General features: G+C 45.9%; 82 protein-coding genes, 4 pseudogenes and 1 other annotated feature. Of the genes and pseudogenes, 23 read left to right on the forward strand and 63 right to left on the reverse strand.

All coding sequences use genetic code 11. The features are described from left to right. Positions 1 to 52 precede the first annotated feature (52 nt). The 26 genes from PPA03S_RS27260 to PPA03S_RS27375 form a co-directional block, all read right to left on the reverse strand. The gene (locus tag PPA03S_RS27260; RefSeq protein ID WP_062328147.1) at positions 53 to 418 is read right to left on the reverse strand and encodes a hypothetical protein; all 366 of its coding nucleotides are present in this window, start codon (positions 416 to 418) and stop codon (positions 53 to 55) included. Next, positions 399 to 779: a hypothetical protein gene (locus tag PPA03S_RS33470; protein ID WP_167666107.1), complete on the reverse strand. Its 381-nt coding sequence runs from the start codon at positions 777 to 779 to the stop codon at positions 399 to 401. Before PPA03S_RS33470 ends, PPA03S_RS27260 begins: the two co-directional genes overlap by 20 nt. Positions 780 to 781: 2 nt before the next feature. Then, on the reverse strand, positions 782 to 1369 hold the full coding sequence (locus PPA03S_RS27265) for a stalk domain-containing protein (protein ID WP_062328151.1): 588 nt from the start codon (positions 1367 to 1369) through the stop codon (positions 782 to 784). Between the two features lie 42 nt (positions 1370 to 1411). Further along, positions 1412 to 2797 (reverse strand): phage tail family protein, encoded by a 1386-nt coding sequence (locus PPA03S_RS34535; RefSeq protein ID WP_245683746.1) that lies wholly within the window; start codon positions 2795 to 2797, stop codon positions 1412 to 1414. Continuing rightward, on the reverse strand, positions 2798 to 3508 hold the full coding sequence (locus PPA03S_RS34540) for a phage tail spike protein (RefSeq protein WP_439955835.1): 711 nt from the start codon (positions 3506 to 3508) through the stop codon (positions 2798 to 2800). It lies immediately after the preceding gene. 140 nt (positions 3509 to 3648) lie between these two features. Beyond that, positions 3649 to 4062, reverse strand: coding sequence for a phage distal tail protein (locus PPA03S_RS27275; protein ID WP_062328154.1), 414 nt, complete (start codon positions 4060 to 4062; stop codon positions 3649 to 3651). 377 nt (positions 4063 to 4439) lie between these two features. Next, the gene (gene glnA, locus PPA03S_RS27280) at positions 4440 to 5768 is read right to left on the reverse strand and encodes a type I glutamate--ammonia ligase (RefSeq protein WP_062328157.1); all 1329 of its coding nucleotides are present in this window, start codon (positions 5766 to 5768) and stop codon (positions 4440 to 4442) included. Positions 5769 to 5897: 129 nt separating this feature from the next. Further along, complete coding sequence (locus PPA03S_RS27285; protein ID WP_024630466.1) at positions 5898 to 6311, reverse strand: MerR family transcriptional regulator; 414 nt, start codon at positions 6309 to 6311, stop codon at positions 5898 to 5900. Between the two features lie 83 nt (positions 6312 to 6394). Beyond that, positions 6395 to 7648, reverse strand: coding sequence for a methionine gamma-lyase family protein (locus PPA03S_RS27290; protein WP_062328159.1), 1254 nt, complete (start codon positions 7646 to 7648; stop codon positions 6395 to 6397). 84 nt (positions 7649 to 7732) lie between these two features. Then, positions 7733 to 9019: a GTPase HflX gene (gene hflX, locus PPA03S_RS27295; protein WP_062328162.1), complete on the reverse strand. Its 1287-nt coding sequence runs from the start codon at positions 9017 to 9019 to the stop codon at positions 7733 to 7735. Between the two features lie 120 nt (positions 9020 to 9139). Continuing rightward, positions 9140 to 10111, reverse strand: a complete 972-nt coding sequence (locus PPA03S_RS27300; protein WP_062328165.1) for an AAA family ATPase — start codon at positions 10109 to 10111, stop codon at positions 9140 to 9142. Between the two features lie 112 nt (positions 10112 to 10223). Continuing rightward, complete coding sequence (locus tag PPA03S_RS27305) at positions 10224 to 10787, reverse strand: ribonuclease FAU-1 family protein (RefSeq protein WP_062328169.1); 564 nt, start codon at positions 10785 to 10787, stop codon at positions 10224 to 10226. 274 nt (positions 10788 to 11061) lie between these two features. Beyond that, positions 11062 to 13731 (reverse strand): transglycosylase domain-containing protein, encoded by a 2670-nt coding sequence (locus PPA03S_RS27310; RefSeq protein WP_062328173.1) that lies wholly within the window; start codon positions 13729 to 13731, stop codon positions 11062 to 11064. A 168-nt stretch (positions 13732 to 13899) separates the two neighbouring features. Beyond that, positions 13900 to 14142 carry an RNA chaperone Hfq gene (hfq, locus tag PPA03S_RS27315; RefSeq protein ID WP_056689929.1) on the reverse strand — a complete coding sequence of 81 codons (243 nt, stop codon included), beginning with the start codon at positions 14140 to 14142 and terminating at the stop codon, positions 13900 to 13902. A gap of 534 nt (positions 14143 to 14676) precedes the next feature. Further along, on the reverse strand, positions 14677 to 15624 hold the full coding sequence (miaA, locus tag PPA03S_RS27320) for a tRNA (adenosine(37)-N6)-dimethylallyltransferase MiaA (protein ID WP_411835385.1): 948 nt from the start codon (positions 15622 to 15624) through the stop codon (positions 14677 to 14679). Continuing rightward, positions 15608 to 16393 carry a class I SAM-dependent methyltransferase gene (locus PPA03S_RS27325; protein ID WP_062328179.1) on the reverse strand — a complete coding sequence of 262 codons (786 nt, stop codon included), beginning with the start codon at positions 16391 to 16393 and terminating at the stop codon, positions 15608 to 15610. The genes miaA and PPA03S_RS27325 overlap by 17 nt, the downstream gene beginning before the upstream one ends. Positions 16394 to 16410: 17 nt before the next feature. Beyond that, the gene (gene mutL, locus PPA03S_RS27330; protein WP_062328181.1) at positions 16411 to 18606 is read right to left on the reverse strand and encodes a DNA mismatch repair endonuclease MutL; all 2196 of its coding nucleotides are present in this window, start codon (positions 18604 to 18606) and stop codon (positions 16411 to 16413) included. Positions 18607 to 18626: 20 nt separating this feature from the next. Continuing rightward, positions 18627 to 21431, reverse strand: coding sequence for a DNA mismatch repair protein MutS (gene mutS / locus PPA03S_RS27335; RefSeq protein WP_062328185.1), 2805 nt, complete (start codon positions 21429 to 21431; stop codon positions 18627 to 18629). Positions 21432 to 21450: 19 nt separating this feature from the next. Continuing rightward, positions 21451 to 21609 (reverse strand): hypothetical protein, encoded by a 159-nt coding sequence (locus PPA03S_RS33475; protein WP_167666108.1) that lies wholly within the window; start codon positions 21607 to 21609, stop codon positions 21451 to 21453. Between the two features lie 23 nt (positions 21610 to 21632). Further along, positions 21633 to 22883, reverse strand: coding sequence for a putative amidoligase domain-containing protein (locus tag PPA03S_RS27345; RefSeq protein WP_245683747.1), 1251 nt, complete (start codon positions 22881 to 22883; stop codon positions 21633 to 21635). 194 nt (positions 22884 to 23077) lie between these two features. Next, positions 23078 to 23638 carry an outer spore coat protein CotE gene (locus tag PPA03S_RS27350; RefSeq protein WP_062328190.1) on the reverse strand — a complete coding sequence of 187 codons (561 nt, stop codon included), beginning with the start codon at positions 23636 to 23638 and terminating at the stop codon, positions 23078 to 23080. A 75-nt stretch (positions 23639 to 23713) separates the two neighbouring features. After that, positions 23714 to 24691 (reverse strand): aromatic acid exporter family protein, encoded by a 978-nt coding sequence (locus tag PPA03S_RS27355; protein ID WP_062328193.1) that lies wholly within the window; start codon positions 24689 to 24691, stop codon positions 23714 to 23716. 450 nt (positions 24692 to 25141) lie between these two features. Then, complete coding sequence (locus PPA03S_RS27360) at positions 25142 to 25933, reverse strand: ABC transporter permease (protein ID WP_411835386.1); 792 nt, start codon at positions 25931 to 25933, stop codon at positions 25142 to 25144. Positions 25934 to 25974: 41 nt separating this feature from the next. Continuing rightward, positions 25975 to 26769: an ABC transporter ATP-binding protein gene (locus tag PPA03S_RS27365; protein WP_062328196.1), complete on the reverse strand. Its 795-nt coding sequence runs from the start codon at positions 26767 to 26769 to the stop codon at positions 25975 to 25977. 30 nt (positions 26770 to 26799) lie between these two features. Further along, positions 26800 to 27804, reverse strand: coding sequence for an ABC transporter substrate-binding protein (locus tag PPA03S_RS27370; RefSeq protein WP_062328199.1), 1005 nt, complete (start codon positions 27802 to 27804; stop codon positions 26800 to 26802). 145 nt (positions 27805 to 27949) lie between these two features. Beyond that, positions 27950 to 29464, reverse strand: a complete 1515-nt coding sequence (locus tag PPA03S_RS27375) for a carboxypeptidase M32 (protein ID WP_062328202.1) — start codon at positions 29462 to 29464, stop codon at positions 27950 to 27952. Between the two features lie 228 nt (positions 29465 to 29692). Here PPA03S_RS27375 and PPA03S_RS27380 point away from each other — a divergent pair, with 228 nt between their 5' ends. The 4 genes from PPA03S_RS27380 to PPA03S_RS27395 all read left to right on the forward strand — a co-directional run bounded on the left by PPA03S_RS27380 (position 29693) and on the right by PPA03S_RS27395 (position 31891). Beyond that, complete coding sequence (locus tag PPA03S_RS27380; protein ID WP_068964264.1) at positions 29693 to 30268, forward strand: beta-class carbonic anhydrase; 576 nt, start codon at positions 29693 to 29695, stop codon at positions 30266 to 30268. Positions 30269 to 30443: 175 nt separating this feature from the next. Further along, on the forward strand, positions 30444 to 31010 hold the full coding sequence (locus PPA03S_RS27385; protein WP_062328208.1) for a PadR family transcriptional regulator: 567 nt from the start codon (positions 30444 to 30446) through the stop codon (positions 31008 to 31010). Positions 31011 to 31109: 99 nt separating this feature from the next. Further along, positions 31110 to 31607: a hypothetical protein gene (locus PPA03S_RS27390; RefSeq protein WP_062328211.1), complete on the forward strand. Its 498-nt coding sequence runs from the start codon at positions 31110 to 31112 to the stop codon at positions 31605 to 31607. 5 nt (positions 31608 to 31612) lie between these two features. Continuing rightward, positions 31613 to 31891 (forward strand): YxcD family protein, encoded by a 279-nt coding sequence (locus tag PPA03S_RS27395; protein WP_062328214.1) that lies wholly within the window; start codon positions 31613 to 31615, stop codon positions 31889 to 31891. A 143-nt stretch (positions 31892 to 32034) separates the two neighbouring features. On the opposite strand, the gene tyrS is transcribed toward PPA03S_RS27395, so the two are convergent. From tyrS to PPA03S_RS33480, 7 genes are all read right to left on the reverse strand, one after another. Beyond that, positions 32035 to 33297, reverse strand: a complete 1263-nt coding sequence (gene tyrS, locus PPA03S_RS27400) for a tyrosine--tRNA ligase (RefSeq protein ID WP_062328216.1) — start codon at positions 33295 to 33297, stop codon at positions 32035 to 32037. Positions 33298 to 33417: 120 nt separating this feature from the next. Continuing rightward, positions 33418 to 33639 (reverse strand) — a binding site (T-box leader). A 99-nt stretch (positions 33640 to 33738) separates the two neighbouring features. Then, positions 33739 to 34188, reverse strand: coding sequence for a DMP19 family protein (locus PPA03S_RS27405; RefSeq protein ID WP_062328220.1), 450 nt, complete (start codon positions 34186 to 34188; stop codon positions 33739 to 33741). 5 nt (positions 34189 to 34193) lie between these two features. Next, positions 34194 to 34625 carry an Imm63 family immunity protein gene (locus PPA03S_RS27410; protein WP_167666109.1) on the reverse strand — a complete coding sequence of 144 codons (432 nt, stop codon included), beginning with the start codon at positions 34623 to 34625 and terminating at the stop codon, positions 34194 to 34196. Between the two features lie 96 nt (positions 34626 to 34721). Further along, positions 34722 to 35957 carry an MFS transporter gene (locus PPA03S_RS27415; RefSeq protein ID WP_062328225.1) on the reverse strand — a complete coding sequence of 412 codons (1236 nt, stop codon included), beginning with the start codon at positions 35955 to 35957 and terminating at the stop codon, positions 34722 to 34724. Between the two features lie 154 nt (positions 35958 to 36111). Next, complete coding sequence (locus PPA03S_RS27420) at positions 36112 to 36585, reverse strand: MarR family transcriptional regulator (protein WP_062328228.1); 474 nt, start codon at positions 36583 to 36585, stop codon at positions 36112 to 36114. A gap of 129 nt (positions 36586 to 36714) precedes the next feature. Then, on the reverse strand, positions 36715 to 38184 hold the full coding sequence (locus tag PPA03S_RS27425; RefSeq protein WP_062328231.1) for a protein adenylyltransferase SelO: 1470 nt from the start codon (positions 38182 to 38184) through the stop codon (positions 36715 to 36717). A 113-nt stretch (positions 38185 to 38297) separates the two neighbouring features. Next, the gene (locus PPA03S_RS33480; protein ID WP_062328235.1) at positions 38298 to 38501 is read right to left on the reverse strand and encodes a hypothetical protein; all 204 of its coding nucleotides are present in this window, start codon (positions 38499 to 38501) and stop codon (positions 38298 to 38300) included. A gap of 148 nt (positions 38502 to 38649) precedes the next feature. Between PPA03S_RS33480 and PPA03S_RS27435 the strand changes: the two genes are divergently transcribed. The 6 genes from PPA03S_RS27435 (at position 38650) to PPA03S_RS27460 (ending at position 45414) form a co-directional block, all read left to right on the forward strand. After that, a complete protein-coding gene (locus tag PPA03S_RS27435; protein WP_062328238.1) occupies positions 38650 to 39543 on the forward strand; it encodes a carbohydrate ABC transporter permease in 894 nt (297 codons plus the stop codon). Continuing rightward, positions 39540 to 40424, forward strand: a complete 885-nt coding sequence (locus PPA03S_RS27440; RefSeq protein ID WP_062328241.1) for a carbohydrate ABC transporter permease — start codon at positions 39540 to 39542, stop codon at positions 40422 to 40424. Before PPA03S_RS27435 ends, PPA03S_RS27440 begins: the two co-directional genes overlap by 4 nt. A gap of 53 nt (positions 40425 to 40477) precedes the next feature. Continuing rightward, a complete protein-coding gene (locus PPA03S_RS27445) occupies positions 40478 to 41869 on the forward strand; it encodes an ABC transporter substrate-binding protein (protein WP_062328244.1) in 1392 nt (463 codons plus the stop codon). A 131-nt stretch (positions 41870 to 42000) separates the two neighbouring features. Then, complete coding sequence (locus PPA03S_RS27450; protein ID WP_062328248.1) at positions 42001 to 43008, forward strand: LacI family DNA-binding transcriptional regulator; 1008 nt, start codon at positions 42001 to 42003, stop codon at positions 43006 to 43008. A 33-nt stretch (positions 43009 to 43041) separates the two neighbouring features. Continuing rightward, entirely contained in the window at positions 43042 to 44034 is a 993-nt protein-coding gene (locus PPA03S_RS27455) for an N-acetylglucosamine kinase (protein WP_062328251.1), read from the forward strand. A gap of 54 nt (positions 44035 to 44088) precedes the next feature. Next, on the forward strand, positions 44089 to 45414 hold the full coding sequence (locus PPA03S_RS27460; protein WP_062328254.1) for a 6-phospho-beta-glucosidase: 1326 nt from the start codon (positions 44089 to 44091) through the stop codon (positions 45412 to 45414). A 257-nt stretch (positions 45415 to 45671) separates the two neighbouring features. On the opposite strand, the gene PPA03S_RS27465 is transcribed toward PPA03S_RS27460, so the two are convergent. Beyond that, positions 45672 to 46901 carry a family 8 glycosyl hydrolase gene (locus PPA03S_RS27465; RefSeq protein WP_062328257.1) on the reverse strand — a complete coding sequence of 410 codons (1230 nt, stop codon included), beginning with the start codon at positions 46899 to 46901 and terminating at the stop codon, positions 45672 to 45674. Positions 46902 to 47198: 297 nt separating this feature from the next. Next, complete coding sequence (locus tag PPA03S_RS27470; protein ID WP_062328259.1) at positions 47199 to 48515, reverse strand: nucleobase:cation symporter-2 family protein; 1317 nt, start codon at positions 48513 to 48515, stop codon at positions 47199 to 47201. A gap of 355 nt (positions 48516 to 48870) precedes the next feature. On the opposite strand from PPA03S_RS27470, the gene PPA03S_RS27475 reads away from it, so the two are divergent. Beyond that, positions 48871 to 49932 (forward strand): S-layer homology domain-containing protein, encoded by a 1062-nt coding sequence (locus tag PPA03S_RS27475; protein WP_062328262.1) that lies wholly within the window; start codon positions 48871 to 48873, stop codon positions 49930 to 49932. 113 nt (positions 49933 to 50045) lie between these two features. Here PPA03S_RS27475 and PPA03S_RS27480 read toward each other — a convergent pair whose 3' ends face one another. The 3 genes from PPA03S_RS27480 to PPA03S_RS27490 are packed head-to-tail and all read right to left on the reverse strand — an operon-like array spanning position 50046 to position 52165. Then, positions 50046 to 50357 (reverse strand): Dabb family protein, encoded by a 312-nt coding sequence (locus tag PPA03S_RS27480; RefSeq protein ID WP_245683748.1) that lies wholly within the window; start codon positions 50355 to 50357, stop codon positions 50046 to 50048. Positions 50358 to 50390: 33 nt separating this feature from the next. After that, entirely contained in the window at positions 50391 to 50984 is a 594-nt protein-coding gene (locus PPA03S_RS27485) for a PadR family transcriptional regulator (RefSeq protein WP_062328265.1), read from the reverse strand. Positions 50985 to 51007: 23 nt separating this feature from the next. Continuing rightward, positions 51008 to 52165, reverse strand: a complete 1158-nt coding sequence (locus PPA03S_RS27490) for a YhgE/Pip domain-containing protein (RefSeq protein WP_062328268.1) — start codon at positions 52163 to 52165, stop codon at positions 51008 to 51010. Positions 52166 to 52262: 97 nt separating this feature from the next. Here PPA03S_RS27490 and PPA03S_RS27495 point away from each other — a divergent pair, with 97 nt between their 5' ends. Continuing rightward, positions 52263 to 53516, forward strand: a complete 1254-nt coding sequence (locus PPA03S_RS27495; protein ID WP_062328269.1) for a cytochrome P450 — start codon at positions 52263 to 52265, stop codon at positions 53514 to 53516. Between the two features lie 160 nt (positions 53517 to 53676). On the opposite strand, the gene PPA03S_RS27500 is transcribed toward PPA03S_RS27495, so the two are convergent. Continuing rightward, the gene (locus PPA03S_RS27500; RefSeq protein ID WP_062328272.1) at positions 53677 to 54174 is read right to left on the reverse strand and encodes a TetR/AcrR family transcriptional regulator; all 498 of its coding nucleotides are present in this window, start codon (positions 54172 to 54174) and stop codon (positions 53677 to 53679) included. A gap of 298 nt (positions 54175 to 54472) precedes the next feature. On the opposite strand from PPA03S_RS27500, the pseudogene PPA03S_RS27505 reads away from it, so the two are divergent. From PPA03S_RS27505 to PPA03S_RS27515, 3 genes and pseudogenes are all read left to right on the forward strand, one after another. Continuing rightward, positions 54473 to 55590 (forward strand): annotated as a pseudogene (locus tag PPA03S_RS27505) (NADH:flavin oxidoreductase). Between the two features lie 163 nt (positions 55591 to 55753). Then, entirely contained in the window at positions 55754 to 56605 is an 852-nt protein-coding gene (locus PPA03S_RS27510; RefSeq protein WP_062328275.1) for an AraC family ligand binding domain-containing protein, read from the forward strand. Continuing rightward, a complete protein-coding gene (locus PPA03S_RS27515; protein ID WP_062328277.1) occupies positions 56602 to 57525 on the forward strand; it encodes a DMT family transporter in 924 nt (307 codons plus the stop codon). Before PPA03S_RS27510 ends, PPA03S_RS27515 begins: the two co-directional genes overlap by 4 nt. A 175-nt stretch (positions 57526 to 57700) precedes the next feature. Here the strand turns inward: PPA03S_RS27515 and PPA03S_RS27520 are convergent, their stop codons facing one another. Then, the gene (locus tag PPA03S_RS27520; protein WP_062328280.1) at positions 57701 to 58393 is read right to left on the reverse strand and encodes a pseudouridine synthase; all 693 of its coding nucleotides are present in this window, start codon (positions 58391 to 58393) and stop codon (positions 57701 to 57703) included. Positions 58394 to 58517: 124 nt separating this feature from the next. Between PPA03S_RS27520 and PPA03S_RS27525 the strand changes: the two genes are divergently transcribed. The 5 genes from PPA03S_RS27525 to PPA03S_RS27545 all read left to right on the forward strand — a co-directional run bounded on the left by PPA03S_RS27525 (position 58518) and on the right by PPA03S_RS27545 (position 64407). Further along, positions 58518 to 59396 (forward strand): hypothetical protein, encoded by an 879-nt coding sequence (locus PPA03S_RS27525; RefSeq protein ID WP_062328283.1) that lies wholly within the window; start codon positions 58518 to 58520, stop codon positions 59394 to 59396. Between the two features lie 366 nt (positions 59397 to 59762). Beyond that, entirely contained in the window at positions 59763 to 60971 is a 1209-nt protein-coding gene (locus PPA03S_RS27530; protein WP_062328284.1) for an MFS transporter, read from the forward strand. Between the two features lie 89 nt (positions 60972 to 61060). Then, on the forward strand, positions 61061 to 62299 hold the full coding sequence (locus PPA03S_RS27535) for an aspartate aminotransferase family protein (RefSeq protein WP_062328287.1): 1239 nt from the start codon (positions 61061 to 61063) through the stop codon (positions 62297 to 62299). Positions 62300 to 62545: 246 nt separating this feature from the next. Further along, positions 62546 to 63595 (forward strand): zinc-dependent alcohol dehydrogenase, encoded by a 1050-nt coding sequence (locus PPA03S_RS27540; RefSeq protein WP_062328289.1) that lies wholly within the window; start codon positions 62546 to 62548, stop codon positions 63593 to 63595. A 74-nt stretch (positions 63596 to 63669) separates the two neighbouring features. Further along, a complete protein-coding gene (locus tag PPA03S_RS27545; RefSeq protein ID WP_062328293.1) occupies positions 63670 to 64407 on the forward strand; it encodes an HAD family hydrolase in 738 nt (245 codons plus the stop codon). Between the two features lie 137 nt (positions 64408 to 64544). Here the strand turns inward: PPA03S_RS27545 and PPA03S_RS27550 are convergent, their stop codons facing one another. From PPA03S_RS27550 to PPA03S_RS27585, 8 genes and pseudogenes are all read right to left on the reverse strand, one after another. Then, the gene (locus tag PPA03S_RS27550; protein ID WP_062328296.1) at positions 64545 to 64727 is read right to left on the reverse strand and encodes a YjfB family protein; all 183 of its coding nucleotides are present in this window, start codon (positions 64725 to 64727) and stop codon (positions 64545 to 64547) included. Positions 64728 to 64832: 105 nt separating this feature from the next. Continuing rightward, positions 64833 to 65381, reverse strand: coding sequence for a hypothetical protein (locus PPA03S_RS27555; RefSeq protein ID WP_062328299.1), 549 nt, complete (start codon positions 65379 to 65381; stop codon positions 64833 to 64835). Between the two features lie 633 nt (positions 65382 to 66014). Continuing rightward, positions 66015 to 66422, reverse strand: a pseudogene (locus PPA03S_RS27560) (hypothetical protein); the annotation flags it as partial. A 273-nt stretch (positions 66423 to 66695) separates the two neighbouring features. Continuing rightward, complete coding sequence (gene fabD / locus PPA03S_RS27565; RefSeq protein WP_062328306.1) at positions 66696 to 67898, reverse strand: ACP S-malonyltransferase; 1203 nt, start codon at positions 67896 to 67898, stop codon at positions 66696 to 66698. Positions 67899 to 68214: 316 nt separating this feature from the next. Further along, a complete protein-coding gene (locus PPA03S_RS27570; RefSeq protein WP_062328309.1) occupies positions 68215 to 68436 on the reverse strand; it encodes a hypothetical protein in 222 nt (73 codons plus the stop codon). A gap of 18 nt (positions 68437 to 68454) precedes the next feature. Beyond that, the gene (locus PPA03S_RS27575; RefSeq protein WP_062328314.1) at positions 68455 to 69720 is read right to left on the reverse strand and encodes a beta-propeller fold lactonase family protein; all 1266 of its coding nucleotides are present in this window, start codon (positions 69718 to 69720) and stop codon (positions 68455 to 68457) included. Positions 69721 to 69908: 188 nt separating this feature from the next. Next, on the reverse strand, positions 69909 to 70763 hold the full coding sequence (locus PPA03S_RS27580) for a Cof-type HAD-IIB family hydrolase (RefSeq protein WP_174532165.1): 855 nt from the start codon (positions 70761 to 70763) through the stop codon (positions 69909 to 69911). Between the two features lie 138 nt (positions 70764 to 70901). Next, on the reverse strand, positions 70902 to 71441 hold the full coding sequence (locus PPA03S_RS27585) for a GNAT family N-acetyltransferase (protein ID WP_068964272.1): 540 nt from the start codon (positions 71439 to 71441) through the stop codon (positions 70902 to 70904). Between the two features lie 201 nt (positions 71442 to 71642). Here PPA03S_RS27585 and PPA03S_RS27590 point away from each other — a divergent pair, with 201 nt between their 5' ends. Then, positions 71643 to 72803, forward strand: coding sequence for a S8 family peptidase (locus PPA03S_RS27590; RefSeq protein WP_062328317.1), 1161 nt, complete (start codon positions 71643 to 71645; stop codon positions 72801 to 72803). A gap of 119 nt (positions 72804 to 72922) precedes the next feature. Here PPA03S_RS27590 and PPA03S_RS27595 read toward each other — a convergent pair whose 3' ends face one another. From PPA03S_RS27595 to PPA03S_RS27635, 9 genes and pseudogenes are all read right to left on the reverse strand, one after another. Then, complete coding sequence (locus tag PPA03S_RS27595) at positions 72923 to 73321, reverse strand: RidA family protein (RefSeq protein ID WP_062328321.1); 399 nt, start codon at positions 73319 to 73321, stop codon at positions 72923 to 72925. Between the two features lie 311 nt (positions 73322 to 73632). After that, positions 73633 to 75075, reverse strand: a complete 1443-nt coding sequence (locus PPA03S_RS27600; protein WP_062328324.1) for a 6-phospho-beta-glucosidase — start codon at positions 75073 to 75075, stop codon at positions 73633 to 73635. A gap of 36 nt (positions 75076 to 75111) precedes the next feature. Further along, positions 75112 to 77031 (reverse strand): beta-glucoside-specific PTS transporter subunit IIABC, encoded by a 1920-nt coding sequence (locus PPA03S_RS27605; RefSeq protein ID WP_062328327.1) that lies wholly within the window; start codon positions 77029 to 77031, stop codon positions 75112 to 75114. Between the two features lie 357 nt (positions 77032 to 77388). After that, entirely contained in the window at positions 77389 to 78228 is an 840-nt protein-coding gene (licT, locus tag PPA03S_RS27610) for a BglG family transcription antiterminator LicT (RefSeq protein ID WP_062328383.1), read from the reverse strand. A 611-nt stretch (positions 78229 to 78839) separates the two neighbouring features. Then, positions 78840 to 79142 (reverse strand): hypothetical protein, encoded by a 303-nt coding sequence (locus tag PPA03S_RS27615; protein WP_062328332.1) that lies wholly within the window; start codon positions 79140 to 79142, stop codon positions 78840 to 78842. 20 nt (positions 79143 to 79162) lie between these two features. After that, positions 79163 to 79723 (reverse strand): DEAD/DEAH box helicase family protein, encoded by a 561-nt coding sequence (locus PPA03S_RS27620; protein WP_062328335.1) that lies wholly within the window; start codon positions 79721 to 79723, stop codon positions 79163 to 79165. 176 nt (positions 79724 to 79899) lie between these two features. Beyond that, positions 79900 to 80988, reverse strand: a complete 1089-nt coding sequence (locus PPA03S_RS27625) for an acyltransferase (RefSeq protein WP_062328338.1) — start codon at positions 80986 to 80988, stop codon at positions 79900 to 79902. Between the two features lie 153 nt (positions 80989 to 81141). Continuing rightward, a pseudogene (locus tag PPA03S_RS27630) lies at positions 81142 to 81982 on the reverse strand (aminopeptidase). Positions 81983 to 82165: 183 nt separating this feature from the next. Then, on the reverse strand, positions 82166 to 84886 hold the full coding sequence (locus tag PPA03S_RS27635) for an alpha-L-rhamnosidase (protein WP_062328344.1): 2721 nt from the start codon (positions 84884 to 84886) through the stop codon (positions 82166 to 82168). 136 nt (positions 84887 to 85022) lie between these two features. On the opposite strand from PPA03S_RS27635, the gene PPA03S_RS27640 reads away from it, so the two are divergent. Next, entirely contained in the window at positions 85023 to 85892 is an 870-nt protein-coding gene (locus PPA03S_RS27640) for an AraC family transcriptional regulator (RefSeq protein WP_062328347.1), read from the forward strand. Positions 85893 to 85930: 38 nt separating this feature from the next. Here the strand turns inward: PPA03S_RS27640 and PPA03S_RS27645 are convergent, their stop codons facing one another. The 4 genes from PPA03S_RS27645 to licT (PPA03S_RS27660) all read right to left on the reverse strand — a co-directional run bounded on the left by PPA03S_RS27645 (position 85931) and on the right by licT (PPA03S_RS27660) (position 91070). Continuing rightward, on the reverse strand, positions 85931 to 86497 hold the full coding sequence (locus tag PPA03S_RS27645) for a 5' nucleotidase, NT5C type (RefSeq protein WP_062328350.1): 567 nt from the start codon (positions 86495 to 86497) through the stop codon (positions 85931 to 85933). 152 nt (positions 86498 to 86649) lie between these two features. Further along, positions 86650 to 88113, reverse strand: a complete 1464-nt coding sequence (locus PPA03S_RS27650; protein WP_062328353.1) for a glycoside hydrolase family 1 protein — start codon at positions 88111 to 88113, stop codon at positions 86650 to 86652. A gap of 50 nt (positions 88114 to 88163) precedes the next feature. Continuing rightward, positions 88164 to 90083, reverse strand: a complete 1920-nt coding sequence (locus PPA03S_RS27655) for a beta-glucoside-specific PTS transporter subunit IIABC (protein ID WP_062328356.1) — start codon at positions 90081 to 90083, stop codon at positions 88164 to 88166. A gap of 144 nt (positions 90084 to 90227) precedes the next feature. Further along, the gene (licT, locus tag PPA03S_RS27660; protein WP_062328359.1) at positions 90228 to 91070 is read right to left on the reverse strand and encodes a BglG family transcription antiterminator LicT; all 843 of its coding nucleotides are present in this window, start codon (positions 91068 to 91070) and stop codon (positions 90228 to 90230) included. Positions 91071 to 91330: 260 nt separating this feature from the next. Between licT (PPA03S_RS27660) and PPA03S_RS27665 the strand changes: the two genes are divergently transcribed. Further along, positions 91331 to 91630 (forward strand): hypothetical protein, encoded by a 300-nt coding sequence (locus PPA03S_RS27665; RefSeq protein WP_062328362.1) that lies wholly within the window; start codon positions 91331 to 91333, stop codon positions 91628 to 91630. A gap of 173 nt (positions 91631 to 91803) precedes the next feature. Here the strand turns inward: PPA03S_RS27665 and PPA03S_RS27670 are convergent, their stop codons facing one another. Together PPA03S_RS27670 and PPA03S_RS27675 are read right to left on the reverse strand one after the other, a co-directional pair. Continuing rightward, positions 91804 to 92907, reverse strand: coding sequence for a metallophosphoesterase (locus PPA03S_RS27670; RefSeq protein ID WP_062328365.1), 1104 nt, complete (start codon positions 92905 to 92907; stop codon positions 91804 to 91806). Between the two features lie 244 nt (positions 92908 to 93151). After that, a pseudogene (locus tag PPA03S_RS27675) lies at positions 93152 to 93545 on the reverse strand (NADP-dependent phosphogluconate dehydrogenase); the annotation flags it as partial.

Genomic DNA, 93545 nt, shown 5'->3' on the forward strand with positions numbered 1-93545 from the left:
CCCGTATGTATCGGGCCCTCTCGGTATTAATCTATTTAGCGCTTCAGCAAATTTAATTTATGAATTTCTTGAAGTCTAGTTCATATACTGCATAATCGTCTTTGCCATCATAAAGAAAAACAACCTCGACCGGTTTTTCAAAGTCGATTTCTTTCCCAGGAACAAATATAGTATTTGCTTCTTCTCTCGTATATTTTTCTTCTGATGCCACTACACCTTTGTAGTAGGATACATTTTCCTTAGAGGATGTGGTAATGTACCCATCACCGCCCGGCTGTAAAACCGTATCGCCTTGCCGCAGAACAATATGGAAGTTTCTAAATGAATCAGCAAATTTTCTATAAGCAGTAGACTGGATAATAACAGTTTCCCCTATATCAGACTTCTTTCTTAACTCTTCAACGCTTATTTGATCCATTTTCTGTGCAGCTTGGTACGCCTCGCGAACAATAACTGATTGTGGGCTGTAAATTGAAACTAAAGGTGGATACTCTTGAGCTGTTGATAAATGATTTTCTTTCAGTGTTAGTCCTAAATCTTTTTAAATAGTGAGAGTAATCGTATCCCTCAAATTTTTCTGCTTTGTTTTTCAGCGACTCTATTACGTAGTCACTCGGATGATAAAAACGATCATATGTCGTGACTTCTTTGTCCTCAATTTCAACTGCGCTAACTTCATTTGAATTGCTTAATGATTTAGTTAAGACTGCAATTCCAATTATCAAAACTGCCGCCGCTATTATAGACCAGAATATAATGTTTCCTTTTTTAGTATCCATGCTTACTGGTCAGTCAACTTCAGCGCTTCATCAATTAGCTTTAATTCTGCTTCGTATTTAGAGATATCAGCATCATACTCTGACAGTCTTTGTTCCGAAATTTTTGCCGCAGTTTCATTCCCTGTGGACTTCAATTCTTCAAGTGCCGATGCGGTTGTTTCTCTAGCCTTTTTTAATGGATTAATGACGTTATTCACTTTACTGTCCCGAAGTTCTTGCAGGCTTGATTTTGTGTATCCGATATATTTATTTGTTGATGAAACTGGCAATTGTTCTGAAGCATCATTAGCACCTAATACAGGCGTGTTATCTTTAATAGATGAAGTTACAATGATAGTCTTTCCTTCCACTTTTACCTCAGCCCCCAATGATTCGGAAAGGGCTCGCGCTGGAACGTTTGCCTTACTATCAATGACAGCTCCCTTATCCGACAATTTTTTACCATCAACTACAATTGTGTATTCACCTGTAACCTTTTTTCCTACAAGCGATTTGACCTGATCAGCAAACGCCCCTGCGGTTGTCGAAAAAACAATCCCTAAGATAATACCACCAGCGATATATGCAACCTTGTGTGAAAACCTCTTCATGATTCTACCTCCGTAATGGTGCAATTTACCTATTATGATACATTACGGGGTAGTTGTCGTAAAGGTTCCGCCACCAGTATTCTGCTGATTCGCCAAATTCCCATGATTATGATGAGCAGTAGTGACACTGTGTCTGTGATTATTGAAACTTGCTCTCAGGGTGTCTATTTTATCGTTTAGTGATGATATTTCAGATATCAAGCCGGAAACATCTGAAATTCCGATTCCATAGATAAATCCACTTCTAAACGTAGCAGTTCCTCCAAAGGAAACTGCCCCCTGCAACCTTATAGGATTTCCCGTATTATTTGAACCAAGCCATAGATCATTGCTAAATATAGTTAACTGGCCTGAGTTCTGATATGAATTGATTTCCCCTGCAAAAGCCCCCCCTGATCCGTAAAGAGAAATAGCCGCTATTCCATCATCTGAATCAGTATTGATTCTAATCCTATTTCTATTATTAGAGTCATATGTTCGAAATCCACTTGCATCTTGCTCTACACGTCTGCCTATTGCTGCTGTACGGATCAAAGCGCCGGTAATCGTACCACCATTAATATTTGTACCTGTAATAGTAGAAGCAGTAATAGAGCCTGAGAAGTTCGCACCTACTGCCGACATAATCCCGCCTGAAGTAACTGTGAACATCCCATTGCCTACGTTGATGGAAGAACCAACGATTGCCCCATTTTTGAAGTTGGAGTATTCAATATTGGCGTAGTTCGCTGTTAAGCTGTTCCCAATCAAATCACCTTTCATGTTAAGTCGGAAAGGTGCGTTATTAAAAGATGATGCCCCGGCCGAAATACCATTCATGTTAATCTGTACAATGTCCTCGCCGCTACCAATCAGCATAGATACAAAGTTACCAAGTTGACCTATTACTTGCTCCGCCACTACACCACCCGCTGTTATAGCAGCTCGAATTGTTTTCCATCCATCAGTGGATATCCCAAGACCTTTAGAAGTAAATCTGACTTGTTCTAAGGGATTGGTTTTCTCTTGAGCCAATATACCGCCTTCTGGTGGATAGATCAGTTCGGTTTTGCTGTTGTTGATATCAATAACTGCCTGTTTCGCAAACGATTCAAAAACATCCGTTCGAATCTTTCCGTTTGAAAACAGATTGTTGGTGATATTTTTGTTTCGCTCCAAATCGCTGATAATATCATCGTAATCTCTTAAATTGAGATTGGATATCGTCGGTTCAGCATGCTTGTCCATACTGTATGGATACTCTGTCAGTTCAGTGATACGGGCTTTTAGCCGGTTCATGCCCATATCTGGGTCGATACACATGACATCATCACCCAAATGAGGTTTTGGTTCAGTGCGATCGATTTTGAACAAGTCTGCCGTGGATATGGTTGCCTCCAGAGAAACTACCTCTTGTTCAAGCAACGCTTTACGTGTAGCCTTCAGCAACTACTCTGCTTCTTCAATATCCTGCTCGATGATCTCCCCATCATAAAACGGAACCGAATCGCTCGCCCAGTACTGTGCAAAAGGAGATACGAGGTAGTTGACCGCGAGTTTACCATTAACAATCGTTCCTGGTATGCTCGACAATAAACTTCTTTCCAGATCCGTCAGCAAGGATGCATCCATGCCGATAAACGTCCGACCATCTTTCATTTGAGCATGCATCCGGGTAACAAGAGATTCGCCTTTGTCTTTGAATGAGCTGGATACGATATTCTTTTTAAGCCGGTACTGCAATCCGTGGTCTGAACCTATTCTCTTTTTGAGATTAATCACAAAATTGTTGGGTTCTACCTCGCACTCGTACATATCAATGATTTTATTCAGGGCTTCAAGACAAGTTCCTCGGCCAAAGTCCTTCACGTCATGTAAATCAAACGTATCGTGGATCATGAATGTGAATCTCCCGCCAGTAGCTTTTGTAATTAAGTCTGTAAGCTCGTTGAGATGCACGCCATACGCTTCGTCGATGTATGAAGCATAAGGGAATTTGAAGTCATTAAGCTTGAACATGACATGATTACAATAGATTGAAGCCATTAGCTTCAGGCCTTCGCGTGACCGGCTCCTGGACTGAATTACATAAAATTGGCCACGCTCATCTTGAACGTGGCCCTTGATTGCTATTTTTTCTCTATAGTCTTCACTGGTCATTGGCACCATAAAGTTTAATTCATAATCGCTATTTATCCGTCTTCTTCGTTGGATCTCATGGCTATCAATCAGTGTTCCTACACGTCGAAGATTCTTGTCGAAGACTTGCATAGTTGGGTTAGGCATATTTCACCTCAATATTAATAAAGAAATTTGTCACGATGTGTAATCCTCATCAGCACTGTTCGTCCTGTTTCCGGGTCAGTCCAGGTCAAATTATTTTCACCGAGATTTAAATAAAAGAAGTCTCCGTTGTATAGATGCGAAACATTTTGACCGTTGCGAGTGATTTTGAATTTATCTGTATCAATAACGATCTGATCCCCAGGATTAAACACGTCTTCGAATTCGATATAATCCACATGATATCTGGAGGCTACAGCAATCATTCTCGCTTCTCCGGACATTTCAGATCGCATGTTTATTTCACGGATGAAGTCGCCGCTTATCCGAGCCTCACCCGACATAGGCAGAGCTTCCAATGCGTATTCTCGCGTGAAATCCCCTTGGGCCTGCGCTTCCCCGGACATATCAGATGAAAGAGATAGCTCCATTGCATACTCCAACTTTCAGCGGATTTTAAAGCGTGCAGAGTTAAGTGAATATCTATATCTACGAATTCATTCTCTCAGGCACACTTATGCTGTCCTTTATGCTTGAAAGCTGGTGCAGACATTAAATTAGTTCAAAAACAACTCGGTCATGGAAGCATACAAATCACTTCTGATATATATGCTCATATCTCCAGAAAGTTAGAGCAACGGAATATCGACAGATATGAACAGATATCAACAATACACCTCCAGCATTCTTGGTTCGAAAGATCAAAATGGGGGGCGTTTGGGGGACACTCCTTAATAGAAGTAAATCCCCATTCAAACGTCCCCCATTTAAACCCTTAAAAAACCCCGTTGCTACAAGGTGTTTTCAATTAGTACAACGTGATATATTGATCGCGTTCCCATTGGTGGACTTGTGTACGGTACATATCCCACTCAATTTCTTTCAGTTCGTAGAAGTGAGCCAGGGCGTGGTCGCCGAGAGCATCACAGATGACTTCGCTGCGAATCAATTCGTTCAATGCTTCTTTCAGGTCAGCTGGCAAGCTTGGAATACCTTCTTCCACACGCTCTTCTTCTGACATGATGTAGATGTTACGGTCAATTGGAGCTGGTAAGGAAAGCTCACGTTTGATTCCGTCCAGACCTGCTTTCAACAAAACAGCCAAAGCCAGGTAAGGGTTAGCAGCCGGATCCGGGTTACGAACCTCAACACGTGTACTCAGACCACGGGAAGCTGGAATACGGATCATTGGGCTACGGTTACTAGCAGACCATGCTACATAACAAGGGGCTTCATAACCTGGTACAAGACGTTTGTATGAGTTCACAGTTGGGTTAGTAATTGCTGCAAACGCACGCGCATGCTTCAGAGTTCCAGCCATGAAGTGACGTGCAGTTTTGCTCAGACCCAACTCGTCCGACTCATCAACGAATGCGTTCTCACTGCCTTTGAACAAGGATTGGTTGCAGTGCATACCGGATCCGTTCATCCCAAACAGTGGTTTAGGCATAAAGGTAGCATGTAAACCATGCTGACGTGCAATCGTTTTGACAACGAGTTTGAACGTTTGGATCTGGTCTGCTGCTTTCAGAGCATCAGCATATTTAAAGTCGATCTCATGCTGACCTGGAGCTACCTCATGGTGGGAAGCTTCAATTTCAAATCCCATCTCTTCAAGTGTAATAACGATGTCACGACGACAGTTTTCGCCAAGATCCGTAGGCGCAAGGTCGAAATAACCACCTTGGTCATTCAGTTCGTTAGTCGGGTTTCCTTTTTCGTCTGTTTTGAACAAAAAGAACTCGGGTTCAGGACCAACGTTGAAGGAAGTGAATCCCATTTCTTCGGCTTCCTTCAAGACACGTTTTAAGATGCCACGTGGATCTCCTGGAAACGGATTACCATCCGGAAGATATACATCACAAATCAGGCGTGCAACACGGTTCTCTGCAACCCATGGGAAAATAAGCCAAGAATCTAGATCTGGATAGAGGTACATGTCGGACTCTTCAATACGTACATAACCTTCAATGGAAGATCCATCAAACATCATTTTGTTATCCAAAGCCTTTGTAAGCTGGCTCACAGGAATCTCAACGTTTTTGATAGCTCCAAGTAAATCGGTAAATTGCAATCGAACGAATCGTACATTTTCTTCTTTCGAAATGCGGAGAATGTCTTCTTTTGTATAACTCACTATAACCTCTCCCTTTCTTATCTGCGTATTTGGCTTGCCTGTTATATTTGTACATTAGAAAGTTGCATGGGTCAAGGAGACCATCTCCCGAAAAGCAGGATTTACCCCGACCTCCGAGGTTATACGAACTTATTTTTTATTAAAAAAGCGGGAAAGCTCTCCCTGAATGAGAGATACTTGTCCAGGTCTCTTACCTGACACCAGTTGTTGTTTCAACAAACGGTGCAGCTGGGAGTCCGACAACTCTCTGCGCTTCACTTCGGTATCAGGTGTAATAACCGTCGCTTCTTCGGATTCTTTGGATACTGGATTCATCACTTGCTTGATACCAGCAATGTTAACCCCTTTTTCAATCAAAGCCTTGATCTCCAACAATCGTTCTACATCATTAAAAGAGAACAAACGCTGATTACCTGACGTTCTCGCAGGAACAATCAAACTGTGCTGCTCATAATAACGAATCTGACGCGCGGACAGATCCGTAAGTTTCATTACAATACCTATCGGGAATAAGGCCATATTTCTGCGAATTTCGTCACCCATCATTCATCAACCTTCCAGTCATCTATTCTTCACCCTATTGTACATTTAGTTATTACTAAGTGTCAATGATGTGTTAGATAAACTCACAATAATTTACGATCTTTCATCGTCTGCAGCGCCATCAAAACGCCATATTTGACATGAGAGTATGTTAATCCACCTTGCATATAGCCAATATAGGGCTCACGAATAGGCGCATCTGCAGACAATTCCAGACTTCCGCCCTGTATGAACGTACCTGCCGCCATAATGACAGGGTGCTCATAACCGGGCATGTCCCACGGTTCAGGAACCACATGACTATCTACGGCAGCAGCCCGCTGTATCCCTTGCACAAAGGCAATTAAATGCTCTGCTGAACTAAATTGAACAGCCTGAATCAAATCGGTACGCGTCTCATTCCATGCCGGTTTGGTCACAAATCCGGATGCGGCAAACATCGCTGCAGCGAATGTGCTACCTTTAATGGCCTGTCCAACAATTGTCGGCGCCATGTAAAGTCCTTGGTAGATGCCGCGGGTCGTGCCTAACATTGCCCCTACCTCACCACCAATTCCAGGAGCAGTCAGACGATATGCCGCCAATTGCACATACTTTTCCTTCCCGCATATGTATCCTCCGGTTTCCGCCAGACCTCCACCGGGGTTCTTAATCAGGGAACCTGCCATCAGATCTACTCCAACTTCTGTCGGTTCACGTTCTTCCGTAAACTCCCCATAACAGTTATCCACAAATACGATGACATCTTCCTTGATTGCCTTCACACGCGCTACCATATCAGCAATTTCTTCAATGCAGAAGGAAGATCTCCAATCATATCCTCTGGAACGCTGAATACCGATGACTTTGGTCGCTTTATTTATACTTTTCTCCACGGTTTCCCAATCGACTCTGCCGTCTGCCAGCAGAGCCGTCTCTTGGTAGCCAATGCCAAAATCACGTAACGATCCTGTCCCGTCTCCAGGCTTGCCAATCACTTTATGCAATGTATCATAGGGCTTCCCTGTAATGTATAGCAGCTCGTCACCTGGACGGAGCACACCGAACAAAGCGGTAGCAATGGTATGGGTTCCTGATGCAAAATGAGGACGGACCAACGCTGCCTCTGCACCAAATACATCTGCATACACTTCATCGAGCACTTCACGCCCACGGTCGTTATAAGCGTAACCAGTTGAACCTGCAAAATGAAAATCACTGACTTTTCTACGCTGAAAAGCATCGATTACTTTCCATTGGTTATGATCGGTGATACGGTCAATCTGTTGCAATTGCCCTTCGATCTGGCGTTCAACCTGTTGTTGAAGTTCACTAATTTCTGAATCAAAGCTTGCCATCTTGCTTCATTCCCCTTTATAGCACGTATCTAACGTCAAATATCAAGCACCGTGTCAACTTATCATACAAACATGTCATCTATATTACAGTTGTATAAAATCTTCAAGTAAGTAACCAAATTTCTCATATTCACCTTTTTGCAGTTCCACTTCATAAATGACGTCATTCTCTTCAAAAGTGGTTTCAACAACATCCCCAATTTTGTAAAGTACAGACGTAAGATCTCCACGTTCAGCCGGAATACGGAACCGCTTCGTATCACCCGTCAGTTCTCCTTGGATCAGCTCCCGAATTTTTTGCAAATCATCTGGATCGAGCGCACTCACTTTGATATGGTCTTTATCCAATGGAAGCATTTCAAGCTGCTCTGGAGTACATGCATCCTTTTTGTTGTACAACACCAACTGCGGCTTGTCCCCTGAACCCAATTGTTGCAAAATCGTGTGTACGGTTCTCATCTGGTCTTCGCGCATAGCGGATGATGCATCCACCACATGCAGAATAAGATCTGCTTCATTCACTTCCTCCAGCGTTGCCCGAAAAGCTGCAATCAGATCATGGGGGAGGTTTTGTATAAACCCTACCGTATCGGTCAGTACGATTTCTTTGCCGCTTGGCAGTTCCATTGTCCGTGATGTCGGATCAAGTGTGGCAAAAAGCTGGTTTTGGATATACACATCTGCTGCGGTTAATTGTTTAAGCAAGGTTGATTTGCCGGCATTTGTATATCCTACAAGGGCAACCTGTACGATACCCGTTTTTTTGCGGCGTTCCCGGTGCAGCTTGCGGTGACGTGTCACTTCTTCCAGATGACGCTTCAAGTCATCAATGCGACCACGAATATGCCTGCGATCTGTCTCGAGTTTACTTTCACCCGGTCCTCGTGTTCCAATACCGCCGCCGAGTCTGGACAAATTCTTACCGTGACCCGACAAACGTGGGAGCAAGTAGCTCAATTGAGCCAGCTCAACCTGAATAATACCTTCTCTCGTATTGGCACGCTGTGCAAAAATATCCAAAATAAGCTGGGTACGGTCAATAATTTTGAGATCCAGCGCTTCTTCCAGATTACGAACCTGAGCACCAGACAGTTCCTGATCAAAAATAGCTGTTGTTGCTCCCATTTCCTCAGCCACGGCCCGGAGTTCCTCCACTTTCCCCTTACCAATAAACCATTTGGTATCCCGTGTTTCCCGGTTCTGAGACAGTACACTCAGCACTTCCACACCTGCTGTTTCGGCAAGCTTCACCAGCTCATCTAGAGAGTACTCCGGGTTAATACCCGAACGTTTAACTTCATCCGTAATCAGACTCACCAATATGGCCCGATCTTTTTTCACCATATCTGTATCATGTGTGCCATTTGTCATCGTGTATATTCACTCCTTCTTTTACGCATCTGCATATATTTATTGCCACCATCATTCTCATGGCATACTTTAAGCCGAACCGGTTAACCCGGCCGGCTGCTTTAAAAATTATATTATCGCTTACTTTTGTTCAAACTTCAAATCCTCTGTACGAATGGTCATCAGCTCCAGTTTTCCCGGATTACCCTGCGTATACTGCTCCAATAATCGAACTGCCTGGTGGCGAATGGCACGTTCAATGGCATTTCGGACATATCGTGCATTGCTGAACGCATGCAGAGACTCATTTTTTTCCTGGAGCAGATGCTGTTTTAATTTGAGTATGGTCTGCGGCATAAGAATATAGTCACGTTCCTTGGCCATAATCTCGGAAATCTGAATTAACTGATCAATACTGTAATCTGGAAATTCAACCTGAATCGGAAAACGGGAAGGTAACCCCGGATTCGTCTGCAGAAAAAAATCGATCTCTTCCGAATATCCTGCAAGGATAAGAATGAATTGATTCTTATTATCTTCCATGGACTTTACAAGTGTATCGATCGCTTCCTTTCCAAAATCCTTTTCACCACCGCGAGCCAAACTGTATGCCTCGTCAATAAACAAGATTCCACCTAATGCCTTTTTGACCAAATCTCTCGTTTTTTGCGCCGTATGTCCGATGTATTCTCCAACCAGATCTGCCCGTTCCACTTCAATTAGATGCCCTTTGCTGAGTACACCCATCTTCTGAAACAGCTTTGCCACAATCCTCGCCACTGTTGTTTTGCCGGTTCCCGGATTGCCTTTGAAAATCATATGATACACGTGCGCTCCACTTAGCAGTCCTGCTTCGGTACGCATCTGGGCAATCTGTAAGAAAGCATAGATTTCGAATACCAAATCCTTGATATTTTCAAGTCCAACCAGCTGCTCCAGTTCACCTTGAATCTCCTGAAAATGTGCATGCTTGGCTAACCCTTTTGCAGCCTGTATTGCTGTCTCTTCTTCTTTGAGCAGCATCTGAGGCTCCTGGTTACGCAAAACTACATTAATTTGTCTGGATGGTCTGCCTCCCGGTTGCCCTCCTGCAGCCATGACCCGTCCGTTCATTCGCCATCACCTCTATTTTATCGGGCTGAACTCTCCTGATTATTAATGTATTCTATCAGGTGCTCTAATATTAGAAGGATGACCAAGAATTCTAAGACGGGTTAATCATGAATCAAATATGAATATTTTTTCTGAATTCTCCGTTTTCGAACAAGGTCTTTCGATGCTTCAGCGACAATTGGAAATAAGGAAATACATGGGCATCAATGGCATGCAGCAAGTCCTTGGCTGTCCGATTGGCCAGGTCGTAATCCCCTGTCGTAATATGCTTACGAGAAAGCGCATCTTCAAGTTCATCTTCGTCCAGCAAAAATACTTCTCCATCTTTCAGGACGACAACATCCAGATAAAGGTCATCAAACCAAGGAACACCCTGATCGGTAATCCCTTGGCTGCGGCATGTATCAATGTACCACTCAACGATCCGCTCCTGATCATCAAACATGGCCGTAACCACAAAATGTTCCCCTTTGGGATAATACTGCAACCAGGAATAGCCTTTATCTGCAATGCAGAAGGTGCTTCCTCCATAGGTTTTCCACAATGGCTCTTTTAAATCTTGTATCGTGTACAATGTAATGTAACCTGTGAAAATTTTGGATTGAACGAACCGGCATGTAAATTGTCGGTTCGTAATCCGGCGCCAGTTCGCGCGGTCCCCGAATTTCCGTTTCATACGAACCCCTCTTTGCCGACCACAGGTCCGTGACCTGCTGATATTGGTGAACAGCGAATAACGTCCGCATTATCGACTCCATCTGTTCCTGGATCCGCTTTGCACAACGTATTACGAATAGTTACAGCTTACCATATTTAAGTTATACACTCAAAATCATGCTTTGTCCCACTGCTCAGCAGATCCAGTCTATTTGCAGATGTCTTTAAAAACAAAAAACCTGCTTCGCCGAAATTTCGGGAAGCAGGTTTATAGATAAAACTATATCTTTCTTTTAACCACCAGTTCCGGATTGAGCATCTACTGGAGCATCAGTCTCTCCCGTAGTACCATTGCTTTCCCCGTCAGGTGTAACTACCTCACCCGGTGTTGATATGGAACCATCACCCGAACCCTCGCCAGTACCCGGATCTGTTGTTCCCTGTCCTGGCGGGGTGCTTCCGTCTCCCGGTTGACCATTACCTTGACCCGGTCCACCATTGTTGCCGTTATTCCCATTACCGTTTCCGGAATTTCCGTTACCATTGTTGCCATTCTCATTTCCATTACCATTGCCATTATTACCTTCAGTACTTCCATTCCCCGGCGAACCGTTGTCCGGATTTTCTGTTCCTGGCTGTCCTGTTTCCGGTTCCGTTCCTGGCTCCGTGCCCGGATCTGGCTGTTCCGGTTCCAATTCTTCTGCTTCAATCATTAGCGATATCGTATTGGAAGGATCCGTCTCCACTCCTGAAGCCAGATCAAAAGCTGTCACATAATACTCATACGTGAGACCAGGGAGTGCACTTAGATCTTGCGCACTGGTCGAACCAACTGCATCAATGAGATGCGTGAACTGTCCCTCAGATGTTTCTTTTCTGTAAATCCGATACTGTGTCGAGGAATCCCCCGTTGCAGACCAATTCAACGATACCGTCTGTGTAGATGGATCATAAGCACCATTCAGTCCACTCACTGAAAGTGCTGGTTGCTCTGGTTCTTTTTCCGGCGGAGGTGTCTGGGCTCCTGCTGGAGCCTTGAAGTCCTTCACAGGAACGCCTTTCAACGCATCCCCCATCACTTTGGCAAAGAACGCCGCTGACAGCTTACTGCTGTTCTTGAGCATATGGGATGCATCCGGATTGTCGTAACCCATCCATACTGCAGCAGTCCATTCTGGCGTGTACCCGACGAACCAAACATCACGGTTGGCACTGTTGCCGGAAATACCACTTTGAACGGTTCCAGTCTTACCAGCCACCGGTCGATCCAGACGTGCGGAACGACCTGTACCGTCATTGACTACGTTTTGCAGCATCTGGGTCAAGGAATACGCATTTTGCTCACTCATCACACGCGTAGTATCTGACTTGTCGTGTTTATAGGTCGTTTTCCCTGAACTATCCTTAATCTCCTTAATCGCATACGCCTTCTGGTACTCACCCAGATTGGCAAAAGCACTGTAGGCTTGCGCCATTTCCAGCGTATTCGTTCCTTTGCTAAGACCACCCAGCGCGATCGCTAGGTTTTTGTCTTCATCTGTAAGCTGGATGCCTACACTTTTTGCAAATTGAACACCTGTGTTTACACCAATTTTGTTTAACAGCCACACTGCCGGAATATTCTCCGATTTTGTAATGGCATCCGTCATGCTAATTGTTGAAGAATACCCATGCAAGTTACCCGGACAGTAATTTCCAAAGCATTGCTTTTCATTACTGAGAGGTGAGTTTGCATTGTAATCACCTGATTCAAGAGCCGGCGCATAAGATACAATCGGTTTAAATGCCGAACCAGGTTGTCTGCGGCTCTGTGTTACCCGGCTGTAGCCCTTCGTTTGATAATCCCGTCCGCCCAGCAAAGCGACGAGACTGCCATTTTCATGGTTCATGATTACCATGGAGCCCTGGACCGGTTGATCATCTTTGCTTGATTCAAACAGGCTATCATCCGAGAATGCACTCTCCATCGCCGTTTGAGCTTGAGCATCCATCGTCGTATAAATTTTGTATCCGCCAATATTCAGATCATCTTCCGTTTTACCTGACACACTTTCAGCTTCACGAAGAACATAATCGATAAAGGCTTGGTACTTTTGCTCTTTCTCAGGTGGAGTATATTTATAATCAACCTCTTTGGCTTTATCCATTTCTGCCTTCGTAATGTAGCCTTGTTCGTACATCAACTGTAATACCACACCACGCCGTGCTTTGGAATCGTTTGGATTACTCAGCGGGTTGTAAGCAGATGGCCCTTTTGGCATGGCTGCCAAGGTTGCAATTTGCCATAATTTCAAATTATTGAGATCGGTAACTCCAAAATAAAATTCAGATGCAGCCTTGATCCCGTAACGCTGATGACCGAAGAAAATCCGGTTCAGGTACATCGTAAGAATTTCGTCTTTTGTGTATTTGCGCTCCAATGCCATCGCAATGGAAACTTCCGTTGCTTTACGGAAGAATGTCTTGTCACGAGACAAGAACATATTTTTTGCAAGCTGCTGGGTCAGCGTACTGCCGCCCTCCACCATGGAGCGGGCCATGACATCTTTGACCGCCGCCCGTCCGATGGACCAGATATCCACACCCTGATGCTCGTAAAAACGTTTATCCTCTGTAGCAACAAAGGCTTCCTTGAGCAATTTCGGAATAGCGTCACTCTCTACCGGCTCCAGCTTTTTGATGGATAACTCACCCATGAGCTGTCCGTTGCGGTCATATACTTTTGAAGTTTCATTGATTGTTGTTTTGTCCATATTGGCTTTGAGCAGATTTTCACCGCTCACCATAATAAATAAATATCCACCAAGTGCACAGAATATGGCGATTGCCATGGTGAAAAACAGTGTCCATCCAACGCGTTTACCCGTAATTTTTTTCTTTTTAGAGGTCTTTGGCTTCGCTTTTTTGGTTGACTTGTTATTGCTGTTGCGATTGTTAGACCTCGACAACGGATCGTTTGGCATGTTACCTCCTGACTCCCTTTCGGATGCATAATTTCTATTCGTCTGTTGGCGCAAGCTGGAATTAAGCTTATTTTGCCCGGAATGAAAAGAACAACCCTTATTCAGGTTGCTCTGTTTCAATTCCTATACATGTAGACGAAATGGTTGATAAAAAGGTTTCGACATTTTTTAAGCTTCGCCGTTGTTATCTTGCTGCATCAGCGATACGCTGCGTTGCGGCGTGAACGTGGAGATGGCGTGCTTGTAGACCATTTGCTGGCGTCCGTCGCTGTCAATGACGATCGTAAAATTGTCAAATGCCTTGATCGTTCCGCGGATTTGAAAGCCATTGGTCAGATAGACCGTTGCTGGAATGTTTTCTTTCCGCAGTTGGTTCAAGAACGTATCTTGGATGTTGATGGACTTGTTCATTAGCCGTACCCCCATTGGTTCATTTGAATTCGTGTTTAAGTAATATTCAATATCGCTGAGTAGCTTTCGTGCTATTATATCATGAACAGTTTCATATAATCCACAAAAACCCCTTGTCTGCTATTTGCACCTATGCGCGAGTTTCGCTTGCAACTAGAAGACTTATCCATTATACACCGCTTGTCAGAATTGCAAAAGAGGAACAAATTCTTACTTCCCCAAAGCTTTTCATCCCCTCTTCCTGATCTGTTAACATTTCTCCTTCATCCTAGGATTACGGAATATTCCCCTATTTTTTCCCATCATTGATTAGAAGTTTCAGGTATGTATTGGTCCTGGACAGAACGATAATTACCCAGATCAGCGCGCTATTAAACTTGCAATCGCGAAAGCAACTAATCTTGCATACGACTCCAATTACCCCCTCTTTTAATAACATTATTTTCCTGAAAAAAATAAAGAACCGCTACCTTTTATTTCAAAAGATAGCGGTCCTAAAGTCCTGAATATCAGGTGCGAAAGACACCTTTATATTCAATCAAACTTACGCTTGATCATCTCACATACATGGGTATAATTTCCATTAAAATCTTCGGTATCCGTCATATCCACCCATTCAATGTCCTTCATATGCCGGAACCAGGACAATTGCCGCTTGGCAAAACGACGCGTATCCCTTTTAAGCCACTCTACCGCAGCCTCCCAACTTACTTCACCTTGAAGATAAGCCGCAATTTCCTTATAGCCGAGTCCCTGCATGGAGATATGTCCTCTCGCTACGCCGCGCTCCAGTAAAGACTTAACCTCATCTACCAGCCCCTGCTCGATCATAAGATCAATTCGCTCTTCCACTCGGGCATACAGCTTCTGACGATCCATTGTCAAACCCACAATGAGCAGGTCGTATGGAGATTCTTTTTTCTGGGAAGCCAGCTGCTCGGACAACTTCTCCCCTGTGAGGTGATAGATCTCCAGCGCACGAACAATTCGGCGCTGGTCATTCGGATGCAGTCGTTCTGCACTAACCGGATCAATGACCCTCAGCTTATCATGTAACGCCTGCGGGCCATGCTGCTCTGCATAACGGAACTGTTCATCCCGAAACGCTTCATCCGAGCCGCTGTCCGAGAATTGAAAGCCGTAACATACCGATTCAACATACAGACCGGTGCCACCAACAATAAAGGGCAACTTGCCGCGCTCATGGATTTCCCCAATCAGACGTGTGCAGCTCTCCTGAAATTCTGCCACGGAATAGGGGTATTCCGGTTCATGGATGTCAATGAGGTGATGAGGCACCCCATTCATTTCATCGCGAGTAATTTTGGCCGTCCCGATATCCATTTCGCGATATACTTGCATGGAGTCCCCCGAAATAATCTCGCAATTAAATGCTTGGGCTAGCTCAATACTCATTCTCGTTTTGCCTACAGCTGTCGGTCCGACCAGCACAAGCAGCTTCGGTTTAACTTCCGCTTTCAACATTAATCACTCCGTACAGTGTTTTTGCATTGCCCCGGTCGTGCACTTCAAAACCGAGTCTCGTAAACTCCGCGCTGCCGCGCTTCTCTTTCATGACTACCCGCTTGCGGGCAACCCGTTTCGCTTCAATAACACTCTGTTCATCCAGTGCACTTGGATTCGCGTAATCTCGCAAAGGCTGGATGGCGCTTGAATCGAGCATCGGTTCACGAAACATCGGATCGAAATAAACCGTGTCACAGCTTCGGTCTGGCAAGGATCGCAGCAACTCAAGATGATTCGCATGCCGCAGCTCAATGCGCCGGAAAGCTTCGTTTACCGCAGGCTTAATGCTCTCATATTGAGACATACCCTCTACTAATAGCGTGTACAGTGGGAGGGAACTTTCACAGGCGATAACCCGACCACTTTCACCCACTGCCACCGAAAACACCAAAGCATCGGTACCGAGACCGGCAGTACAATCGATAATGGTATCCCCTTCCAATACGGCTCCCGCCTCCAACATCGGATCTGCCTCTCCCCTTAACACACGTTTGGCCCGCACAAATCCCATACTGGGGTGAAACTCAAGCAGTGGTGAATCCGGACGAAATAAACGGACTTTACCCTGAAGCACAACGATAATCTCATCTATCCCATAATGTGCGATCAGTGCAGGTAGAGACATTTTTTTACGCGGTACATAGGTCCCCCCCGTTGTTTCCGCAAGGTTTCGCGCACGTTCCACAAGGTGGCCTGCTTCCTTTTCACCGGTTGTAATATACATGACTTCCTCCTAAATAGCTACATGACCCGTTTGAACAATTTCTCCAGATCATAGGTTGAAAATGACACCACAATCGGTCTCCCGTGTGGACAAGTATACGGTTGACGGCAAGAACCAAGACGCTGAATCAACACTTCCGCCTCCTGATCCGTCAGTTTCTGATTGGCTTTGATAGAAGCCTTGCAAGAACACATAATGGACGCCGCTTCTCGCATCTTGGCAACATCAATACTACGTTCGCTTAGCACCCATTCTGCCATCTCCTCAATAATGTCTTTCTCATCCCCCTTGGGAAACCAGAACGGATGGGAACGCACCCGGAAGGTCTGCCCGCCAAAATGCTCCAGGTACACACCTGCCTGCTCGAACCAAGCCAGCCTCGCTTTGAGCTTTTCCGTCTCGGAAGGGGTGAACTCCAGCGTAATAGGCAGCAACAGCTCCTGTGAAGCCTGAGCCGGATTACCAAACTGCTCGTAATAATACTCATAATTCACTCGTTCATGCGCGGCATGCTGATCGATCAGATACAGACCATCCTGATTTTGAGCAATCAAGTACGTCCCATGGTGCTGCCCAATCAGACTTAGTTCGGGAAACGCAGGCATGGAAACATCCGATTTAATGGCAGATGCCAGCCTTGCTGGGTCCGGTAAACTCGGAGCCTTCCAGCTTCTTTCTCCTTTTGTACCAGCCGCAGATGGATTATAAGACGAACGTCGTTCTCTCACCGGAGAATCCACTGAATTGGAACGATAAGCAGAAGCAGATGGCCTCCTATCCTCAGCTGAAGGTATGGCATCTTGCGAAGCATGATCTGCAGCATCACCGGTACTTTCACTCACTGGAGAAGCTGGATCACTATGGGAATTCTCGTCAGGACTATAATTTTGCTTCAGAACATTAGATCCTAGATCCCCGCTCAACATCCCGAATGGATCATAGGATGGTGGTATTTCGGGTGGAGCTTCGGGCAAAGGCGGTGTCTGACCCTCCATGTTCCGATCCGTACCTGACTGCAGATCAGCCGGAGCATCCAAATCCAGATCATCATCCTCCGAAGCCATTTTACCGGGTTCAGCATGTTTCCCCAGCGGACCCTGCTGCCCGTAACCTGCGGATTCAGTTTCTTCCTTTAGCGGCCCTCTTGGGAACAGAAATTGTTCTTGGATAAAGGAACTATTATCTCCACGTCTGATTTGCTGTTTCGTTACCTGTGGAATGAGCACTTCTTTTCGCAATATTCCACGCAGTGTTGTTTCTATAAACTCGTACAACTCCGCTTCCTTGCTGAAACGAACCTCCAGCTTCGCCGGATGCACATTCACATCGACAAGGGACGGGTGCATCTCCAATTGCACTACGACAAGTGGAAACCGATTAATAGGCAGCAAGGTATGATACGCCTTCAGAATAGCCTGATTGAGCCCATAATTTCGAATGTATCGTCCGTTTACAATGGTCGACATACCGCCACGATTAGCACGAGTCCATTCCGGCAGACTGATCAGCCCGCTCACACGATAGTCCAGACTTTCTCCCTGAATGGGGAGCATGGCTTTGGCTGCACTTGTGCCATAGATCGCTGCAACCACTTGCAGCAGATCCCCGTTGCCCAGCGTCTGAAGCAGCGTATTTTCATTATGACGCAGTGTGAACGAGATGTTAGGATGAGATATGGCCATGCGATAGAGAACATCCGAGATATGTCCCAGCTCGGTCTGGATCGTTTTCATATATTTAAGCCTGGCTGGCGTATTGAAAAATAGTTCTTTTACCTCAAAGTCAGTGCCTTGGGGTGAGGTTCCATCCTCATGTGAGAGAAGTTTGCCGCCCTCAATCACGATTCGGCGCCCTCGCCCGTCATTCCCGCTGGCCGATAACACTTTCACTTTGGAAACAGCGGCGATACTCGCCAAGGCTTCACCCCGGAATCCAAGACTTGTGATCTGAAACAGATCGCGACCATGAGCTATTTTACTGGTTGCATGACGATAGAAGGCCTTCTCCATATCCTCAGGTTCGATACCGGAACCATTGTCTTTAACCCGAATACGAAGCAGCCCGCCCTCTTCCACCGTAACATCAATCTTGGAGGCGCCTGCATCCACCGAGTTTTCGAGCAGCTCCTTAACGACTGAAGCAGGTCGTTCAACCACCTCACCTGCCGCAATCTGGTTGGCAATATGTTCATCAAGCACATGAATTTTCGCCACAGGTTTTCCCTCCCCTATACTCAGGATAATTGCTGTGCCTTCAATTTGAGATCATTCAATATCTGCATCGCCTGAAGCGGGGTCATGTTCATCACATCAATATCCTTCATATTGCGAATAAACTCCCGGGCAGGTTTGTCAACAGCAACCACCTCTGCCTGTTTCGGAGCTACGCTAGGCTCGTCATCACCAAAGATGGACAGTTGAACCACGTCCGCATGTTTGGAGCCTGTCTGCTTCTTGCTGGCTGATTTATGGGCTTGCTGCTGGTCTGATGAATCCTCAATTAAAACACCGAAGTCAACCTTCTCCACAGTCTCATGTTCCCGTATTAATGAGGAATGGTCTGTAGACTGAAACTTCACGCCATGAACTTGTTCATCCAGTTGTCGCTTGTCATTCCCGGCAAATTCACTTCCAACGGCAACTTGAGCTGCGGCATGCTCAAAACCATGCAGCAGTCCATTTGCCCGCTCGATGATGCTATCCGGCAGACCTGCAAGTCGTGCACAATAAATTCCGTAACTGCTGCTGGCAGCCCCGGCAATCAATTTGCGGAGGAAATTAACCTTGTCCCCGCTCTCCTGAACGGCCATGGAGTAGTTCGCCAACTTGTCCAGACTTTCCTCCAGATGAGCAAGCTCGTGGAAGTGTGTGGATACAAGCGCTTTACAGCCAATGACATCATGCACATATTCAATCACGGACTGCGCAATCGCCATGCCTTCACTGGTGGACGTCCCCCGTCCCAATTCGTCGATAATAATCAGACTGCGCGGTGTTGCTTTATCCGTCATGACCTGAATGTCGGCCATCTCGACCATAAACGTACTCTGTCCCCCGATGAGATCGTCTGCCGCACCAATCCGTGTGAAAATACGATCCATGATCGGTACCTCAGCTTGTCCAGCCGGCACAAAACAGCCGATCTGCGCCAGAATCGAAATCAGCGCCACTTGCCGCATATAGGTACTTTTCCCGGCCATATTCGGACCGGTAATCAGCAGAATTTGAGCCTCTTCCTTGCGCATGGCTGTATTATTGGCAATAAAAGCTCCGTCTCGCATCACGGCTTCAACCACCGGATGACGACCTTGTTCCACAACCAAATTGTAACCATCGGTTAATGTAGGCCGTACGAAATTACGTTCCGCACTGATCACGGCAAAGGACTGATACACATCAATCTCCGCGACTAGTTCAGCCAGCTTTTGCAGCCTGGCGATCTCCTGATTAAGCCGTTCCCGCAATTCGGCGAACAAACCGTACTCAATATCAACCATTTTGTCCTGAGCTTCCAGAATCAGTGTCTCTTTCTCTTTCAGCTCTGGCGTAATGTAACGCTCTGCATTGGCCAGTGTCTGCTTCCGTTCGTAACGCCCTTCCGGCAGAGAAGCCAGGTTCGACTTGGTAATTTCGATATAGTACCCAAATACTTTGTTGTAACCGATTTTCAACGAGCGAATGCCGGTCGCCTCACGCTCTCTGGCTTCCAGTTCTGCAATCCACTGCTTGCCATTGACCGAAGCCTCCCTGAGTTCATCCAGTCGCTCATGGTATCCTTCACGAATTAAACCGCCATCACGAACCGACACCGGCGGCTCATCAACGATAGCCTGACCGATTGCATCACGCAGATCACTGCAATCATCCATAATGCCAGCAATATGCTGTAACGTCGTGGATGGAGAATCCGCACAATACTGACGGAGCCCCGGAATTTTGTCCAGTGACAGCTTCAGTGCATTCAGATCCCGACCGTTGGCGTTACCAAAAGCAATACGGCCTACCAGACGTTCCAGATCATAGATGTCTTTGAGTTCTGCACGCAGATCCTCCCGCAATATAAACTGGTTATACAGCGTGTCTACCGCTTCCAGACGCTCATTGATTTTGCCTTTTTGCAGCAAAGGTTTATCGACCCAACGACGCAGCATTCGTGCACCCATGGACGTCTCTGTCCGATCCAGCAGCCACAGTAACGAGCCTTTTTTGGAACGCTCACGGACGGTTTCCACCAGTTCCAGATTACGCCGAGTAAACGGGTCCAGAATCATAAAGTGATCCGGCTCGTACGTTGAAACCTGTGTCAGCTGTCCAAGGGAGCGTTTCTGTGTCTCACTTAAATAGGAGAAGAGGCGTGCGATACAAGCTTGACGCTCAGGCTCCAGACGTGCCCATACTGCTTCGCCGAATTGCTGCCGCACTAGATCTTCCTTACTCTTCGTCCACGGCGTATACACCACAGGACGACCGATTGGAGACGCCTGGGCAGCTACTGTATCCAGTAATGCAGCATCCCCCACCAGTTCCGAAGGTTCGTAGATCCCAATCTCGTCCTTCAGCCACTCCTGGGAGTATGGGACTGAGGTTACGTAGAGCTCTCCGGTAGACAAATCGCAGGCAGCCAGTGCAAGTGTGTTCTGGTTCCCTGTCAGGCATACCATATAGTTGTTGGACTTGTCCCCCAATGTTTTGCCTTCCATGACTGTTCCGGGTGTAATGACCCGTACAATTTCACGACGTACCATGCCTTTGGTTACGGTTGGATCTTCCATTTGTTCACAAATAGCGACCTTGTATCCTTTTTCAATCAAGCGCTGTATGTAATTGTCAGCCGAATGATAAGGCACGCCGCACATCGGAATTTTATCTTCTCCCCCGCCTGCGCGTGCTGTTAATGTAATCTCAAGCTCACGGGAAGCATTGACCGCATCCTCAAAGAACATTTCATAGAAATCACCTAATCTAAAAAAAAGAAAAGCGTCCTGCGCTTCGGCCTTCACTTGCAAATATTGTTGAATCATTGGCGTATACTGAGCCATGAGTATCCTCCATCCGCTCCTATGATGTCAGGAAGAGACGCTGACCCGGAAGGAGCAATAAGGCGGTCAGGCACTTTATTCGTGCCTCCGCCTCATGTTTCGGCCATCCGCCGCTTTCCCTCACAGGTTGCTGTTCCATTTCTCCCATAACGATGATCAAAATTGCCTTAATTCTCATTATACCAAAAAAGTGCCCACTCTTCATGAACCTGCTCGAATATTCCAGAGTTTACGTATATCCCGACTCTCATCCCATGTCCTCCCCTGTCTTAATTGGCTAATTAAGGGAGCCGCATAACGTTCATAGCGCTCATAATCATCCATTTGTATCAAGTCATCCAGCAGGGCCGATATAGGTGCCTGCATGATTTCACGGTTTCCTTCATAAAAGGCGGTATGGATTGCCGTCTTCGCCAATGGACGTTGACGGAGTTTACTATAGCCTCTAGCAATAAGACCAGCCAGAGCAACGACACCTTTGGCAACCAGAGGAGATACCAGAAAACTTGGTAATGTGCGGTATTCGAATCCACCGTAGGATTTCAGCCGAAAATCACCCAGCGCCCCATACCGTGGACGTCTCGCTGAACCTCGCGGGTCCTGAAGAATGGCAAGCGGCAAAGCGAGATAATTGTCCAGAGCACGCAGCAGTTCCCCGTTCAGTGTCACGCCACTGAAATGAACATGTCCGCCAAGCGGCAATCCTCGCTGGGGCATCCCCCCTGCCTGCCAAATCAACGAATGGTCGCTAATGCTGCGTGAGGCTGCCGCAAAGGCCCTCATCAGATGAGCCAGCAGTTCACGCGGCTCGGAACTGGGCGCTGGACGCAGTTCAGCCACAGGGTATATTCGCCGCCCGCCGATCGTAACGGAATCACAGCCTGCTACACCTGTTCGTTCCAGAAATCGGGAGGCCGGAACGATTTTGGATTCCGGCATCTGCACAAGCAAGAACTCGGGATCCATTCCAAGTATAGGTGCTGTATTTCGCTGCCGCTCTTCATCCAGTGCAGACTGGAGTTGTTTCCAGCCTGCACGGTACATGGCAGAGAGGTCCGTCATCCCCTTCCACGGCCTCGGATCAATGGAGATGACGGCGCAGCCGCTCTTTCCTGTGGCCTCCAGCCTTACAGCACCATGATCCAGTCCAACGGTGTATACGGTTTTGACGGCAAGCCGTTCAATGCGTTTGAACAACGTCGAAGCAGCCTCGGGGTCCAGCACACTTTCCTGCGCTCCACCCATGCCGCTGGTATCTCTTCGTTTGATTCGGATCGCTTTCAGGCAGCATATCTCTACATCGTAACGCACGCGCAGGCCTAACTCACGGGAACGCCTGCTATGCGAGGACATCACTTCAATGCCGGATCGCTTCAGGCGATCTGTCCGCTCCCTAGGGAGCATGCGTTCATATCGGCGCACTGCCTCCTCAGCCTCTTCCATCACATTCATCTTGTCCCTCCTTCCCAACCACCCCAAAATGAAAACATCTCCACAAGGTGGAGCCTCCCATCGAGGCATATTTCAACGTACATTCGGTAGCACGTAGATCCTATAAATAATTATGAAAAAAGAGGGCTTGCGCCCTCTTCGCTGCCGCTTCCGGCGCATATAATGCCTTAACTAATCGTTCTAGTGCGATGAAATTACAGTTCATCGTCCAGCAGGTCGGGATCGAGATCATCATAATCTCCATCACCACTGCCATAGTCATAATCCTTGTCTTCGTAATCTCCACAACCATCCGTGCACACTTTCACACAAACTTTAGTCTCGGCGACCAGCTCTACAGCGAATTCCCGTTCCACCCGGATAATTACGCTGCCTCCACCTGCCGACACCGCGGCTTCCACACAGCTAGGTTCCTGCGTTGCATCCGCAGATACCTCTACTGTGGTGGCCCGGTGTTTCGGGTCCAGATAGGACAAAGGCACATGTTCTACATACGACACTGTCTCTTTGGCTACATCCGTCTGCGAATTTTTGTCATAAGAATACCAGATGTTGATATCGTAAGTACCAATAACTTCAATTCCGTCCCCCGCTGACACAGCTTCATATTGGTGGTTGATAATCCAAGCCCCCAAAATACTGGTCGGACCATTAGGCGGAGTCACGGTATGTGTTACGGTAGAGAACTTACGACCTTTGCCGCAGATCGCCTTCGTGATGATCTCTCTACATTGATGTTTATGACTCAATGACATCTTTAAACCTCCTCCATACAATCATTCACTACAAGTGTATGCAGGGCATCCGTCTAGGGTGACAACTATTTTCTATTATTCGTTTGTAGATTGGGACCGGTCCGTAATCGGGGACGGCGCTTTGTCCTTCTTCGCGATTTTCAGATACAGCGCGAGTTCCCGGCACAGCTGGAGAATCGCGGAGCGAATCTCGAATTCTTCCCTTGTATCTGGCAGATCCATTCGCCTGAATTCTTCCTGCACATCTGCGAGAAGTTTTTCGGTTCGTCCCGTATAAGATTCGGTCAACACATCCTGGCTAAGCTGATCGAACAGCTCGGACACCATCTCCGCATGCGGCATCTTCTGATAGATCTGGGATACCAGATGCATCATATGCTGGATGGAATCCAGCTGCGTTTTGCGCATATAAAAGTAAACACTCCAGCCCTCGTTCGGGTGGATGACCTGATTCTCCAATGAACGTTTGGCTGCTTCAATTCCGCCAAGCACAGCCTTGTCGGCTTCTATCAGTTCTTTTCCTGCCCAGACTTCGTTGGGATTTCGCAATGTGGCTGCAAACTCCTTGAAGATGACCGAGAATAATTCATCGATCCTTTTGCGGATACGCAGCATCTGCGGATCAGCAGCCGGCATGTAGGCCAGATTGACCACCATTGCGGAACCAAGGCCGACCAACAGCAATCCAATTTGCACCAGAACGACATGGACGTCCATTTCTCCGCCGCCAAATACCCGAAACACTACGACAGACCCCGTCACAATGCCTTCCTTGAATCCTGCCCGTACAATAACCGGAAACGCAATCAGTATGTAGACCGCCAGCACCCAGTAATGGAAGCCAAGAAAGTGAAAAAGTACACTTGCAAATAAAAGCCCCACTACAGAAGCGAAGAATCGGGCAGATATGGTACGAATACTTCTTTTTCGAGTGACGTCAACGCCCAGAATGGCGAGCAAACCCGCCGATGTTGGTCCAGGCAAGCCGCACCAGTCCGCAATCAGCACGGCCATCAGCGCGGCTATTGCGGTTTTTATTACCCTAAAGCCCATCTAACATTCCTCTCCTCTAAGCTGCAATAATTCAAAGCCAGCGATTTGCCTCTACAGATGAACACTTGTCCTACGCCTGGTAGAACGACTTTCGCATATACCATTCTCTAGTATTACTCATCCTGTCAGAAACCATTTCTTCTCCCCTAAAAAAGAATGTGCGAAAGAATTGCGTATTGTTGACGACACGCTGCTCAGTAAACGGCATCAACCGACATGCGCATGCATGCCGGTCACAATAACGCGCCCCGGATGAGGGACGCTGGCAATTTGTTTGATACGACGCAAGCCTCTAGGCCCTCTTCTCCAATCGTCGCATCCATTCCGGACTGCGCGGAATATTCGTATTAGTATGGTACTTGATTTTACGGGTTCGGGCAACGTGACACCTCTTGTGAAATTGTATACATATCGTAAAGGACTCTTTTTACACACGCATGATTTGCAATATTACCTGCGCCCTGCCAGCAGCTTGCGTTCTACGTATACAACGAGTTGATACATCGCTGTCGCTACTGCCGCAATAATCAATAAACTGGACAAAACCAGGGTGAAATTGAATACTTGGAATCCATAGATGATCAGATAACCCAGCCCCTGCTTGGCGACCAGAAATTCACCCACGATCACTCCAACCCAAGCCATACCCACGTTTACTTTCAAGGTGGAGACAATGGCGGGAAAGGAAGCAGGCAATACCACTTTGGTAAAAATCTCGGAGCGATCGCCGCCAAACGTGCGGATAACTTTAATATAATTCTGATCCACTTCATTGAAGCTGTTATACACGACAAGTGTCGTTATAATCACGGTGATGGACAAGGTTGTCATGACAATCGCCGTAAAACCTGCACCAAACATGACAATAAAGATCGGACCCAGCGCCACCTTCGGCATACTGTTAAACACAACCATGTAAGGATCAAGTACCTTGGACAAAAAAGGAGACCACCAGATCAGGACCGCAAGCAGCGTTCCGACGAGTGTCCCCAGCAAAAAACCAACTGCCGTTTCCCCAACGGTTACACCGACATGCGCCCATAACTCCCCGCTGGCGATGTCCTTGCCAATCTGATTAAAAATTTTGCTTGGATAACTGAACAAGAGCACGTCGATCCAACGCAGCCGCCCCGCCAGTTCCCACAACAAAAACATACATACCAGCATGGCCAGCTGTACAGCCAGCACTTTATGACGCCATCTGGCGACCTGTTGAACATGACTTTGATGCAGCTGTTTCATCCAGTCATCACGCATTTCCTGCTTTTTCTGATTCGCCTGATTCACCCGTTCTTCTCACCTCCTCCGGACTGTTCCAATTCGCTCCATAACGCCTGAAACAGCTCATTGAAACCTTGCTGCTCCCGAGCGTGAAAAGGCTGCGCGTTCCGCAGCTCCTCAGGGATGATGAACTCCCGCCGAATGCGACCCGGATTGCGATCCAGTACGATAACGCGATCACTGACAGCGATAGCTTCCGACAGGTCATGCGTGACAAGCACCGATGTTTTACCGGACGCCTTCAATGTGTCTGATACCAGATCCTCCAATTGCAGCTTGGTTTGATAATCAAGTGCGGAGAAGGGTTCATCAAGCAAAAGTATTCCCGGGTCTGTAGCCAGTGTGCGTACCAGCGCCACGCGTTGCCTCATGCCCCCGGATAGCTCGGAAGGATACTGTTCTTCAGTGCCAGCTAGACCCATGCCCCTCAACAGCTCCCGCGCACGCTCACGGTTCCATTCATCGAGTGTGCCTGTCAGTTCAAGTCCAATCAGGACATTGTCCAGAATGGTCCGCCATGGAAACAGATAATCCTGTTGCAGCATATAACCGATCTGGGCAGAAGGACCCTCGATGCGTTTACCTTTAACTTGAACCTCGCCTGCGGTCGGGGTGAGCAGCCCGGCGATGATCGACAGCAACGTGGTTTTACCACATCCGCTGGGGCCAACAAGACTGACGAACTCTCCTTGCTTGACCTGAAGACTCAGATTTTCAATAACCAGTGAAGCTTCACGCTCACTGACATAGACTTGCGAAACCCCTTCCAGTTTGATCACCGTTTCGGATTCAGGCATATGTGCTCACTTCCTTTCCTGAATACCTGGTTACTTGTTCGATGCCGCTTGTTCTGCATAGGAGTTATCGACAATGGTTTGAGACTCCACCCGCTGTTTTAATTCTCCTGCAGCAGTCATTACGTCGAGCAAGTTGTTCCATTCTTCTTCATCAATGATTGGATCCGTTGCATAGGTTCCCTGTTCCTTGTATCGATTCACACTGCTTATCAGAATGGCTGGGTCGATATCTTTGAAATAAGACTTAATGACTTCAGCGATCTCTTCAGCGGTGTGGGAATCCACCCAAGCTTGTGCTTTGTGCAAGCCGTTAGTGAACTTCTGAACAATGTCCTTGTTGTCGTTGATATAGCTTTGTTTGGTCATGAAGACCGTATAAGGCAGATGGCCGCTTTCTGTTCCAAACGAGGCTACTACCTTCCCGCGACCCTCTTTTTCAAAGATGGACGCCTGGGGTTCAAACAACTGCACATAATCCCCTGTACCTGAGGCAAATGCGGAAGCGATGTTGGCAAAATCCACATTTTGAATCAACTCCAGATCATTCTGCGGATCAATGCCATGTTTGTTCAGCGTGAATTCGCCTGCCATTTGAGGCATCCCGCCTTTCCTTTGTCCAAGGAAGGTGCTCTGTTTCAATTGCTCCCAATCGAAGCTGCCTTCGGGATTGCGGGCGAACAGAAAAGTTCCGTCCGTCTGTGTTAGCTGGGCAAAGTTAATGACCGGATCTTCAGCTCCCTGCTGATAGACATAGATCGATGTTTCTGCTCCAACCAGCGCGATGTCAACAGAACCTGCGAGAAGCGCCGCCATCGTTTTGTCGCCACCAGCCGTTGTCTGAATGTCCACTTCAAGCCCCTGTTCTTCAAAAAAGCCTTGGGCCACCGCCACATACTCCGGTGCGTAAAATACAGAACGCGTGACTTCACCAATCGTAATTTTGTTTGCGTTCTTCTCTTGGTTACAGCTCGTAAACGCCACTATGATAATGAGCAAAATGACAATGGCCCGGATGAACCAGGGCGTGTATTTCATGGTCTTTCCCTCCTTCACTGGTTTCAGCTGTTCTCTCTACTATGGATATGCCGATGCCCATCAAAAGGTTAAGAATTGCATGCAAAAGAAGAGCCGGGCCAATGCGCCCCGCTCTTCAACCATTAAATGATGGTGTTATCTCGTCCTACAGCTTGTAAATCTCGGCATATTTCGCTTCCAGATAATCGGCCAGATAATCCGGGTTCAACTCTTCACCCGTAACGGACAGGATCAATTCGGAAGGCGTACGGCTTTTGCCATAGCGATAAATTTTGTCCGTCAGCCATTCCTTGATTGGAATTAGATTACCTTCGGCAATATAGGAATCAAACGCCGGCATTTCCTTACGCAAGGTATGTAGAATCTGTGCAGCATACATATTACCAAGCGAGTACGAAGCAAAATAACCGAAGTCGCCACCGGACCAATGGACATCCTGCAGCACACCCATACCATCATTTGGTGGTACGATGCCCAGATATTCCTTGTATTTGGCATTCCAGGTCTCAGGCAGGTCTTTGACTTCCAAACCTTCGTTGAACAGCATTTTCTCAATTTCATAGCGAATGATGATATGCAGATTGTATGTCAGCTCATCCGCTTCAATTCGAATCAAAGAGCTCTCCACCCGATTAATTGCCCGGTAGAAGTCTTCCAGTTCAACCTCGCTCAACTGCGGGAAATGCTGCTGCAAATCGCTGTAATATCGCGTCCAGAATGAAAGGCTGCGGCCAATCATATTTTCCCAAAGGCGTGACTGTGATTCGTGGATACCCATCGATGTTCCTTCGGCAAGGAGGGTACCGGCCAGACTGTCGTCAATATTTTGCTCATACAGGGCATGTCCGCCTTCATGTAGTGAACTGAAGACCGCACTCGTCACATCATCCTGCAAGTAGTTCGTCGTAATCCGCACATCCCCTGGATTCAGGCCCGTTGCGAACGGGTGAACACTCTCATCGAGTCTTCCGGCTTCAAAGTCATAACCCATTTGTTCCAGAATAAACAAACTGAATTTCTCTTGCTGCTCCTTGTCAAACAGCTGGTTGAGGAACTCCGTATTCGGCTTGTTCGCCGATGCATTGATCTTCTCTTGCAGGGGCACCAAACGGGCTTTGAGACGGGCAAATACCGCATCCACCTTTTCTACCGTCAGTTCCGGCTCATACATGTCCAGAAGGGTGTCATAACGCGTATCTTTAACGCCCCAGTAGTCAATAAACTCCTGCTTGAGCTTCACAATGTCCGTAAGGTAGGGCGAGAATCCAGCAAAATCACTGTTATGTTTAGCATCTTCCCATGCTGTCTCGGATTTGGCTGTGAGCACGGTATATGCTTGCACTTTCTCCGGGGGTACCGACTGACTGCGATCATACTCCTTTTTGCAGTCTTCCACCTGACGGCGGTCTGTATCTTCCAGTTGTTCCAGTACCGCGGGAGTTGTTAATGTATCCAGATAGGATTTCATCTCCACTGAAGTCTGCAGTTTGAACGCTTCGGTAGATAACATTCCAAGCGTTTCCGAACGTGTCGGAACGCCTTTCTTCGGCGCGCCTGTGCGCAGATCCCAGTGAAGCAAACCAATGGCTTCATGATAACTCTTGATTTTACGGGCCAGATTACGGAAGGATTCCAGCTGTTGCTGTGCGTGTTTATCCATTGTTAATGTTCACCTCTCCAAAAAAAGTTTATACACCCTATTGATGATACTTTTTGCAATGCGTATAATCAACTTTTAACAGATGCAATTTGCAATACTCTTCTATAGAGCAAAATATTGCGAGCTGTTGACCGTGATTAAAAAGCATAAAAATATAGGGCGCAGGACAAGCTGCACTTTGGTGCAAGTCGTCGTGCTCATCGTATTGGATAACAGGAGGCAATGGACATGAACAACATTCAAGAGATTTTGGCGTACAACAAAACATTTGTCGAGAGCAAAGAATACGAAAAGTATACGGCTGGCAAGTTCCCAACCAAAAAGATGGTCATCATTACTTGTATGGATACACGTTTGGTGGAAATGCTGCCCAAGGCCATGAACCTGAAAAATGGCGATGTGAAAATTATTAAAAACGCTGGCGCGATTATCTCTCAACCTTTTGGGTCCGTCATGCGTAGTGTACTCGTCGCGATCTATGAGCTTGGTGCGGATGAAGTGCTGGTTGTCGGACATACGGAATGCGGCATGGCTTCCCTGCACGCCGAAACGATGATTGGACATATGGTAGACCGGGGAGTATCCGCAGAAGTCATGAGCACGCTGGAGAACTCGGGCATTCGTTTGCAAAAGTGGTTACGCGGGTTTGACAGCGTTGAAGAAGGGGTAAAACATACTGTGGAAGTGATCAAGAAACATCCATTGCTTCCGCCCAATGTACCCGTCCACGGCATGGTCATCGACTCCTACACAGGAGAACTTGATCTTGTCGCTGAGGGGTATGGGCAGCAGACATCTCTCTAAATGGTTTTGGGTGCGGACCTCAGGGTTCGCACTCTTTTTTTGTCTAAATTGAGGCAGTTGTTCTGTCAGGTTGTCAAACCATACAGTTTCAGTGTACACTTTTATGAAAGCGGTCAATGAGAACCATTTTGCATTGTTTTCACTGACCCAGCCCTAATATTAAGGAGACATGTGCATGAACATACTTTCCTACGGATTGCTCGGGCTTCTTACCCGCGAGGAGTCATCAGGTTATGATCTAATGCTGAAAATCCAGCCACATTGGCAGGCCAAACACAGTCAGATCTATCCCCTCCTCTCCAAAATGGAAAACGATGAGCTTTTAGCCTCCCGCTGGGTGCAACAGTCTGATAAACCGGACAAAAAAATGTATGCAGTCACGGAAAAAGGTATTGAAAAACTGCTGGGATGGATGATCACTCCTGTTACCGCTCCGGTTACTCGTGACGAGTTTAATCTGCGTATTTTATGTGTCGGCATTGCGGAAGACGGAAGCATGAGACGTATTCTGACTGAACGGCAGAACTGGTTTATGGAGCGTATCCGTTATTTCGAGGGACTGAAATCCCGTATACCTCAGGATAATTTAAAGGTAGGCAGCCGGGAATTCGGAAGTTACATTCTGGTTCAAAAAGGGTTAATGAATGCTCAAACCGGCCTCGAATGGTGTAACTGGGTTACCCAACTCCTCGATGGTCAGGCAGCCATTCAGGACTCTTGTCCAAGTATTTCAGAAAATTAAACAAAATTTGAAACGTTCCTGCAAGTTGACCGTATTACTTGAGTAAGGCCCAATTTTGGGCGTATCAAACAAATTAATCGGGAGGTTACGATCTTTACAATGAAGAAAAAATTCGGAATTAAACATCTCATGATGGTTTTCATGGCCTTTACATTGCTGTTCGCAACAGTCGGAGTCGCAAATCCGGATTCTGCTGATGCTAGACGTGGTGGCGGTTTCAAATCGGGTACGAAAAGTTATACCAACACACCTAAGAAATCCGATTCCAACGTGAGCAAATCAAACACAAATAACAACTCCAGCAATGGAGCAGCAACGAACCGTGGCGGATTCTTCGGCGGTGGCGGCGGATTTATGAAAGGCATGATGCTCGGCGGTCTGGCTGGTATGATGTTTGGCGGATTGTTCGGCGGCATGGGAGCTCTGGGTAACATTCTTGGATTGCTTGTAAACGTGGCTGCTATTATGCTGATCGTAATGCTTGCAATGGCCCTGTTCAGAGCCATTACAAATCGTCGTAAACCGGCAGCGGATGGTCGCTATGACCGCCGCAATGATCGTGATGATGATGACCGTAACAGAAACGGACGGTACTAATCGCTATGGTTCTGAGTATGGATGAAATTGTCAACGCAATCTGTATTCACATGGCTGAACGCAAGGGTGTACGCCCAACTGATGTCAATGTGGAACTGAGCTGGGAAGAAGAGACGGGATATTCCGCTGAAGTCTGGATTCAAGGTCGCAGTCAATACCTGGTCGAATCCAATATGATCGAAGCAATCCTGCGCTACCTGCACAGTGAATATGACATTCGGGCTTACCGTGAGAATGTAAGACTTGATTTGGACGAAGAGATCACAGCGATTGTGAATCAATAAAACATAAGCCATTTGCGGTGGAATGTAAAAAGGACCGTCTCCATGATGTCATTGACATGTATGGAGACGGTCCTTTTGTATCTTGGGAAGATAAGATTAACTTCTTCGCAAAAACCTCCCAAGTTTCATCCAATGACTACAGATTACGACTTCAATTTCACCAGACTGTAGTTTTTCTTGCCTTTGCGGATAATAATGAATCTTCCACCAATTGCGTGCTCTGCAGAGACCGTGAATTCAAGCTCCGTAATCTTCTCACCGTTCATGGAGATTGCTCCTTTGGTGACATCCTCACGCGCCTGACGCTTGGATGGCTCCAAGCCCAGATCCACGAGCCAGTCCACAATATTTCTCGCTTCTCCATCGGTTTCGAAGGTAGGCATTTCCTTGAATCCCTGCTCGATTTCGTCCGCGGTAAGAGAACGAATATCACCGCTGAACAGTGCGGCGGTAATGCGTTTCGCCTGCTCCAGCATGTCATCCCCATGCACAAACTTCGTCATTTCCTCCGCAAGTGCCTTTTGTGCTTCACGCTTGTGCGGCTCGGTCGCTACCTTGTCCGCCAAAGCTTCAATTTCTTCTTTGCTCAGGAATGTGAAGTATTTCAGGTATTTGATCACATCACGGTCATCGGTATTCGCCCAGAACTGGTAGAATTCGAATGGCGTCGTTTTGTTCGGATCAAGCCAGATCGAACCCCCTGCGGATTTACCGAATTTGGTACCATCGGATTTGAGCATGAGCGGAATGGTTAGACCGAAAGCTTTGGCTTCAGATCCTTCTTTTTTCCGAATCAAGTCCAAACCGCTTGTAATATTGCCCCATTGATCGGAACCGCCGATTTGCAGCTGTACACCCTCATGTTGGAACAGGTGAAGGTAATCGAGCGATTGGAGAATCTGGTAGGAGAACTCGGTAAACGAAATGCCGTCTTCCAGCCTGCTCGCAACTACGTCTTTGGCCAGCATCGTATTCAGATTGAAGTTCTTACCGTAGTCACGCAAAAATTCAATCACATTGATTTTATGTGTCCAGTCGTAGTTATTGACCAAGCGCACCTGATTATCGCCATCCGTTATAAAGAGTTTTTTCATTTGTGCAGTCAGAGCATCCACATTGGCCTGTACCTCTTCCAACGTCTGCAGGGAACGTTCCGATTGACGACCACTTGGATCACCAATAGTGCCTGTAGCTCCCCCAATCAGAATGACCGGACGGTGGCCGGCGAGTTGGAAACGTTTCAGCATCATAAACGGAATCAAATGTCCAATATGCATGCTGTCACCGGTAGGGTCAACCCCGCAGTACAAGGAAACCGACGTTGTCTCGGTCAGCTCACGCAAACCCTCCGCATCCGTTTGTTGGTTAATGGCGTCACGCCATTCCAGTTCATCAATAATATTCAAAACTAACAACCCCTTCTCTATGCATTGGTATTAGGCCATGATTTACGTGAATTCATCAAGAGCTAAGCAGGGTGTGCCTTTTTTTGGACACAAAAAAATCGCCGCCTTGTCTTCAATAGACATAGGGACGATTATCATAACCGTGGTACCACCCAACTTGCACAGACAACAGCTCACACGCTGTCCATACCGCTTTCGGCAAAATATCGTTCGCCATTCCGCTTGGCATTACCCAAGTACTCCAGAGTGTAATTCGCAGCCCTTGTATGTATCAGGTTCCATCAACCCCTGACTTTCTGTAACAGGGACAAAGCCGCTACTGCGCTCTATCAACGTAATTCATGTATTCAATTTATAGCCAGTATAGCCGAACGTTAAAATCATTGCAAGGCCAAGTATTCAATATTTGGATAAGACTACAGATGAGCACTTTGCAATCGTTTATAAAGACAGCATGTTCAATTTCCCGTGGTAATATCCATATGCCTTCTGCGGGATCTGATCTTCATTGTTCCAAAATTGCTGATCCAACGCATCCAGCTGCTGCTCCTGTTCCGTTGTTAGAAATTGAGGTATATCCCACAGCTGCGTAAGCCGTTCATCCTCCTCCAAATGCTTAATGCAGCCATATGCTGACTTGATGATATCCAACACTTGATTCGCACCAATGGCATGTAATGCCCGCAATGCGTAAAGGTACGCCTCTTCACCCCAGTTGCAGAAAAACTGCAAAAAGCCACCATTAAAGGCATCCGTCTCTAACAGCCATAATGCAGCAATTTCCTGTTCATTTGGGGTTAATGACGCCCAACCCTGGCCAGATTCATTCTTTTTCCCGACAAATGATACAGCATACTCATACCATACATCATGGAGATCCTGTTCACTCACATCAATCACCTCTCTTTTCTTGGTTCAAGTCTCTCAAGCTGCTGACGTTTGCCTGTCAGATGCCAATGTAAATAGGGATCTCCAATCTGATCAAAAGCCTTCTTCATGCTTTGATTTAGTTCTTGCATCACTTCGCTCGTATAGTTCAAGTGCGTCTGTTTATTATCTACACCATATCGTTCCATCAATTCTACATGCGCTGCCGTAAATATGATATCCTCCAGCAACCAGTAAATCACTTCGTCAGTCTGCTTCAACTGTTTTTCCAGCATGACGATCCCACGCTCGTATATTCGAACGACATACGCATCGCTTTGAGGCTCTACGTATGGGACACCTTCCCATTTGAAGGTATCGAACAAACGGTTTACACCGTTTTCCATCTGTTTTCTGCTGAAGGATGTCCGCTCAAGCAGCGGTAAAAGAATTTTAGCCAATTCTGGTTTAGTCTGTATATCGGACATCATATCACCCACTTCAAAAAGTTGCTCACTTCTATTATTCTTGTTTCACTAGCATTGTAAAGTAAGAATTCACCAATTTTCAAGCGTTCTTTTATATAAAATGGGTATGGCGACGGCTATCAGAATCATGCCCATAAAAGCAGGTGCGGCATGACCAAGTGACACATAGATCTGGCCTCCAAGGATCGGACCAATCATTCTTGCTAAAGCCTGAATAGATTGGCTGCCACCTTGAACCCTTCCTTGTTCACTCGAATCGACAGATTTGGAGAGCATTCCGTTGAAAGAAGGCCCAAAGATCGAATCTCCAAACCCGAAGACAAACATGCCGACAATCAAAAGAGGGTAGAGTGAGAACAAAGCAGATAGAGCAATAAGGCCGTAGCCAATCATCTCCGAAACCATGCCAAGAATAGCAATCTGTTTATCACTACGGATTTTCAGAAGCCTCGGCATGATGAACCCTTGGGAAATGATGTCCTGCAGACCCATGATGGAGAACATTAGTCCGATCAGTACAGGCTTCCAACGGAACGTATCCAGTGTGAATTGTGAAAAAACGGCCTGTAAAGATCCATTGGGTATCCAAAGCAAGAACGCTGAGACAAGCAGCCTGTTTATGTTTTTCATGGAAAGCAGGTTTGAAAGCTGAGTAAATGGATTCAATCGTACTAAAGTGATCTCTTTCAGTCTATGTTTCTTGTCAAGGCTCTCCGGCATCAAAAAGAATCCATAAGCCACATTCAACAACGTGATGATGGCTCCAAAATACATCGGTGCAGCATAATCAATCTTGGCAAGTAATCCGCCCAGCGTAGGGCCAATCACAGTGCCTACACCTACAACCGCACTCACCCATCCAAAGTATTTGGTTCTCTGTTCTGCAGGAATGATGTCTGCAAAATAGGCGAAGATCGTACTTATGCTTCCGCCTGTTATACCTTCTATGATGCGCCCGGCAAACAGCACCCATAGCGCTCCACCTATGCCAAAAACGAAATAGCCGATTGCGGAACCCACAAGACAAACCAGGAGCAATGGACGACGGCCATATTTGTCGCTCAAAGCCCCAAGTACAGGGGACGCAAAAAACAAGCAAAATGCATAAACAGAGGTTAGCAGCGTAACCATTGTCGCTTGTTCTCCCGGATTGCTTATATAAGGCTGCACTAAGAATGGAACAACAGGTGTTATGATACTGAAGCCGATACCGCAAAGAAATACGGAGATGAGACCGAATATTAAAGCATGCTTATCTATGGACTGGTCCGTGTTCTGTTTATGGCGGGATCTAAATTTGGACATATATATTCTCCTTCAAATGATTTGATTTCGATTCCACGGAAACAAAAATATCGTATCAGCTTTTTGTTTCCCCGTCAACAAAATAAAAACAATAAATATGGCAGCCTATTCTCCGTAGAGACCGGCTGCCTTTGCTTCATTTTCATGATTTCCTTTATTCCGACGTGATATCTATATCCAGTTTTTTTATTTCCGCGTCCAAATGCCTGTTATACTTTTCCACAAAGCTAAGCATATTGTCGAATTGTTCATCGGTTACCTGCTCAAATACAGCTTTATCCCGTTCCTGAAATTCTTTGTGCAGGCCCTCATGGATGTTATAAATGACTTTTCCTTGTTCTGTAAGCCTGAAATAGATTTCTTTCTTGTTATCCGGCTTCTGGTAGCTTTCAATCAGCCCTTTTTTTACGAGCTTCTTCGTTAGTTTACTTATCGCACCCCGAGTCATATAAAAGAACTCCGCAAGTTTGGTCACGTTGGAATCTGCATTTTTTTCGATGTATTCGATACAATGTACTTCAGAAGGCTTATACCCCTTAAGATTTTCCTCCATCTTATCTTTATTAAGCCAAACCAACTTGTTATATAAATCCCTGAAACCCGTTATGAACTGTTCTTCTTTGTTCACGACCTGTCCTCCCAACCTGTTGATGCTCACGATCTAAAATTATTATAATTTGTAAAATGGATTTAACTTTCCTGGGACCGATATGAAAAAGCTGCCATAGGCAGCCTCTTCATGATCTCTTCTCTTCAATCAGGTTCCGCAGAATGTCTGGTATGAAGTATCGCATTGTGCAGGCAGTTCAGCGTACTCGGCTTGTTCAGGGGAATGTGCATACGGGTGTGCCAGGACAGCAAGAAGCTTTTCCATCACAGCAAGGTCTCCATGATTCTCCGCTCGTTCAAGTGCTTCTTCTACCCGATGATTCCGTGGAATCACCGCCGGGTTGCTGTCTCGCATCAATTGATGCGAAACTTCTTTCGCTTCCTTCTGCCTGCCTAATCTCTCCTGCCACCGTTCGTTCCATCCAGCAAACTCTGAAGTTCCAAACCAGGACGTACCCTCCAACGTATCAAAGGTCAATGCCAGGAATGTATTGGTGTAATCTGCATTATGCTTCTCCATGAGTTCTAGAAGATCTCTGATGAGCGATTCATCTTCAGCCTCTTCATTAAACAAGCCCAATTTGGAACGCATACCGGAGAGCCAGTGATGATGATAAAGCTCAGAGAACTGTGCAATGGCATCCTGGGCGATCTGTACAGCTTTTTCTTCATCTTCATGCAAAAGTGGCAGCAGCGTCTCGGCAAATCGCGCCAGATTCCAGCCACCAATATACGGTTGATTACCATAGGCGTATCGTCCTTGCGTGTCAATAGAGCTAAATACCGTGGCCGGATTGTAGGCATCCATAAACGCACATGGTCCATAATCAATCGTCTCACCACTAATCGCCATGTTATCCGTGTTCATCACACCATGGATGAATCCAACCTGTTGCCACTTCGCAATGAGAGACGCCTGCCGTTTAACTACTTCCTGAAGCAATAGAAGATAACGATTCTCCGCTTCAGCGATATCAGGAAAATGACGTTTCAACGTATAATCAGCCAATGCCAGAAGATCATCCATCGATGCCCCTCTGGCTGCATATTGAAAGGTTGCTACACGCAGATGACTGGAAGCAACCCTCGTCAAGATTGCACCTGGCCGTTCTGTTTCTCGTATGATGTTTTCTCCAGTAGAGACCACTGCCAGACTTCTTGTTGTAGGAATACCCAGTGCATACATCGCTTCACTAATAATATATTCACGCAGCATGGGTCCCACAGCAGCACGTCCATCACCTGCACGGGAGTATGGCGTTCTCCCTGAACCTTTCAGCTGGATATCCACCCGCTCACCTTGGGGCGTAATCTGTTCACCCAACAGTAAAGCCCGTCCATCACCAAGCATGTTGAAATTGCCGAACTGATGGCCTGCGTAAGCTTGAGCCAGAGGCTCGGCTCCTTCCGGAATCAGGTTACCTGCAAAAACGTTTGTCCCTTCATCACTATTAAGAGCCCCAGTATTCAGCCCCAAGCTTTCAGCAAGCAACGTATTGAAGATCATCATCTTCGGTGATTGAACAGGCTCCGCTCCCTGCCTTGTAAAAAAAGTCTGCGGCAAACGTGCATAACTGTTGTCAAAATGCCATCCTTTATTCAGCGTTTCTTGTTGCATGTGATCACAACTCCTTTTCTGTGGGATATCCCACTGGTTTTATTTTAGCCTTGTAGACCAATGCTCATTTATGTAGTCGCATGGAAATTCAACTGAAAGAACATGTAACATGCTCATGATGAAACTTTAGCATATTTATACCCCTTTTGCGAAAACTCCTTTAAAGAAATTTCGTTCATTTCCGGGGCAAGAATATCCACCATAAACCTTTCTGTATCAGCCTTTGTCAGCCGTCCTGAAAGAACTAAGGCAGCCTCAAAGAAGATAGCGCTTTCAATATTCCCAAAAAAAGGGTTGATAATTGAGAAACCATCCACTATGATAATGTCATCAGTTCGGACAATAAAGTTAAAGCACTTTAACTTTCATTCAACTAACATCATATGATACCTTTACCTAGAGCAATATTTATAACGAAAGTTAAAGCGTTATAATTTTATATCCCATAGAAAGGTTGGTGTTTCCTTGACTCATCGCGAAAGCCGGCGGCAGACATTTTACCTGTACCTCTTCATTTCTCCATGGCTTATCGGTTTCCTTGTGTTTGCCTTGTATCCGATTCTGTCATCCCTTTATTACAGCTTCACGGACTATGACATTATCCACCCGCCAAAATACGTCGGACTCGCGAATTACAATGAAATGTTTCACAATGACCTATTTTGGAAATCGGTTGTCGTAACGTTGCGCTATACATTCATCAGTGTACCGATTCAACTGATGCTGGCACTCGGATTTGCTCTCCTGCTCAATACGAAAATACCGTTCCGCGGATTTTTTCGAACCGCCATGTATTTTCCGAGCATGGTATCCGGTGTGGCGATGTCCCTGCTATGGTACTGGATTTTCAACCCGTCGATCGGTCTGTTCAATTACGTGCTGTCCTGGTTCGGTATTAGCGGCCCGTCCTGGCTCATGAGCCCCGATTATGCGCTTTACGCTTTGATGATTATGTCCTTCTGGACGGTGGGATCAGGCATGATTCTATTTCTTGCGGGGCTTCAGGGCGTTCCTGCCAGCCTTGTGGAAGCCGCCAAGCTTGACGGTGCGGGACGCTTCCGGATTTTCCTGAACGTAACGCTGCCCATGATTTCTCCGGTGCTTCTGTTCCAACTGATTATGGGCGTCATTGATTCCTTCCAGGTATTCACACAGGCGTATGTAATGACCCAAGGGGGTCCAAACTATTCGACCTGGTTCTACGTTTACAACCTGTACACCAGCGCATTCAAGGAATACAGGGCAGGCTACTCCTCGGCACTCGCGTGGGTGCTGCTGATCGTCGTCATGGCGTTTACGGCGCTCATTATCAAACTCTCGAACCGTTATGTTCACTATGAAGGAGGCGGACGCAAATGAGTACGATGCCGACTGTCGGCCCAGGGGCTTCACCTTCTGTGAATAAACGCCGGCTCAAAATTGACGCAGTTAGCGTTGCCAGCTTCATTGCCCTGCTGGTCACCACCTTTCTCATGCTACTGCCTTTGTTTTTCATGGTCTCGACCTCACTGAAATCGAAGAAGGAACTGTTGAAGTTTCCTCCGACCTTTCTGCCGGAAACTTGGCAGTGGAGCAACTACAGAGAAATTTTCGACACGCTGAATTTCAGTCAAATGTATATGAACAGTCTTATTATCGGTATTTTGACTGTTGTCGGCACTCTGTTTTCGTCAGCTCTTGCGGGGTATGGCTTCGCCAGATATCGGGGCAAGGGCAGCAACCTGTGGTTCATGCTTATGCTCAGTACGATGATGCTTCCCTATCCTGCGATTATGATCCCGCAGTTCATTCTCTTTTCCAAGCTGAACTGGATCGATACCTTCCTGCCGCTGATCGTTCCTGCGTTTTTCGGTTCGGCATACAACATCTTTTTGCTGCGTCAGTTCTTTTCCACGCTTCCGGATGAGCTGTTTGATGCCGGACGCATCGATGGCTGCAGCGAGTTCCGGATGTGGCGGCAAATCGCTTTGCCTCTGTCCGGTCCGGCGCTTGCAACGGTTGCGATCTTTGCCTTCATCTACAGCTGGAACGACCTTTTGACACCTGTTCTCTATTTAAGCTCATCGGATAAGTTTACACTTCCGGTCGGTATGTCTTCCTTTACATCTTCGCGTTTTCGAATTCCGCCATGGCATCTGCTCATGGTTGCCTCCGTGCTGGCCATGCTGCCGATCGTGACTCTGTTTGCGATAGCCCAGAAACGGTTTGTCGAAGGAATTGTACTTACAGGCATCAAGTAAAGACTCCGCCGTAGGGGCGGCAAACAACTTGAATATATGGGGGACTGTCGTTCATGAATAAGATCAGGATCAAAAAGACTTTTGCACTTTTGCTTGCGACCAGTGTGCTCGTCGTATTGGCATTGTCCGGCTGCAGCGGCGGCAAATCAGCGGGTGATGTAGCACCCGGTAATGACGGCGATAGCGCTAAATCCGGCTCCTCAGGCGAGAAAGTAACCATAACGCATTACACCATCGATTCCGAGGACCGCACGTTTATTGAGAAGCTGATTCCCGACTTCGAAGCTGAGCATCCGAATATTAAGGTAAAAGTAGAAAAAGCTCCTTACGAGCAGTTCGACAGTAAGCTTCAAACGCTGATTGCCGGCGGCAAATCACCTGACGTCACAAGCCATTATGGCTACGGCGGATTTGCGGAGTATTACAACAAGGACATGCTGCTCGACATGAATGACATTATTCAGGAAGACGGATTTAAGTCATCCGACTACAACATCCCGGATGACCTTATGAAAATCTATACCGTCAAAGATCATGTCTACGGTATTCCGGTCAACATGTACGTCACTCTGATGCTCTACAACAAAGACATGTTCGACGCTGCCAACGTTCCTTATCCACCAAGCGATTACGAGGACAAGAGCTGGACGTTTGACAAAATGGTCGAAGATGCAAAGAAAATGACACTTGTATCCGGCGATATTGCCAAAACCCAATATGGCGTTGACTTCACTTGGTCCGAGCGCGATATGCGCCCGCTCTATTTTGGAGCCGAACCTTACTCCCAGGATACCTGGACCAATGGCGGCGTACCATCCGAGACCCATTTCGATTCGCCGGAAGTCATCGCAGCCTATAACAAGCTGTTCAACCTGATCTTAAAAGATAAAGTATCCCCGACAACGGAATGGAGCAAAAGTGTTGCGGGACAAAACGGCGATGCATTCGTAACCGGCAAAGTGGGCATGACCGTCAGCGGCTCCTGGAGCCTTGCCGGCTCGAATGACTTCCCGTTCAAGGTTGGCGTGGCGGCAGTCCCTGCCGGTGGCAATGACAAGGTCCGCAGCGTGCTGTTCGTCGATCCGCTCTTGATTCTGAAGGGCTCCAAGCATCCGAAGGAAGCCTTTGAATGGATCAAGTATCTGGTTAGCGACGAGGTTCAGGAAAAATCCATCGAACTGAGCGGCGGCAACCCTCCTGTAAATACGAAGGCAGCCGAGACCTATTACAAGCATTTTGATGGCATAGATCCGGCAGATGTGAAGAAGGTTTACGAAGGTGCTGTGAAATACGGATTTGAATCCTATAACCACCTGATCACCCACTATTCTCAGATCAACGACATGTTCATCAACGAGATGCAGCCTATCGATACCGGACACAAAACCGTAGAAGAAGTGATGCCGACAATTCAGAAAAAGGTCATGGAAATTATCAAACGTTAACGCTATACGTTGTGCCGTCCCGCAAGGGGCGGTGCATCTGTTAAAATTGCTTCGCGGTCAGACCTCCGTACATGTATACTAGTGTTAAGTCAATGTAAAGTACGGAAAATCTGCCGCAAGGAGAATAAACAATGAAGGTTAGTATATTTGATGTAGCCAAAAAATCAGGGCTGTCCGTCGTGACAGTCTCACGCGTCTTAAACGGCGCCGAATCCGTCCGAGAGAAAAATAGGCAAAAGGTTCTGGAGGCGATCAAGGAGCTCGATTACCGTCCTAGCGCTGCCGCACGTAGTTTGGCCCGCGGCAAGACAGGCATCGTCGGTTTGATTGTAACCACCCTCCTGGATTCCTTCTTCGACGCTATCGTCAAGGAACTGAACGAGGTGCTTGCGCTTCACGGCTATTTTCTTGCCGTATCCGTCTCTACAGGCATCGGATCGGATGAAACCCACTACCTGATCCAGGAGGACCGGGTGGACGGTCTTATTCTGCTCTCGCCGATGGAAGAGGATAACTACATTGTAGAACTGAAAAGGCGCAATATTCCTTATGTCCTGATCGACAATCAGAAGCCGGAAAATGATGCTTTTTCCGTAACGATTGACAACTACAAAGGCGGCTATGCTGCTACGAAACATCTGCTTGATCTCGGTCATACCTCCATTGCACACTTAAGCGGGCAAGACATGTTCCGCAGTACGAGGGAGCGCCGCAGCGGTTTCCTGCATGCCCTTGGAGAAAAGGAACTGGCTCCGTTTGACATGATCACAGGCGATTTCGAAATCGATTTTGGTTATGACATCTGCCGCCAATGGCTGCGGGAGGGACGCCTCCCTTCCGCGGTATTCGCGGGCGATGACAATATCGCGCTCGGGGTCGTGAACGCCCTCATGGAAGAAGGCATACGGGTACCTGAACAGGTAGCTATCGTCGGATATGACGATCAGTATATTTCATCCAAGCTGCACCCCCATCTGACAACGGTCCGGCAGCCTGCCGACCGCATTGGGGTTGCCGCTGCAGATATGCTGCTGAAACGCATGGAAGGCACGATGAAACGCGGGGCTAATGTGCGGATCGACCCTGAACTCATCGTGAGAGAATCAACTGGATCACCACCAGAAGGTACAGCCGATTAAAAAATTTATCCTTATATATAGGAGTGACGACCATTGACTTACTACTTGGGAATCGATGGGGGAGGAACAAAAACATATGCACTGCTGACCGATGACCGCGGCAATGTGCTTGGCAAAGGTGTGGGCGGCAACGGCAATCACCAGATTGACCATGCCTTGGCCGCGCAAAGCATACGTGAAGCCGCCGAAGGCGCTCTGCACGAAGCAGGACTGCGGATTCATGAAATCTCGCACACCTATTTCGGACTTGCCGGCGCAGATCGGGAGGCAGATTACCGAATCCTGCACCCAATGATTCAGGAAATTGGATTCACCCGGAATTACTCGATTGACTGTGACACAATGATCGGACTGCGTGCAGGCACGAACCGGCCTTACGGGGTCGCATTGATCTGCGGTACTGGCACCAACTCCGCAGGCCGCAATGCGGCAGGACAACATGTGCAGGTCGGCGGTTTTAATTATATGTACGGTGATTTCGGCGGCGGCGGTTCCCTTAATATTGAGGTGTTCCGCTCCGTCATCCGTTCTTGGGACGGCCGGGAGCAGACAACACTCCTGACTCCGCTGCTGCTGAACTTCCTTGGATATGACAGTGTCGGCGATATGTTCGATGACTTTCAGGATCACGGAAAGGAAGTACCTGTCCATGCTGCGAAGCTGTTGTTTGAAGCTGCCGCAGAGGACGATGCTGTCGCTTTGGAAATTCTGACCCGCCAGGGCGTGGAGCTTGGCAAATCAGCGTCTGCGGTCATTCATAAACTTGGAATGGAAGAAGATATATTTGATGTTGTACTGGCAGGGAGTCTGCTAACACGGGGGGATCGTGGCTGGATTCGCAGCATGGTTGAACAGGCAGTCGCAACTGTCGCTCCGAATGCGGCCATCGTTACTTTGGCCACCGAGCCTGTCGTCGGTGCCTTATGGTGTGCTATGGATGCGGACGGACATGCGGTAAGTCAGGATGTATATGATAAAATGCGGGTCTTCCGCGAATTTGAACATATTCAGCAAACCACAAGATAAATGTCTATAAATACAGTTATCATAAAAAAGCTCATAAGAATGGAGTGTGCCTAAATGGCTAATGAACCAGGATTGAAAATAGCGGTAATCGGCGGTGGATCCTCCTATACTCCGGAACTTGTTGAGGGATTCATCCTTCACCATGCCGAGCTTCCGGTACGTGAACTGTGGCTGGTCGATATTGAGCCGGGACAGCGCAAACTGAATATTGTCGGCAATTTGGCCAAACGCATGGTGGAGAAATCCGGGCTTCCGATTGCAGTTCATTTGACGTTCGACCGCCGCGAAGCAATCAAGGATGCAGACTTCGTCAGCACGCAAATGCGTGTCGGCATGCTTGACGCCCGTAGCCGTGATGAATCCATTCCCCTGAAATACGGCGTGATTGGCCAGGAAACCACCGGTCCCGGAGGCATGATGAAGGCGCTGCGCACGATTCCGGTCCTGCTTGATATCTGCCGAGATATTGAAGAACTCGCTCCTAATGCCTGGCTGTTGAACTTTACGAATCCGGCGGGTATGGTCACGGAAGCCATTCTGAAATATTCCAACGTTAAAAGCATTGGTCTCTGTAATGCACCGATCGGTCTGATCAAGCAGACTTCGGCCAAATACGGCGTGGAAGCGGACCGCATCTATGCCGAGTTTGTCGGCCTGAACCATCTGCACTGGATTACGCGAATCGATGTGAACGGAGAAGACAAACTGGATGAGATGCTGGCCGATACAGCCGGTTACAGCGCGAAGAATGTACCTGAACGGGAATGGAACCCGGAATTTCTGCAATCCCTGCATGCCCTGCCTTCCTACTATCTGAAGTATTTTTATATGACCGATGCCATGCTCGAAGAGCAGCTGGAATCCTTACAAAAAGGCGGCAACCGTGCGGAAGTGGTTAAACGCGTCGAAGAAGAACTTTTCGAGCTTTACAATGATCCAGAGCTGAAAGATAAACCGAAGCAGCTGGAACAACGTGGCGGCGCCTTTTATTCCGAAGCAGCCGTAAACCTGATGCGCTCACTCTACAACGGAACCAATGACATTCAGACGCTGAACGTTGCCAATCAAGGCATCATTGATTTCCTGCCGGACGATGCCAGCATAGAAGTCAACTGCGTGGTCACCAAAACCGGCCCACTGCCGCTGCCGCTGACCAAGATTCCTCCGATGGCTGTCGGACTGATCCACGCGGTCAAAGCCTATGAGCGACTCGCCATCGATGCTGCCGTTACAGGCGATCGCGGATTGGCCATACAGGCATTGGCTCATCATCCTCTAGTGCCTTCGGTCGAAGTGGCGATCAATATGCTGGATGAAATGCTCGAAGCCAACAAGGACTATTTGCCGCAGTTTTTTAACGAATCTGCAGCTAGTGTATAATTCGTCTATCATCCATTCGCCCTGATACCATAAGAAAAACGTCTATCAACGTACTTTCACACTAAACGAAAAACCGCCATATCCCAGGATTTTCTGAGATATGGCGGTTTATCGTTTATAGGCATTCCCCATCTATAACGCTTGCTCAAATCGATTATTAAATCATTCTCCTAGCTAGGCTCCATCCATAAAAAAGCAGGCAAGGGAACCCCTCTCTCCCTGCCTGCTTGCATCTGAGCAATTAGATTTCAAGTTGCTTAGTATGTCCACCAGTTGCCGGACATTACGATCATGGAGAACAGCTTGATGCTGTCTTCGTAATAGCCTTCATTGGAGCTGCCGGCGGTTTTGGTCCAGACGGAGTTCAGCCAGCTTTGGTTCGTGGATGAGGTCATGGCGCTGACGCCAAACGGTGCATAGAATGCGCCGCTGCTGCCGGAACCTGTAACCGTGCCATTAAGTTTATAACCATCTTTTACACTGCTAGGGTTGCTGCTTACTTTGGCCGTGATCCAGCTGTTCATTTGACTGAGCTGATTGAGCGCCCGGCTGTCACCGGTCATCAGGTAATCCGTTGCGATTCGCCAAGGTGTACGGCATGAGTTGTAGTCGTAGTTGCCGTCGTTCGCCCCTTCCAGAAAATCGGCTGAAGCTGGCTTGTACGTCGAGCCCGACAGAACGACGAAGTCTGGAAGCAATCCGGTTGATGAGCTGTAGCCGTTATATAAGGAGTTGATAATCGTATAGGTTTTGTCAATCACATTCGCCCATCTGGCATCACCAGTTGCCGCCTGAAACGCCTTCAAGTGATTCAGCATAAAGTCCGATGGACGGGTAGCATTTTTGAATGTGCTGTCTGTTGCCCAGTCGCCGAGACGCAGTGTCCATTGGGACTGATTCACGTCACTTTGCATAATGGCATTGATCATGTCCTTACCTGCCTGAAGGTAGTTGATGCTGCCGCTGCTACCCCATTGCTTGTCCGCAAGCAGGAGGGAATAAGCAATGTCCATATCTCCATCCGTGGCCGAGTCGGCGCCTTCAATGTTCTGGAAGCTGCTGTTTTGTTTCCATGCCATCAGTTTCGAATTGTTGTCGCTCGGATGAGCCTTATAATATTGATACAGTCCGTCGAAATAGGTCTGTGCATTGCTGTCATAACCCGCCATGAGAACCGTTGCCATCATTCCGTACCCATGTGCCTCAGATACAGTATCCCCGTTCGATTGATACTTCACATAATACTTGCCTGTGCCAGCTGTTTTCAGATAAGCCGATTTCCAGCTGTTCCATTTCGATTGAACGGCGCTGTCCATCGCACTTTGGGTAACATGGTTCGGCTTGATCGAGCCGCTGGTATATGTTGTGTGCTGCGGGAACGGCTTGTTTGGAGAGCTAAAAGCGAAACCCGCCGGTATCAGAAGAAAAGCGAGACAACACATCGTAACAGCCTTGCTGCTAAACGAAAATCCCCTATTTTTTCTCATAAACATTACGCTCCTTTTTGATCCAAATGGGTTTTGTCCATGACATAACCTTTAAGCGGATAATCCAGTGCAGCATCCTGATGATGAAATTATTGGCACGATCTTCGCGAGACGCACTCACCTCCCAATAAAAGTTAAAGCGCTTTAACTTTTAAAACGCTTACATATAGTTTAGACTCTTGACCAATATTTGTAAATAGATTTTGCTGAGATTGCATCTAAAGTCCTGATTTGACGTCACCCGGAAAAAACCGGAAACCAACGTCTCCGGTTTGCTTACCTGTTTAAAAGAAAGGATTACGTATGTGCTTCTTGCGCCTGTACGGCCTGTACGGGCAAACTTTCCTTTTTAAATCCGAGGTTAAAGAAGACATTGAGCAGGATCGCGCACAAACTGCCTGTGATAATGCCGTCGCTGACAATAATACGGATACTTTGGGGCAGTTGGGCAAACAGATCGGGCACAGCCGTGACACCAAGACCAAGTGAAACCGAACAAGCAACGATCAATAGATTGGATTGCTTGCTGAAATCCACATTTTGCAGCATTTTAATCCCGGATGAGACCACCATGCCGAACAGAACAACCGTCGCCCCTCCAAGTACTGCGCTTGGAATAATCGTTGCAAATGCTGCAACTTTGGGAATAAGTCCGAGAAAGATCAGGATACCTCCAGCCGCTACAACGACATTGGTCGTTTTTACCTTGGAGAGCTGAACCAAACCAACGTTCTGGGCAAATGTGTTATACGGAAAAGCATTGAATATGCCGCCAAGGACAAACGCCAGACCTTCTGCGCGATACCCCCGTGCCAGATCCTTTTCGTTGATCGGTTGATCACAAATTTTGCTCAGGGCCATAAATACACCTGTAGACTCGATAATGACAACCGTACCTACAATAATCATGGTAATAATTGGGCCAATCTCGAAGGTAGGCCATCCAAAGTAGAAGGGCTGTGGCAAGTGGAACCAGGAGGCTTCCTGCACGGAATTGAAATTCACTTTTCCCATGAGGGCAGCGACGAGTGTACCCACAATAATGCCGAGGAGAACGGCGAGAGATTTGACAAAACCGCGAGCATATCGATTCAGGATCAGAATGAAGAGCAACACACCGAATGAGAGTGCCAAATCGTCCAGACTTCCGAAATTCTCGCTATTTGCTCCTCCTGCCATGTTTTTGATCCCCGTTGGGATCAGGGCCAGACCAATAATCGTTACGACCGTACCAATCACGACTGGAGGAAACAATTTGACGATTTTGCTAAAGAAGACCGCACATATAACGATAAATACCCCTGCTGCAATAATGGAACCATAAATGGCCGGAATCCCATACTGTGATCCAATTGCAATCATGGGTGTAACGGCAACAAATGAGCTTCCGAGTACCGCTGGCAAACCTATTCCCAAATACTTTCCTTTGCGGGTCTGAAGCCATGTTGCGATACCACAGGTTAACAAGTCGATGGATACCAGATACGCGAGTTGTTCTGCCGTCAGATTCAGCGCCCTGCCCACAAGCAGCGGAACCAAAATCGCCCCGGCATACATCGCCAATACATGCTGAATTCCCAGTGAAAAAATCTTCATTCTCTTGGTTTCTCTCATCCTAACCTGCCCCCTGTAATTTAGAATCACTTTACCGCTGCAAAACCATGTTATGTTGATTCACATTATATAAACAATTACGGGAAGTTCCATGATTCATAACATAGAATTGTTGCAATATATAAATAAATTCAGTCCTTTTATGCGTATTGTACAAAACAAACACAAAACACGATCTATTATATGTTAATTAATCTTACAACAAAAGTTGAATAACGTTGCACATCCCCATACTTCTCCGCTAAGGATAATTACACGTCACGATTTAATAGTAAAGATTTCCTTTAGATCAATCTCTTGATCTCTGTTATGATGATTAACGGCAAATTTGAGAAATTCGGGAGGAACTTCCTAGATGAGACAAAAGTTTAAAGGTATCACCCTATTTTACTTAACCATGCTTTTAGTGTTACTAGCCTGTCCTTGGAATAAGGCCGCTGCTGCCGATTCCTACAAATCGTTGGACTTATACTATCCAACAGACATTGACGATCACTGGGCATACGAAACCCTTGACAACTTCGTTAATGCTGATTTGCTAAACGGGTATCCTCTAAGTACTGGCGAAGTGGCTCTCAAGCCCAATCATCCCATTACCCGTGCAGAATTTGTTTCTATTCTTGTACAGGCGGCCGGACTACATAGCACTGCTCAAGGGATAGCCTTTAATGATGTGAACGCAGGCAAATGGTATGCCGATGCGGTCCGGATCGCTAGTTCACTCGGCGTAGTTGGAGGCATATCCAGTACTGAATTTGGTCCAGATCTCCCTATCACCCGCGGAGATATTGCCGTTATGGTTGTACGGACTTTCTCCAGCTCCATCCAATTTGAAGGCTCTGCCAAAACCTTTAAGGATGTCCCCAACTATTACGCAGCCTCGGCCATTGCAAAAGCAAGCCAAACAGGGATCGTTTCAGGTATGACGACCACCACGTTTCAACCGTTTGCGAAAGCCACTCGCGCCCAATCGGTTGTCATGCTAGAGCGGGCTTTACGTTTGGAACAGACCCAGCTCCCTGATACAACTGAACTGATTACTCTGGCTTCCAACGCAACCGAACAGGAGATTAAGTTGATGTCTGAGCACAGCTACGATCAAGTGTCTGATACCTATGCTACATATTACACCGGTTATCAGCTCTCCTTTAATCTCACTTCGCTTGAAGATCTGACATCCGCTCTGGATGAGCAAACCCAGATGGATATTGAATGGATCTCCAAACCTGTTTTCTCCATTGTGGAGCGCTCCAATCAATATGCCGTATTGGAAGCGAATGGCGGCAAGATTAAAACGAGCATCAATGCAGGTAAGGACCTAAACGAAGAAACCATTTCATTAGACGGGTTGTATAGGCTCAAGAAAATGGATGATAACACCTGGAAAATCTACGCGGTTTTACCTTATGAGGGATAACATCAGAAACACTGATAAATAACAAAAAGCACTGAACCGGGTTCAGTGCTTTTTGTTATTATTCCAATAAACCATTAAACAGCTATTTCAGACAACCAGTGATTCCAAGCCCCTCATCTTGAGGGGATCGGATAATCCACCACAATGACGTTCTCCACCCACTCATTCAGGGAGGCTACAAATGCCTGATGTGCAGGATGCGGACCGTAAGCTCGCAGTGCTTCCTGATCTTCAAACGTCACTCTCAGGCCAAGGGTGAAGCCCTGAATCTGGTCTGTCTCCTCTGTTACATTAATCCCTGCGGTGAGTTCCACAATTCCAGGAATCTGTTCCTGTAACGCGAGCAATTGAGCCACTAATTCCTGCTGTTTGACCGGAGTGATTTTATCGTTCAATTTAAAGGCGACCAAATGTTCATACATCATCTTCTTTTCCTCCTCATTCCTTTAACGAGTTAATTAGCTTTTTAATACTCTGCTCTGAACATGATGCAGCAGCTTCTGAAGCCAGAGTATGTCACTCTGTATGGACTGGTAGGCATGATCTTTCATCAACAACAGTGCGTATTTCAAATCCGCTTGCACATCCACCTCCTGAGCTGCTTGGAGATCGATATATTCCAGCTTCTTATTCATCTTCGCAATAATATCCTCAATCAAATAGGCGATCTTCTGATTATCCACCTTATCCAGATGGACTAACGCAGCGTATAAAGACTGCACATTCGTAAACTTCTGGAACACTTTATATATGCTTTCTTCCAGGGACCGGCGGCCTTTTTCGGTAATTCCATAGGTCGTTTTATCCGGTCGATTTTCAGTTTGGATCGTTTCAACCTTCTCGATTAGGCCCTTCTTCAGCAACACTTCAAAATTATAATAAATGGTGCCTTCGGTGATCCTGGCATCCGTTTGATCCAGATGTTTACCAATTCGCTTCTTAATGTCATAAGGATAATAATTTCCCTCACTCAGTGCACCGAGTATAAATATTTGAATCGACATTGTGACTGCCCCCATTCTGCTCATCCAAGGGTACAGCTTTTTCATCATCGCCTACCCTCATCATTTCTATTTTATATCATAACAGGCTGTTGTACAGGCTCCTGTGTCGTATCCGTCTGCTTGGCTTTCTTGAAATGATGAATGGCCATATTGATAACAAAGGCTCCCAAGCCCACCAAGGCCAATCCGACCGCATATTGAACCGTTTTCCCACCGCCAAAGAGAATATTATAATCCAAATGTGTTGAATAGAACATTGGGGTGATCTGACTCACAAATTTGAAATATCCGGGCATCATCTCTGGTGACATGGACGTTCCATTCGCAATGGATTGGCTGAGAACAAATATCATATTGATGAGCATTCCGCCTTGACCGAGAAGCATGATAAAGATACTGGTGAACTCAATCGACACAAACAGCTGCAAGCTGTGTACCATCCACATTTCCAGAAATATCTCTACTCCATAACCTTGCACCATAAAATAAATGCCGATCCCTACAAGTGGAGCAAGAATGGAAATAAGCAGGTTGGTTCCTCGCATCGCAAAGAACGCCTTCCATTTCCCCATCTGTCCTTGCAGTTGTTTCATTCCGCCAATGCTTTGCATTGCATAGATCATGGCCCCAACATAAAGCGCCATTGTAATGAACATCGGTGCCATCTGATTCTGCATGCCCGCTGGCTGCGGGTTGCTCAGAACGATGTCGGATGATACTTTGCCCATGGTGGACTCCACAATCTGTTTCGATTGCTCCGCGGAAACCTGCATGCTGCTGAGTACACCTTCAAAGCTCTGTGCCTGAACCTGTGCGCCCATCTGCGCAGTAATTTCAGCTGCTACATTTTTCATTGAACTGGTTATCGTAGTTGGATTTGATTCATTAATCAGATATTGCAATTGGGCTTTGCCGCCCTGTTCAGACAGTTTCTCCGTAAAATCACCCGGTATACGTATGATCATATGAATATCCCTGTCTTCAAGTCCTGTCTTCGCCTGTTCCAGTGATTCATTGGTTACCACCGTGAATGGCAGTTGCTCCTGCAATTTATGCACAAATTCAGTACCGGATTGCTTGTCTTCGTTGACAATGGCTACGGTAAGATTGGTTACATTTTTCGGGATTGCACTATACCCTGACATGAAAACGGTCAACATTACAATTTGATAAAAAATAATCATAAATATGCCAGCTTTGACTCCGCCGTGCTTCAGTATGTCCTTCACGCTCTACTCCACCTTGTTGTTTTGATTTAAACTACTTGAATTAAAGTACTCTTGTTTGTTATATTTGTCAATGAGACCAACCAAGGAGGCGTAACGAATGACGAAGAGCTCTATCATTTCTCTGTCTGAAATCACGAATTTCCAATCGAAAGAAGAAGAATTCAGTCCCTACCGTTGGTATCGCAGCATGCTGGATCAGGAACCCGTCATCTACAATGAGGAAAGCGATTCCTGGCATGTATTCAGGTATGATCTTGTCAAAACCGTGCTTAATGATCACGAGCATTTCTCCAGTGTGAGAAAAAGGTCCATTGTTAACGTAGGATATTCGAGTGAAGAAAAAGGCGCGGATAACGATCATCACATGCCGGACAAGCTGGATATTCATAACGTAGATCCGCCGGAACATCGCAAGCGGAGATCACTACTTGCAAGTGCATTTACACCGAGAAGTCTCAAGCTTTGGGAACCGAGAATAGAAGCTGTAGCCGAAGAACTGATCAGAGAATTTGAACATCAATCGGAAGTGGACATTGTTGAAGCCTATACAAGCATGTTTCCTGTCATTATCATGGCGGATCTGCTTGGCATTCCTTCCAATGATCGTCTTTTGTTTAAAAAATGGGTGGACACGATGTTTATGCCCACAACGGATGCCACTTTTGATCAAATTAACCAATTAAAAAAGGTTGCCGGGGAGGAATATTTCAAGTACTTATATCCTTTCGTCGTGTCCAAAAGATCCAATCTGGGAGAAGATATCATATCAGACCTGATTCAGGTTGAATTGGATGGCGAGCACTTTACGGATGAAGAGATTGTGCGAACCACCATGTTTATTCTGGGGGCAGGCATTGAAACGACCAGCAATCTGCTGGCCAACTCGTTCTATGCGCTTTTATATGATCAACCGGAATTGTATGCCGAACTCAGAGATAACCTTGAGCTTGTTCCAGCTGCAGTAGAAGAAATGCTTCGATATCGTTTTCACATCAGCAAAATGGATCGCGAAGTCAAAAAGGATAACGAACTGCTTGGCGTTAAGTTGAAAAAAGGAGACGCTATCGTTGCGTGGATGAGTGCAGCCAATATGGATGAACGTATGTTCGCAGATCCTTTCACACTGAATATTCATCGCTCGAATAATAATAAGCAGCTTGCCTTCGGTTTTGGTACCCACTTCTGTCTGGGGGCACCCCTGGCGCGTCTGGAAGCCAAAATTGTACTGACTACTTTCCTAAAAACCTTCACCAGAATTGAACCTGTGAAAGAATTCAATCTGGAAGAGAATCTCATCCCTTCAGCAGCAGGCCAATCTTTAACAAGCCTTCCTTTGAAGCTGTTTACGTAAATACGTATGCGTATATACCATTTATGGATAGTTAGGTTCACGGCATTTTAATATAATAAAATCAAACCAAAAAGAGCAGATCCCATCTGCTCTTTCTCTCTGGCTTTTACAATTCACCGTCTACCCTCCGTTATTGCCTATCTTTCGATGCTGCCATTCGCTAATTCAACAGACCTGCTCCATTCATGATAAACGGCACCATCCGCTCCGCCAAATCAGAAGGAGATTCCTGCCTGCCCTCCAGATTCCAGCGATAGGTCAAACCGTAGATGGACCAGCTTAACATCGTGGATACATATTCCAGCGGCTGTCTCTCCCTAGAATCCGAGTCCCTTGTAATAATCTGAAAAATGAGTCGCTCCAGTTGAGTCTTAATATTTTCTTCAAAGATTGGTGCAACGGACGCATACTTCTTGATACATTGGTTGCTTGAATCATGATAATTACATAAGGAAATAACAAGCTGTTTCACGGTCTCTTCCATCAAGGGTGCCTGCGTATCTACCATTTTGAGAACGTATTCTTCAAAGGCAAATGACAGTACGGTCTCCAGCAGTTCATACTTGTCCGCAAAATGGGCATAGAATGTTGCACGATTAATGGTCGCCTCTTGCGTGATATCCCGAATCGTAATGGAGTAGAAATCTTTATTATTCAAATGAGTCAGGAAGGCATTCTGTATTAATTGACGTGTTCGAATAACCCGCGGATCGTTTGGATTGGGGGAAATACACCGGACATATGCCTACTACTCCTTTTCTTTCAAAACTAATCTTGTTCCCATTATAAATATCTGCTGTTTTGTCAACAAGTGATATAAAACAATGCGACAATCTGCTGCTGTTTTCGCTTAAACTACATATTGGATAAATTGTCGGTTGAGAGACGACTCCATACCTTGCTACGATTGCACTCGTACCCCGCAAGGAGGTACACCATACAGGAGGTGCAATCCATTGAGTAATCATCAGCAAATCCAAGCCACAGATCTGTTTCAACCCTATACGATTCATCACTTAACGCTGCAATCCCGCATCGTCATGCCTGCCATGGGCCGTGCCTTTTCCCCCAATGGCGTGCCTGGACCGGATGTAGCCGCTTATTATCGCCGTCGTGCCGAGAATGGTGTGGGCCTTATTGTGACCGAAGGTACGGTTATTAACCATCCGGCTGCTACAAGCGAACCGAGAGTGCCTTTGTTCTACGGCGAAGAAGCATTAGACGGTTGGGCAGAAGTCGTCAGACAAGTCCATGAAGCCGGTGGTAAAATATTTCCTCAGCTCTGGCATATGGGCATGGCTCGTCCAGCAGGATCACAACCTTATCCCGAAGCACCCTCCATGGGCCATCAGGCATTGATCTGGAAGGTAATCTGACAGGCAAACCGATGAGTGAAGAAGAAATCACCCTCATTATTCAAGCCTTTGTCGATGCAGCGATTCAAGCCAAACAGCTTGGATTTAACGGCATCGAAATTCAAGGAGCACACGGTTACCTGGTCGACCAATTTTTCTGGGACAAAACGAATACACGGACAGACCGCTACGGTGGTGATCTGATCAAACGTACACAATTCGCCACGGAACTTATACAGGCCATCCGAACTGCCGTGGGTCCCGATTACCCGATTGCCATTCGTTTGTCGCAATGGAAAATGAGCGATTATTACGTCAAACCGTTAGATACACCGGAAAAGCTGGAGCAGTTTCTACATGTGTTGGTACAGGCCGGCATCGATATATTTCACTGCTCGACACGTCGGTTCTGGGAGCCGGAATATGAAGGGTCGGAACTTGGATTTGCGGGCTGGGTGAAAAAACTGACAGGCAAACCAACGATCGCCGTGGGCTCTGTCGGTTTGGATGATGAATTCACCAGTCTCTATACGGAAGGTAAAGGTGCAGGGCACAAGGATCTGGATGATCTTCTCCATCGGTTGGACCAGCAGGAATTTGATCTGGTTGCCGTTGGGCGTGCACTTCTCGCTGATCCGGCGTGGGCTGTGAAAATCCGAGATGGCCGTGTGAATGAAATTCAGGCGTTTTCGCCTGAATCGCTCGCTACGCTGTTATAATGAGCTATAATTGAACCAAAGTACTCGTCATCCCTGAACTGAGGGGCAGCGGGTATTTTGGTTATTTAGATGTTGAACAAGAAAGACGAGCAATATCGTCCAAGAATGAACCCTTCTTTTCATATTATACTGACATTAACTTACTAGAAAGAAGGTGCAGCAGGTGACTCGCGAAGTGCGAACCGTGGTCTTCGATACCAATCTACAGCTTGAAGCCTATCAATTCGAAGGCATTATGCAGAAATTCCCCAATCATTTTCATGACTATTACGTCATTGGATTTATTGAGCAAGGCAAGCGGCATCTCGTATGTAATAACGAAGAATATATCCTGAACACTGGAGACATGATTATCTTTAATCCGCATGATCCCCATGCCTGCGAGCAGGTGGACGGAAGAACCCTCGATTATCGCTGCATCAACATTCAGCCCGAGGTCATGCGCCAATATGTACAGGAAATCACCGGACGAGATTACTTGCCCCGGTTTACTTCTCCAGTACTTCCCCAAAGTGAACATGTTGCTTCCTTGCATGAACTGCACCAGATGATCTTGGAGGAGCAATCCGATTTCCACAAAGAAGAATTGTTGCTCTTCCTGCTGGAACAGCTGCTAAGAGAATATGCGGATGCTGAACCGCCTATTTCTGCTCAGGACGTCACGATTGAGATCAGACGCATATGCGAGTACATAGAGTCTCATTATATGGAGAGCATTACGCTAAACCAATTGGCCGAGTGGACAGGCATGAGCAAATATCATCTACTGCGTGTATTCACCCGCCAAAAAGGAATATCCCCGTATCGCTACCTGGAAACGATTCGCATCAACCAGGCCAAAAAGCTGTTGGAGCAAGGGGAACTCCCGATCGAGGTGGCTGCGCAGACTGGTTTCAGTGACCAGAGTCACTTTACGAACTTTTTCAAAAAACTGATCGGCTTGACGCCAAAACAGTACCGACGCATCTTCAACCATGAAGCGGATTCAAAGCGTGCAGCGGATCACATGTCATGACAAGTCAGAACAAAGTATCCACTGGGCATCTGCTGGCCTTACTTACGATTATGATCTGGGGAACGACGTTTATTTCCACCAAGGTACTGCTCATTGACTTCACCCCGGTGGAAATTCTCTTTTTCCGCTTCCTGATTGGCTATGTGGTGCTCTTCCTGATCTATCCGCGTTCATTGCGGGTTACTTCGTTCAGAGAAGAATTGCTGTTTATTGCAGCAGGGTTGTGTGGTGTGACATTATATTTTCTCATTGAAAATATTGCACTGGTATACACACTCGCTTCCAATGCAGGCGTCATCGTCTCGATTGCCCCCTTCTTCACTGCCGTACTTGCGCATTTCTTTCTGGATGGAGAGAGGTTACACAAGAGGTTTATCGTTGGCTTCGGCATTGCCTTGACAGGTATCATTCTGATCGGACTGAACGGCAGTTTCATTCTGCAACTGGATCCGCTGGGAGATCTGCTCGCATGTATAGCCCCTGCCGTATGGGCCATTTATTCGGTACTCATGCGCAAAATAGGCGAGCTTCCCTATCACACCATTGGAGCTACACGTAAAGTGTTTTTCTATGGGCTGATGTTCATGCTGCCGGCCTTGTTCCTGTTCGAATTCCACTTCGATCTCGGGCGCTTCGCCAACATGGCCAACCTCTCGAACGTTCTGTTCCTTGGACTGGGTGCCTCTGCCTTATGTTTTGTGACCTGGAACCGGGCAGTGAGTCTCTTGGGAGCCGTCAAAACAAGTGTCTACATTTATCTGGTGCCTGTCATTACCGTCATCGCTTCTGCCCTGATTCTATATGAACGGATTACCTGGATCACGCTGCTGGGAGCTGGGTTAACGTTGGTTGGATCGTTTATTTCAGAACGGAAAGTGCGAAGCAAAGCCTCTACCAGCATGCTACCAGAGCTGCAGTAGGCTTCAGTAGGGTATGGTTGGTTCACGTCCGGAACTACAGCATCGTAATGATTGTGCATATTAAGTTGGATAAAGCTCATTAAGTCTTACAGTCAAAAGAGGCATTAATCCAAACGGATTAGTGCCTCTCTTCCTTCTTCATTTTGCGGGTACATCGATTGGATTCGAATTATTCCTAGTTCAACATGGACAGAAGGTTCTCCAGCTCCTGCTTCTCCAGATGTCTCCACTCCCCACGTTCCAGCTGATCCAGTGTAATATTCATAATGCGAATACGCTCCAGCTTTAACACTCTGTACCCCAGGGCTTTGCACATTCTGCGGATTTGCAGATTTAACCCCTGAGTCAGGATAATACGGAATACCTCTTCACTTTGCTTGTAGACCTCACATGGCTTGGTTACCACGTTCAGAATTTCAACGCCTTGGGACATGGCCTGCAAGAATTCGTCCGTCACAGGTTTGTCCACGGTGACCACATATTCCTTCTCATGGTTATGCTCCGAACGCATCATCTTGTTCACAATATCTCCATCGTTGGTAAGCAAAATCAAACCCTCGGATGCTTTATCCAACCTGCCGATCGCAAAAATACGTGAGGGATAATTCACATACTGAATGATGTTGCCCTTCACCTGTTCCGCTGCCGTACAGACGATACCCATCGGTTTATTCAGAGCAAGGTATACAGGCTCGCTATCATTAAAAGGAATTTCCTCGCCATCAATGAGCACGATATCCTCTGGTTCTACATCCGCTCCTTTCTCACAGACTTGGCCATTAATCGTGATGCGACCGGCTGCAATTAAACGGTTCGTTTCCCGGCGCGAACAAAATCCCGTCTCACTTATGTATTTGTTAATACGCATGTTCCACCACTTCTCATCTACTGATTTCCAATCCATATCATCTCATTTATAATGGAACGAAGCAACGAGCCGTTATACCAAAGGTACATAGGAAAGCCAATACGCACTCTGGAAGGAGCTATCCATGGACAAAAAAAGCATGAGAGTCCTGAAAAAGTTATATCAGCATGCGAATGGTACTTATGATAGGGAACGCGAAGTTATGCTCTATCAAACAGATACACTTACTCCTGCTGAACAGGATGTATTGATCACAAACGGCTGGGTCGCTAATGATCTGAAATTGATCCGTCATGATGATATTATTCAACAACTCATTGCTCTACAGCAGCATTCGAGTCTTTCCTGGTCCACGGTTACCCAAGCATTTATTGCAGGTGTCGGGGGCAGTTATCCACGAGGCATCTCTACGCTCGCAAGCTACCATCTGATGATTCATTTACAGCCGCATGCTTACGAAGAGGCGGAACGCTTCCTGGCTTGCAACGTTTGCGGTTTCAGTCATAGCGATGAGTGCTGGAAGAATCTATCCAACATTCGATATGCTCTCCACCAGGGTTATGATTATAGTGGGACAAGCGTAGGTACCTACGCCGATCTAACGGAGTTAATCGGGCTATTTGAACAGGGACACGTGACTCCAACGATAGAGGATATCACCACATTCAATCAACTGCTTCGCATGCTGGATCAGGCTGGGGACGAAGAGTCTCCAGGGAAATTTGAGAAACGGCTAACAGCGGAAAAATTGGTTAAAGGTCACGCCGGAATTCGCCGCAGTATCCTTCAGGCGCTGTCCCGGGTAGGTGTACTGCCCAATCAGGTTCTCTCATTAAGTCCTGATCATTGGACAAACAACGAGGAGATTCTAAATGGTGAGTTATTGCTTAACAATACCAAAGGTCGTTCCGATATGGAGATGCCTTGGGCGGGCTGGCAAGGTAAACTTGGCGTCAATTGGGACATCGCACGCAAGCTGTTTGGGGACGCGATTCAAATTTAAGATTAAATATGTATTTTCACGAAGTGGTCCTGATTAAGTCAAAATGTTTCCCGTCTAAACAGACAGGAAACATTTTTTTTGTTTTATACATCTATTTACCTGTTTAATCACAGGCGATAAGAATGCTGCTTAAACCTTTTGATTTTTCCAAGCCGGTGTTGCCTGATGTTGAATGATTCATCTATCGTTTCGACACGAAATCGATTTAGGAAAAATAGGAAACCGAAAATTAATTCGTTTCGTCAAAACTTAACAATATTTTACAATAAAAAGCATGTACAATTGCATAATTATGGTATAAGTTATATACGAAAGAAACATTTTTTACATAATATAAAATTTATATCCATCTTGGGAGGCTAACTGATGAGAAGAATTTTCGCTTTAAGCTGCGGTTTTTATCTATTAATCGGCATAACCAGCGTGGTCATGGGGGCGCTTTTACCCGTTCTGCTGACACACTATGAGCGCGGTTACAGTGATGGCGGGTTTTTGCTATTTTTGCAATTCCTCGGTTTTCTTGTCGGGGTGCTTGTCGCTCCTTCCATGACTGCCCGTATTGGCAGAAAATCCATGCTGTTGATTGCTTTAATCTGCATTGTTGCTGCCTATGCCGTTCTTGGATTATTGCCATCCTGGACCGTGGTTCTTCTACTAACCATCCTCATAGGCTTCGGGTCAGGCATCATTGAACCCTCCGTAGGTGCGTTTACGATAGAATTCACCGAGAATCAAAAAGCGGTTGCGATGTCCAAGCTTGATGTGTTCTTCGCCCTGGGCGCACTCCTCATTCCGGCAGTTGCTGCCTTATTCATCTGGCTGAACCAGTGGCATCTCACATTTTATACCGTATCCCTTATATCGATTGTGCTTATGTTACTGTGGGTCACCATGCCCGAGTCCGCAGCAACTTATCTGAAGCAAGCTGGTGCAAATACTGCTGCACATCCAACTGGCCGAGCCCAATATTCCAAAAAACATCTCGGATTACTAACTATTTTTGTTATCTTTTTCTTCATCTATATGGGACTGGAACTTGGCCTGATGAACTTCTTGCCTTCCATCCTCGTTGAACGCTTGCAGCTTCAGGAATCCGTCGCCTCTCTCAGTGTATCCATCTTATGGATCGCAATGATCATCGGTCGTCTTTTCTCCGGAAAAATTGCAGAAGCCGTCAACTATATGCCTTTCCTGATCTGGAGTACGGTGGGTACACTTCTCTTCGCTGTTGCCATGGTGTTCGTGACAGGCCAATGGGCAACGTACCTGCTGATCTTTGGAACCGGACTATTCATGTCAGGTCTGTTCTGTATTGCTCTGGTCTATGCAAATATTCTGATTCCCGGCATGACTGAACGAACAACCAGTATTCTGATTGCATCCGGTGGTATTGGCGGTGCCGTCCTGCAGTATGTAACCGGCTGGAGCATGAGCAATTGGCCTGTTGTCAATACGATCTGGATCTTGGCCGCATTTTGCCTGATTCTACTCTTCACGCTTATACTCTCTCATCTCTGGAATGTAAGGAACAGTAGCTTAAACAGAACTCTCGCACACCAAGGTAAGGAGATTTAAACGCGCTGCTTTTGAGAGGGGTGATGCCTGCGTAATCCGGATTGATGAGCTTTGTTAAGGCTAGTACATTACATTATGGAGGGAATCGTATGCAAACTTTAACCAAAAACCGTTTCAGAACCGGAAAAGGGATTAAGTTGATTGACGATTCAGGCGTTGAATATCTGGATGGCGTATCCGGAACGTTCAATCTGTCACTGGGCTACAATCACCCACATGTCGTAAGCAAAATTCAGGAACAAGTCGGCAATCTGACGCATATGTCTTCCTCCTTCACTGAACCTTATGTGGATGAAGTACTCGATCATCTGATTGAATACGCACCAAACGATATTAACGCCGGATGGATGCGGGATATCACAGGTTCAACGGCAAACGAATGTGCGACTAAAATTGCTCAGAAATATACCCAGTCCACAGACATTATTAGCCTGTACCTTTCCCATCATGGTCAGACCCAGTTTGCGACCGGTATTTCGGGAAATGCCTTCCGGCGGAAACGGTTCCCCAATTCGGCCGTTGCCAACTCTGTTCATGTACCTGCACCATACTGTTATCGGTGCCCATTCAAATCTTCAAGCGGAGACTGCGGATATCAATGTGTTGAAGCAATCTCTGATGCTATAGAATATGCAAGCTCCGGCTCAGTCGCCTGCATGATCATTGAACCGATCCTCGGCAATGGCGGCAATATCATTCCTCCTGCTGGATATTTTAAACGCCTGCGTAAACTGTGTGATGAATACAACATTATACTGATTGCCGACGAAGTCCAGACGGGTATTGGTCGTACCGGGTACATGTTCGCCAGCGAACTGTTTGATATTCAGCCTGACATGATTACCCTTGCCAAAGGTCTCGGCGGAATCGGCGTGCCTGTTGCTGCGGTATTGATGCAATCCCGGCTGAACGTGCTGGAAAAGCATGAACATTCCTTCACTTCTGGAAGCAATCTGATCTCTGTTACGGCTGCCAAATCAACCTTGGAGGTTGTATCCGAACCGGGATTTCTGGATGACGTAAAACGTAAAGGCGAAATTCTCGGCGGGTTGCTGAACGATCTCGCGGTGAAGTACCCAAGTATTGGCGAAGCTCGCGGAGTCGGGCTGATGTGGGGATTGGAAATGGTTGGTGACAACAATGAACCGGATACAGATAAAACCAATGCCATTATTGACCGTGCCTTTACGGATGAGCACCTGATTTTAAGAGGTTCACGTTATGGCTTCGGCAATGTGGTCAAAGTCAGACCTTCCCTCACCACAACCGAAGACGAACTGGTTGAGATTGTGGAGCGGTTGGATTCAGTGCTTGCCAGCGTTCACTAAAACATTTCATGCAACTGTTCGAAGTGGTCGTTCCGGTTACGAATCGTTCTTATGATCGCTGTTATCCACGGATTTTCTTGAATTCCCTTTCCCGAGGGGAAAATCCGTTGATAGGGTATGCTTCCGAAGCAGCTTTCTTTCAGAAAGCTTTGAGGCGAATGCTTGCTTCTCCATGTTTGTTCTGTTCTCTTCGTTATCGTGTAATCTGAAATACAATTTTTATTATTATTATAGGGAGGTTATATCATGCTTGCATTGGTATACAAATCGGCTTGGGATGTATCATTAGAGGAGCGGCCTGTCCCGGAGATCACCAGGGATAATCAGGTGCTGGTTCGGATTCGGGCAACAGGTGTATGCGGTACCGATCTCGGTATCGTCAGTGGTAAATACCATGCGGTTCCTTCCGTCATTCTCGGGCATGAGTCTGCCGGGGAAGTCATTGCAGTGGGCTCTGCTGTAACTACGCTCCAACCGGGTGACCGGGTTGTCATCGATCCAACCTACTACTGCGGACAATGTGACATGTGCAGAACAGGCAGACAAAATCACTGCACACACAAATCGGTTACGGAGACAGGTGTGAGTGCTGACGGTACATTTACGGATTATTATGTAACCGAGGATCGCTTTTTGTATAAATTGAAGGACCATGTGAGCTATGAGGAAGCGACCCTAACGGAACCGCTGAGCTGCATGCTTACGGGTATTAATCAGATCCAACTGCTGCCGAATTTCAGAACTATTATTCTCGGCGCGGGCCCGATCGGCATTCTGTACAGCTATGCCCTCGCTTCCAAAGGTGTCACTGGCTGTCTCGTCGACATCTCCGAAGAACGTCTGGCTATTGCAGGTTCAATTGCACCGGATCGCTGGGAAGTTCATTCATCCTTTGAAAATGCGATAGAATCGCTGGCACCCACAACCAATCAGGTTGATATGATTGTGGATACGACAGGCGTGGTGGGCACACAAGTGCTTTCGCAGCTCGCCAGCGGCGGTTATCTCATGCTGGTTGGTCTGAGAGATGGAAACACATCGTTTAATCCAAAAGAAGTTGTGGACCGCAGTCTGAAAATTATTGGCTCCATCGACTCCCTTGGCACATTCGCAACAGCACATTACATGATTGAGCAGCAGATTATCCCGGCGAAAAAAATTATCACCCACTCTTTCCCGTTGGAGGATTACGAAGAGGCATTCCGCACACTCGGCTGCGATATTCAGGGGCGCACACTTCAAGCTTCATCACATGCCATCAAAGTGGTGCTGCAATCCAGCGGCTCCAGTATCTAAAGTAGTAGCAAGTTAATCATGATTGAGATAAATTAGAGATCATAGCTTACAGAATCCTGGAGGAGGAATACAACATGGTAGCAAACAAGGAGTTTGATGGGCTGGGAGAGTCGAAAGATGACAGCATTCAGGCAGTCATTTTTGACATGGATGGCGTACTGATTGACAGCGAACCGATTTATTTCGAGATTGAGCGCAGCTCTTTTGCCCATTTTGGCGCAAAGATGACGGAGGCGGAACATCACACCTATGTTGGCGTTACGCTGGAATCGATGTGGCGGCAAGTGTTGGACAAGCACCAGTTGACGGCTACCGTGGAAGAAGCCCTCGCCTACCATCAACATAATGTGATGCAGACGATGCTGGCTCACCCGAAGCTGACGGCCATGCCTTCCGTGGAACGCTGGTTAAGCTGGCTGCATGAGCAGCACATTCCGATAGCCGTTGCTTCTTCCTCTCCACGTGCACTGATCGATCTGATCATGGACAAGACTGGACTTGGAAAATACTTTGAGGTCCGAATGACGGGTGAGGAGGTCGCAAACGGCAAACCGGATCCGGATATTTTCCTGACTACAGCTGAAATGATTGGAGCTTCCCCTTCGAACTGTCTTGTCATTGAGGATTCGCGCAATGGTGTTCAGGCCGCCAAAAGTGCAGGCATGCGCTGCATCGGATACCATAATCCGGGATCAGGCGACCAGGACTTATCCAAAGCCGATCTTCAGATTTCCAGTTACGATGAGTTATGGACGCTGAAAGATACACTTCCGTTGGAAGGCCGCGCGCCAAGCTTGTCGGAGCTGCGCTGAGAAGATCATAGGTCTGGTATGAACATACAGGATTAGCAAATAAAACAACCCAAACGGCTTCAATTCCTTGGAATTGGAGCTGTTTGGGTTTTGCTTGCTGCAATGGGTGTTGCCTGAGGACACATGCTGTAATTTAACTAAACTGAAATATCCAGACTGCCACCCAGATTGGGATGAGGAGCCGGAAGCGACTTTAACATTTCCGTCAATTGCTGGCCTTGTTGCTCTGCCATGTCTTTGGACATAGACATCACCTGCAAGCTCGCTGTTTGTGTTACGGAAGCCTGGCTCATGGCCATTGATAATGCTGCAATATCCATACTCGTACTCCTTTCGCTATCTTGTCATTGGGTGTACTTATTATATATCGGTCGGAATGGATTAATTGTTAAAGGCTCGGTTAAAAATGCAAGAAGAACATCCCTTCACTCATACCCTCCCTCTGCTTCGGGCAGTTCTTTATAGGCTTCTTTGTTTTCGACGATCTGCTGAATAAACTTTCGCAGTTTCAATAACTGATCTGCCTCGTTTGTAACATCACAATGTTGATCCGACCACATAAGAGACTGGATTGCTCCATCCACAGTCATTTGCCAACTCTCTTCATTATAAGGTTCTTTTGAACAGTATGAACCGGTTAATGCAACATCTTGCATCCCCATTACATTGATCTCATACATCTTTTTATAGATGCTGCGCATCTCTTCTGTGGTCAAGGCGATGTCTGCCGTGGCAGTTCCCTTAATGATGAGATCCTTAACAACCTGATCTTTATAGGTGTTTATTTCATTTTTTCTCACCTCACCATACCCGAAACGAACCATAAAATTGAAATCCTCAGGCATTTCTTGGGGCATAGCATTGGGTATAGGAAGTTGATTGGTTTTCGAATTGCAGCCGCTGATAATACACAATAATGTGATGAATATTAAACATAATCGTTTCATCTCCACACCCCTTGCAAATGTCTTCATACCTCATAGACGGGACTAACCTCCTATTGTTGCTCAGTCCGAGGAAATTATCACAAACAACTGAACAAAAACAACCCAAACAGCTCCGATTCCATTGAATCGAAGCTGTTTGGGTTTGCTTGTGTACTAGCTTGTATACTAGCGAATGCCTTCAAACTCAGGCATGCCCACGCCATCATGCATACCGCACCATGAAAGCTGCCAGCGGCTCGAAAAGCCTTGAAGTACACGCTTGTTTATCTTGGGAGTAGCCAGACGATTTTCTAAGAAACCTAGGACGTCTTATTTGGACCCGAAACAGTCTTTTTCAAATGTAAGGAACACCCGACACGTTATTTTCTGGAATCTTCCCCAAAAAAGCTACAAACGGCTCCAAATTCCGATATAACGTGTCTCTAGTTCATTAGCGCTCACCACGCTTCTTCCCCACACCCTCTTGCTCTAATTGCAAGTGAGAGAGAAGAAAGCGGATAACGAACCCGTATACCGCCGAAGCGAAAGTCTTCGAAACAAAAGTCTCCGAGGAGAAAACCCACTTATATAGCGCCTCTATCGCTTGCTCGCACACTCAAGGCACATTCTCGCCCACTTAGGTTAGTGAATATTCGCACGATCTTGTACACTACACCTCTGAAAATCTAGTAATTCATGATCTAATGCGAATTTCTTCATTTTATCCAGCACCTTTTCAGATGCAATCATGAAGGGGTTATTTAACAATTCCCAAATACGGCATACCTTCAAGTTTTGCTCTTCATCTTCACCAATACTCACAGGTACGGGGATGAATCCACCAAGCAGACAAGCCCAGAATGCGACTAAAAACTGTTTGTTTTCTTGGATTTGAAAAATAATCTCTTGTTTTGGTTTCATGCCGATATCTTGTAGATGACCCAAATAACCTTGTGCTTCATTGAATAATTGATGGTATGATATAAAATTTTCACGTTTGTCTGCGTCGATAAAACGAATACCACGGTCCGTTATTTTACTTCTGTCGTGGATGACATCCACTAATGTTAGAAACTGATTAGTATACATATCTCTCCTCCAAATGGATCATCTCTATCATGCTTATCTAATTAGTTACACATGCTTTCAAGTAAAATTTTACCATATAAATATATGTCATTTCAATCAATTTATTGTTACTATATGGTAAAATATAGAGATTAAAAGGCTCGTTTTTTACATATTTATGACAAAACGTCTGTACCTCCAATAACTTCTGAAGCATCAAACGACAAAAAAGGCCACCTTTAATGAGGCAGCCTGGCGCTATATTATAGATCTTGTGTGAGAACAGATAGGGTACTAGATTGCATCAATCAGTGTACTTGCATTCATTGGAGTTTGTTTTGCTGTGAGAATGGAATCGCATACCTGTAGAGTATCATTGATCTCTTCTTCACTGAGTTCATATCCATTCTTTATTTGTTCCTTTACCCGTTGTAATTGATGAAACAAAGGATCAACCGTTTGGGTATATGATATTGAATCTGGGTTGTAGTTGCGTGAGATGAATGCAGTTACCATTATCTTGGATAACCACGTTTTACGAAGCGTTAACAGCTTATTTTTTCTTTCACTGGTATTCGTTAGTATTAGTAAATCGGAAGGCTGACTTAGAGAATAAGGGATAATACGCTTCGTTATTTTACTCATAAGACTAACTAACACATGTTTTGAACCCAGCTCTATAACTTCAGTAACCCCATTTTCAAGCAGATAGTGCATAGACTCTGACCATCGTACAGGCATAGTCATCTGCATATTCAAGTATTCCGCGACAGATAGATCAGACTGATAAGGTGCTGCTGTAACATTGGAAATAATCGGAGATTTAGCAGGTTCATATTGATTTTGGTCCAGTTCAACTTTGAATTGTTCTGCTGCGCGCTGCATCATAGGCGAATGATAGGGACCACTCACGTTGATATAAGCGTGTTTTGCTTCCATGGATTCTGTCCTTTTTATAACTTCCTGTATGGAGCGACGATGTCCAGAGATCACAAACTGCTGGTCGGTATTTATACAAGCTACGCAGACAGGATGCTCGCTCGTGGAAACTTCTTCGCATATTTTTTGGAGTGTATTTAATGGAATGTGTGAGATCGCCGCCATGGTCCCTTGCTGATGTGGGTCTGCATTGTGCATAATGATGCCTCGTTGTCTCACAAGTTTAATAGCGTCATGAAAAGAAAGAACACCCGCGCATACCAGAGCTGAATATTCTCCCAAACTATGTCCAGCCAAATAAGCAGGTGCCACACCTATTTCTTGCATATACACCTGATAAGCGATGACACTAACGGTTAAAAGTGCAGGCTGAGCGTTCATCGTCATTGTTAAATCATTCATGCTGCCTTCAAAACATAACTTTCTCAAATCAATAGAAATAGCATCACTGGCTTCTTCAAATAACTTCCTGGCTTCTTCAAAATGATTCCAAAAGCCCTTACCCATTCCAACCATCTGAGAACCTTGTCCCGGAAACAACAGAGCTACATTACTCATCCGCAACCTCCAAGTATTCAATTTTAAATTTCATATACACACGCTACTTTAAAACCAATAAATCCCTTGTTTGCAAAATTTATAATAAACTTTCATTGGGAGTTATGCAATAATAAAGTCAAAAGGAGGGTCATCTATTTCTATGGACGGAAAAAAATTCGTGATTCTTTTTGGGCTCCTTGTTGGCCTCTGTGTCGGAACATTTAGTGTTGTTCTTTACTGGATCTTGTCTGTAGTCTGAGTACTAATGCAAATAGACACCTCCGTTAAGGAGATGCCTCTTCCTTTCTGATCTGATCATTCAAGACTCTTATCCTCAGAGAAACGGATTCCTCTTTATTTCAGATCCGATTTTTTCGCTCACTTCGTTCTCTGTATCACTCAACATTTGATCTGAAGATGGTACAGTTGAATAATCGTCCTGTAATACAATTACATACATCCCCTTACCTGGAATCCTAACCTGGCATACAGAATTTTCTTTGTTCATGGTGATCAGCTGCTCCATTAAGTCTGATGCCGTTATAACTTCTTTCATCCGAATCCCCTCACCTTTCTACGGATTTACACCTACTGCGAACGGACGTGCCCCCACCGGAATGGTAGCAATCACCGTATTTGTTTCGCCATCGATCACAGAAATGGTATTGTCATCTTGATTGCTTACATAAACTCGATTGGTTAACGGATTGGCGCCCGCCCCGTTTGGATTAATCCCGACCGGAACAGTAGCAATCACCGTATTGGTTAATCCACTAATTACTGAAACATTATCCGTATCTCGATTGGGTACGTAAATAGCGTTTGTGGAGGTATTAACCGCTACTTCAGCTGGCGTAACGCCGACTGGAATGGTATCAATTACGGTATTCGTCACACCATCAATAACGGAAACCGTATTACTGGTAAAATTCGATACATAAATACGGTTGGTGGCTGGATTGACACCTACACGGAATGGATTGACCTGAACGGGTATCGTAGCAATCACTGTATTGGTTACTCCATCGATCACAGATACAGTATCAGAATTAAAATTAGCTGCATAGATCCGGTTGGTTAAGGAATTGACGCCTACTCCAGTTAAAAAATTGAGCCCCGGAATAGTGATAGCATCAATCACCGTGTTGGTCAATCCGTCAATGACGGTTACATCTTCAGTTGTGTCCAATGAATTAAAATTTGCCGTATAAATGCCATTGGTTGCTATATCGACACCTACGTCACTTGGCTCATTCCCAACCGGAACAGAAGCAATCACTGCGTTGGTTACACTATTAATGACGGAAATGGTATTACTGCTTCTGTTTGCGACATAAATACGACTCGTTAATGGATTGACGTCAATCCCTGCAGGATTCGTTCCCACAGGAATGGTAGCAATCACCGTATTCGTTTCGCCGTTAATGACGGAAACATCGTTACTATTGAAATTGGCTACATAAATGCGGTTGACTGATGTGTTGTCCTCCTCTATTTCAAGTTCGGAAGAGACTAATCGATGGGCCGCGACAAGCTGCCCGGATGCATTTTTGCCCCACACGGAAATCTCTGTTTGCTCTATAGCTACACCTTCTATTGTAAAGACGAATTCAAACGCATCAAGATCGGCGAAATAAGTCCTTGTCACAACTTGATCCGGAGCAATGGATATTTGCTCGCTAACATATAAACTCCTCGTTAAGGTCAAGTTATAACCTTGTATCAAAGCAACGGAACCTTCCAGAGAATTCCTGTTATCGATTTTAACTGTAACTTGTTGAGTTGGCCGAACATCGCTGACGGCATTATTCTCAATAGGTCCGGTTGACAAAATGGCCATTTCGATAATCTCCTCCACTTAGATGTTATGATTCAATCTCAAGGCTTACGCACTAAATAAAAGTGATCAGTTTAAAGCAAAATAAAGACCCTGCAATTAATATATGCAGGGTCTAAAATAAGGTTTGGGATAAAAGGAGTGCGTATACCCGTCTTGGCATCTCAACTTGGTTTTATAGTTAGATAGGATTAGATTAATCCATACTTCACAAAACTGTGATACAGCCCATCCTCTTCCACTGTTCCGGTGATATCATCTGCAATGGCTTTGAGTCCTGGCTTGGCATTACCCATTGCAATTCCTACAGCACAAAACTCCAGCATTTCGGCATCATTCATGCCGTCCCCGATGGCGAGTGTATCTTCACGCGACATGCCCAAATGTTCCAGCAAATCTGCGATGGCAATCGCTTTATGAATACCCGGAATCATCAGTTCACCACTCCCTTCACCGAAGACGGGAACTGTGCATTGAATGACTTCAAATTTGCCTTCAAACTCCTGCTTAATCCGCTCAAATGGAACAACAGGGCTTTCCAGAAAACAAACCTTGTTTACGTCATCCTTATACAAATCAGCTTCGCCATACGTCAATCCGGTAATAAAAGGATGGGGCTTCTGTTCCTTCTTCGCTCTGGCAGCGGGATCATTCTCCACATCCCCATAGATGCGACGTTCCAGATGCGGTTGAAGATGGCTGCTTGCGTACAAAGCCGAATTGGATTCCAGGTAGAAGTCAATCTGGTGTTCATTAAAGAAATCGACCATATGCCGTACATCTTCAGCCGTTACCTTTTTGTGATACAGTACGTCCTGACCGAACTCTACATAACCACCGCCCGCACCAATCAGACCGTCAAAACCTACGTCCCAGATTGAATCATAGATTTCTGCCTTGGATCGGCCTGTACATAAATAGAGCAGATGTCCATTCTCACGAGCCTGTTTACAAGCCTGTGGTGCAGACAACGGAATGCTGCCGTCATCGTCTACCAGGGTGCCATCAATATCTATAAAAACAATCTTTCGCTGCATCATCTTCATCTGCACTTGCCCCCAGTGTGTATTTTGCTGTTATGTTAAAATATTCATTCTAACCCAGACATCTCTTTCTCCAATAATCCGGCAAAGGCATCTGCAAAATAGTAATATTCATCTTCCATTCTCCAATAATTCCAATGGTCACTTACATGCCAATTTGTCCATATGCACCGTCTGCCAATCATCATCCTGCTCCACAACAACGACATATCCCTGACGTTTCCAGAAATCGACCGCTCCCGGCAAGAAGCGATGTGTATGTAAGTAAAGCGTTGTATAGTGCAGTTCGGCCACCACGTTCTCCAGTTCTCTCACAAGAAGTGAACCGATGCCGTACCTGCGATATTCTGAATCCACATAACATTTCACAATTTCCGCCGCAGACTGTGCAGGATATCTTCCTGATATTGCCTCGATGCGCCCATCATATGGCAGGATACCAACGGAACCCACAATCCGGTTGTCTTCCATAACTGCAACAAGAAAGACAGCATCGGCTGAATCCACATAATGTTCTTTGAATCGCTCCAGATCAACGGGTAATTTCCCATGGTCCATCATCGGAAACACTTCTCTGCGAACACGCATGGCAAAATCAATGGCATCATTTACTTGGTGCTCCTGAATAGCTATCACTCTCGGTTCGGTCTGATGCTGTGTCAAAAATTCCTCATTCCTCATCCTTGGATTCGAGCCCTTTTTCTGCTCTGTATACGAACCCATCTGAAATACAAGTTCGCTCTCTATTTACAATTCTACCGAATTAGTACTTTCCTATCAATCTATCTAAACTTCTATCCAAAATAGCAGAGAGCCCGCGCGATCTGATAGAGATCGCATACGATAAGGCGTGACATTAATAATTAAGAGGGGGAAGAACATATGTGGATATGGCTAGGAATCTCTGCCGCAACCTTCATAGCCATTGGGTACGTCTGTCGATATGCGGAAGATAAGCGTGCAGCCAAAAAGTTTCACCCCCATGCACCCAAACAGCTGTTAATCAAATTCAAGCAAGGTACAACAGCCGATGAGATGCACACCCTGCATCAGAAAGCAAAATGTAACGTAGCCGAAACGTACGAAGATCTGGGCTGGTATCGCATCGAATCAAAAAAGAAAATGCATCGCATGCTCAAACATTACAAGGATCACATGCTCATCGAACACGCTGAGCCCAACTATTATCTTCAGTCATCATTTACTCCAAATGACCCCTTTTTTCCCTATCAATATAACCTGCAAAAAATCAATGCTTCCGCTGCCTGGGATATTTCCCAGGGTAACAGCTCCGTGAAAATCGCTATCATTGATACAGGTGTACAGATGAATCACCCCGAGCTCGCTGGCAAGATCCTGCCCGGTTACGATTACGTCGACTACGACAATATTCCTGAAGATGGTAATGGGCACGGCACGCATGTTGCCGGCATCGCGGCCTCTATAACCAACAATGGGGTGGGCATTGCAGGTACTGCGCCGCTTGCTTCCATCGTTCCGCTACGTGTACTGGACAACAATGGACAAGGTACAACGGGCAATGTCGGAAACGGGCTTGTTTACGCCGCCAATAACGGTGTTCAAGTCGTTAACCTGAGTCTCGGTGGACCAAAGGGAGAAGCTTTTCTTCAAGCTGCCGTACAATATGCATGGGATCGGGGGGCTGTCATCATCGCAGCGGCAGGTAATGATAACACTTCATTTCCGATTGTACCGGCATCTTATCCGAACGTCATTGCGGTAGCTTCAACCAATCCTTCCGACCTCAAATCGAACTTTTCGAACTACGGCTCGTGGGTGGATATGGCCGCTCCGGGTGATTCCATCCTGTCCACATATTTGGGCGGTTCCTATGCCTATATGAGCGGTACATCCATGGCAGCTCCGCATGTAGCAGGCGTGGCTGCACTGCTCGCTGCCCGCGGCAAAACCAATGCCCAAATTCGCGATGCACTTTGCTTCGCTTCCGATCCCGTATCTGGTTCCGGTGTCTACTGGACCTATGGGCGACTGAATGCCTATCAGAGTCTTCAAGTGCCATAGCACACCTACATTCAATCATGATTGCACAGGGCTAGCCCTCTCCATGTTTCAAAAATTAATAAAACCAAGGAGCATCTGTAAGTTAGATGTTCCTTGGTTTGCTTGTAATTGATTTTAATTTAAACTTTTGCTGCCCAAAGTTCTATTTCAATTTTAATCTCTGGGAGACCTAGCTTCGTAATATATCCAATCGTCATCGCAGGATAATCATGACTAAATAATTGCTCCCACTCGCCATATAAGAAATCCCAGTCGATTTCCTCCGTTGCCCATACGTTTACTTTGATAATATGTTCAGCATCTAAACGCTCAGATTCGAGTACTGTTTTAATATTATTGAATGTATTCGTGACTTGCTCATTCAGACTGTCCGGAAAGTGCCCTCTACGATCTGCTCCAATTTGACCCGACGTCACGAATAACTCTGCATTCCTCGGAATTCTTGTAATATGCGTGTACTGTCCTACAGGAGCTGGCATATTCGATGGATTTTTTCTAGTAATTTTGTTAGTTTTCATGTTGATTACCTCGTCATTCTTAAAATTTTTCTGCGATATTCCCTAGTTTTCTTCCTAATTTGGGCACACTTCTCCCTTGGAATAGATTCTAGAAAAAGACAGCAGTGGAGTATCCATATCCCGAAGATATAAACGCAAGTGATTTTTTCTTCATGATTGGATGCTCCTCCCTTCTTAAGTGACAAGATTCTCTTGAATTTTTCATTATATATTAATCCACGTCCTGGATCAAATTCCATCTCTATAAGCAACAAGCAATCCCGTGTTAACGAGATTGCTCCGGATTCAATCTAAACAGCCGATACTTTGGGTCAGAAATATTGTGCCCCATTACTGGAAATGACCGCTTGGTACCAATGGAAACTTTTCTTTTTCACTCTGCGAAGTGTACCTGTTCCATCATTATTCCGGTCTACATAGATGTAACCGTACCTTTTTTTCATCTCACCAGTACCCGCACTGACCAGATCAATCGGCCCCCAGCTCGTGTAACCCAGAATCTCTACCCCATCCTGTATGGCTTCAGCCATTTCAGCAAAATGACTGTCCAAGTATGCAATCCGATAATCATCCTCAACGGTGTCATTATCCAGCAGAACATCTGTTGCCCCGAGCCCGTTTTCTACGATAAACAACGGTTTGCCATAGCGATCATGAAGTTGATTACATGTAATTCGAAGCCCTTTCGGATCGATCGTCCATCCCCACTCGGAAGCTTGAAGATACGGATTCTTCACTGAGCCAAATACATTGCCTTCGGTCGAATCCTTCAAAATGTCCGGGTCCGTACTTGTACAGCGACTGGCGTAATAACTGAATCCGATATAATCGACTGTATTTTGCATCAGAATATCTTCATCTTCCGGTTGCATATCAATGACGATCTCATGCTCTCTGAAGAAGCGCTTGGTATAACCCGGATAAGCTCCCTTGGACTGCACATCAATGAAGAAGAACGATTCACGATCCTTCTCCATCGCCTTCCAGACATCTTCGGGATTGGAGCTGTAAGGATAAACTGTACCTGCGGCGAGCATGCACCCAATCTGTGCACCAGGGATTATCTCATGACAAGCCTTAACCGCAAGTGCACTTGCTACCAATTCATGATGCGCTGCCTGATAAAGAACCTGCTCCTTGTTCTCACCTTCCTGCAGAACGATACCCGCTCCAATGTAAGGAAGATGCAGCAGCATATTGATCTCGTTAAATGTCATCCAGTACTTCACTTTATCCTTGTAACGATTAAACAGTGTTCGGGCATACGTTTCGAAAAAACCAATCATGTTACGGTTCTTCCACCCGCCATACGTCTCAACCAGATGTACAGGGACATCGAAATGACAGATTGTGACCACAGGTTTAATATTATATTTGAGCAATTCGTCGAAGACATCATCATAAAATTGCAGTCCAGCCTCATTCGGCTCCGTCTCATCACCATTAGGAAAAATCCGTGCCCAGGCTACAGATAGCCTGAAGCACTTAAATCCCATTTCCGCAAATAGCGCAATGTCTTCTTTGTATCGATGATAGAAATCAATCGCTTCATGCGAAGGATAGAATTCTCCCTCTTTGGGTTCATATGAGTCGAGGTTTCCCAAGGCAATAGGAAAGCGATTAGCCCCCGTGGGAATCAGGTCAACCGTAGTTAACCCTTTGCCCCCTTCCAGATAAGCACCCTCTAGCTGATTCGCTGCCGTTGCTCCTCCCCAGAGAAAATTCTCCGGGAAGGCAGTTGATTTTTCATACATATTCACGTCTACCTCCTATCCCTAATGAACGTTCAATTAACCGAGCACTGTGAGCAATTTGTCTTTCTCTTTCACAGATGCATCCTTCGTGCCTACTACATCCAGATAATTGGACGTGTTCGTAATAATAATCGGTGTAACCGTCTCGTATCCGGCATCCTTGATCGCTTGCAGATCAAATTCCATGATCAGATCGCCTACATTAACGCGGTCGCCATCTTTTACATGAGCTGTGAAATGCTGACCTTTCAATTGCACCGTATCCTGTCCGATATGAATCAGCATCTCAACGCCATCATCGGTTACCAGCCCAATGGCATGTTTCGTACGATACACAGTTTGCACAACTCCATTAATCGGGGATACCACTCTGCCGCTGGTTGGGCGGATGGCTATCCCTTTACCCATATGCTCTCCGGCAAATGTAACGTCGTTGATCTCTTTCAGTTCAACCACTTCACCAGCCATGGGGCTGAAAATTTCATATCTGTTGTTCGGGTTTGGATCAAGTACAGGTGTTGGCGCTGGTGTGGAAACTTTTTCAACTGGATCTTTGAAGCCAAAAACAAATGTCAGAATAAAACCGAGTATAAAAGCTATTACTGTGGCTACAATCGTCATATAAAACGATGAATCAATACCAGTTGCCTTATTTACAAAGCTTGGATATCCAAAAACGCCAAGCCCACCAATCAAGTAAAATTTCGAACCTGCCAGTCCCAAAATTGCTCCACCGATACCTCCGGCAATACAACTCATAATAAATGGTTTTTTGAGCGGCAAGGTTACTCCATAAATTGCCGGCTCGGTCACACCGAAGATTCCGGAAATAAAGGCTGGAACACTTAGTGATTTCAATTTTGTATTTTTGGTTTTAAGTAATACAGCCAGAACTGCACCGATTTGAGCAAAAGAAGCTGCGAACGACATTGCAAGAACAGGATCTGCACCCAATGTGCTAATATTAAGCAACGCAACTGGAACCAAGCCCCAGTGCAGACCGAACAGTACAAACACTTGCCAGAAACCACCAATAACCAACCCTGTAATCATCGGACTGAGTTCATAGATACCAGTAGCTCCTGCACCAATCAGTTGTCCAGCCCAAGTTGAGATTGGACCAATCACGAGGAATGTCGCTGGTACGATTACCAAAAGAGTGAAGAATGGTACAAGGAAATTCCTTACAACCGAAGGGATCACTCGTTTGAAAAACTTCTCGATTTTCACGGCGAAGAACGTTGCCACGATGATCGGAATAACTGATGAAGAATAATTCATTAGGATGACAGGGATACCCAAGAACGTAATGTGTATCGGTGATTCAAACAACGTTCCAGCAAACAAGGTGTATAACGGATCTCCCGAACTTAGGCCGGAAAGAGTAGGATAAACAAGCGTTGCCCCAATAGCCATACCCAAAAATGGCGTTCCGCCAAATTTTTTGATCGCCGTATAACCAAGGAATACCGGGAAGAAGTAGAACAGACAGTCACCTGTTGCATTTAACAAATGGTACGTTCCTGATGTATCGGCTATCCAACCAAAGGATAAAAACATGGCTGTAAAACCTTTAATCATCCCTGTTGCTGCGAGCAGACCGAGCAGCGGTGTGAAGACACCAGAGATCATGTCGATAAACCGACTGAACAAACTTCCCTTGTTACCTGAATCTTCCTGTTCTTCTGCAACCTGTCCCTCAGCAGGCAGATTACCTGCTTTTACAACGGCTTTATATACATCCGGCACTTCATTGCCGATTACGACCTGATATTGTCCGCCACTCTGCATTACGGTAATAACCCCTGGCAGATTTTTAAGTTCTTCCGTTTTGGCTGCGCTTTCATCTTTGAGTTTAAAACGTAATCTGGTTACGCAATGGAATACACTGTTTACGTTTTTAGCTCCACCTACACCAGACAAAATGTCTTTGGCCAGTTGATCATAGTTGCTCATTGTAATTCTCCCTCTCTAAGTAGACTCCCGATGCTTGTGAAACAAAGAAAACCTGAACTACTGAACATACACAACGTGCCGGATCATCCGGAAACAAGTCATGTTATTCAGCAATTCAGGTTTTGCCCTTAACGGTTGCAACCCTGTAAGGCTGTACACAGCGATATTCGGTTGTTATACCTAACAACTTCATCTTAAAGTAAGTTGCAACCAATCTTTGTGACCTAGGGTGGTCGGCATTGCCTGATTGAACAGTTACAAGCCGATTAGTGAATGCGCTTACTTTATGAGTTCATAATAGTATACCTTTTGATCTTTTGCAAGCGCTTTTTTTCGAATCCCCATTTTGTCTTGTTTTCACTCTGAAGTGGCATGCACCACTCGCTCAATATGGATGGTTAAATACATTAATTCTTCGTTAGTCAGTTGATACGTGTAGTTATTTTCAATGAATTTTTTAATTTTCTCCGAGCACTTGTGTGCCTCAGGATACTTCTTCTGGATCATATTAAACAACTCTTCATCGTTGTTGCTCTTGTAATGCTTGCCCTTGACCAGCCGTTGAGCAAAAAATTTGAGATGGGTCACAAATCGATAATAGTTCAGTGCGTTTTCGTCAAAGTCCATTTTAAAATGATATTTGATAATTGTCAGAATTTCCTGCATAACCTGCGTCATGCTTCGGATGTTAGGCATCTCTTCGTTTAGAGCCGCATTTACAAAATGAAGGGCCATAAACCCCGCTTCATCTTCCGGTAGAATCACACCAAACTGATCACAAATCATGTTCAACGCTTCAAGTCCCACTTCATACTCATCTTTGTAGAGCTGCTTGGTTTCCCACAGCAATCCATTACGGATCGGCATATTGTTACGGTAACGCTCGATCGCAAAATGGATATGATCCGTCAGATGAAGATAGATGCTCTCGTTAAGCTTTTTTCCCAGCTTCAGCTTGGCATAGGCAATGATCTCCTCAGACACTTTCATGTACTCCAGCGGTATGCTCGCGATTAATGCCTTGAAATTTTCCTGAATATCTTCATTTTGTAAAGTAAAGATCTTATCAATAAGCTGCTCCGACACCTCATCGCCTGCTCGCTTCTGAAATGCGATCCCCCGGCCAATAACGATGACTTCCCGTTCGTCCTTGATCGCAACTACAGCATTATTGTTTAACACCTTCTCGATTTTCACTTTATCCACTCCAATATACAGAAAAAGGCAAACCGTACCTTCCAAGAGGTCATTGGCCTTGCCCATTTCACTTCAATGTTAACGATATGTGCGTTCATGGTATTACATTTTTCTACAATGTGCAACAAGAAAATTGGTGATGCTAAGGCTTACAAACCACTATCTGATTTCTATATTAATTCGTTGGTTTGCTTTGTATTTTTTCATTCAATTAGTATCAAACTGGATCGTTCTAAATCCTCTTTAATACTGCTCCTATAGCATGACGCCATGTGCCAGTAATTATACTGACTCTTCAAAGAAATCGTTGCAGATTCGCAATCCCATCCACCATCAAAGCGATCTTCCAAACTTCCATCTTGCTTGTATCAATGATTGTATTCTTTGTTTTTCAGAAATTTTCCTACGTAATTTCAATCCAGAGAAGCTTGCATTTCTTCACTAATAATCCAGCTAACAATCTCATCTTGAAGCATGTGAAATTTGGATCAAAAGTAAGCCAAAAAAGCCCCCATAAGAGAGGACCGTATGTGTCCGAATAATGAATAATGAGATATAAAACTCACGCAAAATCATTTGGTTCTCTTTCTCGTGGCTGCCTTTCATCACCATCAACTATTCTTTTTACTTTCCTTCTCCAGCTCTGCTTCAATTCTCCGGTTAATGATCTTTAACTGATCCGAATCCAAGTGTTCAACATCAGTTAACTGTTTATCCATCGTGTACTCTTGCGCATCTCCCTTGTTCATCAGTCCTAGATGATGCTTTATGGCACGAATATCCTCACGCATATTCCTCGTCTGGCGATAATTGTCTGCAACGAGTGCAAATATAATGGCACCAGCCAGAATCGTCCCGTAAGGAAACAGAAGACACAGAACCAGTCCTACGACTAAAACCAACATCATATACATGCTTTATTCGCCCCTTTCAATTACAGGTTGAATCGTTCTTGGATCAGCTGCGCAACTTCTGTTGCACTCCTATGCGTGTTATTGATCCGAATATAATGCTCGTGCGTAATTTCTCCGGGCTCGGAGTTCAATCGATATTTTTCCATGCTCGAAAGCAGATCCTGCTCGGACCATTCGACATTACGCTTCGTTGCTTTGTGAAGCAGCCGATGTGGACTCTTGTTTCGCTCCAGTCGTTCTGCAGAATCAGCCTCCAGTTCCACATAACATACCTGTGCGCCTCTGGACTCAAATAATTGGCTTATTTGGCGAATGTATTCCCAATCTTGTTGCATATCGAATGCCCACACAAATGTAAAAATCAAACCGGGAAGCTCGCTCTTCGCCACTTCTTCAAAAATCTCCTGACGGAACAGATTAACAAGTCTCTTTCCTGAAGGTGTGCCGTAACTGAAATAAGGGGATACCAATTCGATTGTCATATGATTGTGAAATAATTTGAGATTGGTTATTTTCTCCAATTCCTGTCCAACTGTCATTTTCCCCACAGCTTGTGGACCAAAAATAATAATGAATTTCATTCTATTCCTCCTGCCTCATACATGTATTCCATTACTTGAATTTTATGGACATTATTCATCATAACTCCTGCTCGACAAATAAAAAAGAGATTTCAAGGGACCCACTGAACGTTCAGGGCCTGAAATCTCCTATTTTGCATCTCATTATTCTTCTGTTTTTACATTATACTCCGAAACTAACGTCCGATCAGAACCCAACCCCACTTCATTTGTCGCAGTCCCAGAGCAATCGCCCAAGAGAGCACAATCGCCACAATATAAGAAAGTATAATGCCAAGGCTGAAATGGGGGGCGAACTCCACCGTCAGTTCTCGTCTCCAGAACAGCAGCACTAACGGATGAATCAAAAAGATACCGAATGCCACTGTCCCCAAAGAGTCCAAGATGCGAGTTGCCCGATGGGTCCCATCCTGTTTCCATCCGCCGATTCGCTCACATATCATCAGCAAGAGCAAACAGGCCGAAAGGGTAAATAAATTACGAAAAAGAAACAGCAGTGTATAGGTTAGTGCCGGTAATTCGGCAAAAGCCGTTTTTACATAAGTATTACCATAAATAAAGACAGCTCCTCCGCTCAACAATGCAGCGATCAGCGCATAACGGTAGGAGAACAGTTTCTTCAATGCCGCATCAAAGTTTAGTCCAATCCAAGCACCGAATCCAATCACGATCAGGTAACTGGGCAGCAAACTCCCCAACCGGGTGAAATGAAACTGCAAATGCAACGCGTAAAAAACAGCCTGAGCCGCAATAAAGAACAACGGTACATATTTATTAAATATACGATAGCGTGTAAGCGAGAGAAGCATTGGAAAGACCACATAAAATTGCAAAATAATCAGAAAAAAATATAAGTGCGTGTGCGCTGTACCGGTTAATAATTGCTCTGAAAACTGCTTCACATGTTCCAACGGGGCTTTACCTGCTAGCAGCTGTTTGATCGTGAAATAAATGAATGACCAGGCCAGGTAAGGTACAAAAATATAAAATAATCGTTTTTTATAAAAAGCGGGCATCCAGCCCTTTTCCTTCATTTTGGAGCTGTAATTGTAGAACAACACCAAGGAAGACAGGAACAGAAATGCCGGGACGGCGAATTGCAGAAAGCTGTTCCAAAAATAATAAAAATCATGATCCAGCGTGTGCTTGGGATAATGTGCAACTGCCGTTGAAGTCGCATGAATGGCGACAACGGCCATGATGGCAAAAGCACGATAAAGATCCAGATACTCAATACGCCGGGGCCGATAAACCGGTTGATTCATAATAAAACCTCACTTATGCCTGATGGGATGATAGTTTCCGGCCGCAAATCCAGATTCCAATCTCTATTTTAATCAGCACGCGAGGTGATTACAATCATGATCCATATTATTTTTGTGAAAATTCACCAATATTCATCATTTTTCGACACGCTGTTAGACCCAATTACCGGACCGAAATACAGGCTCTTTCGTACCATCTGAGAGTTCCCCAACGATATCCAGATGTGCTGAACCAATCATAAAATCGACATGTACTTGACTTGAATTCATTCCGTTCAGCATTTTTTCTTCTTCCGTCATGTCCGTCCCACCCTCCAGACAAAACGGATACGCATTGTCCAAAGCCAGATGGCAGGATGCATTTTCGTCAAAAAGAGAATTGTAGAAAATCCGGTTTTCCGTTTTTAAATGTTAACGAGAAGTCCTGAACGAGGTATCCTTCGTAGCTTAATGGCTTTGTACTTCGCACTGTTCCGTTAATTCCTTCTTTCAAGGGAACTGTCCATATTTCTTCTGAAGGGATATTCGCCAGAAAAGAAATGCCTTTCTCATTGATGTTATCCGCGTCACTGACCCAACGATGTTTGGGAGACAAGTCAATTCGTAGATCTGTACCAGGCCCAATGTAATGGAGTGTCCGATGTAAAAGATCAGGATTCGGAGCAATAATAGTCAAGAAGGCTGCATTATTGGCGGCAAAACTCTCCCATCCTATAGCTTTGAACGCCGGGAACTCATGAAAGGCCGCGTCTGGTGCATGTTCATACTTGATTCGTGTAATCTCGTCGTCTTCCCATTCTACATGAACATTATGGGCGCCAGCCTGATATGCCTTTATTACAACCAGCCGAACAAACTCGACTGCTGATACGGGTGCGGTTATAACCAGGGTTTGGCCAACTTGCAGATTCACTCCAACATTTACAGCGAGGGTGGCATATCGCATTAGCTTTTCGGTAAAATCAACCATTATTCCCCACCTCCTTATAACCATTATTCGAGAAAAGATGTTTTACCCCTCTGTTAGTTCAATAAGATTAATTACAAATTTCGGATGGACCGTATTTTTCCAAACAGCAAAAAGAGGGCCTGCATGTATGCAGATCCTCCTCCGTGCTCCATGGTACTATACTATAACATGCTGCTTCCATGTTCAGATGACTCTATAGAACATAGATCAAACGCTCTCAGTCTGTTCAGGTTGCTGTGCATCCGTTTCTTTCTCGGATACAGCAGCCAGATACGTAAATTGGTAGCTCCCTGATCCGAGAGCAATTCGTACACCGTTTTCCTGCGTTTGAATGTCATGAAAATCCTTTACTTGGTCCACTGGTTTTCCGTTCTCCAGAACCGTTTGTATCACAGCCCCAGGAAGAAGGATCATGCCCGTCGCATTGGCAGGAATGGTTACACGAACCTCCAGCTCGTTATTCTCACGACGATACCAGCTTGATCCAACAGGCCCATACATCGTTTCCAGACTCGCTTCCACCCACTCCAGTCCAGGTCCGGGTTTGGGCTCAATGTGTACAACACGGAAGCCAGGCTCCTGTTCATCTGTGTTAATGCCCGCAACATAACGATATAACCATTCGCCAATGGCGCCGTATGCATAATGATTGAATGAATTCATGTCCGCACTCCATAGGCTGCCGTCCTCCTTGATTCCATCCCAATGCTCCCAAACCGTTGTCGCCCCTTGTGTCACTTGATACAACCAGGATGGATAATCCTCCTGAAAAAGTAGCGTATAGGCCAGCTCATGATGTCCTGTATCACTTAATACCGGATTCAGATAAGGGGTTCCCACAAACCCGGTCGTAAGATGATTTCCTGCGTCTGCAACCAGTTTACCCAGTTGATCGATAGCACGTTTCCGTGCCTTGGAGTCCAATAAGTCAAAATGCAAAGCAAGTACATGCGCGGTTTGTGTGGGCACTGCAAGTTTACCCGCAGGTGTCACAAATTCTTCTTGGAACGCGGCAACGATGTGGTCATGCAGTTTATCGTAATACAATGCGTCTTCTGAATGCCCCAACACCTCAGCTGCTTTACGTGTTAATGAGACGGAATATGCATAAAATGCTGTCGCGACGTAATCCTTGTCCGTAGCACCAATGTAACTATCCGGTTTGGAGTCCAGACCCAACCAATCTCCGAAATGGAAACCTGTATTCCACAGGTATGGATTCTCCCCTTGAGCATGAATGTAATTGATCCAGCGTTTCATGCTGTCATACTGCTCAGCCAACAACCTGACATCCCCGTACATCTCATAAATCGTCCAGGGACAGATGACCGCGGCATCACCCCAGGCGGCAGAAGAATGACTGGTGTCTCCCCATCCCTCTGACGTCGAGCTCCTCAGATCAGGAACAAAAAAAGGAATTCCTCCATCTTCCCCCTGATCGGCTTCCAGGTCCCGCAGCCATTTGGTAAAGAACGGTGCCGTGTTCATCAGATAGGAGGCCGTACGAACAAACATTTGTGCGTCGCCTGTCCAGCCAAGACGTTCATCCCGCTGCGGACAGTCGGTTGGGACATCTAGAAAATTCCCTTTTTGTCCCCATAAAATATTGTGATGAAGCTGATTGACCAGCGGACTGGAACACGAGAAGTTTCCGGTTCGTTCCATATTGGAATGCAGCACCACGCCTGTAAAATCAGTTAACTGGACTTGATCCGGGAAGCCAATCAGCTTCACATATCGGAACCCCTGAAACGTAAAGTGCGGCTCATAAGTTTCCAGTTCACCGCCTTTTAACGTGTAGCGAATACACTGGGTTGCACCACGCAAATTGTCAATATAGAAGTTGCCCTCATGATCCAGAATCTCCGCATGCCGCAACTCAACCGTGTGACCCGATTCACCCTGAATGCTGAATCTAACCCAGCCGACCATATTCTGCCCCATGTCCAGCACACGATCACCTTGCGGGGTTGTTAGTAAAGCGATAGGTTTCAACTGCTCTGCTTGGGTAACCGACACATTCTCCTGGGCAACAATAATGCCTTTGGTGTAATCCAGTACATCAACCGGCGACCACTTCCCTGTAGGTCCATCTATCCAGCTCGACTCCATCCGGGCATCGTACGTCTCTCCCATATAGATATCAGACATGCGTATAGCACTTGTGGCAACCTTCCAGTCGGAATTGGAGAGAATATGTTCTACCGAACCGTCCGCATAACGAATATGAAGCTCCAGCAGCAATGCAGCATCCGTACCAAAGATTTTCTGCTCTTTGTTCCACCCCAAGTGTCCTCTGTACCAACCATCTCCGAGATAAGCACCGAGGATGTTCTCACCGTGTCGCAGCATATCCGTGACATCATAAACCTGATATTGCAACCGTTTCCCATAACTGGTCCAGCCTGGAGTGAAATAGTCTTGGCCGACTCTTTGATCATTCAAATGCAGCTCATATAACCCCAGTGCCGTCACATATATTCTGGCAGAGGTTACCGACTTTTGCAGGTCAAACAACCTGCGAAAGCGAGGGCAGGATACATCGTTCTCCCCATCCAAAGGAGCGGTGATCCAATCCGCCTTCCATGCACTCTTGCTCTCCATAAACCCCATCTCAAAGAAGGCTGTATCAGACCAGCTCGACTCATCACCCGCAGCATCCCAGGCACGAATTCGATAGTGATAGCGGGTCCGTGCATTGGGCAGCCACTGGTCCAGTTCAACATGAATGGACTGATCGGAGTTTATTTTGCCGGAATCCCATTCGATCTGCTCATTATTCCCGGTTAAGGATAATTGAATCTGGTATGCCGACTGTACACAGTTCCGTCGATCAGACTGCAGCTTCCAGCTTAATCTGGGGGATTTCATATCCAGTCCAATCGGATTTATTCTATACTCACAACGCAGATGGCTAACCGTCAACATCAGAGAAACATCCCTTTCCATCGTGGTTTCCAAAACAGGCTTACGCTATAATTATATTGATTCTGTCATCGAAAATACCCGGCAATGAAGACTGTTTAACCCGGTTATTCGGTCATGTAAGCGAGGAGGCGAACCTGTGAATCCATCCATCCAACTTTTCAAGAGTGAATCCTTTTTGCAAAATAACCTGAAGCTCTTCGTAAACCGTTGCTCCGAAAATTTCGATCTACCTTTTCATGCTCACGATTTCGTTGAATATAGCTATGTTGCAGAGGGTAAGGGCTTTCATCATATTGGAAAAGATATCGTTCCCGTTCACAAAGGCATGCTTTTTGTGATTCCCGTCGGCGTGCCTCACGTCTTTCGTCCGGCAACTTCGAACGCCTCTGAACATCCGTTAATTCTATATAATTGTCTTTTTAATTCGGAGCTGATTCTAACACTATCCGTCATCATACAAGAATCAGAGATTGGAGATCATTTGACCCATTTGGTTCATAATGAGATTCCTTATGTATCCATTACAGATGCCGGTCTACGCATTGAGGAGCTTATGGTGAAGCTATACCGCGAATCTTCCGTTCCTGGGATCGGATCATCCACCATGTTATACACACTTGTTAGCCAGCTGGTCGTGACAACCTATCGTCAGCTGCATCAGAAAATCCATGATGAACAGGGTCCGCCAACCGATTTTGAGCATATTCTCCACTACCTTGACCAGCATATCAGCGAACGAATACGCCTGAATGATCTGGTCAGGTTCTCCGGGTGGAGTGAAAAGCATATTGGAAGAATGTTTCTTCGTCATACCGGGCAGACGTTTGGTTCGTATCTTCAGCATCTGCGCATACAAAAAAGCTGTGAGCTCTTAAAGCATTCACAGCAGAAGGTCAGCCTAATTGCGGAATATGTTGGTTACCGGGATGTCGATTCGTTTCATGCGGTATTCAAAAGAATTACGGGTGAGACCCCACGAATGTACCGCAAAAAGTCCAGGGCATGATGCTCTGGACTGGACAGCGAGGAGCGTTTCTTAGTTTCTTATACCTTCACCGTTTGCAAAAGGTCATCTATGTATTCCTTGGCACCTTTCCAGGATGACATTAAGGGAAACCGATACTGCTCCCGTTCATTCACATTCCATGGATGGGGGATACAGATCACTTTTTTGCCGTCATTCAGCGCCGGAATGAGATTATGTGCTCCATCGTCAATTAACAGATCGAAGCCGAGCAGATTTTTCCTTTTACACGTAATAAACTGTTCCGCAGATATAAAAGGCATATGCCGCTGAAGCCAGTTCCATTTCTCCACAACCGTTCTCGGTTCCGCAGCCGTCACAACAATAACATCATAGGCCTCATTCAGCTTTTTCATCTCTTCTACAACATACTCGTCGTACACTTCCAACTCCTCAAACAGACCCGGCCGACCATAAAATACATCATGGGTGCTGTCCGGATGGCGCAGGTGGGTGGTATCCCAGTGGATCATATCCTCATAACGCAGCGGATGGGTTGGGAAGTTGATGTTGTTATGATAAATCGCTCGCTGCACCAGATGACATATCGTGTCATCCATATCTACAGCAATAATAGGTTTTCTCATGATTATCCCTCCCCAATACGAACACAGTATATCACTCCTGGGTGCCATGAAGCCATCCTTTTAGGTTCTAGTCCGATGATCAGTTCAAGCCATAAGACAAAAAGGCGCCCCTGCGCCGCAACAGTTGCTGCACCCGGAGCCGCCTTTGTGAATTAATCCAAATCTTCACCGTTTGTCGCAATGACCTTTTGATACCAGCCAAAGCTCTTTTTCTTGAACCGATCTAACGTGCCTTGTCCATTGTCGTCCTGATCCACATAGATCACACCGTAACGCTTGGACATTTCCGAAGTGGACGCACTGATGATATCAATCGCACCCCAGTTGGTGTAACCCATAAGGTCTACCCCATCCATGACTGCTTCTTTCATTTGTGTAATATGTTTTCTCAGATAATCAATCCGATAATCATCATTAATGGAACCATCGGCCTCCACCGTATCTTTGGCACCGAGTCCGTTTTCCACAACAAACAACGGCAGTTGGTAACGGTCATACAACTCTTTTAACGCCACACGCAGCCCAATTGGGTCAAGCTGCCAACCCCATTCTGTACGCTCCAGGTTCGGGTTCTTAATCGTGCTATACAGGTTGCCTCCAGTTACCCCATATTCCTCGGGATTCACTGCGGATACCAGGGAAGTGTAGTAACTGAACGAGATGAAATCAACGGTATGCTCTTTCATAATCGCTTCGTCTTCTGGTTCCATTACAATGGAAATGCCATGCTCAGCCCAATAACGAGCCATGAAGGTTGGATAACTGCCTCGCACCTGTACATCAGTATGCAGCAGGTTCAGCTGGTTATCGATCTGAGCTTGCAATACGTCCTCCGGTTTCGACGTTGCCGGGTAGTGAATCATGCGTGCAAGCATACAGCCAATCTGGAAGTCCGGGTTAATCTGACGCGCTTTCTGCGTTACCAGACTGCTGGCAACAAACTGATGGTGAAGTGCTTGATAGGAAGCTTGCATCACGTTATCGACACGATCTTCAATGATGCCTCCACCCGTGAATGGCTCAATAATGGTTGTGTTGATCTCATTAAACGTCAGCCAGTATTTCACCTTGTCTTTGTAGCGATTCATTACGGTCTCGGCGTATCTTACAAAATGTCCGATGACTTCCCGGCCTGCCCAGCCATTGTACTTCAGCACCAGTGACATCGGCATTTCATAGTGGGAGAGCGTCACGAGAGGTTCTATGTTATGCTTGCGCAATTCGTCGAACACTTCATCATAGAAGCGCAGCCCTTCTTCATTTGGCTCGGCATCATACCCGTTCGGAAAAATACGCGGCCAGTTGATGGAAAGACGGAATGTCTTGAAGCCAAGCTCGGCGAATAACGCAATGTCCTCTTTGAAGCGGTGATAGAAATCAATACCATAACGCTTCGGGTACCCCTTCGCACTGTGGTGTGCCATCGCTTTCTCAACCGTTGCAGTGGTCACGTGCATCAATTCTCTAAGGTTGGTGTAATCCTTCTTCTCAAAATAAGGAACCATATCCGCCGTGGACCATCCTTTGCCCCCTGCATCAAATCCACCTTCGGCCTGGTTGGCGGCAATTGCGCCGCCCCACAGAAAACCTTCTGGAAACCCTTGTCGATTGATCATGCATATCTCTCCTCTTCTTATTGATGTCGTCTTAAGTTCGTCTTAAGACTTTAAATTTCAGCTTTCAATACTTCTTCACCCGTCGTAATTGCACCCAATTTCACAGGCAGAACCTGCTTGTAATCTGCTGTATTCGTAACGACCATGGCCGTTGTAATGTCATATTCCTTGGCAATTTGTTCAAGTTCAAACGTGAGTAATTTATCTCCGGCCTGTACACGTGCTCCCGTAGCGATATGAGCTTCAAAATACTGACCGCGCAGTTTCACGGTATTGATCCCAACATGGATTAGAAGTTCCATTCCGTTATCGCTGCGGACCACGATTGCATGTTTCGTTTTGAACACATTCATGATGGTACCTGTAACTGGTGACACCAGTTCGCCTACCGTTGGAACAAATGCCACACCTTTGCCCATCAATTCATCGCCAAACGTTGGATCATTGACTTCTTTAAGTGCGATCGCTTTACCCGTCATCGGTGCAACGGCTACCGCATCACTTGTTGGTGTTGGAGCACCCAGATCGTCCACGTTCACGGTTGCAGCATGGCTGGAAGGTGCTGCCGCTGGTGCTGTAGAAGCGCCTGGTGAGAATTGAGCCAACGCCTCCGCGTCGCCCTCTTCTTCCTTGATCCCGAACACAGTAGACATAATGGCACCCACTACAAAGGCGAGAATCATACCACCAAAGGAATACCAGAAGGTTTGTCCGATCAGGGATGGCAGACCTGGAAGACCACCGTTACCTGCAAGCACGTAAGCTTTGGCTCCAAAAGCAAGAGCGAATCCGCCACCTACTGCACTACCAATCATGGCAGCGGCAAATGGTTTTTTGTATTTCATGTTAACACCGTACATAGCTGGCTCAGTTACACCCATCAGAGCTGTAAAGCTGGTGGACAATGCGACGGTTTTAAGTTTTTTATCTTTTGCACGGAAGAATACACCCAACGTCGCTCCGGCCTGGCCCATATTGGAGATGAACGTCAGTGGCAAGAACTTATCGAATCCCAGTGTAGCAATATTGCTCAGGATGATCGGCACAAGTGCATAGTGCATTCCTGTCATAATAATGAGCGCCATCGCGCCGCCCAGAACAATACCTGCAATCAATCCGCCTTCATTCAGCAGCCAGTTGATACCGCCAGACAATCCGCTACCTACAAAAGTACCCAATGGACCAATTGCAATCAGCGTTACCGGAACCATTACAAGCAAGGTAATCAGTGGCACAAGCAATAGCTTGAGCGCAGCAGGGATAACACGGTCAACCCATTTTTCAACATAGGACATCAACCATACAGCGAGTAAAATCGGAATAACCGATGAGGCATAACTGACAGCCGTTACCGGAATGCCAATAAACGCAACCGATTCTCCGCTGGAGAGCAATGCGCCCATATCGGGATACATCAGCGCCGTACCTAGCGCAATGGCAACAAACGGATTACTGCCGAATTTGCGAGCGGCACTAACTGCGATCAACAGCGGAAGGAAATAGAAAACCCCATCCCCTATGGCGGAAAGGATACGGTACGTATCCGTGCCAGCTGACATCCACTCAAGGGATACGAATAATGCAAGCAGCCCCTTGAGCATACCAGCAGCTGTAATCGCTGGAAGCATGGGTGCGAAGACACCCGCAATCGTCTCAAAAATATTGAGAATAACATTTTTATTTTTTTCCGGTTTAGGCTGTTTATTTTCTGTACTTTGCTGTATTGCCGGATGTTCCTTCACCATGGCATCAAATACTTTGGACACATCATTGCCGATAATCACCTGGAATTGATCCCCTGAGATATTCGTTCCCATGACTTTATCCAGCTTCTTGAGTGAGTTATTATCCACTTTATCGTTATTTTTCAGATCAAATCTCAGTCGTGTGACGCAATGATATACCGAGTTGATATTGTTGGTTCCCCCAACGGCTTTGATGATTTCCTGTGCCGTTTCCTGATGTTTCATAATCGTTTCCTCCTCATTTTTCCAATAAAAAATACCCGAACAAATAGCCACGTCTTCTACGTGTCATTCATTCGGGTATTGCCTGATTGAACAGTAACAAGCCCATTTGATATTTAGTTAGATCCTGGTTCATGTTCTGATATTTCATTGGTCACGCTTCGGTTTCATTAACCTCTCCAGATGAAGCGTCAGATACAACTGTTCCGAATGCGTCATATCATACTGATAGTTCTTATGGATAAACGTCTCAATCTTACCGATACATTTGAAGGTTTCGGGATAGTTTTTCCGTACGACCTCGTATAAATACTCTTCTGCATCGTCATGTGACGAATGCGTAATCACTCTTTGGCAGAAATACTTCAAATGAGTAATGAAACGGAAATAGTTGACGCTATCTTCATCCAATTCGACATTGAAGTGATATTTGATAATGTTCATGATCTCCTGAAGCAGCTGCATCAAATGAGTGACATCGTTCATGGAGTCATTGACTTCCGCATTGATGAAATGCAGTGCTATGTTGCATATTTCATCCTTCGGGAACTCAACATCCAGTCTTTCCTTGAGCAAAGTGAGCGCTTCCCGGGCCACGTCGAACTCGGCCTTGTAGAAATGCTGCACTTCCCAGGAGAGCGGATTGCGTGTAATCATTCCCTTTTCCAGACGCTGGACAGCAAAATGAATGTGATCCGACAGTGAGACATAAATTCCGTCACTGATGGTTTTGTTCAATTGCGTACGTGCCAATGTCACGATATCATCTGTCGCCTGCAGGATTTCAATCGGCACTTCGGTTACAATGGACTTGAATTTTTCATAGATCGATGCATCCTGAAGCCGGAATACTTTCTCAATCCGTTCTTCATCAATCTCATCGCCTGCCTTGAACTTAAACCCGATACCCCGGCCGAGGATCAGCAGTTCCTGATTTTTGTCATCCACGGTACTGACAATATTGTTATTAAATATCTGTTTAATAATCATGTTGGACCCACCTGTTTTATTTGAGGATTAAAAAAAGGGCAAAACCAAAATAGAAATAATAAATCATTTCCATCGTGGTTTTGCCCGCATTACCGGTAACAAGCCTCGGGAATAATCTATCACAACCTGAAAACGGTGTCAATAGGAAAGCGATGTTTGAGTTTATATGGTTATGCAACATTTTACTTTTAGGTTACATTGAATGATATGTAATCATTGATATTTAATAATATGACCTAAACTAAACAGGAGGATTCACTTTGAGAAAAATCACTTCAATCACCGCTGCCATTGCTTCTATGACCCTCTTTTTATCTGCGCCGCTCACCATGGCCGCAAAATCCAATGACCTCTCGTTGATAGAGTATCGCGAGTCTGCTGACCACCTCCCTACAGTCAGATCTATATTTGGTATTGAGCTAAAAGGTTATTCCGTTCGTATCCAAGAAAACGTATACACCTTCACGAAAAAAGGAGCCACAACGCTTATCGGTAAAATCAATAAAAATGGTGCATTTTATTCATTTGAAGCCATTCCTTCAAAAGGGGAAAGAAACTAACTTACATAATAAAAAACAGGCGGCTTGAACTCCGAATTCCATAACATTGAGCCGTTTTATTAGGATATAAACCACTCAAGTCATTCCGTGCTTAAGTACAATTGCAAAAGAAATGCCCCCCTCTGTGACGACAGTCTGTTTGATCCTGTCATCATAGAGGGGCGCAGCTATCATCATTGCTGGAACGTCACGTTAATCTGTACAATCTCTGAACGACTGCTTGTGCGAATTGGAGGCCCCCAGAAGCCAAATCCGGAAGTTACGATGGAGTGCATGGAGCCCTTTTGCAAATAACCCCAATCATTCTCGTAGATGGCCTTAGTAATAAACTGCGCGGGTGCGATCTGACCGCGATGGGTATGACCAGACACAACCAAGTCTATATGGTTTTGCTCAGCAATATCCAGATCATACGGCTGATGATCCATCATAATTACCGGTTGCTTCAAATCGGTACCTTGCATCAGTGCAGCCACCTCTGCCCGGTCCTTTTCTGTCCGGTCTTTGCGCCCAATCAGGGTAATCTTGTCCTTCAGAACAATTTTGTCATCATACAGCACTTGCATATTACTCTTCTCCAGAGCGGCAATCAGATCCTCGATCGGTCCGTCGAATTTATCATGATTACCGAGTGAAGCATAAACTCCATACGGAGCCTGAATGTTGCTGATAATATCCGCAATCCCACTCTTGAGATACATATCCAGATTGTCATCGATAATATCCCCAGGATAGAGTACCAGATCGGGCTTCAGTGCATTAATTTCTTCCACCATGCGTCTAGCGTGAGCAGGGCCGGAAAGAAGGCCAAAGTGCATATCCGCAGCCATGACAATGTTGAGGCTGTCGAGGCCTTCCACTTTTTTATCCATCTGAATGTTGTATTGCCTAACGACTGGACTATAGGCATTATAGACACCATACCCCAGCGTGGAGAGCAGCAGCACAAGTGTAACCATACCTGCCCATTTATGAGCATGATGTCTTGGAATACGAGTCAGTCTAAGCAACCAAAGGGTTAGATGAACCACCGGCAGAATCAATAACAGCAACGAAAAGATCGCAAGCCAGTAAGAACCAATAATACTTAGGAAGGAAATACTTCCAAACAGTCTTGCCAGTATGAATGAGACAGCAAGAAACACTAATGCAACGATGTAGAACCACCGAAATCTCGCAGATACAACCGGCTTCATCCAGCTCCATCCGCTCCAGCCTATGTAAAACACTAATAAACCGTACACTACCAAAAACAAGATGCCTGCAAGTACGAACATACTTCCGTTAACCTCCACGTCAATAAGTTGATTGCTGAATTTTCTCCAACATGAATTCCAGTCCATCTGGACAAGTATAACGCAGTTGAAGGGGTCAGGACATCGGTTTCCATTCCTTAGATGCGTACATTTTATTACAATTTGGGACACTTAAATTCCAAATAAAAAAACATTCCTGCTCACGCTCATGATTGGCTAACATCATGAACATGCACAGGAATGCGATATGATCTCGGATTACATATTACTCGTTCGTGTCCATCCATTGGAAGTGGAATGAACCTTCTTTGTCCACACGTTGGAACGTATGAGCGCCGAAGTAATCACGTTGTGCTTGCAACAGGTTTGCAGGCAAACGCTCTGTGCGGTAGCTGTCATAATAGGACAACGCGCTGGAGAATCCAGGAACCGGAATGCCTTGGGTTACGGCAGCTGCAACAACTTCACGCCATGCGCCTTGGTAGGATTCAACTATATTTTGGAAATACGGGTCCAGAAGCAGGTTTTTCAGTGCTGCATCTTTGTCATACGCTTCTTTAATGTTTTGCAGGAACTGTGAACGGATGATGCAACCTCCGCGGAAAATCATGGCGATGTTGCCGTATTTCAGATCCCAGCCGTACTCATCGGAAGCTGCG

It is taken from the genome of Paenibacillus pabuli NBRC 13638, assembly GCF_001514495.1.
Lineage (GTDB): Bacteria > Bacillota > Bacilli > Paenibacillales > Paenibacillaceae > Paenibacillus > Paenibacillus pabuli.

Excerpts from the sequence above, each read along its gene's own strand:
- PPA03S_RS27350 (WP_062328190.1), bottom strand. The coding sequence starts at position 23,638 with ATGTCATTGAGTCATAAACATCAATGTAGAGAGATCATCACGAAGGCG.
- PPA03S_RS27345 (WP_245683747.1), bottom strand. The coding sequence starts at position 22,883 with ATGAATGTGATGGAAGAGGCTGAGGAGGCAGTGCGCCGATATGAACGC.
- PPA03S_RS27525 (WP_062328283.1), top strand. The coding sequence starts at position 58,518 with ATGGACAAAAAAAGCATGAGAGTCCTGAAAAAGTTATATCAGCATGCG.
- PPA03S_RS27450 (WP_062328248.1), top strand. The coding sequence starts at position 42,001 with ATGAAGGTTAGTATATTTGATGTAGCCAAAAAATCAGGGCTGTCCGTC.
- PPA03S_RS27260 (WP_062328147.1), bottom strand. The coding sequence starts at position 418 with ATGGATCAAATAAGCGTTGAAGAGTTAAGAAAGAAGTCTGATATAGGG.
- PPA03S_RS27325 (WP_062328179.1), bottom strand. The coding sequence starts at position 16,393 with ATGTATATTACAACCGGTGAAAAGGAAGCAGGCCACCTTGTGGAACGT.
- fabD (WP_062328306.1), bottom strand. The coding sequence starts at position 67,898 with ATGAGTAATGTAGCTCTGTTGTTTCCGGGACAAGGTTCTCAGATGGTT.
- PPA03S_RS27465 (WP_062328257.1), bottom strand. The coding sequence starts at position 46,901 with ATGAGAAAAAATAGGGGATTTTCGTTTAGCAGCAAGGCTGTTACGATG.
- hflX (WP_062328162.1), bottom strand. The coding sequence starts at position 9,019 with ATGACAAATGGCACACATGATACAGATATGGTGAAAAAAGATCGGGCC.
- PPA03S_RS27655 (WP_062328356.1), bottom strand. The coding sequence starts at position 90,083 with ATGAAACATCAGGAAACGGCACAGGAAATCATCAAAGCCGTTGGGGGA.
- PPA03S_RS27460 (WP_062328254.1), top strand. The coding sequence starts at position 44,089 with ATGGCTAATGAACCAGGATTGAAAATAGCGGTAATCGGCGGTGGATCC.
- PPA03S_RS27360 (WP_411835386.1), bottom strand. The coding sequence starts at position 25,933 with ATGAAACAGCTGCATCAAAGTCATGTTCAACAGGTCGCCAGATGGCGT.
- PPA03S_RS27580 (WP_174532165.1), bottom strand. The coding sequence starts at position 70,763 with ATGAAGATGATGCAGCGAAAGATTGTTTTTATAGATATTGATGGCACC.
- PPA03S_RS27365 (WP_062328196.1), bottom strand. The coding sequence starts at position 26,769 with ATGCCTGAATCCGAAACGGTGATCAAACTGGAAGGGGTTTCGCAAGTC.
- PPA03S_RS27485 (WP_062328265.1), bottom strand. The coding sequence starts at position 50,984 with ATGATGAAAAAGCTGTACCCTTGGATGAGCAGAATGGGGGCAGTCACA.
- PPA03S_RS27540 (WP_062328289.1), top strand. The coding sequence starts at position 62,546 with ATGCTTGCATTGGTATACAAATCGGCTTGGGATGTATCATTAGAGGAG.
- PPA03S_RS27415 (WP_062328225.1), bottom strand. The coding sequence starts at position 35,957 with ATGTCCAAATTTAGATCCCGCCATAAACAGAACACGGACCAGTCCATA.
- PPA03S_RS27395 (WP_062328214.1), top strand. The coding sequence starts at position 31,613 with ATGGTTCTGAGTATGGATGAAATTGTCAACGCAATCTGTATTCACATG.
- PPA03S_RS27575 (WP_062328314.1), bottom strand. The coding sequence starts at position 69,720 with ATGGCCATTTTGTCAACCGGACCTATTGAGAATAATGCCGTCAGCGAT.
- mutS (WP_062328185.1), bottom strand. The coding sequence starts at position 21,431 with ATGGCTCAGTATACGCCAATGATTCAACAATATTTGCAAGTGAAGGCC.
- PPA03S_RS27305 (WP_062328169.1), bottom strand. The coding sequence starts at position 10,787 with ATGAAACGGAAATTCGGGGACCGCGCGAACTGGCGCCGGATTACGAAC.
- PPA03S_RS33475 (WP_167666108.1), bottom strand. The coding sequence starts at position 21,609 with ATGAGAATTAAGGCAATTTTGATCATCGTTATGGGAGAAATGGAACAG.
- PPA03S_RS27645 (WP_062328350.1), bottom strand. The coding sequence starts at position 86,497 with ATGAGAAAACCTATTATTGCTGTAGATATGGATGACACGATATGTCAT.
- PPA03S_RS27475 (WP_062328262.1), top strand. The coding sequence starts at position 48,871 with ATGAGACAAAAGTTTAAAGGTATCACCCTATTTTACTTAACCATGCTT.
- PPA03S_RS27530 (WP_062328284.1), top strand. The coding sequence starts at position 59,763 with ATGAGAAGAATTTTCGCTTTAAGCTGCGGTTTTTATCTATTAATCGGC.
- PPA03S_RS27385 (WP_062328208.1), top strand. The coding sequence starts at position 30,444 with ATGAACATACTTTCCTACGGATTGCTCGGGCTTCTTACCCGCGAGGAG.
- PPA03S_RS27275 (WP_062328154.1), bottom strand. The coding sequence starts at position 4,062 with ATGGAGCTATCTCTTTCATCTGATATGTCCGGGGAAGCGCAGGCCCAA.
- PPA03S_RS27495 (WP_062328269.1), top strand. The coding sequence starts at position 52,263 with ATGACGAAGAGCTCTATCATTTCTCTGTCTGAAATCACGAATTTCCAA.
- PPA03S_RS27355 (WP_062328193.1), bottom strand. The coding sequence starts at position 24,691 with ATGGGCTTTAGGGTAATAAAAACCGCAATAGCCGCGCTGATGGCCGTG.
- PPA03S_RS27535 (WP_062328287.1), top strand. The coding sequence starts at position 61,061 with ATGCAAACTTTAACCAAAAACCGTTTCAGAACCGGAAAAGGGATTAAG.
- PPA03S_RS27310 (WP_062328173.1), bottom strand. The coding sequence starts at position 13,731 with ATGCCAAACGATCCGTTGTCGAGGTCTAACAATCGCAACAGCAATAAC.
- PPA03S_RS33470 (WP_167666107.1), bottom strand. The coding sequence starts at position 779 with ATGGATACTAAAAAAGGAAACATTATATTCTGGTCTATAATAGCGGCG.
- PPA03S_RS27570 (WP_062328309.1), bottom strand. The coding sequence starts at position 68,436 with ATGAAAGAAGTTATAACGGCATCAGACTTAATGGAGCAGCTGATCACC.
- PPA03S_RS27555 (WP_062328299.1), bottom strand. The coding sequence starts at position 65,381 with ATGAAGACATTTGCAAGGGGTGTGGAGATGAAACGATTATGTTTAATA.
- PPA03S_RS27605 (WP_062328327.1), bottom strand. The coding sequence starts at position 77,031 with ATGAGCAACTATGATCAACTGGCCAAAGACATTTTGTCTGGTGTAGGT.
- PPA03S_RS27635 (WP_062328344.1), bottom strand. The coding sequence starts at position 84,886 with ATGTTGACGGTTAGCCATCTGCGTTGTGAGTATAGAATAAATCCGATT.
- PPA03S_RS27265 (WP_062328151.1), bottom strand. The coding sequence starts at position 1,369 with ATGAAGAGGTTTTCACACAAGGTTGCATATATCGCTGGTGGTATTATC.
- PPA03S_RS27380 (WP_068964264.1), top strand. The coding sequence starts at position 29,693 with ATGAACAACATTCAAGAGATTTTGGCGTACAACAAAACATTTGTCGAG.
- PPA03S_RS27390 (WP_062328211.1), top strand. The coding sequence starts at position 31,110 with ATGAAGAAAAAATTCGGAATTAAACATCTCATGATGGTTTTCATGGCC.
- PPA03S_RS27650 (WP_062328353.1), bottom strand. The coding sequence starts at position 88,113 with ATGATCAATCGACAAGGGTTTCCAGAAGGTTTTCTGTGGGGCGGCGCA.
- PPA03S_RS27550 (WP_062328296.1), bottom strand. The coding sequence starts at position 64,727 with ATGGATATTGCAGCATTATCAATGGCCATGAGCCAGGCTTCCGTAACA.
- PPA03S_RS27290 (WP_062328159.1), bottom strand. The coding sequence starts at position 7,648 with ATGGCAAGCTTTGATTCAGAAATTAGTGAACTTCAACAACAGGTTGAA.
- PPA03S_RS27520 (WP_062328280.1), bottom strand. The coding sequence starts at position 58,393 with ATGCGTATTAACAAATACATAAGTGAGACGGGATTTTGTTCGCGCCGG.
- PPA03S_RS27445 (WP_062328244.1), top strand. The coding sequence starts at position 40,478 with ATGAATAAGATCAGGATCAAAAAGACTTTTGCACTTTTGCTTGCGACC.
- PPA03S_RS27590 (WP_062328317.1), top strand. The coding sequence starts at position 71,643 with ATGTGGATATGGCTAGGAATCTCTGCCGCAACCTTCATAGCCATTGGG.
- PPA03S_RS27480 (WP_245683748.1), bottom strand. The coding sequence starts at position 50,357 with ATGATGTATGAACATTTGGTCGCCTTTAAATTGAACGATAAAATCACT.
- PPA03S_RS27585 (WP_068964272.1), bottom strand. The coding sequence starts at position 71,441 with ATGAGGAATGAGGAATTTTTGACACAGCATCAGACCGAACCGAGAGTG.
- PPA03S_RS27370 (WP_062328199.1), bottom strand. The coding sequence starts at position 27,804 with ATGAAATACACGCCCTGGTTCATCCGGGCCATTGTCATTTTGCTCATT.
- PPA03S_RS27670 (WP_062328365.1), bottom strand. The coding sequence starts at position 92,907 with ATGTTCGTACTTGCAGGCATCTTGTTTTTGGTAGTGTACGGTTTATTA.
- PPA03S_RS27620 (WP_062328335.1), bottom strand. The coding sequence starts at position 79,723 with ATGAAATTCATTATTATTTTTGGTCCACAAGCTGTGGGGAAAATGACA.
- PPA03S_RS27515 (WP_062328277.1), top strand. The coding sequence starts at position 56,602 with ATGACAAGTCAGAACAAAGTATCCACTGGGCATCTGCTGGCCTTACTT.
- PPA03S_RS34540 (WP_439955835.1), bottom strand. The coding sequence starts at position 3,508 with ATGACCAGTGAAGACTATAGAGAAAAAATAGCAATCAAGGGCCACGTT.
- PPA03S_RS27545 (WP_062328293.1), top strand. The coding sequence starts at position 63,670 with ATGGTAGCAAACAAGGAGTTTGATGGGCTGGGAGAGTCGAAAGATGAC.
- licT (WP_062328359.1), bottom strand. The coding sequence starts at position 91,070 with ATGATTATTAAACAGATATTTAATAACAATATTGTCAGTACCGTGGAT.
- PPA03S_RS27300 (WP_062328165.1), bottom strand. The coding sequence starts at position 10,111 with ATGAACGGACGGGTCATGGCTGCAGGAGGGCAACCGGGAGGCAGACCA.
- PPA03S_RS27470 (WP_062328259.1), bottom strand. The coding sequence starts at position 48,515 with ATGAGAGAAACCAAGAGAATGAAGATTTTTTCACTGGGAATTCAGCAT.
- hfq (WP_056689929.1), bottom strand. The coding sequence starts at position 14,142 with ATGAACAAGTCCATCAACATCCAAGATACGTTCTTGAACCAACTGCGG.
- PPA03S_RS27600 (WP_062328324.1), bottom strand. The coding sequence starts at position 75,075 with ATGTATGAAAAATCAACTGCCTTCCCGGAGAATTTTCTCTGGGGAGGA.
- PPA03S_RS27615 (WP_062328332.1), bottom strand. The coding sequence starts at position 79,142 with ATGTATATGATGTTGGTTTTAGTCGTAGGACTGGTTCTGTGTCTTCTG.
- PPA03S_RS27440 (WP_062328241.1), top strand. The coding sequence starts at position 39,540 with ATGAGTACGATGCCGACTGTCGGCCCAGGGGCTTCACCTTCTGTGAAT.
- PPA03S_RS27285 (WP_024630466.1), bottom strand. The coding sequence starts at position 6,311 with ATGGGTGACGAAATTCGCAGAAATATGGCCTTATTCCCGATAGGTATT.
- PPA03S_RS27625 (WP_062328338.1), bottom strand. The coding sequence starts at position 80,988 with ATGAATCAACCGGTTTATCGGCCCCGGCGTATTGAGTATCTGGATCTT.
- PPA03S_RS27595 (WP_062328321.1), bottom strand. The coding sequence starts at position 73,321 with ATGAAAACTAACAAAATTACTAGAAAAAATCCATCGAATATGCCAGCT.
- PPA03S_RS27375 (WP_062328202.1), bottom strand. The coding sequence starts at position 29,464 with ATGGATAAACACGCACAGCAACAGCTGGAATCCTTCCGTAATCTGGCC.
- PPA03S_RS27425 (WP_062328231.1), bottom strand. The coding sequence starts at position 38,184 with ATGCAACAAGAAACGCTGAATAAAGGATGGCATTTTGACAACAGTTAT.